Source organism: Citricoccus sp. K5 (assembly GCF_902506195.1).
Lineage (GTDB): Bacteria > Actinomycetota > Actinomycetes > Actinomycetales > Micrococcaceae > Citricoccus.
Map to the genome: position 1 here is coordinate 3,518,381 of NZ_LR732817.1, position 112,758 is coordinate 3,631,138.

General features: G+C 67.4%; 108 protein-coding genes and 2 pseudogenes (2 of these 110 only partly in view). 50 read left to right on the forward strand and 60 right to left on the reverse strand.

Features of this window, described 5'->3' with window-relative positions:
* A protein-coding gene (locus tag BOSE125_RS15820) for a GNAT family N-acetyltransferase (RefSeq protein WP_159554108.1) crosses the window boundary here: on the forward strand, positions 1-368 show its 3' portion. It extends 91 nt beyond the left edge of the window; only the last 368 of its 459 coding nucleotides appear in the window; the start codon falls outside the window, past its left edge; it ends in the stop codon at positions 366-368.
* A 25-nt stretch (positions 369-393) separates the two neighbouring features.
* Here the strand turns inward: BOSE125_RS15820 and BOSE125_RS15825 are convergent, their stop codons facing one another.
* The 5 genes from BOSE125_RS15825 to BOSE125_RS15845 form a co-directional block, all read right to left on the reverse strand.
* On the reverse strand, positions 394-549 hold the full coding sequence (locus tag BOSE125_RS15825; RefSeq protein WP_159554111.1) for a hypothetical protein: 156 nt from the start codon (positions 547-549) through the stop codon (positions 394-396).
* A gap of 243 nt (positions 550-792) precedes the next feature.
* On the reverse strand, positions 793-1,437 hold the full coding sequence (locus BOSE125_RS15830; protein ID WP_159554113.1) for a GntR family transcriptional regulator: 645 nt from the start codon (positions 1,435-1,437) through the stop codon (positions 793-795).
* An 85-nt stretch (positions 1,438-1,522) separates the two neighbouring features.
* A complete protein-coding gene (gene tcuA, locus BOSE125_RS15835) occupies positions 1,523-3,040 on the reverse strand; it encodes an FAD-dependent tricarballylate dehydrogenase TcuA (protein ID WP_159554115.1) in 1,518 nt (505 codons plus the stop codon).
* Between the two features lie 114 nt (positions 3,041-3,154).
* A complete protein-coding gene (locus tag BOSE125_RS15840; RefSeq protein WP_201301230.1) occupies positions 3,155-3,958 on the reverse strand; it encodes a response regulator in 804 nt (267 codons plus the stop codon).
* Positions 3,943-5,796, reverse strand: a complete 1,854-nt coding sequence (locus BOSE125_RS15845) for an ATP-binding protein (RefSeq protein ID WP_159554117.1) — start codon at positions 5,794-5,796, stop codon at positions 3,943-3,945. The genes BOSE125_RS15840 and BOSE125_RS15845 overlap by 16 nt, the downstream gene beginning before the upstream one ends.
* Before the next feature lie 114 nt (positions 5,797-5,910).
* Here BOSE125_RS15845 and BOSE125_RS15850 point away from each other — a divergent pair, with 114 nt between their 5' ends.
* The 6 genes from BOSE125_RS15850 to BOSE125_RS18055 all read left to right on the forward strand — a co-directional run bounded on the left by BOSE125_RS15850 (position 5,911) and on the right by BOSE125_RS18055 (position 12,172).
* The gene (locus BOSE125_RS15850) at positions 5,911-6,894 is read left to right on the forward strand and encodes a tripartite tricarboxylate transporter substrate binding protein (protein ID WP_159554119.1); all 984 of its coding nucleotides are present in this window, start codon (positions 5,911-5,913) and stop codon (positions 6,892-6,894) included.
* Entirely contained in the window at positions 6,891-7,589 is a 699-nt protein-coding gene (locus BOSE125_RS15855) for a tripartite tricarboxylate transporter TctB family protein (protein ID WP_201301231.1), read from the forward strand. Before BOSE125_RS15850 ends, BOSE125_RS15855 begins: the two co-directional genes overlap by 4 nt.
* Position 7,590: 1 nt before the next feature.
* The gene (locus tag BOSE125_RS15860) at positions 7,591-9,270 is read left to right on the forward strand and encodes a tripartite tricarboxylate transporter permease (protein WP_159554121.1); all 1,680 of its coding nucleotides are present in this window, start codon (positions 7,591-7,593) and stop codon (positions 9,268-9,270) included.
* 265 nt (positions 9,271-9,535) lie between these two features.
* Positions 9,536-10,528, forward strand: a complete 993-nt coding sequence (locus tag BOSE125_RS15865) for a serine hydrolase (RefSeq protein WP_159554123.1) — start codon at positions 9,536-9,538, stop codon at positions 10,526-10,528.
* Complete coding sequence (locus BOSE125_RS15870; protein WP_159554125.1) at positions 10,525-11,397, forward strand: serine hydrolase; 873 nt, start codon at positions 10,525-10,527, stop codon at positions 11,395-11,397. The genes BOSE125_RS15865 and BOSE125_RS15870 overlap by 4 nt, the downstream gene beginning before the upstream one ends.
* A gap of 85 nt (positions 11,398-11,482) precedes the next feature.
* A complete protein-coding gene (locus BOSE125_RS18055) occupies positions 11,483-12,172 on the forward strand; it encodes a DoxX family protein (protein ID WP_236558074.1) in 690 nt (229 codons plus the stop codon).
* Positions 12,173-12,269: 97 nt separating this feature from the next.
* Here BOSE125_RS18055 and BOSE125_RS15880 read toward each other — a convergent pair whose 3' ends face one another.
* Positions 12,270-12,935 carry a helix-turn-helix domain-containing protein gene (locus tag BOSE125_RS15880; RefSeq protein ID WP_159554127.1) on the reverse strand — a complete coding sequence of 222 codons (666 nt, stop codon included), beginning with the start codon at positions 12,933-12,935 and terminating at the stop codon, positions 12,270-12,272.
* 74 nt (positions 12,936-13,009) lie between these two features.
* Here BOSE125_RS15880 and BOSE125_RS15885 point away from each other — a divergent pair, with 74 nt between their 5' ends.
* Positions 13,010-13,210, forward strand: a complete 201-nt coding sequence (locus BOSE125_RS15885) for a hypothetical protein (protein ID WP_159554129.1) — start codon at positions 13,010-13,012, stop codon at positions 13,208-13,210.
* 76 nt (positions 13,211-13,286) lie between these two features.
* Here BOSE125_RS15885 and BOSE125_RS15890 read toward each other — a convergent pair whose 3' ends face one another.
* Positions 13,287-13,880 (reverse strand): cyclodeaminase/cyclohydrolase family protein, encoded by a 594-nt coding sequence (locus BOSE125_RS15890; RefSeq protein ID WP_159554131.1) that lies wholly within the window; start codon positions 13,878-13,880, stop codon positions 13,287-13,289.
* A gap of 122 nt (positions 13,881-14,002) precedes the next feature.
* Here BOSE125_RS15890 and BOSE125_RS15895 point away from each other — a divergent pair, with 122 nt between their 5' ends.
* Positions 14,003-15,328 (forward strand): AI-2E family transporter, encoded by a 1,326-nt coding sequence (locus BOSE125_RS15895; RefSeq protein ID WP_236558075.1) that lies wholly within the window; start codon positions 14,003-14,005, stop codon positions 15,326-15,328.
* A gap of 31 nt (positions 15,329-15,359) precedes the next feature.
* On the forward strand, positions 15,360-19,040 hold the full coding sequence (locus BOSE125_RS15900; protein ID WP_159554133.1) for a DEAD/DEAH box helicase: 3,681 nt from the start codon (positions 15,360-15,362) through the stop codon (positions 19,038-19,040).
* Between the two features lie 210 nt (positions 19,041-19,250).
* Here the strand turns inward: BOSE125_RS15900 and BOSE125_RS15905 are convergent, their stop codons facing one another.
* The 3 genes from BOSE125_RS15905 to BOSE125_RS15915 form a co-directional block, all read right to left on the reverse strand.
* Positions 19,251-19,850 (reverse strand): hypothetical protein, encoded by a 600-nt coding sequence (locus BOSE125_RS15905; RefSeq protein ID WP_159554135.1) that lies wholly within the window; start codon positions 19,848-19,850, stop codon positions 19,251-19,253.
* A gap of 725 nt (positions 19,851-20,575) precedes the next feature.
* Positions 20,576-21,694, reverse strand: a complete 1,119-nt coding sequence (locus BOSE125_RS15910) for an agmatine/peptidylarginine deiminase (RefSeq protein WP_159554137.1) — start codon at positions 21,692-21,694, stop codon at positions 20,576-20,578.
* Between the two features lie 145 nt (positions 21,695-21,839).
* On the reverse strand, positions 21,840-22,802 hold the full coding sequence (locus tag BOSE125_RS15915) for a LysR family transcriptional regulator (RefSeq protein ID WP_159554139.1): 963 nt from the start codon (positions 22,800-22,802) through the stop codon (positions 21,840-21,842).
* 88 nt (positions 22,803-22,890) lie between these two features.
* Between BOSE125_RS15915 and BOSE125_RS15920 the strand changes: the two genes are divergently transcribed.
* Positions 22,891-26,577, forward strand: a complete 3,687-nt coding sequence (locus tag BOSE125_RS15920; protein WP_159554141.1) for a proline dehydrogenase family protein — start codon at positions 22,891-22,893, stop codon at positions 26,575-26,577.
* Positions 26,578-26,769: 192 nt separating this feature from the next.
* Here BOSE125_RS15920 and BOSE125_RS15925 read toward each other — a convergent pair.
* Positions 26,770-27,750: pseudogene (locus tag BOSE125_RS15925) on the reverse strand (heavy metal translocating P-type ATPase); the annotation flags it as partial.
* A 189-nt stretch (positions 27,751-27,939) separates the two neighbouring features.
* Positions 27,940-28,302 carry a helix-turn-helix transcriptional regulator gene (locus BOSE125_RS15930; RefSeq protein ID WP_159554143.1) on the reverse strand — a complete coding sequence of 121 codons (363 nt, stop codon included), beginning with the start codon at positions 28,300-28,302 and terminating at the stop codon, positions 27,940-27,942.
* A gap of 153 nt (positions 28,303-28,455) precedes the next feature.
* On the opposite strand from BOSE125_RS15930, the gene BOSE125_RS15935 reads away from it, so the two are divergent.
* On the forward strand, positions 28,456-29,205 hold the full coding sequence (locus tag BOSE125_RS15935; protein WP_159554145.1) for a cytochrome c biogenesis CcdA family protein: 750 nt from the start codon (positions 28,456-28,458) through the stop codon (positions 29,203-29,205).
* Between the two features lie 295 nt (positions 29,206-29,500).
* Here BOSE125_RS15935 and BOSE125_RS15940 read toward each other — a convergent pair whose 3' ends face one another.
* On the reverse strand, positions 29,501-29,863 hold the full coding sequence (locus tag BOSE125_RS15940) for a helix-turn-helix transcriptional regulator (RefSeq protein ID WP_159554147.1): 363 nt from the start codon (positions 29,861-29,863) through the stop codon (positions 29,501-29,503).
* A gap of 155 nt (positions 29,864-30,018) precedes the next feature.
* On the opposite strand from BOSE125_RS15940, the gene BOSE125_RS15945 reads away from it, so the two are divergent.
* From BOSE125_RS15945 to BOSE125_RS15955, 3 genes are read left to right on the forward strand one after another with little or no spacing between them, the layout of a single operon-like run.
* On the forward strand, positions 30,019-30,768 hold the full coding sequence (locus BOSE125_RS15945; protein ID WP_159554149.1) for a cytochrome c biogenesis CcdA family protein: 750 nt from the start codon (positions 30,019-30,021) through the stop codon (positions 30,766-30,768).
* A 46-nt stretch (positions 30,769-30,814) separates the two neighbouring features.
* The gene (locus BOSE125_RS15950; RefSeq protein WP_159554151.1) at positions 30,815-31,552 is read left to right on the forward strand and encodes a thioredoxin domain-containing protein; all 738 of its coding nucleotides are present in this window, start codon (positions 30,815-30,817) and stop codon (positions 31,550-31,552) included.
* Between the two features lie 60 nt (positions 31,553-31,612).
* Entirely contained in the window at positions 31,613-32,269 is a 657-nt protein-coding gene (locus BOSE125_RS15955) for a vitamin K epoxide reductase family protein (RefSeq protein ID WP_371300676.1), read from the forward strand.
* Between the two features lie 161 nt (positions 32,270-32,430).
* On the opposite strand, the gene BOSE125_RS15960 is transcribed toward BOSE125_RS15955, so the two are convergent.
* Together BOSE125_RS15960 and BOSE125_RS15965 are read right to left on the reverse strand one after the other, a co-directional pair.
* A complete protein-coding gene (locus tag BOSE125_RS15960; protein WP_159554153.1) occupies positions 32,431-32,799 on the reverse strand; it encodes a hypothetical protein in 369 nt (122 codons plus the stop codon).
* 332 nt (positions 32,800-33,131) lie between these two features.
* Positions 33,132-33,608: a DUF4307 domain-containing protein gene (locus BOSE125_RS15965; RefSeq protein WP_159554155.1), complete on the reverse strand. Its 477-nt coding sequence runs from the start codon at positions 33,606-33,608 to the stop codon at positions 33,132-33,134.
* 98 nt (positions 33,609-33,706) lie between these two features.
* Here BOSE125_RS15965 and BOSE125_RS15970 point away from each other — a divergent pair, with 98 nt between their 5' ends.
* On the forward strand, positions 33,707-34,168 hold the full coding sequence (locus BOSE125_RS15970; RefSeq protein WP_159554157.1) for a hypothetical protein: 462 nt from the start codon (positions 33,707-33,709) through the stop codon (positions 34,166-34,168).
* 34 nt (positions 34,169-34,202) lie between these two features.
* Here the strand turns inward: BOSE125_RS15970 and BOSE125_RS15975 are convergent, their stop codons facing one another.
* Positions 34,203-34,541 carry a ribbon-helix-helix protein, CopG family gene (locus tag BOSE125_RS15975; RefSeq protein ID WP_159554159.1) on the reverse strand — a complete coding sequence of 113 codons (339 nt, stop codon included), beginning with the start codon at positions 34,539-34,541 and terminating at the stop codon, positions 34,203-34,205.
* 427 nt (positions 34,542-34,968) lie between these two features.
* On the opposite strand from BOSE125_RS15975, the gene BOSE125_RS15980 reads away from it, so the two are divergent.
* From BOSE125_RS15980 to BOSE125_RS15990, 3 genes are all read left to right on the forward strand, one after another.
* A complete protein-coding gene (locus tag BOSE125_RS15980; RefSeq protein ID WP_159555310.1) occupies positions 34,969-35,364 on the forward strand; it encodes a LexA family transcriptional regulator in 396 nt (131 codons plus the stop codon).
* Entirely contained in the window at positions 35,345-36,643 is a 1,299-nt protein-coding gene (locus tag BOSE125_RS15985; RefSeq protein ID WP_159554161.1) for a Y-family DNA polymerase, read from the forward strand. Before BOSE125_RS15980 ends, BOSE125_RS15985 begins: the two co-directional genes overlap by 20 nt.
* Before the next feature lie 273 nt (positions 36,644-36,916).
* On the forward strand, positions 36,917-37,687 hold the full coding sequence (locus tag BOSE125_RS15990; RefSeq protein WP_159554163.1) for an SOS response-associated peptidase: 771 nt from the start codon (positions 36,917-36,919) through the stop codon (positions 37,685-37,687).
* Between the two features lie 112 nt (positions 37,688-37,799).
* Here the strand turns inward: BOSE125_RS15990 and BOSE125_RS18280 are convergent, their stop codons facing one another.
* Positions 37,800-38,096: a ribbon-helix-helix protein, CopG family gene (locus BOSE125_RS18280; RefSeq protein WP_371300679.1), complete on the reverse strand. Its 297-nt coding sequence runs from the start codon at positions 38,094-38,096 to the stop codon at positions 37,800-37,802.
* Positions 38,097-38,351: 255 nt separating this feature from the next.
* On the opposite strand from BOSE125_RS18280, the gene BOSE125_RS16000 reads away from it, so the two are divergent.
* Positions 38,352-39,246, forward strand: a protein-coding gene (locus BOSE125_RS16000) for an IS5 family transposase (RefSeq protein WP_159554167.1) whose coding sequence is annotated in 2 segments (ribosomal slippage) — positions 38,352-38,708 and positions 38,710-39,246 — 894 coding nt in all. Because the reading frame shifts where the segments join, the coding sequence is not laid out codon by codon here.
* 62 nt (positions 39,247-39,308) lie between these two features.
* Here the strand turns inward: BOSE125_RS16000 and BOSE125_RS16005 are convergent.
* From BOSE125_RS16005 to BOSE125_RS16045, 9 genes are all read right to left on the reverse strand, one after another.
* Positions 39,309-39,878 carry a hypothetical protein gene (locus tag BOSE125_RS16005; RefSeq protein WP_159554169.1) on the reverse strand — a complete coding sequence of 190 codons (570 nt, stop codon included), beginning with the start codon at positions 39,876-39,878 and terminating at the stop codon, positions 39,309-39,311.
* A 485-nt stretch (positions 39,879-40,363) separates the two neighbouring features.
* Positions 40,364-40,990, reverse strand: coding sequence for a vitamin K epoxide reductase family protein (locus BOSE125_RS16010; RefSeq protein ID WP_159554171.1), 627 nt, complete (start codon positions 40,988-40,990; stop codon positions 40,364-40,366).
* 236 nt (positions 40,991-41,226) lie between these two features.
* The gene (locus tag BOSE125_RS16015; RefSeq protein WP_159554173.1) at positions 41,227-41,553 is read right to left on the reverse strand and encodes a metal-sensitive transcriptional regulator; all 327 of its coding nucleotides are present in this window, start codon (positions 41,551-41,553) and stop codon (positions 41,227-41,229) included.
* Between the two features lie 32 nt (positions 41,554-41,585).
* Entirely contained in the window at positions 41,586-43,907 is a 2,322-nt protein-coding gene (locus BOSE125_RS16020) for a cation-translocating P-type ATPase (protein WP_159554175.1), read from the reverse strand.
* 64 nt (positions 43,908-43,971) lie between these two features.
* The gene (locus BOSE125_RS16025; protein WP_188806898.1) at positions 43,972-44,193 is read right to left on the reverse strand and encodes a hypothetical protein; all 222 of its coding nucleotides are present in this window, start codon (positions 44,191-44,193) and stop codon (positions 43,972-43,974) included.
* Positions 44,190-44,402, reverse strand: a complete 213-nt coding sequence (locus BOSE125_RS16030; protein WP_188806897.1) for a heavy-metal-associated domain-containing protein — start codon at positions 44,400-44,402, stop codon at positions 44,190-44,192. The genes BOSE125_RS16025 and BOSE125_RS16030 overlap by 4 nt, the downstream gene beginning before the upstream one ends.
* 356 nt (positions 44,403-44,758) lie before the next feature.
* Positions 44,759-45,961 carry a DUF418 domain-containing protein gene (locus BOSE125_RS16035; RefSeq protein WP_159554177.1) on the reverse strand — a complete coding sequence of 401 codons (1,203 nt, stop codon included), beginning with the start codon at positions 45,959-45,961 and terminating at the stop codon, positions 44,759-44,761.
* A gap of 5 nt (positions 45,962-45,966) precedes the next feature.
* Positions 45,967-47,577: a gamma-glutamyltransferase gene (locus BOSE125_RS16040; RefSeq protein WP_159554179.1), complete on the reverse strand. Its 1,611-nt coding sequence runs from the start codon at positions 47,575-47,577 to the stop codon at positions 45,967-45,969.
* A gap of 526 nt (positions 47,578-48,103) precedes the next feature.
* Positions 48,104-48,805: a C40 family peptidase gene (locus tag BOSE125_RS16045; RefSeq protein ID WP_159554181.1), complete on the reverse strand. Its 702-nt coding sequence runs from the start codon at positions 48,803-48,805 to the stop codon at positions 48,104-48,106.
* 382 nt (positions 48,806-49,187) lie between these two features.
* Between BOSE125_RS16045 and BOSE125_RS16050 the strand changes: the two genes are divergently transcribed.
* Entirely contained in the window at positions 49,188-49,598 is a 411-nt protein-coding gene (locus tag BOSE125_RS16050) for a four-helix bundle copper-binding protein (protein ID WP_159554183.1), read from the forward strand.
* Positions 49,599-49,713: 115 nt separating this feature from the next.
* A complete protein-coding gene (locus BOSE125_RS16055; RefSeq protein WP_229672763.1) occupies positions 49,714-50,319 on the forward strand; it encodes a DUF305 domain-containing protein in 606 nt (201 codons plus the stop codon).
* 167 nt (positions 50,320-50,486) lie between these two features.
* Here the strand turns inward: BOSE125_RS16055 and BOSE125_RS16060 are convergent, their stop codons facing one another.
* The 5 genes from BOSE125_RS16060 to BOSE125_RS16080 all read right to left on the reverse strand — a co-directional run bounded on the left by BOSE125_RS16060 (position 50,487) and on the right by BOSE125_RS16080 (position 55,676).
* The gene (locus BOSE125_RS16060; RefSeq protein WP_159554185.1) at positions 50,487-51,155 is read right to left on the reverse strand and encodes a DUF305 domain-containing protein; all 669 of its coding nucleotides are present in this window, start codon (positions 51,153-51,155) and stop codon (positions 50,487-50,489) included.
* Between the two features lie 45 nt (positions 51,156-51,200).
* Positions 51,201-53,387 (reverse strand): copper-translocating P-type ATPase, encoded by a 2,187-nt coding sequence (locus BOSE125_RS16065; protein ID WP_159554187.1) that lies wholly within the window; start codon positions 53,385-53,387, stop codon positions 51,201-51,203.
* Between the two features lie 51 nt (positions 53,388-53,438).
* Positions 53,439-53,771, reverse strand: coding sequence for a heavy-metal-associated domain-containing protein (locus tag BOSE125_RS16070; protein ID WP_159554189.1), 333 nt, complete (start codon positions 53,769-53,771; stop codon positions 53,439-53,441).
* Positions 53,772-53,844: 73 nt separating this feature from the next.
* The gene (locus BOSE125_RS16075) at positions 53,845-54,978 is read right to left on the reverse strand and encodes a HAMP domain-containing sensor histidine kinase (protein ID WP_159554191.1); all 1,134 of its coding nucleotides are present in this window, start codon (positions 54,976-54,978) and stop codon (positions 53,845-53,847) included.
* On the reverse strand, positions 54,975-55,676 hold the full coding sequence (locus BOSE125_RS16080) for a response regulator transcription factor (protein ID WP_159554193.1): 702 nt from the start codon (positions 55,674-55,676) through the stop codon (positions 54,975-54,977). Before BOSE125_RS16080 ends, BOSE125_RS16075 begins: the two co-directional genes overlap by 4 nt.
* Positions 55,677-55,832: 156 nt before the next feature.
* Between BOSE125_RS16080 and BOSE125_RS16085 the strand changes: the two genes are divergently transcribed.
* From BOSE125_RS16085 to ccsB, 8 genes are all read left to right on the forward strand, one after another.
* On the forward strand, positions 55,833-56,687 hold the full coding sequence (locus BOSE125_RS16085; RefSeq protein WP_159554195.1) for a F510_1955 family glycosylhydrolase: 855 nt from the start codon (positions 55,833-55,835) through the stop codon (positions 56,685-56,687).
* Positions 56,688-56,724: 37 nt separating this feature from the next.
* Positions 56,725-57,225, forward strand: coding sequence for a hypothetical protein (locus tag BOSE125_RS16090; protein ID WP_159554197.1), 501 nt, complete (start codon positions 56,725-56,727; stop codon positions 57,223-57,225).
* 160 nt (positions 57,226-57,385) lie between these two features.
* Entirely contained in the window at positions 57,386-58,942 is a 1,557-nt protein-coding gene (locus BOSE125_RS16095) for a multicopper oxidase family protein (protein WP_159554199.1), read from the forward strand.
* A 162-nt stretch (positions 58,943-59,104) separates the two neighbouring features.
* Positions 59,105-59,848, forward strand: a complete 744-nt coding sequence (locus tag BOSE125_RS16100) for a cytochrome c biogenesis CcdA family protein (RefSeq protein WP_159554201.1) — start codon at positions 59,105-59,107, stop codon at positions 59,846-59,848.
* A 171-nt stretch (positions 59,849-60,019) separates the two neighbouring features.
* A complete protein-coding gene (locus BOSE125_RS16105) occupies positions 60,020-60,673 on the forward strand; it encodes a TlpA disulfide reductase family protein (protein ID WP_159554203.1) in 654 nt (217 codons plus the stop codon).
* A gap of 7 nt (positions 60,674-60,680) precedes the next feature.
* Entirely contained in the window at positions 60,681-60,881 is a 201-nt protein-coding gene (locus tag BOSE125_RS16110; protein ID WP_159554205.1) for a hypothetical protein, read from the forward strand.
* Positions 60,878-62,632 (forward strand): cytochrome c biogenesis protein ResB, encoded by a 1,755-nt coding sequence (locus BOSE125_RS16115; RefSeq protein ID WP_159554207.1) that lies wholly within the window; start codon positions 60,878-60,880, stop codon positions 62,630-62,632. The genes BOSE125_RS16110 and BOSE125_RS16115 overlap by 4 nt, the downstream gene beginning before the upstream one ends.
* Before the next feature lie 3 nt (positions 62,633-62,635).
* Complete coding sequence (gene ccsB / locus BOSE125_RS16120; protein WP_159554209.1) at positions 62,636-63,748, forward strand: c-type cytochrome biogenesis protein CcsB; 1,113 nt, start codon at positions 62,636-62,638, stop codon at positions 63,746-63,748.
* Between the two features lie 196 nt (positions 63,749-63,944).
* On the opposite strand, the gene BOSE125_RS16125 is transcribed toward ccsB, so the two are convergent.
* Together BOSE125_RS16125 and BOSE125_RS16130 are read right to left on the reverse strand one after the other, a co-directional pair.
* A complete protein-coding gene (locus tag BOSE125_RS16125; RefSeq protein ID WP_159554211.1) occupies positions 63,945-65,150 on the reverse strand; it encodes a cell wall metabolism sensor histidine kinase WalK in 1,206 nt (401 codons plus the stop codon).
* Complete coding sequence (locus tag BOSE125_RS16130; RefSeq protein ID WP_159554213.1) at positions 65,147-65,872, reverse strand: response regulator transcription factor; 726 nt, start codon at positions 65,870-65,872, stop codon at positions 65,147-65,149. Before BOSE125_RS16130 ends, BOSE125_RS16125 begins: the two co-directional genes overlap by 4 nt.
* Before the next feature lie 939 nt (positions 65,873-66,811).
* Between BOSE125_RS16130 and BOSE125_RS16135 the strand changes: the two genes are divergently transcribed.
* From BOSE125_RS16135 to BOSE125_RS16150, 4 genes are all read left to right on the forward strand, one after another.
* Positions 66,812-68,317 (forward strand): heparan-alpha-glucosaminide N-acetyltransferase domain-containing protein, encoded by a 1,506-nt coding sequence (locus tag BOSE125_RS16135; protein ID WP_159554215.1) that lies wholly within the window; start codon positions 66,812-66,814, stop codon positions 68,315-68,317.
* Positions 68,318-68,737: 420 nt separating this feature from the next.
* Entirely contained in the window at positions 68,738-69,349 is a 612-nt protein-coding gene (locus BOSE125_RS16140; protein ID WP_201301233.1) for a hypothetical protein, read from the forward strand.
* Between the two features lie 471 nt (positions 69,350-69,820).
* Positions 69,821-70,189 (forward strand): LexA family transcriptional regulator, encoded by a 369-nt coding sequence (locus BOSE125_RS16145; protein ID WP_159555318.1) that lies wholly within the window; start codon positions 69,821-69,823, stop codon positions 70,187-70,189.
* Positions 70,170-71,468, forward strand: a complete 1,299-nt coding sequence (locus BOSE125_RS16150) for a Y-family DNA polymerase (protein ID WP_188806896.1) — start codon at positions 70,170-70,172, stop codon at positions 71,466-71,468. Before BOSE125_RS16145 ends, BOSE125_RS16150 begins: the two co-directional genes overlap by 20 nt.
* 44 nt (positions 71,469-71,512) lie before the next feature.
* On the opposite strand, the gene BOSE125_RS16155 is transcribed toward BOSE125_RS16150, so the two are convergent.
* From BOSE125_RS16155 to arsB, 9 genes and pseudogenes are all read right to left on the reverse strand, one after another.
* Positions 71,513-71,686, reverse strand: coding sequence for a hypothetical protein (locus tag BOSE125_RS16155; protein ID WP_159554217.1), 174 nt, complete (start codon positions 71,684-71,686; stop codon positions 71,513-71,515).
* 164 nt (positions 71,687-71,850) lie between these two features.
* A pseudogene (locus tag BOSE125_RS16160) lies at positions 71,851-72,045 on the reverse strand (arsenic resistance protein); the annotation flags it as partial.
* A gap of 120 nt (positions 72,046-72,165) precedes the next feature.
* On the reverse strand, positions 72,166-73,422 hold the full coding sequence (locus BOSE125_RS16165; protein ID WP_159554219.1) for an MFS transporter: 1,257 nt from the start codon (positions 73,420-73,422) through the stop codon (positions 72,166-72,168).
* A 359-nt stretch (positions 73,423-73,781) separates the two neighbouring features.
* Positions 73,782-74,411, reverse strand: a complete 630-nt coding sequence (locus BOSE125_RS16170; protein ID WP_159554221.1) for an arsenate reductase ArsC — start codon at positions 74,409-74,411, stop codon at positions 73,782-73,784.
* Positions 74,412-74,453: 42 nt separating this feature from the next.
* On the reverse strand, positions 74,454-75,914 hold the full coding sequence (locus BOSE125_RS16175; RefSeq protein WP_159554223.1) for an FAD-dependent oxidoreductase: 1,461 nt from the start codon (positions 75,912-75,914) through the stop codon (positions 74,454-74,456).
* Positions 75,907-76,920 carry a thioredoxin-disulfide reductase gene (gene trxB / locus BOSE125_RS16180; RefSeq protein ID WP_159554225.1) on the reverse strand — a complete coding sequence of 338 codons (1,014 nt, stop codon included), beginning with the start codon at positions 76,918-76,920 and terminating at the stop codon, positions 75,907-75,909. Before trxB ends, BOSE125_RS16175 begins: the two co-directional genes overlap by 8 nt.
* Positions 76,921-76,934: 14 nt before the next feature.
* Positions 76,935-77,390, reverse strand: coding sequence for an arsenate reductase ArsC (locus BOSE125_RS16185; protein WP_159554227.1), 456 nt, complete (start codon positions 77,388-77,390; stop codon positions 76,935-76,937).
* Between the two features lie 41 nt (positions 77,391-77,431).
* Positions 77,432-77,878, reverse strand: a complete 447-nt coding sequence (locus tag BOSE125_RS16190) for a low molecular weight phosphatase family protein (RefSeq protein WP_159554229.1) — start codon at positions 77,876-77,878, stop codon at positions 77,432-77,434.
* Positions 77,879-77,906: 28 nt separating this feature from the next.
* Positions 77,907-79,025, reverse strand: a complete 1,119-nt coding sequence (arsB, locus tag BOSE125_RS16195) for an ACR3 family arsenite efflux transporter (RefSeq protein WP_159554231.1) — start codon at positions 79,023-79,025, stop codon at positions 77,907-77,909.
* A gap of 80 nt (positions 79,026-79,105) precedes the next feature.
* Between arsB and BOSE125_RS16200 the strand changes: the two genes are divergently transcribed.
* The 4 genes from BOSE125_RS16200 (at position 79,106) to BOSE125_RS16215 (ending at position 82,099) form a co-directional block, all read left to right on the forward strand.
* Positions 79,106-79,483: a helix-turn-helix transcriptional regulator gene (locus BOSE125_RS16200; protein ID WP_159554233.1), complete on the forward strand. Its 378-nt coding sequence runs from the start codon at positions 79,106-79,108 to the stop codon at positions 79,481-79,483.
* A 26-nt stretch (positions 79,484-79,509) separates the two neighbouring features.
* On the forward strand, positions 79,510-80,625 hold the full coding sequence (locus BOSE125_RS16205) for an ArsO family NAD(P)H-dependent flavin-containing monooxygenase (protein WP_159554235.1): 1,116 nt from the start codon (positions 79,510-79,512) through the stop codon (positions 80,623-80,625).
* A 72-nt stretch (positions 80,626-80,697) separates the two neighbouring features.
* A complete protein-coding gene (locus BOSE125_RS16210) occupies positions 80,698-81,033 on the forward strand; it encodes a helix-turn-helix transcriptional regulator (RefSeq protein ID WP_159554237.1) in 336 nt (111 codons plus the stop codon).
* Between the two features lie 34 nt (positions 81,034-81,067).
* Entirely contained in the window at positions 81,068-82,099 is a 1,032-nt protein-coding gene (locus BOSE125_RS16215; protein WP_159554239.1) for a three-helix bundle dimerization domain-containing protein, read from the forward strand.
* Here BOSE125_RS16215 and BOSE125_RS16220 read toward each other — a convergent pair.
* From BOSE125_RS16220 to BOSE125_RS16250, 7 genes are all read right to left on the reverse strand, one after another.
* Positions 82,090-82,863 (reverse strand): response regulator transcription factor, encoded by a 774-nt coding sequence (locus tag BOSE125_RS16220; protein ID WP_159554241.1) that lies wholly within the window; start codon positions 82,861-82,863, stop codon positions 82,090-82,092. The genes BOSE125_RS16215 and BOSE125_RS16220 overlap by 10 nt on opposite strands.
* Positions 82,860-83,630, reverse strand: a complete 771-nt coding sequence (gene pstB / locus BOSE125_RS16225; RefSeq protein WP_201301309.1) for a phosphate ABC transporter ATP-binding protein PstB — start codon at positions 83,628-83,630, stop codon at positions 82,860-82,862. Before pstB ends, BOSE125_RS16220 begins: the two co-directional genes overlap by 4 nt.
* Positions 83,631-83,733: 103 nt before the next feature.
* Complete coding sequence (gene pstA / locus BOSE125_RS16230) at positions 83,734-84,654, reverse strand: phosphate ABC transporter permease PstA (protein ID WP_159554244.1); 921 nt, start codon at positions 84,652-84,654, stop codon at positions 83,734-83,736.
* Positions 84,654-85,610 carry a phosphate ABC transporter permease subunit PstC gene (gene pstC / locus BOSE125_RS16235; protein WP_201301234.1) on the reverse strand — a complete coding sequence of 319 codons (957 nt, stop codon included), beginning with the start codon at positions 85,608-85,610 and terminating at the stop codon, positions 84,654-84,656. The genes pstA and pstC overlap by 1 nt, the downstream gene beginning before the upstream one ends.
* Before the next feature lie 23 nt (positions 85,611-85,633).
* Positions 85,634-85,969, reverse strand: a complete 336-nt coding sequence (locus BOSE125_RS16240) for a hypothetical protein (RefSeq protein ID WP_159554246.1) — start codon at positions 85,967-85,969, stop codon at positions 85,634-85,636.
* A gap of 76 nt (positions 85,970-86,045) precedes the next feature.
* Entirely contained in the window at positions 86,046-87,119 is a 1,074-nt protein-coding gene (locus tag BOSE125_RS16245; RefSeq protein ID WP_137803243.1) for an IS110 family transposase, read from the reverse strand.
* 226 nt (positions 87,120-87,345) lie between these two features.
* Positions 87,346-88,008: a substrate-binding domain-containing protein gene (locus BOSE125_RS16250; protein ID WP_236558077.1), complete on the reverse strand. Its 663-nt coding sequence runs from the start codon at positions 88,006-88,008 to the stop codon at positions 87,346-87,348.
* Positions 88,009-88,426: 418 nt separating this feature from the next.
* Between BOSE125_RS16250 and BOSE125_RS16255 the strand changes: the two genes are divergently transcribed.
* From BOSE125_RS16255 to BOSE125_RS16270, 4 genes are all read left to right on the forward strand, one after another.
* Positions 88,427-89,542, forward strand: a complete 1,116-nt coding sequence (locus BOSE125_RS16255) for a tyrosine-type recombinase/integrase (protein WP_229672759.1) — start codon at positions 88,427-88,429, stop codon at positions 89,540-89,542.
* On the forward strand, positions 89,526-89,873 hold the full coding sequence (locus tag BOSE125_RS16260; RefSeq protein ID WP_159554250.1) for a helix-turn-helix transcriptional regulator: 348 nt from the start codon (positions 89,526-89,528) through the stop codon (positions 89,871-89,873). The genes BOSE125_RS16255 and BOSE125_RS16260 overlap by 17 nt, the downstream gene beginning before the upstream one ends.
* Positions 89,874-90,318: 445 nt before the next feature.
* Entirely contained in the window at positions 90,319-91,356 is a 1,038-nt protein-coding gene (locus BOSE125_RS16265) for a hypothetical protein (protein WP_159554252.1), read from the forward strand.
* A gap of 65 nt (positions 91,357-91,421) precedes the next feature.
* The gene (locus BOSE125_RS16270) at positions 91,422-92,120 is read left to right on the forward strand and encodes an SOS response-associated peptidase (protein ID WP_371300802.1); all 699 of its coding nucleotides are present in this window, start codon (positions 91,422-91,424) and stop codon (positions 92,118-92,120) included.
* 214 nt (positions 92,121-92,334) lie between these two features.
* On the opposite strand, the gene BOSE125_RS16275 is transcribed toward BOSE125_RS16270, so the two are convergent.
* The 3 genes from BOSE125_RS16275 to BOSE125_RS16285 form a co-directional block, all read right to left on the reverse strand.
* Positions 92,335-93,561 carry an ATP-binding protein gene (locus tag BOSE125_RS16275; RefSeq protein ID WP_159554254.1) on the reverse strand — a complete coding sequence of 409 codons (1,227 nt, stop codon included), beginning with the start codon at positions 93,559-93,561 and terminating at the stop codon, positions 92,335-92,337.
* Between the two features lie 298 nt (positions 93,562-93,859).
* Positions 93,860-94,429 (reverse strand): ParB family protein, encoded by a 570-nt coding sequence (locus BOSE125_RS16280; RefSeq protein WP_159554256.1) that lies wholly within the window; start codon positions 94,427-94,429, stop codon positions 93,860-93,862.
* On the reverse strand, positions 94,426-95,232 hold the full coding sequence (locus tag BOSE125_RS16285; protein WP_159554258.1) for a ParA family protein: 807 nt from the start codon (positions 95,230-95,232) through the stop codon (positions 94,426-94,428). Before BOSE125_RS16285 ends, BOSE125_RS16280 begins: the two co-directional genes overlap by 4 nt.
* Positions 95,233-96,580: 1,348 nt before the next feature.
* Here BOSE125_RS16285 and BOSE125_RS16290 point away from each other — a divergent pair.
* Complete coding sequence (locus tag BOSE125_RS16290; RefSeq protein ID WP_159554260.1) at positions 96,581-96,721, forward strand: hypothetical protein; 141 nt, start codon at positions 96,581-96,583, stop codon at positions 96,719-96,721.
* 1,123 nt (positions 96,722-97,844) lie between these two features.
* Here the strand turns inward: BOSE125_RS16290 and BOSE125_RS16300 are convergent.
* The 8 genes from BOSE125_RS16300 to BOSE125_RS16335 form a co-directional block, all read right to left on the reverse strand.
* Positions 97,845-99,374 (reverse strand): MarR family transcriptional regulator, encoded by a 1,530-nt coding sequence (locus tag BOSE125_RS16300; protein ID WP_159554264.1) that lies wholly within the window; start codon positions 99,372-99,374, stop codon positions 97,845-97,847.
* A gap of 604 nt (positions 99,375-99,978) precedes the next feature.
* Entirely contained in the window at positions 99,979-100,200 is a 222-nt protein-coding gene (locus BOSE125_RS16305) for a hypothetical protein (protein WP_159554266.1), read from the reverse strand.
* A gap of 557 nt (positions 100,201-100,757) precedes the next feature.
* Positions 100,758-101,192 (reverse strand): hypothetical protein, encoded by a 435-nt coding sequence (locus BOSE125_RS16310; RefSeq protein WP_159554268.1) that lies wholly within the window; start codon positions 101,190-101,192, stop codon positions 100,758-100,760.
* A gap of 20 nt (positions 101,193-101,212) precedes the next feature.
* Positions 101,213-101,770, reverse strand: a complete 558-nt coding sequence (locus tag BOSE125_RS16315; protein WP_159554270.1) for a hypothetical protein — start codon at positions 101,768-101,770, stop codon at positions 101,213-101,215.
* Positions 101,767-102,831, reverse strand: coding sequence for a transglycosylase SLT domain-containing protein (locus BOSE125_RS16320; protein WP_159554272.1), 1,065 nt, complete (start codon positions 102,829-102,831; stop codon positions 101,767-101,769). The genes BOSE125_RS16315 and BOSE125_RS16320 overlap by 4 nt, the downstream gene beginning before the upstream one ends.
* A gap of 13 nt (positions 102,832-102,844) precedes the next feature.
* Positions 102,845-104,257, reverse strand: a complete 1,413-nt coding sequence (locus BOSE125_RS16325) for a chromosome partitioning protein ParA (RefSeq protein ID WP_236558078.1) — start codon at positions 104,255-104,257, stop codon at positions 102,845-102,847.
* On the reverse strand, positions 104,257-105,771 hold the full coding sequence (locus tag BOSE125_RS16330) for a hypothetical protein (RefSeq protein WP_159554274.1): 1,515 nt from the start codon (positions 105,769-105,771) through the stop codon (positions 104,257-104,259). Before BOSE125_RS16330 ends, BOSE125_RS16325 begins: the two co-directional genes overlap by 1 nt.
* Positions 105,772-105,792: 21 nt before the next feature.
* Positions 105,793-106,014: a helix-turn-helix domain-containing protein gene (locus tag BOSE125_RS16335; RefSeq protein WP_236558207.1), complete on the reverse strand. Its 222-nt coding sequence runs from the start codon at positions 106,012-106,014 to the stop codon at positions 105,793-105,795.
* Positions 106,015-106,156: 142 nt separating this feature from the next.
* Between BOSE125_RS16335 and BOSE125_RS16340 the strand changes: the two genes are divergently transcribed.
* The 7 genes from BOSE125_RS16340 to BOSE125_RS16370 form a co-directional block, all read left to right on the forward strand.
* Positions 106,157-106,765, forward strand: coding sequence for a DUF6668 family protein (locus tag BOSE125_RS16340; protein WP_159554278.1), 609 nt, complete (start codon positions 106,157-106,159; stop codon positions 106,763-106,765).
* An 11-nt stretch (positions 106,766-106,776) separates the two neighbouring features.
* Positions 106,777-107,058, forward strand: a complete 282-nt coding sequence (locus BOSE125_RS16345) for a hypothetical protein (RefSeq protein ID WP_159554280.1) — start codon at positions 106,777-106,779, stop codon at positions 107,056-107,058.
* Between the two features lie 33 nt (positions 107,059-107,091).
* Positions 107,092-107,808, forward strand: a complete 717-nt coding sequence (locus tag BOSE125_RS16350; RefSeq protein ID WP_159554282.1) for a hypothetical protein — start codon at positions 107,092-107,094, stop codon at positions 107,806-107,808.
* Between the two features lie 111 nt (positions 107,809-107,919).
* Positions 107,920-109,320 carry a hypothetical protein gene (locus BOSE125_RS16355; RefSeq protein ID WP_159554284.1) on the forward strand — a complete coding sequence of 467 codons (1,401 nt, stop codon included), beginning with the start codon at positions 107,920-107,922 and terminating at the stop codon, positions 109,318-109,320.
* Complete coding sequence (locus tag BOSE125_RS16360) at positions 109,317-110,834, forward strand: SCO6880 family protein (RefSeq protein WP_159554286.1); 1,518 nt, start codon at positions 109,317-109,319, stop codon at positions 110,832-110,834. The genes BOSE125_RS16355 and BOSE125_RS16360 overlap by 4 nt, the downstream gene beginning before the upstream one ends.
* Positions 110,834-112,429, forward strand: a complete 1,596-nt coding sequence (locus tag BOSE125_RS16365) for a hypothetical protein (RefSeq protein ID WP_159554288.1) — start codon at positions 110,834-110,836, stop codon at positions 112,427-112,429. The genes BOSE125_RS16360 and BOSE125_RS16365 overlap by 1 nt, the downstream gene beginning before the upstream one ends.
* Positions 112,429-112,758 carry the 5' portion of a type IV secretory system conjugative DNA transfer family protein gene (locus tag BOSE125_RS16370; protein WP_229672756.1) on the forward strand. The gene runs 1,383 nt beyond the window's last position, so the window shows 330 of its 1,713 coding nt (coding positions 1-330); the start codon lies at positions 112,429-112,431; the stop codon falls past the right edge of the window. The genes BOSE125_RS16365 and BOSE125_RS16370 overlap by 1 nt, the downstream gene beginning before the upstream one ends.

Consider the following 112,758-nt stretch of genomic DNA (forward strand, 5'->3'; position numbering starts at 1 on the left):
CCGCGGAGGACTTCGCGGCGCGCTTCGGCACGCTGCTGGTGGGCGACGACGTGCTCGTGCTGCTCTCGGGCAGCACCACGGCGCCGACGGGTTTCGCGTTCCTGACCCTGCGCCCGACGCCGTACGGCGACGGACCGTTGGCACAGCTCGAGGAGCTGTACGTGCGGCCGGGGCAGCGGGGACGGGGCATCGGCACCGAACTGCTGCTGGACGCCATCGAGCAGGTCAGGGCGCGAGGCAGCGAGGAGATGCACATCAACGTGGATGAGATCGACGAGGACACCCGGCGCTTCTACGAACGGCACGGGTTCACGAACATCCAGCCCGGCGAGGACTACCGCATGCTCTGTTACCTGCGGGAGTTCTGAGGTCCGGGCCGGCGGCAGGGTTCTCTTACCCCAGCAGGTGCAGGACTACTTCAAAGACGCCGACGGCGGCGGCCGCGGAGATGATGCCCGTGACAGCCCAGAACGTGACGCGCTCGGTGGTGGCCGAGTAGGTGCCCGTGGTGGGGATTTCGGACGTGGAAAGAGACAGCGGAGTGGACATGATGTCCTCCAAATGAGGGGATTCCGGGTCTGCCCAGAGCGGGCATCGGGCAGGACACTATCGCTGAAACCACGCGGACGAAAACGCCACGCCGAACGACACGCCGAACGGGTTCCGTCCGGAGGCTGCGGGTCCGAAAACATGGCGACTGACCAGCGGAAACCTCTCAACCGGGCGGCCCGGTGTGCGCTCCCGCCGGTGCCGTCAGGCAGCCCGGCCAGTCGGTGCCGTCTGCCGGTGCCGTCAGCCCATGGCGTGGCTGAGCATCCTCAGCCGCAGGGCCCGGGCCGTGGACATGTGGGCCCGCATGGCCTCACGCGCGCCGGCGGCTTCGTGCTCCCGGATGCAGCGGATGATCTCCGCGTGTTCATCCAGGGACTGCTCCCAGCGTCCCGGTGTGGTGAGGGTGGAGGTCGGCGCATGGATCTGGTGGGTGGAGAGCCGGTCCAGCAGATCACGCAGGATGGGGTTCCGGGCGGCCGACCACAGCGCCTCGTGGAACTCGATGTTGGTGTCCAGCCGGGTGGCGTTGTCCGGGTCCGTGAGGGCCTGGTCCCGGGAGAGGAGCCCCTCCAGCCGGACCAGATCCAGCTCCGTCCGGGCGGAGGCGGCCTCTTCGGCGGCCTGTCCCTCCAGCAGGATGCGGAGGTCATAGACCTGCATGAGCTGTTCGGGGTCCAGGCGCCGTACCTGCAGTCCCCGGGTCCCGCGCTCGAGCAGGCCCTCCTGCTGCAGCCGGCCCAGGGCCTCGCGCACCGGGGTTCGGGAGACCCCGAACCGCTCGGCCAGGGCCACTTCGCGGAAGGGGGTGCCGGGGGAGTGCTCGCCGCGGAGGATCTCCGCCTTGAGCTCGCCGTGCATCGCGGCGGCGTCCATCTTCCCTGCCACAGGTGTCCCCTTCGTCCGCTCTCAGCGGTGCCGGCCGGCGTCGGGAGAATCCTTCTCCCGACGCCGGCCGGCACGCCTTCCGATATCAGGCCAGCGTACCGGCGCGTCGACCGAAGACCACGCCCGCGGCCAGGCCGGAACCGCCGGGGTAGTTGCCGGCAAACAGGCCGCCGAGCATCTCACCGCAGACGTACAACCCGGAGATGTGCTCGCCCTCGGCGTCCAGGACGCGGCCGTGGGTGTCCGACTTCAGGCCGCCGAAGGTGAACGTGATGCCACAGGTGACCGCGTAGGCGTAGAAGGGTCCCTCCGTCAGGGGCGTGGCCCAGTTGGATTTGACCGGGGTGGTCTCGGCGCGGCGGCCGTCCTTGACGGTGGGGTCCCAGGGGATGGTGGTGTCGATGGACCCGTTGTAGTCCTGGACGGTCCCGGTGAGGGCCTCCGGGGCGATCCCGATCTTCTCGGCCAACTCCTCGAGGGTGTCTGCCTCGGCCACGGTGATGCCGGGCATCTCATACTCCTCGGACCGCAGCATGGCCCGCAGGGGGGCGTCGAAGATCTGGTAGGCGACCGAGCCCGGCTGCTGGAGGATCTCCCGGCCGAACTTCGCGTAGGTGTAGTTGCGGAAGTCCTCGCCCTCGTCCACGAAGCGCTGGCCTTCGGTGTTGACGATGATCCCCAGCGGGTAGGACTGGCGCGTCAAGCGGTTGGTGAGTTCCCGATTGGACTCGTTGTTCGGGGTGAAGGCATCCCACTGCGTGGAGTGGCAGGTGGCCCAATGCCCGGCCTTCTGCGCGCCGATCTCGAGGCCGGCGGCGATCATGTCCCCGTTGTTGAAGGGGGTGCCGCGGACCTTGGCGTTCTCCCAGCCCTCGCCGAGGTGCTCGCGGCGCCACTCGGCATTGGACTCGAAGCCGCCGGCGCCCAGGATCACGGACTCGGCTCGCAGCTCCTGCAGGGACCCGTCCTCCTGGCGGACGGTGACGCCCCGGACCTGGCCCTCCTCGACGACCAGCCCGGTCACGTCCTGTCCGTAGCGGACCTCGGTGCCCAGCTGCTCGGCCACGCGGACGTGGTCATGCATGAGGCCCTCGCCGCCGCCGACGTTGCCCACGTGCAGACCGCCCCAGAACAGGTAGCTGCCGTCTTCGCGCTGGTAGGCCTGGCGCTCGTACATCAGGCGGTACTTCAACCCCAGCGACTGCAGCCACCGCAGGTTCGGTGCGGCCTCGTGCACCAGGACCTCGGTCAGCTCGGGGTCGTTGCGGCCGTCGGTGACCCGGACGAGGTCCGCGGCGTAGTCCTCAGCGGAGTACGGGGGGACCTCGGTGGCGGCGTGGCGCTCGTCCGGCTCGATGAAGTCCTTCAAGTCCTCGATGCCGGCATGGGCGATGCGCGTGGCGCCGGCGGTGTAGTAGCTGTTGCCGCCGAAGGCGCCGCGGGGGGCCTTCTCCAGCAGGAGCACCCTCCGGCCCCGCTCGGCTGCTGCGTGGGCGGCGGTGAACGCCGCGTTGCCGCCGCCGACGACGATGACGTCGGCATCCAGGCCGGCGCCGGTCTGGATGCCGCCGGTGCGGGCGTCCGGGGTGGGGGAGGTGGTCATGAGGGTCCCTTTCAGTCGGCTCGCCGGTCCGCCCGACGACTGTGCACGAATGTATACAAATGTGGACAGAGGTGCAAGGGGTGCTCGGAAAAGGGGTATGAGGTCGTCCGGGCCTCAGCCGATCCAGGCGTACCGGTGTTCCGGTCGCCCGGTGGCACCGTAGCGCGGGCGCAGCTCGGATCGGCCGCGATCGGTCAGCAGCTCGAGATAGCGGCGGGCGCTGACCCGGGAGATCCCGCAGGCCGCCGCCACCTCTCGTGCCGAGAGGTCGACGCCTGCCCCGGCCTCCCGCAACGCGGTTTCCACCAGGTTCAGCGTGGGGGCCGAGTAGCCCTTGGGCAGGCGGTCCGGGGGTCCGCTCGGTGGCGCCCCGGGGCCCGACTGCGCCGCTGTGCTGGACCACGACGCTGAGCTGGACTTCGCCGGCCGACCCACGTTGCCCGGGGCCCGGCCGGATGCGCCCCGGACCAACCGGTCGATCTCGGTCTGGTCCAGTTCAGGGGTGCTGCCGGCGCCCTGGCCGGAGCCACCGTGGGCGGCCAGGAGGGCGGCGAACTCCCGGAGGCGCCCATTGAACTCCTCGCGGCTGAACGGCTTGACCAGGTACCCGTCCACGCCATGGCCCACCGCCCGGCGGACGGTGTCCCGCTCGCTGGCGGCAGTCACCATGATCACCGCGACATCGTTGCCCGCGGCCCGCAGATCCTCCAGCACCTGGACGCCGCCCCGGTCCGGCAGGTGTACGTCCAGCAGCACGAGGTCCACCTCGTGCCGAGCCAGGAACTCCGCCACCGGCAGACCGCGTTCCAGGACTCCGACCACCTCGAAACCGTCGAGGGCCTCTACGAAGCGCCGGTGCATCCCCGCGACCGCGAAGTCGTCATCCACCACGAGTGTCCTGATCAACGGATGTCCCATCTGTCCTCGGTGTTCGGTGTCCCGGTGTCGTTTCGCCCGATGTCAGCGTCGTCCCCGGTTCCGGTGCCTGTTCCGGTGTCGGCGGACGCCGGCCAGGCGGCCCGGAACCGAGCCCCGCCCCACGGTGACGGGGTGACCTCCACCCGGCCGTGCCGGCGTCGCGCGATCCGGTCCACCAGGGCGAGGCCGATGCCACGGCCTCCGGCGGGACGAGATGACGCGGGGCCGGTGTCCTTGGTGGAGGCGCCCCACCGGAACAGCGTCTGCGCCGAGCCCGGGTCCAGCCCGGGACCCGAATCGTCCACCTGGACCGCGAATCCGGCGGCCCCGGCGGTCACCTCCAGCATCACCCGGCCGCCGTCCCCGGCCGCCTCGATGGCATTCGTCAGCAGATTGGCCACCACCGTGAGGGCGTCATCGTCCGCATGCCAGTCCTCCTCGACCGAGCCGTCGGCAGTCAGCTCCAGCACGACGCCGGCCTCCCGGGCGAGCGCGGATTTCGCGCCGACCAGCGCGGACAGGGAGGCATCGGAGAGATCGTGCTGGAAGGGGCCGCCGGCCAGGCCCGTCAGGCCCCGGATGTACTCCTGCGCCTCCTCGGTCTCGCCAAGGGACAGCAGACCGGAGATCACGTGGAGCCGGTTCGAGAACTCGTGGGTCTGTGACCGCAGGGTCTCGGTCAGGCTGCGCTGGCCCTCCAACTCGCGCAGGCTGGACTCCAGCTCGGTGCGGTCCTGCACGGTCAGGGTCCGGCCGATCTGCCGGCCCTGAGCCCGCGCCGGCCGCACCCGGGCCAGCAGGATGCGTTCGCCGGCCAGGGCGAAGGTCGTCAGGTCCCAGTCGGCCTCGTCCGCGCGTGGGCCGGACGAGCCCTGTGTGGGGGAGGGTGCCAGGAGTGCGGCCAGGTCCGCGTCCAGCACCTCGGCGGCCGGGCGGCCCTCGACGTCCGGCCCCACCCCGAGCAGTCGGGTGGCCTCATCGTTCACGAGGGTGATGGTGCCGTCCTCGTCCACGCCGATGACGCCGTCTCCGACGCTGTGCAGCAGTGCCTGGCGGGACTGGTGCAGTCCGGCCATCTCCTCCGGGCCGGCCCCGTAGATCCTCGTGCGCACATAGCGTGAGGCCCAGGCGGCCCCGGCGGTGCCGAGACCGGCGGCCAGCAGGACCCAGGGGGCGAAGCCGAGGACGACTTCGAGCAGGTCGGCGCGGATCTCGCTCTGCAGCAGGCCCACCGAGACGGTGCCCACCACCTCGTCGCCGTCCCAAATAGGTACCTTGGAGCGCAGCGACACCCCCAGGGGGCCCTCTTCGGTGCCTCGGAAGGTCTCACCGGCGCGGATCAGGGCGTGGTCCGAGGAGACCGGCTGGCCGATCTGCGCCGGGTCGGGGTGGGCCACCCGGATGCCGTCCTGGTCCGCGACGACCACGAACTCGACCCCAGCGGCCCGTTCTGCCAGATGGGCGATGGGCTGGATTCTCTCCACCGCATCCGGTGCGTTCACCGTGGCGATCACCTCGGGGACGCTGGCGATCTCGGTGGCCACGGTGTGGACCTCCTCGAAGGCGAGGTCCCGGGTGCGCAGTTCCTCGAAGCGCAGCACGATGGCCGCCACGGCCAGCACCGTCAGCAGCACGATGGCCAGCTGCAGGGTGATCAGTTGCAGGCGGAACCGGCGGCGGGGCCGGGGCCCGTGCAGGCGGGGCGGGGGATGAAACACCGTGTCGGACTCCTGGGGGATCAAGGGGCTGTCTTGGGTGCGGATGGACGAACGTGCGGTGGTGCGGTGCAGCGGTGCAGCGATGCAGCGTTGCAGCGTTGTCAGAAGTTTCTTAACCACCCCTTATGACCACAACCATGATTCCGCTGTGCCATGGATCACGTTTCTGTCAACGTGGAGGATCGGCCACGGCTTAAGTGGTCCGAATCACTGACGTAGAGAGTACGGAAGACCATGAGTTCACGCACCTTCACCAAGGCCGCCCTCGGCGTGGCAGCCGCCGGCGTCGTCGGCCTTGCCTTGGTCAACGCCGCCGCTGGCGGAGGCGAGGCCACCGCCCGATCCAAGCTGGTGCTGATGGCACCGGCGGCACCCGGCGGCGGTTGGGACGGCTTCGCCCGCGAATCCCAGCAGGCCATCAAATCCGATGGCATCTCCAACAATGTCCAGGTCGTCAACGTCCCCGGAGCCGGTGGCACCATCGGCCTGGGACAGTTCGCCCAGATGGAGGGCCGCTCGGACATGATGATGGTCACCGGCGGAGTGATGGTCGGCGCGGTTGAGCTGGCGGACTCCGGGGTCTCCATGGACGATGTCGAGCCGCTGGTCCGGCTGGCTGACGACTACGCCGCCCTCGTGGTGCCCGCCGACTCGCCGTACGAGACCCTGGACGACTTCATCGAAGCGTGGAAGCAGGACCCGGGTGGAACCTCCATCTCCGGCGGTTCGCTCGGCTCGATCGATCACCTGCTGACCGGCCTCGTGGCGGAGAAGGTGGGGATCGACCCGTCGAAGACCAACTACATCGCCTACTCCGGCGGTGGTGAGGCCCTGACGTCCATGCTCTCCGGCACCACCGTGGCCGGCATGTCCGGCTACAACGAGGTGGCGGACCAGATCGAGGCCGGAAACCTGCGGGCCCTGGCCATCTCCTCGAAGGAGCGGCTGCCCGGCGTGGACGTGCCCACCTTCCTGGAGCAGGGCGTGGACGCCGAGATGGCCAACTGGCGCGGCCTGGCGGCAGCGCCCGGCGTCTCCGAGGAGGACCGGGGCGAACTGCTGGAGATCGTGGAGGAGTACCGCCAGACGGAGCACTGGCAGGACGCCCTCGAACGCAACAGCTGGACGGACAGCTACATGACGGGCGACGAGTTCGAGGCATTCCTCGACGAGGAGATCTCCCGGACCGAAGACATCGTGGAAGGACTCGGACTGTGAGCCAGCAGCAGACTGTACCCCCGGCCGGAAATCCGGCTGAGACGGCCGGAACCGCCGGCGGACCGCAGGGCCCGACGTCGGCCGTTCCCCGGGGCGGGACCGCGCGCCGCGGGTTCTGGGCCGGCCGCAGCGAACTGATCATGCCCCTGCTGGTCGCCATCATCGCCACCTGGCTCGCCATCGAGACGGCGACCATGAACGTCATGGGCGACTCCGTGCCGGGGCCCCAGTTCTTCCCGACGATCGTCTGCATCGTGCTCTACGCCGTCGCACTCGTCCACGCCATCCAGCTGTTGCGCAATCCGCGGCTGCCGGACCTCACCGACGATGCGGTGAACGCGGACACGTCCTCAGACCTGCTCGGCGACCTGGCCTCCGCCTCCGAGCGCGGCCGGGAGCGGATCGCGGGCCGCACCCCGGGCGCCACGCTGCCCCAGGGCTGGAAGACGTACACCGACTGGAAGACCGTGGGACTGATCGTCGGCGGGATCGCCGTGTTCATCCTCGTGCTGCCCATCCTGGGCTGGGTGCTCTCCGCGGCCGGCCTGTTCTGGGTGGTCTGCAAGGCCCTGGGCAGCCAGCGGCCACTGTTCGACCTCATCATCTCGCTGGTGTTCTCCTCGGTCATCCAGCTGGCCTTCAACGCCGGACTCGGGTTGAACCTGCCCGGCGGCTTCCTGGAAGGACTGATCTGACATGGACCAGTTGAACCTCCTGCTCGAGGGCTTCGGTGCCGCCCTCACCCCGATCAACCTGCTGTGGGTGCTGATCGGCGCCCTGCTGGGCACCGCCGTGGGCGTGCTGCCCGGCCTGGGTTCCTCGATGGCCGTGGCCTTGCTGCTGCCCATCACCTTCACCCTGGACCCGACTGCCGCGTTCATCATGTTCGCCGGTGTCTACTTCGGTGGCCTCTTCGGCGACTCCACCGCCGGCATCCTGCTGAACACCCCCGGCAACTCCGCGGCGATCGCCGGCTCGTTCGAAGGCCATCGGATGGCCAAGGACGGCCGGGCCGCCAAGGCTCTGGCGACCGCCGCCGTCGGCGCCTTCGTGGGCGGGCTGATCGCCACCACCCTGGTGGTGTTCTTCGCGCCCCTCCTGGTCAAGATGGCCACCGCGTTCGGCCCGGCCGAGTACTTCGCGCTGGCCGTGTTCGCCTTCCTGGCCATCTCCTCCGTGGTCTCCGAGTCCGTGGTGAAGGGACTGGGCGCCCTCGGCATCGGCCTGGTCCTGGCCATGGTGGGCGTGGACGGGCCCTCCGGCACCGTCCGGTACACCCTGGGGATGCCGCAGCTGTTCGACGGCATCTCGATCGTGGTCATCACCGTGGGCCTGCTGGCCCTCGGAGAGGTGCTGCACATCGCCGGCCGCATCCACCGGGATCCCGCCATGGAGCGGATCGGCACCAACGGCCGGGCCCGGCTGGAACGCTCGGACGTCCGCAAGGCCCTGCCGGCCTGGCTGCGCGGAACGGCATTCGGTGTGCCCTTCGGCATCATCCCCGCCGGCGGTGCCGAGGTCCCGACGTTCCTGGCCTACGGCACCGAGAAGCGCCTGGCCAAGCGCCGCGGGGACAAGGAATTCGGCTCGACCGGCTCCATCCGCGGTGTGGCCGCTCCCGAGGCTGCGGGCAACGCGACCGCCGGCACCGCCATGGGCGCACTGCTCGCGCTCGGCCTGCCCACCTCCGCCACGGCGGCGATCATGCTGGCCGCCTTCCAGCAGTACGGCATGCAGCCCGGCCCCCTGCTCTTCGAGCGCAGCGGTGAACTGGTCTGGACCCTGCTGGCCTCACTGTTCATCGGCCTGGTGGTCCTGGTCATCCTGAACATGCAGTTCGCGGTGGTGTGGGCCAAGCTGCTGCTGATCCCGCGCCATTACCTCTACGCGGGCATCACGGTGCTGGCCATGCTGGGCGTGTACGCCATCAGCTCCTCGACCCTGGACCTCTGGGTCCTCCTGGTGATCGGCGTGCTGGGCTTCGTGATGCGGCGCTACCAGTTCCCGCTGGCCCCCGTGTTGATCGCCGTGGTCCTCGGGCCGCTGGCCGAGACCGAACTGCGCCGCGCGCTGACCGTCTCCGAGGGTGACGTGTCCGTCCTGGTCTCCAGCCCGGTCACCGTGATCCTGTACTCCGTGCTGGTCCTGGCCCTCGTGGTCAGCGCCCTGCAGCACCTGCGTCACCGTCGCCAGAAGGCGGCCGCCGCTTTGGGCGGCACCGGGGAGGGTCCCGACGGCGGTTCCGGCGGGCCAGGCGGTTCTGGCGGCGGAGAGCCTGTGGATCCTTCGGGACCGGCCGGTTCGACGGCTGCGACCGTTACCTCCGGGCCGTCCGGCACCGTCGGCGAGAGTGAGAAGATGGCGACCCGGCTGTAGCCGCCGTCCCCTTCCGGCAGTCTCCGCATGCCGTGCGCCACTGCGCCCCTCCGGGTTCCCCGGTGGGGCGCAGTCGCGTCTTCGATCCGGTGGCCGGCAGACAGGGTCAGGGTGGTGCGGAACGCCGGCAAGCGTGATGCCGGGTGAATCGGGTGATAGGTTCCCGCACAGGGTCCGGAAATACCCAGCCAGGGTCCGGAAGTCACCAGCGCGCCACCTGGACCCGGACCGCGCGTGGCAGCACGAGAGAACACCAGGAGGAGCGGTGGACACATCACTGCTGAGTCAGGATCGCCGCTCCGCGGTGGAGCGCCGCCTCGGCCCTCTCCTGCGAGACCAGCCCTTCTCCGTGTCCTGGCGCGTTGTTCCGATCGGTGGAGTCGTCCCGGCCGGCGGCGCGCACGCCATCGGTGACGGCGCGGACTCGGTGGTGCCCTCTTTCTCCACGCGCAAGGTGAGCATCCTCTGCGCGGTGCTCGCGCTCGCCCGTGCCGGCCGGCTGGACCTCGACCAGCGGCACACGATTACCGAGGCGCACCGGGACGGCGTCCAGGCCGGCATCATGCGCACCCTCAGCGCCGGGCTCGAGCTGACCCTGGCGGACTGCCTGACGCAGATGATGTGCACCTCGGACAACATCTGCACCCAGCTGGTCTTCGAGGCGATCGGTGCAGCCGTGGGCGGCGGCGCGGCGGACAGCGAGACTGCCCGCCGAGTCACCGGCGCGACGGCCGAACGTGAGGCGCTGCAATACGTCAACGACTACTGCGCCTGGGCCGGGATGCGCTCCACCCTCCACCGTGAGGTCTTCCCGCGCACCGGTGGACTCGCCTGGCACCACCCGATCGACGGGCTCACCGTCACCACCGCCGCCGACCAGGCCCATCTGCTGGCGCTGATCGGCTCCGGCGCTCGCGAGGGGTCAGCGTCCGTCGGCGCCGCCGCCCGACTCCAGCTCCTCCCCGAGGACTGCCGACGGATCATCGGCCTCATGCAGGGCATCTACACCCCGCGCCTCGGGGCCGCGACCACGCGCATCAGCTTCGCGGAGAAGAACGGACGGGGCCTGCGCTCGCTGTCCCAGGTGGGGCTGGCGCTGGGCGCGCACGGGGCGCCGCTGGCCGCCGTCGCTGTCTATGCCGAGACCATCCCCACCGCCCTGCCGGACGGGATTCCGGGCCGCAACGCCGTCTTCACCGCTTTCGCCGAGGTCGGCCGCGCGATCGAGGACTGGGCCGTGCCGGTGGTCACCGCGTGAGCCGGGTGCCTGCCGTGCGTGCCCTGCGCCTCGGTGACATCCCGGCGGCGTATCCACAGTTGCGCTTCGCCGTCCGGTTCTCGGACGGCAGGGAGTCCTCTCACGACGCCGGCGCCCGCCATCCGCTCGCTGGCACCGGCATGCTGGTGCTCGCCGCGGCGGTGGCCCGGCTGGCCGAGTCCGATCCCGGGCTGCTGGGGGAGCGACTCACCTTGACCGCCGACCACCGCAGGGCGTCCCGGACGGGGACCCTGCGGAGGATGGACAGCGAGCTGCAGCTGACGGTGGACGACGCGCTGTCCCTCCTCGTGGGGACCGGCGATGGGGCGTGCCTCCAGGCGGTGCTCGAGTTCTTAGCGGGCCGGGGTGTCGACCTGCTGGACGTGGCCCGCACCGTGGTCACCGATGGGAACCTGGCGGATACCGAGGTCACGGGGTTCGAGCCGGAGGCCGGTGTGACGACGCCGGCTGACCTGTGCACCGCGCTGTCCCGGCTGCCCGAACCGGTACTGGGCTGGATGGGCCAGGTCTTCGAGCCGGCCGGCCTGGCCAGCGCGCTGCCGGGCTTCGGACCACGGACGGTGCCGCACCACACCGTGGCCGGGTGGGAGCCGGCCGGCGCACTGAGCGGCGAACCGACCGGAGACCTGTCTCAGACGGGGTTCGCCTCGGTCCTCGTCCTGCCCGGTGCCGCCGTCGTCGCGGCCTATCTTCCGGCGCTCCACCAGGACGGGACCGCCGTCACTCCCCTGGAGGTCTCCACCGACTTCGGCACGCTGGGGCTGTCCGTCTGGCGGGCCTGGACGGGGCCGGGGCATCCGCCGTCCACTCCACTGGCCCCTCCACCGTCCACCCCGCACTCCACCTGACGGGGAACTGGCAAGGACCTGTGCATCCGCCGTCTCACCGGCAGGCCGTTTGACGCGACCGCCCCGGCGCGGAAGCCTCGAAGGAATGACCAAAAGTACTGAGGTGAAGACCCCCGAGGAACGCGCCGCCGAGGCCCTGGCTGCCAGGAGCGGACACGAGGAGCCCCGCGGCGTCGAGTGGCAACGGGCGGGAGGGCCCTTCCGCCCTGCGGCCAGTGGCTCCACGCCTTCCGCCTCCGCCACGCCGTCCGCCTCCGCCGCGCCGTCCGCCTCGTCCTCCCGGTCGTCCGCCGCCACCCCCTCCAGAGCGAGGACCCACGACACGAACGCCAGCATGGTCCCCGTCCCGCAGCTGATCCGGGATGCGGTGCTGCTCCTGGCGCGGCTGGTCCTCGGCGTGGTGCTGGTGGCCCATGGGATGCAGAAGGTCCTCCAGGGCGTGTCCGCCACCGCCCAGGGATTTGGAGGGATGGGCATTCCGCTCCCGGAGGCCGCGGCCGTGATCACGATGGCCGTGGAGATCGGCGGCGGCGTGCTGCTCATCCTGGGCCTGCTGACGCCGATCGCCGGAGTGCTGGCCGGACTCGTGTTGGCCGGGGCCGTGGTGTTCGCCCACCTCAGCAATGGTCTCTTCGCCGCTGACGGCGGGTGGGAACTGCCGGCCGGACTGGGCGTCAGCGCCCTGGTGCTGGCCGTCGTCGGACCGGGCCGGTTCAGCCTGGACCGGCTGCTGCTCCGCCGTCTGCGCGGACCGGAAGCCCCGGCAGCACCGTGAGGGCAGAGTGAGCCGTGCGCAGGCACCACCCCGGTGGGGTTGAGCCGGCACAGCACAGGCACCGAGAATGCGCTGGTAGCAGGCCAGAGGGCGGAGTTCAGTCCTCGATCACCAGGGGGAAGACGCTGAGGTAGAGACGGACCCGGCGGGTCTCCTCGCCGTCCGCGGTCTGCCCGGAGAGGGCGTCCGGGGCCGGCTCCGCATGGTCCAGCGCCTGCTCGTGGCGCTCGATCACGGACATCAGCTCCTCGCTCAGGGCCCGCGCCTGCCGGGCGGTCATGGTGCGGGTGCTGGAGGAGTCGATGGAGGCCCTGACCCATTCGGGGTCGGCGCGGTTCTCCACGCTCAACCACCGTCCGAGGGCTTGCGCCCGCTGGTTGAGGGTCGTCTGGAACAGGGCCTGGATGGCAGGGCGGTTGGACTCGTCCTGCGAGAGCTCGTAGGTCGGCACCGCGAACCCCACGGGCTTCCACCAACGCTCCCGGCCGGAGCCCCGCCCGGTGTCCTCCTCCACGAAGCCGTGCTTCTCCAGCTGACGCAGGTGGTAGCTGGTCTGCCCGGTGCTCTCGTTCAGGTGCTGGGCCATCGAGGTGGCCGTGGCCGTGCCACGGTCCGTGAGGTAGGAGTACATCGCCATCCGCAGCGGGTGGGCGAACGCCTTCATGGCGCGGGCGTCGAGCGCCCGGGATGCCACCCCAGGCATGGCGTCCTTGCCGACCACGGGATCGGGGGAATCGTGCGCGGAGGTCTTGTCAGCGGCCATGAGCAGAGCTACCTTTGCATAGACATCTTTGCAGAGAAACCTCTGCATAAACTTCTTGGCATCAGTCTACGGAGATGATGAGCATGCTGCGCTCCACCCCGAACACCCCGCTCCCTCGGGCCGGCCGGTCCGAGCTGCGGCCCACGCCGGATGCATCCACGGTGGCCCCGGCCGCGGCCCCGGCTCCGTCGTGGCGGGACCTGCGCTCCGCGGCCCCGACGATCCAGCGGGTGCTGCGTGCCGGCGTCGTCGGTGGGGGACCGGGACTGCGATGACGGGGACGGCGATGATCAGGGCGGCGATGAGGTCTGCGCCGGGGCGGCCGGCACAGTGATCCTCAACCGCAGATCCTCAACCGCGGATCCGCTGGCGAGTGCGGCCGATGAGATCGTCGGCGAGGCCGGTCAGCCGGTCTGCCTCGCGGATGTCCGTGCTGACCTGCGCGCTCGCGTCTTCGTCCTGCAGCGGGGCCAGGTCCGTCTCCAGGGTCACCGCCGCAGCCACCAGCGTCCCACGCACACAGCCGATCCCGGCCCCCACGTCGCTGAGCACGTTCGCGTTGCAGTCCGCCAACACGTCCTCCGCGATCCGCAGGGCGTCGCCAGAGGCCTCCACCAGGTCCCGCGGTGGCACGGCGGCTGCCCGGATCGCCTCCTGGATCCGGCGGGACCGCTCCTGGCGGTCCGCGTCCGTCTCCTTCGGCAGGCCGAAGGCCTCGGAGACCCGGGCGAAGGCCTGCTCGTCGTCATCGGACAGGGCGAGGGCGCGCGAGGCCAGCGTTGCGGCCCGCTTCGCCAGCTCCTCGTGGTCACTGAACCGCGCAGCCATGGCCAGCAGGCCGACCCCCTGGGCCAGCAGCAGGGCGCCGGTGGCCCCTCCTCCCGGCGTGGGCTCGCCGGAGGCCAGCCGTTCCACGTATCCCTCGATGCTCTCGTCTCGGATCATGGTCCGAGGGTAACCGGGCCCTGCGGCGCTGTCAGCCGTCCCGGCTCCGGGTGCTTCTCAGGGTGGGATTCAGGGCCCTCCCTGACAGCATCTTGTCCGGGGGCCGCCGTAGACTCTCGGACGTGGACACTGCAGATGCCTCCGGCATGACCCCCGAGACCAGTTCGCACCGCGTGTGGCCGCGATTCCTGGTGATCGTGCTGTGCCTGGCCGGCCTGGTCATCACGCTGCAATTCGTGCAGGGCCTCCAGACCATCATCGGTCCCGTGTTCCTCGGCCTCAACCTGGTGATCATCGCCTATCCGCTGCAGTCCTGGCTCATCAAGAAGGGCGTGCACCGCTTCATCGGCGCCGCGGTCACCGTGCTGGTGGTCGTCGTCGTGCTGCTGGTGTTCATGGCGCTGATCCTGTGGTCAGCCTCCGAACTCGTCATGGCCCTGCCCGAGTACGGGCAGCAGTTCAACGAGATCTACAACAGCATGATCACCTGGATCGGCAGCTTCGGCGTCACCCCGGACATGATGATCGAGCAGCTCTCCGGCCTCAACATGTCCACCGTGGTCTCCACGGCCACCGGGATCGTCACCGCGCTGCTCTCCAACGTCACCGCCATCCTGGGGCTGCTGGCCACCGTGATCATGGCCGTCTTCTTCCTCGCCATGGACTCCGTGGCCGTGGACCGCCGCATGGCCCTGCTGAACACCGCCAAGTATGAGCTCGGCGCCGCCCTCACCGCCTTCGCCTACGGGGTGCGGCGGTACTGGGTCGTCACCACCCTCTTCGGGTTGATCGTGGCCGGACTGGACATCGTGGCCCTGGCGATCATCGGGGTGCCCATGATCTGGGTCTGGGGCGTGCTGAGCTTCCTGACGAACTACATCCCAAACATCGGCTTCATCATCGGCATGATCCCGCCGGCCCTGCTCGGACTGGTCGAGGGTGGCTGGGGTGCGTTCTTCGCCGTGGTGGCCTCCTACTCGGTGCTGAACTTCGTCATCCAATCCATCATCCAGCCCAAGTTCACCGGTGATGCCGTGGGCGTGATCCCCACCGTCTCCTTCCTGTCCCTGCTGTTCTGGGCGTGGATCCTCGGACCACTCGGCGCCATCCTGGCCCTGCCTGCCACGCTGCTGCTGAAGGCCATCATGATCGACGCCGATCCCCAGTCACGGTGGATCAACTCCTTCATCGCCTCTGACCTGAAGGGCATGGAGTCCCGGCACCAGAGGGCCAGGACTGCGACGGCGGCGCCGGCCCAGGCCGGGGGTGGGACCGGAGCCGTCGACGGTTCGGACCAGGGGACCGGTGGCGTGATCGGTGGTGACGGTGCAGCCTCGGGTCAGCCGGGAGACTCCGGCGACGGAGCCGCCGTCGCCCTTGGGGCCGATGGCCGGGCCGGTGCCAGAACGGACGCTGAAGGCCCCGCACGGCCTGTGGAGAGCGGCTGACCGTGTCCGTGGGCCGTGAAACGATGGAGGGATGAGCAGTTCCCCCTCCTATCCCTATGTCGCCGACCAGGACATCGCCCGGCTGGTGGGCGCCCAGGCGGCCGAGCGCGGCAAGAAATACGCGCGCCAGGGAGCGGTCTCGGGGCTGCTGTGGGAGCCGACTGACGGCGACTCCGGACCTGGCCGCGCAAAGGAACCGGCACCGAACTCCCCGCGCACGTTGTTCGGGCAGGTGCAGGGCAATGACCCGCTGCCGTATGACACGTTCACGATCCTGGTGCCGGGCCGTGCCTCCTCAGAGTCCCTGCCGCGCCAATGGACCCCGCTGCGGGGCGGGTGCAGCTGCCCGGTCCGTAACGACTGCAAGCATGCCGCCGCCCTGCTCTATGCGGCCACCACCCTGGCGATCCGGGATCACCTGCGGCCGCCGGCTCCCGGGGCTCCGCTGGCCGGGATGTTCGATCCGAATGCTGCTCCGCCGGCCCAGGGCTGGGGCGAGGTGGACCGCTTCACGGACGGTGCCGGCGTCGGGAACCGGGCATCACCGCACGGCGGTAGCGCCCAGGCTGCTTCAACGGCGGGCGACTGGCGGGCCGTGCTCGGCGAGCTGACCGGGCAGGAGGCCGTCACGCACGCCGAGGAGCCGGTGGGGATCGGCGTAGAGTTGCTGGCCGAGCCGCGCAGTGAGATGCGCCGGCGCTGGGGTGCCAACGAGGCATCGGTGGCGGACGTCCAGGAGGGGGCGCCGCTGCATGTCCAATTGCGGCCGATGCGCCGGGGAACCCGGGACAACTGGATCAAGGGCGGGCTGACCTGGAAGAAGTTCCAGTATGGCGGCCTGCGGCACCAGTTGCGCGGGGATCACGTGGACCTGCTCGGACAGCTCTACCGCCTCTACCTCGCCGAGCGGCCGCACGCCTACGGCAATGACGAGACCCTGCGGTTGGACTCCCTGTCCGGACCGGCGGCCTGGCAACTCCTGCTGAGGGCACAGGACATGGGCGTCGAGTTCGTGGGCCAAGGCATCCTCAGTGAAGTGGTCTTCACCGGGCCGGCCACCGTGCGGCTGGACGTCAGTGGGCCGGACCAGGGACTGGAAGTGGCGCCGATCGTGGAGTCCGCAGGGGAGGTCATCCCCGGGGCCCGGGCCGCCGGTACCGGCGGGTTCGTGGCCACCGAGATCCTCGACGACGCCCCGCGCCATCTCGCGCCGGTGCGCCTGACGCTCGCGCCGGCGTCGGCGGCCATCCCCCGCCCGGTGCTGGACCTGTTGCAGCGGCCGGAACCGTTGCGGATCCCGCAGGAGGAGTCCGAGGAGTTCTTCTACGACGTCTACCCGCGGCTGTCCCGCATCATGGACGTGGACAGCGCTGATGGGACCGTGGAGTTCCCCGAGGTTCCGGCCCCGGAGCTGTGGCTCGAGGTGGACCACCGGAAGAACCATGAGACCGCCCTGGAGTGGTACTGGCTGTACTGGGGGCCGCGGCGTGAGCTGCCCGTGGAACACCGGCGCGCCCACACCCGTGGAGGCTGGTCCCCGACCGGCTATTCCGGCCGGGCCCGCGGGGTGGATGTGGACCGGGATGTGGAACACGAGGACGCGGTGCTGGAAGCGGTCCGCGCGGCCGCCGAGGAAGCCACGGACGGCGTGGCCGTGCTTCCCGGAACCATCCGCAACACGCACCTGCACGGAGCGGACACCGCCCGGTTCGTCGAATATGTGCTGCCGATGCTCTCGACACTGGACCACGTCAAGGTCGTCGAACACGGCAAGCGCCCGGACTACCGCGAGCTGACGGACGATCCCCAGGTCCGCGTCACCCAGGTCGAGGCGGCGAATCCACGGGACAACGACTGGTTCGACCTCGGCTTCGAGATCACCGTCGGCGGCCAGCTCATCCCGTTCACCGCGGTCTTCAAAGCGCTGGCCCAGGGCAAGAAGACCCTGATGCTGAACGACGGCAGCTACTTCTCCCTCGACCACCCCGGGCTGAACCGCCTGCGCGAGCTCATCTCCGAGGCCGAGTCCATGAGCGAGTGGAAGTCCGATGCGCCGCGGATCAACAAGTACGACGTCGCGCTCTGGGAGGAGTTCGAGGACCTCGCGGACGAGTCCGAGGAGGCGGTCGCCTGGCGTGAGTCCGTCGGTGCGCTCAAGGACCTCGCCGAGATCCCGACGCCGGCCGTCCCGGCAGGCCTGGACGCCACCTTGCGTCCATATCAGCTTGAAGGCTTTGCCTGGTTGTCCTTCCTCTACGACCACCACCTCGGCGGGGTCCTGGCCGATGACATGGGGCTGGGCAAGACGATCCAGACCTTGGCGCTGATGCTCCGGGCGCGCCAGTTGAGCGAGCCCGGCCCCAGCGAGCACATACATGACGCCATGGCCGCCCAGTACGCCCAGCTCCACGGCGAACCTGAGCCTGCACCCCTGGTGGCGCCGCCGTTCCTGGTGGTCGCGCCGTCGTCGGTCCTCTCCGTCTGGAAGGAGGAGGCCGAGCGCTTCGCGCCGGGACTGGACCTGCGCGTGCTGGACACCACGGCGGCCAAGCGGGGCACGCGCGTCGTCGCCGAAGTGGCCGGGGCCGACGTCGTGGTCACCAGCTACACCCTGCTGCGCCTGGACTCGGATCAGTTCACGGACCTGGAGTGGGACGGGCTGGTGCTGGACGAGGCGCAGTTCGTGAAGAACCGGGCCGCGAAGGCGCACCAGGCGGCCAAGGCCATCCGGGCGCCGTTCCGGTTGGCGATCACGGGCACGCCCATGGAGAACTCCCTGTCCGACCTGTGGGCGCTGCTCTCTCTGACGGCCTCGGGCCTGTTCCCCTCGCCGACGGTGTTCCGCTCCGAATACACCAAGCCGATCGAGCAGCCGGACTCCTCCGAGGACGGGCGGCGGTTCGCAGCGAAGCGCATGGCGCGGCTGCGGCGGCGGATCCGGCCGTTCATGCTCCGGCGCACCAAGGACCTCGTGGCCTCCGACCTGCCGCCGAAGCAGGAGCAGGTCAGCCACGTGGAGCTCGTGCCGAAGCACCGCCGGCTCTACGACCAGGTGCTCCAGCGCGAGCGGCAGAAGGTCCTGGGGCTGCTGGAGAACATGGAGGAGAACCGCTTCATCATCTTCAAGTCGCTGACCCTGCTGCGCATGCTGGCGTTGGATCCGGCGATCGTGGACGAGAAGTACGCCTCCGTGCCGTCCTCCAAGATGGAGGCGCTCATGGGCCAACTCGAGGAGATCGTCTCCGAGGGTCACCGGGTGATCATCTTCAGCCAGTTCACCTCCTTCCTGACGCGCGTGGGGGACGCTCTGGCGGACCGCAGCGTGGCCTTCGCGTACCTGGACGGGTCCACGCGGAACCGTTCGAAGGTGATCGAGGGGTTCAAGGCCGGGACGGCACCGGCCTTCCTCATCAGCCTCAAGGCCGGTGGCTTCGGCCTGACCCTGACCGAGGCCGACTACGTGTTCCTGCTGGACCCGTGGTGGAACCCCGCCACTGAGGCCCAGGCCGTGGACCGCGCCCACCGCATCGGGCAGGACCGGACCGTGATGGTCTACCGCATGGTGGCCGAGGGCACGATCGAGGAGAAGGTGCTCGCGCTGCAACAGAAGAAGGCGGCCCTGTTCTCCTCGCTGACCGACGGGGACGCCGCCTTCTCCTCCACCATCACCGCCGACGACGTCCGCGAGCTGTTCACCCCCGACACCGACTGACGTGGGAGCGCCCTGCGCCTGCTGCCTGCTGCCTGCTGCCTACGCTGATTGTGCTCCGATTCCCGCCGATCGTGAGGATTCCCCATGATGATGACGGGGACTAATCACTATCGTCGGGAATCCTCGAAGTGTGGGTCGCTGCGCCGTCTGCTGCGGACGGCTGGCGAGTATCTCAGCAGTATTCAGTACTCAGTACTCAGTACTCAGTATTCAGCGACGCGGGACGCCGGCGCGCAGCAGCTTGGCCTCCAGTTGACGAGGCGACGTCAGGTCATCCCACATCCAGCGGACGAAGCGAACGCCTTCTTCCTGGATACGTTCCGATCTCAGCTTCTCCTCCAGGATCACTGGATCGACGTCGCGCCCCGAGTAGCTGTTGCCGCCGGCATACTTCCGCTTGCCGTCGAACTCGCCGGCAAGCCGCAACCCCTTCCACCAGAAGTCGAGGATGCCCAGGAGCCGACCGTCGGCAGTCCGTACTTGATGCTGGAGTTCTGGGGGTTCGAAGCCAAGCCGGTCTATGACCACTCGGCTCCACGATTCGCCGGGGGAGCCGGACAAGGTCGAGGCGAAGGCCGAGATCTGACGAAGGCGGTGGGCGGCTTTCTGGGTGGAGTTCGTGTTCGCCAAAGAGATGAGGTCCTGCGCGGTCCACGGCGTGGCAACCACCGCCGGCATGGTGGTCGGCGAGTTCCGCAGTCCGCTCAACAGTGCGTCTGCCACCACTATTGCGTCTTCCCACGGGAGTCGCGGCAAGGTGTCGGACAGGCAGAGTCGGAGGTTCTCAAGCACCAGCGAGGTTCCGGACAACAGACGCTGTCGGAACGGGTGTAGCTGTTCTGCGGACAGGTCACGCCACGCCCGGGGCATGGAAATCCTCCGCTCGCCGAAGAGCGGCCAGGATGCCCCTTGGGCTTGGCACGCTTGACGGAGCCGGCCATGCTGGTGCTTGAGGCCCGCAGGGTCAGGACTGCTGGCCTATTGATGAGTGGCAACCCATACAGCAGGAGGGCCGTTTCCCGGCAGAAGACGGGGTCGGTCCGGCTGGTCAGGGCGAGAGCCGTCGCGGAAGCGCCGAAGCGGTCGTCGCGCGATGCCTTGTTCCACGGCTCGGCAGGGGCGAAGACACCGGGACGGACTCTGATGAGTTCCCCGGATCTGGCCTTTCTGAACACCATGGGCGCGTCATCCGTCGGTACACCGTCCTCGGTGGTTCGGCGCAGGGGGATCCCCCAGGCGGTGACGTCCTGCGGGGAGGTCGCCTCGAGTGGAAGCTGGAGATCCGGGGCTGAGAATCTTGTCGAGGCTGCCGTCATGCCAGTCAGGACATCACAAGCGGGAGGCCCCGAACGGTCAGCTGGACGGGCGATGTGGACCGTTGTGGGCATCTCGCCGGCTGTGGAGGATCAGCCGATGCGGCTTTTCCCGCTCATCATGAGGAATCCCGGTCATTGTCACCGGGAATGTTCACGATCGGCGGGAATCGTGGTGCAGAACGTGAGCGCGGGTGCCGCAGCCGGCACACACCCCTCGGTCTAGGCTGGCGCCTTCCGCGAGGGCTGCGCCAGGGCGACCTGGCGGATGCCGACGCCGCGTCGGTACAGCCGCTGTGCCGGGATGGGCACGATCTTGCGCCCCGGGTAGGCGGCCCGCAGCAGCTGGTGAGCGCCGTCGTCGTGCGGGTCCTCGAAGGAGGGGACCACCACGGCTCCGTTGACGGGCAGGACGTTGACGTAGGACCAGGCGAGGGGGCCGCGGTCATCCTGTCCGGCCAGGGGTGCGGTCAGGGTGGCCACGTTCAGGGGCCGGCCCTGGGCGTCGGTCTCGTGCTGGAGGATGGACAGGGCGCGGGCGGAGACGGCATGGTCCGGGTGGGCCGGGTTCTCCTGCCAGTGCAGCAGCAGCACGGTGGGGGAGGCGAAGGTGACGAGCTGGTCGATGTGCCCGCCCAGGCCGAACTGCCCCTGGTTGCGGGTGAGGCCGCCGGGCAGCCAGATGATCTTGCGGATGTCCGTGTAGCGGGTGAACTCGGCCTCGACGTGCTCGCGGGACCAGCCACCGTTGCGCGCCGGATCCAGCAGGACGGACTCGGAGGCGATCAGCGTGCCCTCACCGTCCGTGATGAAGGCACCGCCCTCATTGACCATGAGGGAGAGCTGGCGCCGGGCGTTGGTGAGATCGGAGATGGTGCCGCCCACCACGTCGTCCAGGCGGTACTCGAATCCGGGCCGGCGGCCGAAACCGTTGAAGACCCAGTCGATCATGCCGAGCTGGCGCTGGCCCGTGTCCGGATCCACGTCACCAGTGGTGAAGGTCGGCCCGGTCAGGCCGAGGAAGGGGTTGTCCATGGCCAGCGGCACGATGGGGAACATGGGATCCACGTAGGTGTGCACGATCTGCCGGTCCGCTGGATCCACCAGCAGGGTCACCGGCTCGTAGTCCATGACCGCGTGCGCCACCCGTGTCCAGGCGCGGCGGGCCCCGGACAGCTCCCACGTGGAGGTGCCCATCTGCGCATAGTCGCGGGGGAAGGCCATCCACAGCCGTTCCTGCGGCTCGGTGTCCGCGGGCAGGTGCCACACCGCTGTTGACGTGTCCGTGGACAGGTCCGTCGCGACCCCGCCGAGCGGCAGTGCCTGCGGATCCTGGCGCATGGGTCCCTTTCGTCAGGTGCTTCACGGGCATCGAGTGCGTCGGTCCTGACGTGGGCAGGGCTGCGAACATCTGGTCACCGACTCCCCCATGGTATGCGAGTGCGCAACCCCACGGCCCTGTTCCGCGCCGGTCGCGACCTGTTCGTTATCCGCCGGGTCCACGGTCAGTGTCGTTCCCGGCATCCAGCGGCCGTGCCACCTCCTCCAGGGCGGCACGGACGGCGACGACGGCCGGAGACCGAGCCGACGAGGACCGGATGGACGTGAAGACGGTGCGTAACGGCCGCCCGGACAGGGATATGCGGCGCAGCCGCTGAGGGTGGTTCACCAGGGTCAGGCCGGGCAGCAGTGCCACCGCGTTGCCGGACTCGACGAGCTTCACGTGGGACTGCAGGTCCGCCGAGACGAAGCGGACGTCCGGCTCATGGCCGGCAGACCGGATCAGCTGCTCGGCCCAGTGCCGGGTGGCCGTGCCCCGTGGCTCCATGACCCAGGGCAGCGGCCGGTGCTGCAGCAGGGTGGCCAGTTCCTCCCCGGCCGGCAGCGGCTGGCCGTCGATCGTGAGCGCGGCGGGCACGGCGAGCTGCAGCTCGTCCCGCACCAGCTGACGGCGGTCCAGTCCTGGCCAGTGCGGTGCGGAGTGTCCGGGGTACTGTTCGGCGACGACCACATCGAAGTCCCGTGCCCACGTCTCATGCAGTGCGCGCTCCGGTTCGTACTGGACCATCTCCAGCCGCAGAGCGGGATGGCGCTCGCGCAAGAGGGACAGGGCCGGCGGAATCAGGACGAGGGCCGCGGACTGGAACACCGCCAGGCGCACACGCCCACTGATGGCACCGCCGGCCGATCCGGCTGAGATGAGCGCGGTCTCGGCTTCCTCGAGGGCATCGAGGATCGGCTCCACCTGCTCCACGAGGGCCATCGCCGCCTCCGTGAGCTGCACGTTCCGGCCGACTCGGCGCAACAGCTTGGTCTTGGTCTCCCGCTCCAGCAGGGACAACTGCTCCGAGACGGAGGAGGGAGCCAGGTTCATGGCGCGGGCCACCGCGGAGATCGTGCCCCGGATGGACAGCTCGCGCAGCAGGACCAGGCGGCGGACGTCCAGCATGGTTCAGGCCCTTCGTTCGGTTCAACCGAACAATACTCTGCGGAAACGTTCGCTAGTCACGCACAGTGCGAGGGAGAACAATGACAGGATGACGACCCACCCCGTTGATCGCTCCGCCCAGCCCGCAAGCCCAGCCATTCAGGATCCCGAGGAATTGCGCGCATTGGCCCCGGCCGCCGTCGAGCAGGTCCGGACCTGGCTCCGGGAGGCCCGGAAGCATCCCTCGAACTTCTCGGCCAAGCAGCTGGCGGGCGTGCTGAAGGACCCGGCGGGACTGGACTTCACGGTCGGCTTCGTGGACCGGGTGGTGCGCCCCGAGGACCACCGGATCGCGGCGGAGGCGCTCGCGGACCTGGCGCCCCAGACGCCCGGCTTCCTGCCGTGGTACATGAAGTCGGCCATGAGCCTGGGCGGCCGGCTGGCCCCCGCCGTGGCCCCGATCGCCGTGCCGGCGGCCCGCAAGGTCCTGCGCGAGCTGGTCTCCCACCTGATCGTGGACGCCACGGACGCCAAGCTCGGCCCGGCCATCGCCAAGCTGAAGACCGAGGGCATCCGCCTGAACATCAACCTGCTCGGCGAGGCCATCCTCGGCCAGCGGGAGGCCGACCGCCGGATGGACGGCATCCGCCGCCTGATCGAGCGGGATGACGTGGACTACGTCTCCGTCAAGGTCTCCGCCGCCACCGCCCCGCACAGCGCCTGGGCGTTCAACGAGGCGGTCGAGGAGGTCACCGTCCACCTCCTGCCGCTCTACGAGCTCGCCGCCTCCCAGGGTGCTGCCGATGGACCCACCGGCACCGGCCCCACGTTCATCAACCTGGACATGGAGGAGTATCACGACCTGGATATGACCCTGGCCGTGTTCATGCGCCTGATGGACACCCCGGCGCTCCAGAACCTCGAGGCTGGGATCGTGCTGCAGGCCTACCTGCCGGACGCCCTCGACGCCATGATCCGCCTGCAGGAGTTCGCCGCCCGTCGCGTGGCCGCCGGCGGTGCCCCGCTCAAGGTCCGCGTGGTCAAGGGCGCCAACCTGCCCATGGAGCAGGTCCAGGCCTCCGTCACCGGTTGGCCCGCCGCCACAGTGCTCTCCAAGCAGGCCGCGGACACCAATTACAAGCGCGTCCTGAACTACGCCCTCACGCCCGAGCGCACCCGCAGCGTGCGGATCGGCGTGGCCGGGCACAACCTGTTCGACATCGCGCTGGCCTGGCTGCTCGTGCAGGAACGCGGGCTCACGACCCAGTGGGAGGAGGGTGGCCGCAGCCCGGACGTCGAATTCGAGATGCTGCTGGGCATGGCCACCGGCCAGGCGGAGGCGGTCCGGCAGGACGTCGGCTCGCTGCTGCTCTACACCCCCGTGGTCCACCCGCACGAGTTCGACGTGGCCATCTCCTACCTGATCCGCCGCCTCGAGGAGGGGGCCAGCCAGGAGAACTTCATGTCCGCCGTCTTCGAACTGGACACGGACCCGGCGCTCTTCGCCCGTGAGCAGGAGCGCTTCGTGGCCTCGCTCGAGGACCTGGACACCGCCATCCCGACGCCGGCCCGCACCCAGAACCGGCAACTCGCCTCCTCGCCGGGAGACCTCCCGGCGTCCCGCGGGCCGGTCCCTGAACCCGTGGACGGTTTCGCCAACACCCCGGACACCGACCCCTCCCTGGCGGCGAATCGCGACTGGGGGCGGTCCATCACCGCCAACATCCCGGGCTCAACGCTCGGCACCGAGACCGTGGCCGCCGCCACGGTGACCTCACCGGACCAGGTGCAGGCCGCCGTCGGGAAGGCTGTTGCGGCGGGCAAGGCGTGGGCGAGCCTGACCGGGGCCGAGCGGGAGCGCGTGTTGGGCGCCGTGGCCGATTCCCTCGAGACGCACCGCGCGGAGCTGCTCGAGGTGGCGGCCGCCGAGACCGGCAAGACGCTGGACCAGGGTGATCCGGAGGTCTCCGAGGCCATCGACTTCGCGCGGTACTACGGCCGGCTGGCCCGCGGGCTGGACGAGGTCCCCGGGGCGCAGTTCCACCCGTCCAAGCTGGTGCTCGTCATCCCCCCGTGGAACTTCCCCGTGGCCATCCCGACGGGCGGCGTGCTCGCCGGACTGGCCTCCGGGGCGCCCGTGGTGTTCAAGCCGGCCCCGCAGTCGGTCCGGACCGGGGCCGTCGTCTTCGAAGCCATCCGTGAGGGCCTCGTGGCCGGACTCACTGCGCTGGACGGCGTCAGTGCCGACGAGGCGGGGGCGCTCGCCTCCGACGTGGTCAGTTTCATCAGCATCGACCCGGAGCAGGAGGCCGAGCTCGGTGAGGGACTCATCGCGCACCCGGACGTGGAACGGGTCGTCCTGACCGGCGGCTACGAGACGGCGATGCTGTTCCGGTCCTTCCGTCCGGACCTGCCGCTGCTGGCCGAGACCTCCGGCAAGAACGCGGTCATCGTGACCCCGAGCGCCGACCTGGACCTGGCCGCCAAGGACGTGGTCAACTCCGCCTTCGGCCATGCCGGGCAGAAGTGCTCGGCGTCCTCCCTGGTGATCCTCGTCGGCTCTGTGGCCACCTCCCCGCGCTTCCACCGCCAGCTGGTGGACGCCGCCAACTCCCTGACCGTGGGCTACCCGGAGGATCCGCGCTCGCAGATGGGCCCCGTGATCGAGGTCCCGGGGGAGAAGCTGCAGCGAGGGCTGACCGAACTGGGCACCGGAGAGACCTGGGCGCTGGAACCGCGTCAGCTGGACGGATCCGGGCGGCTCTGGAGTCCCGGCATCCGTGCCGGGGTCCGCCCAGGATCGGACGCGCACCTCACCGAGTACTTCGGGCCCGTGCTCGGCGTGATGACCGCCGAGACGCTCGAGGACGCCATCGAACTCGTCAACGCCGTGGACTACGGCCTCACCTCGGGCATCCACTCCCTGGACCCGGACGAGATCGGGACCTGGCTGGAGACGGTGAACGCCGGCAACCTCTACGTGAACCGCGGCATCACCGGCGCGATCGTCCGGCGACAGCCCTTCGGCGGCTGGAAGCGCTCCGCCGTCGGCGCCGGCACCAAGGCCGGTGGCCCGCACTACCTGCATGGGCTCGGCACCTGGACTGACGCGCCCGTGGCCCACGACGACGGCCCCGCGCCGTCCGCTGACGGCTTCACCGGGATGGGCCACCACCTCGCGAACGGTGCGGACCTCAAGGAGGGAGACCGCCGCTGGCTGGTCAACGCTGACTGGCTGGACGAGTCGGCCTGGGACACCACTTTCGGCGTGGCCACGGATATCTCCGGGCTGATGGCCGAGCGCAACGTACTGCGCCACCGCCCGGTCCCGGTGACCATCCGGTGGGAGTCGGGCCCGCTCGTGCACCTGCTGCGCGTGATCATGGCCGGCCTCCGGGCCGGAGCACCGCTCACGGTGAGCGTGGCCGAGGGGCTGCCGGCCGGCGTCGAGCAGGTCCTGGCGGGCGATCCGCAGGTGGAGGTAAGGGTGGAGGACACGGCGGCGTTCCACGCCCGGGCCGCGCAGCTGACCCAGCTGCCGCCGTCTGCGCCTTCCGGCGGGGACCCGCGCATTCGCCTGGTGCTGGACTGGTCGGCGGACGAGGCTCAGGTATCCCGTGCGGCCGTGCTGGCCCTGCATGAGGCGCTCGACGGTTCCCCGGACGTGGCCGTCTACGCGAATCCGGTGGTCTCGGCGGGGGACGTGGAGCTGCTGCCCTTCGTGCACGAGCAGGCCATCTCGATCACGGCACACCGCTTCGGCACCCCGGATCACCTGACCGACCACCTGCTCTGACCACTCCTGGCAACTCCACTCCTGGCAACTGGAGGTCGAATCCGCACCGTCTACCCGCGAGTGCCCTCTCTGTCAACCTCGGTGTGAGCCACCACTGGGGTGGCGCCGAGGGAGGCAGTGATGGTGGGTTTCACGGCAGTTGAAAGGCGTGGCTTCGTGTTGGAGTACCTGGATCTACCGCATGGGTCGAGTGGGCTGATTGCGGGTCAGGGTGCCGGTCTTGTCCACGGCGAGGTGGCGGACCCCGCCGAGGCGTTCGAAGGCCGCCCCGGACTTGATGACGACCCCGAACCGGCTGGCCGCGCCGATCGCCGAGACCACCGTGACCGGCACGGCGATGGCCAGGGCGCAGGGCGAGGCGGCCACCAGCACCACCAGGGCACGGGTGATCCACAGTTCCGGGTCCCCGAACAGGGACCCCAGGGCCGCGACGAGCACGGCCAGGATCAGCACCCCCGGCACCAGGGGCTTCGCGATCCGATCGGCCAGCCGGGCCCGTTGGCCTTTCTCGGCCTGGGCCTGTTCGACCAGGTGCACGATGGTGGTCAGGGAGTTGTCGGTGCCGGCGGCGGTGGCCTGAATCTCCAGGGCCCCGGAGGTGTTGATCGACCCGGCCGAGACCGCATCCCCGGGGCCAACCTCGACCGGGATGGACTCCCCGGTAATCGCGGAGGTGTCCAGGGAACTGCGCCCGGTGCGCACGGTCCCGTCGGTGGCGACCCGTTCCCCGGGCCGGACCACGAGCACCTGCCCAACCCGCAGGTCCTTGGCCTCGACGTCGATCGTGGCCGCGCCCTGGCGGATGGTGGCGGTCTCGGGCACGAGGCTCAGCAGGGCGCGCAGCCCGGCCCGGGCCCGGTCCATGGCCTTGTCCTCCAGGGCCTCGGCGATGGAGTACAAAAACGCCAGGGCGGCGGCCTCTTCGATGTAGCCCAGGATCACCGCGCCGATGGCGCTGATCGTCATCAGCAGCCCGATGCCCAGCCGGCCGCGGGTGAACAGCCCGCGCAGTGCACCGGGCACGAAGGTCCAGGCGCCGAGCAGCAGCCCGACCCAGAACACCACCGTGGCCGCGACGCCGGCCCCGGACCACTCCAGGACCAGCCCGGTCAGGAAGGCCACCCCGGAGAGCACCGGGAGCAGGATGGCCGCATCTCGCCACCACGGCCGGTGGCCCGACCCAGAACACCACCGTGGCCGCGACGCCGGCCCCGGACCACTCCAGGACCAGCCCGGTCAGGAAGGCCACCCCGGAGAGCACCGGGAGCAGGATGGCCGCATCTCGCCACCACGGCCGGTGGCCCTCGTGCTCCTCCGGTGCCCCGGAAGTGGGGGACGGGGCCTCGCAGCCGCAGGCGGCGCTCACGAGGCCACCTGCACCGTGTCGCAGCACCCGGGCACCGAGCAGCCCGGGTCCATGCACGGGGCGGAGGCATCCACGGCCAGGGTCACCTCGACCAGGGCTGTCAGCGCGCGGGTCAGGTGTGCATCGGCGATCGCGTACCGGGTGCGGCGCCCCTCGGGCGCGACGGCCACGATCCCGCAGTCCCGCAGGCAGGCCAGGTGGTTCGACACGTTCGACCGGCTCAGCTCCAGATCCCGGGCCAGCTCGGCCGGGTACCCGGGCCCCTGAAGCAGGGAGAGCAGGATCCGGGACCGGGTGGGGTCGGCCATCGCCCGGCCCAGCCGGTGCATCACGTCCAACCGTGTGGAAATAGTCAGCATGCGCTGAACTATACACCCCGTGCTGTAGCGTATTTGCGGGTTTCACCCGGACTTCGGTGGCCCCGACCCGTTGACCTAGTGAGGACCCTCCGTGACTGCCCGTTGCCGCCCCACCTGTCCGCGCCGCCCCGTCCGGGGCCGGGGAGGACGGGCATGAACTTGGGCGGGTTCTTCGCTGAAATGGTCCAGTCTGGGGCACTGCTGGTGGCGATGCCGCTGGCCGCGGTCGCCGGCCTGGTGTCCTTCCTCTCCCCGTGCATCCTGCCGCTGGTGCCCGGATACCTGGGCTACGTCTCCGGGCTGGCCGATCCGCGCCGGGAAGACAACCGGCGCCGGGTGATGACCGGGGTGGGACTGTTCATCCTCGGATTCGCCGCGGTCTTCACCGCCTACGGGGCCGCCTTCGGAGTGATCGGTGGCTGGCTGCTGCAGTGGCAGGACCTGCTGATCCGGATCCTGGGGGTATTCGTCGTGCTCATGGGCCTGGTGTTGGTCGGCTGGCTGCCCTTTCTGCAGGGCACCAAGAAGATGTCCTTCCAGCCGAAGACCGGCATCGCCGGCGCCCCGCTGCTCGGAGTGGTCTTCGGCCTCGGCTGGACCCCCTGCATGGGCCCCACCCTGAGCGCCGTGCTGGCATTGAGCACCACCACCGGAGACCCCTGGCGCGGGGCCCTGCTGGGTTTCCTCTACTGCCTGGGCCTGGGCATCCCCTTCGTCCTGGTCGCGATGGGCCTGGACTGGGTCACCCGCACCCTGGGCTTCGTCCGCCGCCACATCCGGGCCTTCAACATCATCGGCGGGATCCTGCTGGTGCTCGTCGGGGTCCTGATGGTCACCGGGATCTGGACCCTGTGGATCTACCAGCTGCAGAACCTCGCCGGCACCTTCACCACCCCCGTCTAAACCCCTGCCCCTGACTCCCGACCCCACGGATTGGACCGACCATGACTCCCACCGACCCCACCCCGACCAAGGCCGACTCCGCCCCGTCCCGGCAGCGCCGGGCCAAGATGCCCGACCCAGAACACCACCGTGGCCGCGACGCCGGCCCCGGACCACTCCAGGACCAGCCCGGTCAGGAAGGCCACCCCGGAGAGCACCGGGAGCAGGATGGCCGCATCTCGCCACCACGGCCGGTGCGCCTCGGCCTCCTCGGATGCGCCCCCAGTGGTCTCCGCGGCGCTGCAGCATGCATCACTCACGAGGCCGCCTGCGCTGCGTCGCAGCACCCGGGCACCGAGCAGCCCGGGTCCATGCACGGGGCGGAGGCATCCACGGCCAGGGTCACCTCGACTAGGGCGGTCAGCGCGCGGGTCAGGTGTGCATCGGCGATCGCGTACCGGGTGCGGCGCCCCTCGGGCGCGACGGCCACGATCCCGCAGTCCCGCAGGCAGGTCAGGTGGTTGGACACGTTCGACCGACTCAACCCCAGATCCCGGGCCAACTCCGCCGGATATCCCGGGCACTCCAGCAGGGACAGTAGAATCCGGGACCGAGTGGGATCGGCCATCGCCCGCCCCAGCCGGTGCATCACATCCAGTCGCGTGGCAATAGTCAGCATGCGCTGAACTATACAGCACCTGATGTAGTGTCGTGCGGGGCCCCGGCCGATGCGGAGCCCCGCACGCCGTAGCAGAGAGGACCGTACGTGACCGCCTGTCACCGACGCCCCCCACTTCATCCTGGTCTCCGGAGGACGCCCCTCGGGAGGGCAGCATGAGCATCGGCGGATTCTTTGCCGAAACGGTCCAGTCCGGGGCCCTGCTGGTCGCCATGCCACTGGCCGCGGTGGCCGGCCTGGTCTCCTTCCTCTCCCCCTGCATTCTTCCCCTGGTCCCCGGCTACCTCGGCTACGTCTCCGGGTTAGCCGACCCGCGCCGGGAAGACAACCGGCGCCGGGTGATGACCGGGGTGGGACTGTTTATCCTCGGTTTCGCCGCGGTCTTCACCGCCTACGGGGCCGCCTTCGGAGTGATCGGTGGTTGGCTGCTGCAGTGGCAGGACCTGCTGATCCGGATCCTGGGGGTATTCGTCGTTCTCATGGGCCTGGTGTTGGTCGGCTGGCTGCCCTTTCTGCAGGGCACCAAGAAGATGTCCTTCCAGCCGAAGACCGGCATCGCCGGCGCTCCGCTGCTCGGAGTGGTCTTCGGCCTCGGCTGGACCCCCTGCATGGGCCCCACCCTGAGCGCCGTGCTGGCATTGAGCACCACCACCGGGGACCCCTGGCGCGGGGCCCTGCTGGGCTTCCTCTACTGCCTCGGGTTGGGCATCCCCTTCGTGCTGGTCGCGATGGGCCTGGACTGGGTCACCCGCACCCTGGGCTTCGTCCGCCGTCACATCCGGGCCTTCAACATCATCGGCGGAATCCTGCTGGTGCTCGTCGGGGTCCTGATGGTCACCGGGATCTGGACCCTGTGGATCTACCAGCTGCAGAACCTCGCCGGCACCTTCACCACCCCCGTCTAAACCCCTCCCTACTCTCGAGACCACACCCGACCGGATAGGACCGACCATGACTTCCACCGACCCCACCCCGACCAAGGCCGACTCCGCCCCGTCCCGGCAGCGCCGGGCCAAGATCGTGGTCTGGGTCCTGCTGGCCCTGGTCATCGTCGGCGGCACCATCGGCTATTTCGTGGCCCGCGGCGCCACCACCACCCCACCGCAAGACGCCAGCGCGTCCACCGGTCAGGAATCCGGACAACCGAGCCAAGAGGGCGGGCAGCTGGTCCGGGAGAACAGCCGGGTGCTCTCCCAGGCGCCGAACGAGAAGGCCGTGCTGGTGGAGTTCCTGGACTTCGAATGTGAGGGCTGCGCCGCGGCCTATCCCTTTGTCGAGGAGTTACGGGCGGAGTATGCGGACACCGTCACCTTCGTGAACCGTTACTTCCCGCTGCCGGGCCACCCGAACTCGGTCACCGCGGCCGTGGCTGTGGAGGCCGCTGCCCAGCAGGATGCTTACGAGCCGATGTATCAGCGGATGTTCGAGACCCAGACCGAGTGGAGCCACACCACGGAGGACCGCAGCGATGTGTTCCGCGGCTATGCCGAGGACCTCGGCCTGGACATGGCTGCCTACGATGCCGCCGTGGCGGATCCGGCGACCCGGGAACGTGTTGAGCTTGATGTCGCCGACGGCACCGCCTTGGGAGTCTCCGGGACCCCGACGTTCTACCTCGACGGCGAGCAGCTCGCCCCGTCCACCCTGGAAGAGTTCACCGCCGCCGTTGAAGCCGCTGTCCAGGACTAGGTGGCTTGCCGCCGGCAACGCCTTCTGACCGTGGACCGAGACCAGAAAAAGCCCTCCACCATGACCGAACGCTCGACCATTTCCACCCATCCCTCGAAGCCATCCCCCTCGCCAGCAGCGATGGCACCCGCCCGGGCCTGGTTCGCCGACCATCGGACCTTCGGGCTGATCCTGTTGGTCACCGGAGCCGTGGGCTGGATCGCCTCGGCCATCCTCGTGCTCGAGCGCCTGGCCCTGTACGAGAACCCTGGCCACGTCACCAGTTGTGACATCAACCCCTGGGTGTCCTGCGGGCGGGTGATGGGCACCTGGCAGTCCGAGCTATTCGGGTTCCCCAACCCGCTGATCGGCATCGTCGCTTTCGCCGTGGTCCTGGCCACCGCGATGGTGGTGCTCTCCGGGGCCCGACCCGGCCGGTGGTACTGGGCCGGACTGCAGGCCGGGGTCACCCTAGGGATGGCCTTCGTGACCTGGCTCTGGTTCCAAGCCCTGTACGAGATCTACATCCTGTGCCTGTACTGCATGATCGTCTGGGCGGCCATGATCCCGCTGTTCATCCTGCTCACCGCCCGCAACCTCGCCCACGGCGTGATCCCCGCCCCGCCGGCGGTGGCCCGGTTCGCCACCGGCTGGGCCGGGACCCTCATCGCCGTCGTCTACGTCGGCGTCGCCGGCTCCGTCTTCATCCAGTTCCTCCCCGCCTTCACCGGCCCCTGACCGGGTCTGATTGAACTGCCAACTCCCGCAGCTTCACCACCCAGTTGATCCTCGTACGGAGCACGGCCTCCCGGCTGCGGCAGCCTCCTTCTGGCGATAAAGCTGGGGGCCCTTACCGCCCAGACAAGGAACGCTGACGGGGCCCTCAGCCATGCTGGTGGTCAGGCCTCCGCGGCTTTCCAGCGGCGGGCAGTGACGAACGAGTGGATGCCGAGCGCCACGTACAAGATGAGCAGGGCGAAGGTAATCGTGCTGATGAGCACAGCCGTCGGACGCTCCGCGTCGCCGGCGATCAGCGCGCCGAGCTGCAGGACGTTCATCGATGTGCCGAGCACGCCGAGCACGGCGACGGCCAGGGCAAGGTGGACACCGAGCTTCTGCTTCTTCAAGCTGATAAGACCTGCAATCAAGATCACGACTCCGAGCAAGGCCGGGATCAGTGCTGTCCAGCTGGCGAACGACGTGGCGATATAGGCGATGGAACCAATGGCGATGAGAAGGACGCTGAGTCCGAGGGTGAGGCGACGCATAGCGCTTCCTTAGGCAGATGATGACCAAAACTACTTCTACGCAGTGTAGTAGAACCGGATTTCCGCCCGCCGCCTCGGAGCCTGATGTTGCTTCTCCTGAGGGTCGGCGGCTCCTCCAGCTCTTCGACGACTTATGGAATGCCGGGGGCGCCCCACCCCAGTCCCTGATGTCATGCCCGGCGAAGAGGTATCAAGCGACCGGCGACAGGGTATCGCGGCCGCCTTCTCGAGGGGGTCCTTCGAGAGGCGGGCGAACCCTTTTCATCAGGCGACCAGTACTCAGGGGGCGCGATGGAGGTGCGGTGAATGAGGTGCAGGCAGGAGATCCAGGCTCAGACGTCCTGCTCGATCCAGCAGGAGTTGACGCCGCCGTTCACCCCGAGAGAATCGGTGCGCAGGTTGACGTCGTAGTACTGAGACTTGTCCGAGGGAAGGGAACCGCCTGTGGCATCCTCGACCTTCGCCGGACCGATGGTGACGGTCCGCCAGCCCACGATGGCATAGTTTTCGGAAAGCACTTGAATGGCGCAGGCCACGGTGTCTTCGAAATCTTTGGTGACTTCGAACGTCACCGAGGCCCGGGTCGGGGAGTCAATGGCGTAGCCGACGTCTTTCCAGGACAGAGAGTCCTGCGAGGTCGGGAATGCCAACCAGGCAGTAGCGGCCACGGCGAGCACTAGGGCGGTGACGGCAATCCATTTGCCCCAGCGGGACCCGAATGACGGCCGAGCACGCTGGGTCCGCCCATATCGGTTCGCAAAGCTATCAACCGGCACATGATCCGCCGGCTTCTGGGGTGCTGGATCCATAGTGGCCCATGATAGGCCCGGCCTCCCGGCCGCCTTGTCCCGCGACTGGTACACGACCAGAAGACTCCCGGCTGGGGCATCCGGGAGACAATAAAGTCATGTACGCCCCGATCGACCTCCAGACCCCACTCGTCACCCAATGGATCGGCACACTCGTGACGATCGCGGGGCTGGCGGTCCTCGCCCACGGGCTGTGGCGCCGCAAACGCTACCAAGCCCACTTGGATGACGAGGACGCCCGCTACGCCGGGCCGGACCGGATCAAAGACGCCGTCCGCGAGGTGTTCGCGGGTGCAGGCATTCTCGTGCTCGGTCTGGCGACTCTCGCCTATTCGATCTACGGACACTTCGCCTCGCAGTCCAACATCCAGGAAAATGTCGCCAACAAGTACGGGGTCGAATCAGTCGAAGATAAGGGCTGGCGCGGCAATGCACTCCGCGCCGACATCACCATGCCGGACGGCACCGTCCATCAGGATGTCCTCATCATCTTCGAGGACTCCGGCGAACCGCAGATCAATCGCGACCTGAGCGGCGCGGCCACCGACAGCACCGGGTAACGCTCCGTCGCCCAGGGACGATTACCACCCAGGGTCAGGAAACATGTCGCAGCTCGAGGTACGCAGCGACGGCCTCACGCACGATGTCGGACTCGTCGCGCTGCTCGCGCTCCGCAAGAGCATGCACGCGATCCTTCAGGGCCTGCGGCACGCGGGCCCGAACGACAGGTGAGGGCCCTCGTTTCGTCCCGGCCGGCGGCCGCCCCACGGCCAGCCGCACGGCCTCCTGTGGGCTTGCCGCTCCAGTTGCTTCCACGAGAGCGTGGCGCGCATCGGGGCGGGCATCCTCGCCGCGCCGAATGGTGCCCGGCTTCACGGTCAGGTCTCCACGCGCAGCCCGGCCGGCCAGCTCTTCGTACGTATCGGCGGTCATGGCGCTTCTCCTTCATGCAATAGGTATCGGAACTGATCGGTGAGGTCCACGACGTGGAAGACGACGACGGTGCGGGGTGGTTAGTGGGCCGCGATCACTTCGAGGTAGCGCTCAGTCCGCCCATGCGAGTGGCCGATATACACGATGGTCTGATCCCCTGGCTCGCCCTCGATTTCTGCTGTCACCTCGGCATGCATCATGGCGCAGAGCGCACCCTCTCGGGTTATCCCGTGCTTGTCAGCGCTACGCGTCCGCTCCACCCCCATTCCTAAACTGTAGCACAAAATGCGGCTACATAGCCCTCGGGTGGAATTGCCGCCTGCTTACCACATGCACGATTGGCAATCGAACATACTTTCGATTCGCGTGAGGTGAGGGCTTGCTGGCAACCGAGGTCCGGGCTCTCGCCGAAGGGCTCGGGGAGCAGCTGCGAACGCGCGTCAATGACGGCGTGGTGGAGGCCGGCTTCCCCTCGCCGTCCCAGGACTACACCACCGCCGAGATTGATCTGACGGATCACCTGATGCCCAACCGGGCCTCGACGTACCTAGTGCGGGCGCGAGGGCACTCCATGACCGGTGCCGGGATCTGGGACGGCGACGAACTGGTGGTGGACCGCTCGATCCGCCCCCAGCACGGCCACGTGGTGATCGCCGTGCTTGATGGCGAACTGACCGTGAAACGGCTCAGAATCGAAGCGGACCGGGTGGTGCTCTCCTCGGAGAACCCGGCGTATCCCGACATTGCCGTTCCCTCGCTCTCGGATCTGCGGGTCTGGGGTGTGGTCACGGTGGCACTGCATCATGTCTCCCGCACCTCGTGAGGCCGTGATCGCTCTGGTGGACTGCGCCAGCTTCTATGCCTCGTGTGAGCGGGTCTTCGACCCGCGCCTGGAGGACCGCCCGGTGGTGGTGTTGTCCAACAACGACGGCTGCGTGGTGGCCATGTCCCAGGAGGCCAAGGTACTGGGGGTCCCGATGGGGATCCCGTGGTTCAAGCTCGAGCCCGTCGCCGCCACCCAGGGGATCGTGGCACGGTCCTCCAACTACGAGCTCTACGGCAGCCTCTCGGCGAGGGTCATGGAGGTCATCGGCCGGCACGCCGCCTGGCAGGAGGTCTACAGCATCGACGAGTCCTTCATCAGCCTGCGCGGCACCGTCGAAGAGGTGATCCAGGCCGGCCGGCGTATCCGCGAGGACGTGGCCCGCTGCACCGGGATTCCGGTGCGCGTGGGCATCGCCCCCACCAAGACGTTGGCGAAGGTTGCCCTCCTCGGGGTGAAGCGTTCCGCCCCGCTGTCCCGGGTCGGAGTGTGTCACTTCGGGGCCTACTCCCCCACCCAACGAGACACCATTCTGGCCAGCATCCCCGTCACTGATCTCTGGGGCGTGGCCGGCCGGCTGGGCCGCCGCCTAGCGAATCTGAATATCCATACCGCCGCAGACCTCGCCGCCCAAGACCCCGGGCAGATGCGCCGGCGGTTCTCGGTGGTCCTGGAGCGCACCGTGCGCGAACTGCGCGGCACCCCGTGCATCCCCCTCGAGGAAGAACCTCGCCAGTACAAAGACCAGCTCATCTACTCCCGATCCTTCTCGGAACCGGTCACCACCACCCCGGCCATGCGCCAAGTCCTCTCCATCTACGCCCAGCAACTCGCCTCCCGGCTACGCAATGCCGGACAAGAAGCCCGGGTCCTTACCGCTTGGGCGTCGACCTCGCCGTTCGCCACGGACCAGGAACCCCACTCGCCCCAGATCAGCGCCGTCCTACCCGTGCCCACGGCAGAGCCAGTGACGATCGCTCGTGGATCCCTGGGCTTGGCCGAGCTGATCCGCCCGGGCACCCGGTACGTGCGGGCTGGCGTCGTGCTCACCGATCTGCGCCCCGCAGGCCAGGCCGAGACCCTGCCCGGCCTCGGCCCACCCGGGGAGGGCCGCAATCTCGGCCCCACCCTGGACGCCGTGGTGGCCCGCTTCGGGGTCGGGAGCGTCGGCCTGGGATACGGCGGCCTCGGAACACCGCCGTCGTGGCAGATGCGCCGGGCCATGCTCTCCCCCAGGGCCACCACCCATTGGGACGAGCTCGTCACTGTCCGCCTGTGAAGGACTCCCGCAGACCCCGGGACCAGTGGTGAGGGGTCTTCGGCTTTGTACTCGGTGCGCCGCAGATTCATGATCCACCAGCCCTCAGGCACCCGGGCACGCAGCGCGGCAACCCCCGCCTCATAGGACTCGGCCTCAACCGGCAGCTCATCGGCCTGCCGATCTCCACGACCCGTGTCATCGTCGGGGATAGTCTCGATGGAGGCAGTGATGTTCATCCGTTCGGCCTTTGTGCCCTCGGCCCGCAGGAGCGCGTGCGGCAGACTGGGCCTCATGTGTGGACGGTATGTGATGGCCCGAGCCATCGGCGACCTGGTGGCAGATGCCGGTGCGGTCGAGCCCGAGGAAGAGCTGGTGCTTCGACCGAACTGGAACGTCGCACCGACCAGCGAGGTTCCCATCATCCTAGAACGAGCGATCGAGGACGAGACCCGCCGGGAAATCCACGTGGCCCGATGGGGCCTGGTCCCGCCATGGGCCAAGGACGTATCCGTCGGCTCGCGGGCCTTCAACGCCCGCTCGGAAACCGTCTCCACGAAACCAACCTTTCGCGCTGCCGTGAAAGCCAAACGGTGCGCGGTCCCGGTCGACGGGTACTACGAATGGCTCAAACCCCCCGCAGATGCACCCAAGGGCACACCGAAGCGGCCCTTCTTCGTTCACCCCGCAGACGGCTCCCTGATTTACTTCGCCGGGCTCTACGAGTGGTGGAAAGACCCGGCTGATGCGGAGGGCGATGAGGGCAGGTGGCTTCTGAGCTGCACCATCCTGACCGGCCCCTCCCCCAAGACCGGCACCGGCGAGGCCACCTTGGAACAACTGGCCGGCCTGCACGACCGCCTACCCCTGCCCATGGACCGCGACACCATGCACACCTGGCTGAACCCCGAGAAGCTAGCCTCCGCAGGCGAAGCCGAAGCACTGGTCGAGCACGTGCGGAACCAGGCCTACCAGACCGCCTCAGCATGGACCCTGACCGAAGTCGGGACCGCCATAGGCAACGTGCGCAACAACGGACCTGAGCTGATTCAGGGTCTGGGTTAGCTCGCGTCGGTGATCGCCCGGGCTTCGTCCTCAGCGGCCCCAGGTAGTTCCCAACTGATGCCGTTGGCGGTGTGGGCGGACTGACGCATCGCGGAAGTCAGCCGTCACAGGATCAGCCGCCGAGGTGGGCGCGGAGCGCTTCTTCGACGACGGCGCGTTGACTGATGCCGCGACGGTCAGCTTCTGCCGCGACGAGGTCTGCGATGTCCTCAGTGACGCGAACTCCGAGCTGCACGGTGGCTTGCCCTCGCCGGGTTGTTCGGGCCGACCCTGCCGGGGCCTGCACCTGGGACGGCTGACCTTCACTGGTGCGAACCGTGGGCACGACGGGGTCAACCGCCTCATCTGGAGCCGGTTGAGGCCGGTTGCGGCGGGGCAAGGTTTCGGGGCGGTCTGGTTGGGTGCTCATGCGCTGAGGACCTTCCTGGTGATCTCGGTGTATGCGTCGACGACGGGGCGGCCCTTTCGGTAGTCGCCGTACCAGGAGCGTGCGGTCCTGGCCTCCTGCACGATGGTGCGGTTGGGGATCAACGGGACCATCAGCAGTCCGGTGTCGCGGAGTTCGTCAACGCTGGCGGTTTCGGCCCGCGGGGTGACGGTGTCGTGGTAGCCGCCTAGGGTGTGTCTCCTAATGGGTGGCTGGTCGCGTTGACATGCTGGACGAGTGACACGCACTGAAGCCCTGACCGACGAGCAGTGGGCGCTGATCGAGCCATTGATGCCCTCGGCCACCGGGGCGGGCCGGCCGTTCCGGGACCACCGGGTGGTGGTCGAGGGCATCATCTACCGGTACCGGACCGGGATCGCTTGGCGCGATGTGCCGGAGTGCTTCGGCCCGTGGCAGACCATCTGGAAGCGCCACCGCCGGTTCAGCGGCGACGGAACCTGGGACGCCATCCTCACCGCGCTGCTCGGGCACGCGGACGCAGCCGGCCTGATCGACTGGGAGGTCTCGGTCGACTCGACCATCAACCGCGCGCACCAGCACGCCACGAACCTGACGCGCAGCACAGGGGGACCTGACGAACTACATGAAACAGCGCCAGGAGCCGCCTGACCACGCGATCGGCCGCTCCCGGGGCGGGCTGAGCACCAAGATCCACCACCTGTGCGACGGGAACATGCGCCCGCTGGTGATACTGCTCGGCCCGGGCCAGGGCGGGGACGCCCCGATGTTCGAACACGTCCTGGCCGGCCTGTACGTGCCCCGCACCGGCAGGGGACGGCCCCGGACCACCCCGGTGCGGGCCCTGGCCGACAAGGCCTACTCCTCCAAGGCCATCCGGGCGCTGCTGCGCCGCAAGGGTGTGCAGGCGGTGATCCCGGAACGGGCCGACCAGATCGCCAACCGTACCCGCCGCGGTGCCAAGCGCGGACGGCCCGTCGGTTACGACCCCGAGGCCTACAAGCGCCGCAACGTGGTGGAGCGCTCCTTCAACGTGTTCAAGCAGTGGCGGGCCTTGGCCACCCGCTATGACAAGCTCGCGCTGACCTACCGCGGCGGCGTGGTACTGCGCGCCATCACCATCTGGCTCAAGGCATTAGGAGACACGCCCTAGGCGGCTGCCCAACGCCAGCCCGGGGACTCACGACGCCGTTGCCTGCCCGAGCAGTGCGGCCTTCAGGGCTTGACCAACAGGATCCGAGTGCCGTCGGCTCTACAGCCCGGCGGCATGAAGACGCCTTTGCCGCCCACCTCGCCCAGGACCACCTCGGGGCCTTTGAACCGGACCTGGGCTCCCACATGCCCGGCCATGACCGGCCCGTCGTTGCGGTCGGCGTCGCCGGCCACAACGTACACCGTGCCCCGCTCGGACACGGAACTGCCCACCGGGACGGCCACCACCCGGGTCCCACCGCCGGCGGCGGGGGAGTGCCGCAGGGCCAGGCACCCGCCCTCGTGCACGACCAGCGTCCCCGCGCGGGGCGCGCCGACCCGGCCGGCCCGAGGCTCGAAGACACCCACCGAGAACTGCTCGCCGTGCCCCAGGACCGGTTCCGGGGGCTGCCCCTGGCCGGGCCCAGCGCAGCCGGCGACCACCACCGCCAGTCCAGTAGCGGCCAGCAGGGCGCAGACCCGGCGGACCGCCCTCGCCCGACGCGGCCCGCCATGACGGCGGGCGTGACCGGCCATACCGCCGGCCGACTGCTTGCGGAGGCCGCCACGGGTGCGCGAAAGCCACGCCCTCATCCCGATACCCCCTCAGGCTGCGTGGTACACGTCACAGGACCTCATTCTAGATCCGTGGTCGCCGGCGGGGGCCGTTCGTGTCACCGAGGATCATAGTCAAGTCCCACGTGCACCGATGCCCCGGCAGGGGGCCGCCGCCCTGTAACACGGCGTCAGCGGTGGCCTGCAGTAGGCCGAGGCGAGAGGACCGTCCGTCAGTGGGTCGAAACACTCCGCCTCCTGCGACTCGGGCCTCGGCGCCGTCCCCGGCGCCGGGTGCGTCCAACTTAGCCTCCGGGACACGACTACCGGTGGACACGGCGGCCGCAATCCACGATCCGGCAAGGTCCCTGCAGTCCGGGTGCGCGTCGTCCCTCCACGGTGGGGACCACCTGCCCAGGGTCATGTCACGACTGTGGGCGCATGCCGGCCAGGGTGAGGGCATGGAGACAGAAGACCGCCAGTTCTTCAGCTGGCACGTTTTCGCGACGGGGAGGTGCTTCGATTTAGAAGAAAGCGTTGGAGAAGCGCAGCATGATCGAGGCCAGCACGCCCACGTAGAGCAGGACGATGATCGGCCAGGACCACTCCGCGGCGAACTTCTTAACCCTGGCAGACGCGGGGATCACACCGTGCTGGAGGTTCCGGGACGTCAGCAGGACGAAGAGGGGGATCATGCCGGCCCAGACGACCATGCAGTACAGGCAGAGGATGTTGATCTCGTAGACGGCCTGGCTCCACAGCCAGACGATGAAGACGAAGCCGGCCAGGACTCCGAGGTTCATGCCGATCCAGAACCAGCGGGCGAACCGAGCCCGGGCAAAGAGGCCCATGGCGATGGTGATGACGATCGGGAATGCCACCATGCCGATGAACTGGTTGGGGAAGTTGAACAGCTGGGACTGCCACGTCTTCATGACCTCGCCGCAGGACACCCAGGGATTGAGATCGCAACTGGTGATGTGGTTCGGATCGTTCCACAGCATCACCCGTTCCATGACCAGCATGAGGGTGCCGTACAGGCCCAGCAGGGCGGTGATCAGCAGCACCCAGGCCGTGCCGAAGGGCCGGGCGTACCAGCTCAGGGGGCGAGTTGCCTCAGTGCCGGGGGCAACGTCTGCGGGAGAATTCACGGTTCCATAGTAGGTCGTTGGCCCGCACCCCTCGGTGTCCCGTCATCCGTGTTAGTCCCAATGTGATTGTGGGCTCCTCTCTAACAGCACACTTCCGTCGGCACCGCGAGTGTCTCGAAGGGGTACACCCTCCCGACCGGGCTCCAATGGCGACTTCGTCGTGGACCACCTTGTTGCGATCGCGAGGGGCCCGTCCGCTAAACGGTGGGCATGACTCTGAGGTGCTGGCGGTCGGGTCAGGAGCGGACGAGACGTGCGATGGCGTCCGAGGCTTCTTTCATCTTGGCTTCGGCTTCGTCTCCGCCGAGCTGGGCGGCATCCACGACGCAGTGCTTCATGTGGTCGTCCAGCAGTCCCAATGCGACCCCGCGCAGGGCGGAGGTGAGAGCAGAGACCTGCGTGAGGATGTCGATGCAGTACTTCTCTTCCTCGACCATGCGGTGGATGCCGCGGGCCTGTCCTTCGATGCGCCTAAGACGGGCCAGGTACCGGTCCTTGTCGGAGATGTATCCGTGGTGCCCGGCATGGTGCGCGGCTTCGGTCGCTTCGGCGGGGGTGGTCATGGTGGTCTCCACTCGGTCAGGCGTCAGACGTTTCAGGTGGTTAGGGCGTGGGCCGGCTGGGATTCCGGCGCTGGACTGGCGGCCTGCACGGTAGTGCCGGCCTTGCTGGTGAAACCACGTAGCCGGAGGCTGTTGCCGACCACGAAGACGGACGAGAAGGCCATGGCCGCCCCGGCGAGCATCGGGTTCAGCAGGCCCAGGGCGGCCAGCGGAATCGCAGCGGTGTTGTAGGCGAACGCCCAGAACAGGTTGGTCTTGATCGTACCCAGGGTTTTGCGGGACAACCTGATCGCGTCCGCGGCGGCACGCAGGTCCCCGCGGACCAGGGTGATGTCGGCGGCCTCGATGGCCGCATCGGTACCGGTGCCCATGGCCAGGCCCAAATCCGCTTGGGCCAGGGCCGCGGCGTCGTTGACGCCGTCACCGACCATGGCCACGACCTGCCCCCGCTCCTGCAGCTCGGTGATGATGCGGACCTTGTCCTGGGGCATCACCTCGGCTAGAACTTCCTCGATGCCCACCTGGGCGGCGACCTGTTCGGCCACGGCACGGTTGTCACCGGTCAGCAGGATCGGCTTCAGGCCCAGGCTGCGGAAGAGGGCGATCGCCTCGGCGCTGGTGGCCTTGAGGGCATCGGCCACCACCAGCACACCGCGGACCTGCCCGTCCCAGGCCACGACGACGGCCGTCTGACCGGTGTACTCGGCTTGGGCCTTCGTGTCAGCCAGGTCCGCCGGCATGGTCAGGGACCAGTCGGCCAGCATGGTCTCGCGGCCAACGATGACCAGGTGTCCGTCGACCACGCCCTGCACGCCGCGGCCTTCGTGGTTGGCAAAGGCCTCGGGAACCGGCAGGGCTCCCACGCGTTCGGTGGCGCCGCGGGCGATGGCCTGGGCGATCGGGTGCTCGGAGGCGTCCTCCACGGCCCCGGCCAGGCGCAACAGCTCGTCCTGGCCGGTCCCGGCAGCGGGGTGCACGCCCTGCAGGGTCATCTTGCCGGTGGTGACGGTCCCGGTCTTGTCCAACACGATGGTGTCGACCTTGCGGGTCGATTCCAGCACCTCCGGGCCCTTGATGAGGATGCCCAGCTGGGCGCCGCGACCGGTGCCGACCAGCAGGGCAGTGGGGGTGGCCAGGCCCAGGGCGCAGGGGCAGGCGATGATCAGCACGGCCACGGCGGCGGTGAACGCGGCGGCGGCCGGGAACCCGGCACCGAGCCAAGCGGCCAGGGTGGCCACCGCGATGGCGATCACGATGGGCACGAACACCCCGGAGATCCGGTCGGCCAACCGCTGGATTTCTGCCTTGCCGGTTTGGGCGTCCTCCACCAGCCTGGCCATCTGCGCCAACTGCGTGTCGGAGCCGATGCGGGTGGCGCGGACCACGAGCCGGCCGCCGGTGTTGACGGTCGCCCCGGTGACCGGGTCGCCCTCGGCGACCTCCACGGGCACGGACTCGCCGGTGAGCATCGAGGCGTCCACCGCGCTGCGGCCGGTGACCACGACGCCGTCGGTGGCGAACTTCTCCCCGGGACGCACCACGAACTCGTCGCCCACGGCCAGTTGGTCGGTGGGGATGCGGGTCTCGGCCCCGTCGCGCAGCACGGCCACGTCCTTCGCGCCCAGGTCCAGCAGCGCGCGCAGCGCGGCCCCGGCCTGGCGCTTGGAGCGCTTCTCGAAGTAGCGGCCGGCCAGGATGAACAGCAGCACCCCGGCGGCGACCTCGAGGTAGATGTTCCCGGCCCCGTCGGTGGGGGCCACGGACAGCTCGAAGGGGTGTGTCATCCCCGGGGTCCCTGCGGTGCCGAGGAACAGGGCGTAGAGGGACCACAGGAACGCCGCGATGGTGCCCATTGAGATCAGCGTGTCCATGGTGGCGGTGCCCTGGCGCAAGTTCATCCAGGCGGCCTTGTGGAACGGCCAGCCAGCCCAGACGATCACCGGTCCGGCCAGCGCCAAGGACAACCACTGCCAGTACTCGAACTGCAGGGCCGGGATCATCGACATGGCGATGACCGGGATGCCCAGCACCGCGGCGCCGATCAGCCGGTGCCGCAGGGACACCAGCTCGGCGTCGGGGTGGTCGTCTTCCCCGTCTTGGTCCTGCCGGCCGGTGCCGGGCAGTGTGGCGGCGTAGCCGGCCTTCTGAACCTCGGCGACCAGGGACTGGGGGTCGTAGCCAGCCGGGGCGCTGATCCGGGCTTTCTCGGTGGCGTAGTTCACCGCTGCGGTGACGCCCTCGAGCTTGTTGAGCTTGCGCTCAATCCGGTTCGCGCACGAGGCACAGGTCATTCCGCCGATCACCAGTTCGACGTCGGTACTGCCCGCCTCAGGCGTGACCAGGGGTGCAGACATGGGGTTCATCCTTCTTCCGGTGTCGCCGGGAGGTCCGGCCACACTCATTGATCCTTGGCCAGAGTCAGAGGTCGTCGTCCGTGTCGGCTGGCTCAGGCGATTCGGCGGGGGCGGGGTGTTCCTCCTGCCCGTCGGCGGGGTGCTGGTCCATCCGCAGCTCCTCAGCCTGCTGTATCCAGGCTGAGACCGTTTCGTCCGGCACTAGGGCTCCGCCGGCCGCGAAGGAACCAGCGAAGACCACCGCCAGCCCCGCAGCGTAGGCACCCAGCCGTCCGGCAGTATTCACGCCGACCGCACCGCCTGGTAGCCAGCCTCCTGCACCGCAGAGATGACCGCGGTTTCATCGACGGGTTCGGCGCCGGTGACCACGAGCGTCCCGTCCTGGTGGCTCACCTCGACCGACTCAACGCCGGGGACCTCCTCAACCTCTTCGCGCACCGACATCTCGCAATGCCCGCAGGTCATTCCGGTCACCTGAAATTCAGTGGTGTTCATGATCTCTCCCGATTGGACTTTATACCCCAGGGGGGTACGTTACGGTCTTATTTATACCCGCAGGGGGTATCCCTGTCAAGCACCATCGGGAAAGACAATGGACCAAGCTGGAATCGCCATCCGGCTCGCGATCGGCAGCGTGGGTGCCGTTGGCACCCACGCACAAAAGTGTCGAGCGTGGATTGCCAGCACGCACACCACTGACCTCAGGAAGAAGGCAAAACGACTTGGGCTTGGCAGCCGCGTTCGTCTATGGAGTGATCAGGCTCCAGTCGGATCCGGTTCATGCCGATTACACAGCGCAATGCTGGATACGGGAGATCCTGAGCACGCATATCGGCAGTGGACGGTGCTTGTTACCCGTTCCGTTCGGATGTCGTTTTCCGCGGCGGCAGGCGCAACAGTATCTCCAACGGGCCGGTCTGGAACCGTCGAGTCCAGAGCCAGGAGAAGACGACCGCTGCGGTGCACAGGACCGCCGTGACCAGGATCCCTTCGGCCAGGGAGCCCGGGCCTGGGCGGACGATGACGGCCAGGGCCAGTAGGTGTCCCACGTAGACGGTCAGGGACAGCCGGCCGGTGGCCGCCAACACGGACAGGTGCCGGGACGCGAACCTTTCCCCCATCAGGCACAGGCCCAGCACGAACAGCGCGGCACCGGAACTGGAGACCAGCCACAACGGCATCTGGGAATGGGCGGTTGCCGAGACGAGCCGATCTAGCCCCACGATCCGGCCCGGCGCGCCCAGGACCAGGATGAGGAGCTGCGAGAGCAGGTACGCGCCCACGGCTGCCACTGCACCCCACAACACCAGCCGTCGGTGCAGGGCCGGGTTCCTCAGGTCGATGCGTCCGAGCAGCATCCCTATCAGGAAGGGGGCCGCCCACACCACCAGCGGGTAAGACCCCGTGAAGAGGATGCCGCCCAGGATCTCAGCGGGTGGGTCCAGCAGGGTCGGCTCCGTGACCTGGAACGCGTCAGATTCCCTCCGCGCTGCCAGCCAGACCAGCGGGCCGAGGACCAGGGATGCGCCGGACAGGGCGGCCAGCAACCAGCCGGGTGCCTTCAGCAATGGCAGACAGGCGATAAAAAGGAGCCCATACAGGGGCAGGATCACACTCGCCTCATGGCCAGCCAACTGCAGGGCCAAGCCGCCGACCAGCAGCAGCGCCGCCCGCCACAGGAGGGTACGCCACGGCATGGACGCACCGCTGGGAGCGCGCACGGACCGGGTCATGATGGATGTCCCGACCCCGGCCAAGAGCATGAACAGCAGGGAGGCCCGCCCCAGGGGGAGGTCGTACAGCGTGCCCAGGATGCCGTCGGCGCCCCGGGGGCCCACGTTGACGGCGATCATCCCGATGATTGCCATCGACCGGGCGACGTCCAGACCGACCAGTCGTCCACCTTGCCCTCTGCCGTCGGACTGTCCGTCGCTGGCGCGTCCCACGCTGGATCCGTGGGCGTCACGCCCCGGTTGACCGGTTCCGCCGTCGGACGGACGCGGGGTCCGCCGTTCACCGTCGGGCTGGTCGAAGGAAAAGGGGACAGTGCCCATGGCTGTCATTCTGCTCCCGTCCGGGAGTCGGCGATGGCCACGTCTGCTTCCCGGCGGTTGTCCCTGGCACCGGTAATCTGACCGGTCTCGTAGTTGATCTCCAGGGCCTGCACGGAACCGAAGATCGCTTGGTCACGCTCGGTGCGCTGCAGTTCCCAGTCCCGTGCCGCGATCAGTTCGGCTAGCTCGGGGGAGGGCTCCTCCTCTACGGCCAGCACGCCGTCCTGCAGGTGGAATCGGGGTGCGTCCACGGCCTCCTGCAGCGTGGCGTCCCGCAGGCCCCACGCCACCAGCACGCCGGTGAGGATGTTCGGGATCTGGTGCCCGCCCGGGCTACCCAGCCCGAGCACCGGCCGGCCCTGATCGTCGAGCACCATGCTCGGGGCCGACCAGCTCACGGACTTGCGCCCCGGCTCCGGCTGGTTGGCCTCCGACTCCTCCGTGGCGAACCGGGAGAGTTGATTGTTGAGGAAGAACCCTCCCACGTACTCCGACTCGCTGCCGCCCCAGAAGCTCGTGAGCGTGTTGGTCATCGACACCGTGAAACCGTCCTGGTCCACCACAGTCAGGTGCGTCGTGTTCCCAGCCGTCACGGGCTGACCGGTGGCCTGCACCAATGCGTCCCCGGCACCGGGCACGGCGCCCTCGCGGGCGTCCGGCCCCGTGGAGGCGCTGGCGTCGGCTCCGCCGGCCAGCAGATTCACCTGCTCGGCGATCCGGGCGTTGGCTTCGGGATCCGTGATCCGATCGACGGGAACGTCCACGAAATCCGGGTCGCCGATCAGGTGCTTCACCGAACCCTCGGCCGCGATCCATGCCTCGGACAGCCGGTCTACGTATCCGGGGCTGCCGGGCTCGTGGCCGTCGATGCCCAAGGCCTCGGCGAGCTGCAACTGCTGGACCAGGGCCGCACCGGGCAGCGGAGGGGCAGCCGAGAGGACCTCGTAGTCTCCGACGACACCGCCGACCGGCACGACCTGCTCCGGCTCATAGGCGGCCAGGGAATCGGCGTCCAGACCGTCAACCCTGGTCAACTCCGCAGCCAGGCCGCCGGTATAGAAGGACTCCGGTCCCTCCTGGGCCAAGGAGGCCATGGTCTGAGCCAGATCCCGCTGAACCAGCCGGTCGCCGGCGGCCAGCGGATCGCCAGAAGCGTCATGATAATGGTTGAGCCCCTCAATGGAGGCGGGGCCGAAGTCGGAACGCAACCGAAGAGACAAGAACTCCGAGACGGGGAAGCCATCGCCCGCCAAACCGATGGCCGGCTCCAGCACCTGGTCCCAGTCCAGGTCGCCGTGCTCGGCATGCAGCTCGGCGAGTCCCGCAACGAAACCGGGAATGCCCGTGCCGGAGTCCGGGATCCTGCCGTCCTGGGCCACCACTTCGCGGTAGTCGAAGCTGACCGGTTCGCGACCTGGGCCGGCCAGGATCGCCGATCCCCCGCCACCGATCCCGGAGGCATAGGGCTCCACCACGGCCACGGCGAAGGCCGTGGCCACAGCGGCGTCGGCTGCATTGCCACCCTGGGCCAGGATGTCCATCCCGGCCTCGACGGCCTCCGGATGGGCCGCAGCCACGGCGTGCTGCTGGAGTTGCTGTCCCGGCTCGGGTTCCATCGTCGGGCTGGTGGCAGCCGATGATGGGGCAGCGGGCGCGCGAGAGGCGGAAGCGCCGGAGCCGGCGCCGTCTGCTTCCCCAGGGAGGTTCGGCACGGGGGAAGGCGCGCTGCACGATGTCAGTAGCAGTGCTGCGACCAGGGCAGAGGCGGTCCGGAAGGCGATGCTTGTCATGAGGTCCTTCACGACGGCGGGGACTGGGAATATAACGTTTGAGTCACGAATGATTCTTGTCCACGTGCGATCCCAGATCAGTTCGCCGCGCCGGCGGAGGCACCGCCGACGCGGGAGAACCGACACGCAGCCGACCAGCTCCCTAAACGGTCTGCGACCGACGCGGGAGCATGTGTTGCACAAGCGGACTCTTCTCGTTCAGCACCCGTGTGGACCGCGGCCGGGACGACCTTCACCAAGGGTCCCGCCTAACCGCTACGTCTAATCTGAGCCCACCAACTGGAAGAGATGCAGTCAAGCACCGATCGGCCCTGCAGGCCTTCACCTTGCGAGCAGGCTGATCCCGTGCCGTTCAGTAGCGGGCAGCGGTGCCCATCATATTCCAGGGGCTGTAGTCGACATCCGTCACGGCCACCCCCATCTGCGGGTTGCGAGCGTGGGCGATTTTGCCGTCGCCGATGTACATGGCCACGTGGTAGATCCCGGAGGCCGAGCCGTTGTTAGACCAGAAGACCAGGTCACCGACCTGGAGGTTGTCCAGGGAGACGTATTGGCTAGCGGCCGCATACTGGGCCTTGGAGTTCCGAGGCAGCTCAATGCCGGCCTGCGCGAACGCGTTCTGAGTGAAGCCGGAGCAGTCGTAGCCGGTCGGGCCATTACCACCCCAGACGTAACCGACGCCCGGATCGGCAGCCTTGGCCGTAGCCCACTGCACGGCCGCCCCCCAACCAGTGCTACTGGAGGAAGCAGTGGAGTAAGAGGCCCGCTGGATGTCCTGGGCCGGCTCACTGCTGGTCCCGGACGAGTGCGTGTGAACCCTGGAAGAGCGGGACGTCTCGGCTGCGGTACCGCCCTCCCACGTCCAGGAATTAGCAGTGGAGCCGCTGGGCGCGGAGTAGGCGCCCTCGTTGGCTGCGGCCGGCCCCATGCCGGCCACCGTGGCTCCCACCACGGTGGTCAGGCCAACCGCACCCATGGTGAGGGAACGGCGGTACTGGGAACGGCGGGCCTGGGCCTCAGCCTCGATGCGGGCACGGCGGGTGGGGTAGGACATGGGTTACCTCGGTAGACATTGGCGTACATGTTCTGGACTTCTCCCACGGCCTCGCAACTCGGCGTCGAGCAAGCTATCACTTAGCCGAAATGGTCCGTGACCAGAACGTTATGCAACAATACGGATCCGTTATCAGGTCGCAACTTGCCGGAGTGCCAAGTTCCGAGCCGATGCAGGGTTGAGCCGGGACCGGAAAGGCCGTCATCTCGGGCCTAGCCGCCCGCTCGAACGGCCCGAGCGGAGCCCGTGACCGGCTGGGATCTTCACGGAATCTTCAAAGTTGAGCCCTTTATCCGGGCCGGGCGGGGGTCTACGGTCGGTTGCATGGCGGGCCGGTTCCGGCCGGTTCGTCTTCCGAACCGCACCGATGAAGGAGTAAGCCATGACCCATCACGTGAGCTCGATGCTGGATACCTACCCGAAGGACCTGGGCGACATCGACCGGCAGAAGTTGGCCGAGTGCATCGAGGCCTGTTTCGAGTGCGCTCAGACCTGTACGGCCTGTGCGGACGCGTGCCTGGCCGAGGACATGGTGGCCGAACTGAGGCAGTGCATCCGGTTCAATCTGGACTGCGCCGACATCTGTGCCACCACCGGGGCGGTGCTGTCCAGGCAGACCGGCAACAATGTCGAGACCACTCGTGCCCTGCTCGAGGCGTGTCGGACCGCCTGCAAGACGTGCGGGGACGAGTGCGCCTCCCACGCTGAAATGCATGAGCACTGCAAGGTGTGTGCTGAGGCTTGCCGGCGCTGCGAGCGGGCCTGCGCCGAGTTGCTCGCCTCCTTGGGCTGAGCGCAGTCCAGGCCCATGCCGGAATGCCGGTCAGGGCCAGCAGCACGTGTTCCACGGCTGCTGGCCCTGACTGGCCCGGCGGTACAAGAGCATCCCCGCAGAAGGAGAACTCGACGTGTCAAAGACAGAGCACAGCAGTGACCAGGGTGGTGATCGCGGCGGGGGTCATCAGGCGCCCAGCCGCTCCCTGAAGATGTACCTGCGGTTCGCCGCGATGATCCTGACCGGCATGGTGGTCATGTATTGGACGATGTTCGCCGGTTCCTGGGAGTGGGGACACGTCCGCTGGAGTGAGAGCAGGCTGTTCATGGCCTTGACCATGGGCGGGGCGATGGGGCTGGTGATGCTGGCCTGGATGCTCAACATGTACCGGAACGCGAAGGCGAACATTGCTGTGGTGCTCGTGAGCGCGGTGCTTCTGGGCGGCGGCATCGTCCTGGACCGCAGCCAGGCGACCGTCAACGACAGCGATTTCATGCGCGCCATGATTCCACACCACTCGCTGGCCATCACGAGGTCCGAGCGGGCCGGTATCGAGGACGTCAGGGTGTGTCAGTTGGCCGTGGAAATCAGCGAGGCCCAGCGGAGGGAAATCTTCGAGATGGACTGGCTGATCCAGGACATCCAGGACAACGGGATCGTCACGACCCCCGAGCAGGCCCAAGCACGGTCCGTGCCTGACTACGAGGAACCGGCCGAACGCCAGTGCCCCACCGACTGACGGATCCCCAGGGCGCACCCCCAGCAATGTCGGGATCCCGAGTCGGTTGGAGGTCCAACCGATGCGCCAGGACCTACACGGCCCCACCCAGGATGGAGGGGGCCGTGTAGGTCCTTGGTGCGGCAGCGGAACGGGCAGAGCCGATCAAGAGGGGGCCGTGGATCCCGTCAGAGGTTTCCGAGCATCTGCTCCATCTCGGCGATCTCGGCCTCTTGGGCGGTGATGACCTGCTCGGCCAGGGCCACCGCTTGGGGGTTCTGGCCGTTGTCGACCTGGTCCTGGGCCATGTCGACGGCGCCCTCGTGGTGGGCTGTCATCTGTTCCAGGTACAGCCGGGCCGCCTCGGTGCCCTGGGCTTCCTCGAGAGCGGCCATATCCTCCTCGGACATCATCCCGGACATCCCGCCGTGGTCCATGCCCTCCATCTCTGCCATGGGTTCCGCGTCCCAGGCGGTGAGCATGGCATTCATGCGTTCGATCTCCGGTCCCTGGGCGTCGATCACCTGCTGGGCGAAGTCCGCGACTTCGGCCGGGACGTTGTCCTTGGCCAGCAGCATCTCGCTCATTTCAACGGCCTGCTCGTGGTGAGGGAGCATCATCTGGGCGAACATCACGTCCGCGTCGTTATGCTCGGCCGAGATCTCCTCGGCCGAGCCGGTAGCCGTGGCGGACGGGGCAGCGGTGTCTGTGGCCGTGGAGGTGGCAGCAGCCGAGCTGGCGGCCGGGGTGGACTCGGAGCCGGCGCCGTTGTCCTCGGCACCGGTGCCGCCACAGGCGGTCAAGGCCAGGGCGGAGGCCAAGGCCAGGGCGGCCAGGGTGGTGGTGTTGCGTTTCATGGGTTTCCTTCCATTGGGGTTTCGACATAGGGTCCAGGGCCGCGATCAGCTGGTGGCCGTCGCGGGCTGGAGTGTGGTGTCCCGATCCGAAGGGCTGGCCGGGGCCAGTCGGGCCGGATCCAGATCGGTCCGGCGCAGCAGTTGGGCGTTGAGGGCGACCACGATGGTGGACAGCGACATCAGCACCGCCCCGACCGCCGGAGAGAGCACGAACCCGATCGGGGCGAGCACGCCGGCGGCCAGAGGAACAGCGATCAGGTTGTAGCCGGTGGCCCAGGTGAGGTTCTGGATCATCTTGGTGTAGCTGGCTCTCGAAAGTTCGATCATGGACAGCACGGCGCGTGGGTCGTTGCCGGCCAGCACGACGCCGGCCGATTCCATGGCCACGTCAGTGCCGGCACCGATGGCGATGCCGACCTCGGCCCGGGCCAGGGCGGGGGCGTCGTTAACGCCGTCGCCGACCATAGCCACGCGCAATCCGCGGGACTGCAGCTCGGTGACCTTGGAGTCCTTGTCCTTCGGCAGGACTTCGGCGAAGACCTCGTCGATGCCCAGGTCCGCTCCCACGGCCTCGGCGACCTGACGGGCGTCGCCGGTGATCATGGCGACCTTGATCCCGCGGGCGTGCAGGGCGGCCACCGCGGCCCGGGACTCGGGGCGGACGCGGTCCTCCACGGCCACCGCCCCGATGACGGCGCGGTCACGGACGACGTGCAACACCCCGGCCCCTCGCTCGGTCCAGGCCTGGGTGTCAGCGCGGAGGTTCTCGGGGGTGTCCAGGGCGAGTTCGCGGAGCATGTTGGGTCCACCCACGAGGACTTCGGACCCGTCCACGGTCGCTTTCACCCCGCGGCCGGTCGCCGACTGGAACCCAGTGCCACGCAGTCCCAGCGCGGCGGCTTCGGCATGGGCGGTGGCGGCTGCCACGATGGCTCGGGCCACGGGGTGCTCGCTGTCGGCCTCGGCCGCGGCCGCGTAAGCCAGCAGATGTGCCTCGGAGGTGCCTGGGGCCGGTGCGGTTCCGGTCAGCACGTGCGCGCCCTCGGTCAGGGTGCCGGTCTTGTCGAACAGGACCACATCGATGGTGCGCATCCGCTCCAGGGCCAACCGGTCCTTGATCAGCACCCCAGCCTTGGCGGCCCGTTCCGTGGAGATCGCGATCACCAGCGGGATCGCCAGGCCCAGGGCGTGCGGGCAGGCGATCACCAGCACGGTGACAGTGCGGGTGACGGCGTCGTCCGGCTGGCCGATGGCCACCCAGACGATGGCGGTGATGATGGCTGCGGCGAGGGCGAACCAGAACAGCAGCGCGGCAGCCCGGTCGGCCAACGCCTGGGCGCGGGAGGAGGATTCCTGGGCGTCAGCGACCATCCGTTGGATGCCGGCCAGGGCGGTATCGGTCCCGACGGCCTCGATGCGGACCCGCACGGTGTTGTCGGTGGCCACAGTGCCGGCCACCACCGTTTCGCCCACGGTGCGGGCCACGGACCGGGATTCGCCAGTGATCATGGACTCGTCAAACTCGGCCGTGCCCTCAGTCAGGGTTCCGTCGGCAGGCACCCGCGCCCCAGAGCGGACCAGGACTGTGTCCCCGACGGCCAGATCACCGATCGCAACGGTGACGGTAGTGCCGTCCTCGGTGACCTTCTCAGCCTCGTCCGGTAGCAGGGCGGCCAGGGCATCCAGGGCGGAAGAGGCCGCGCCCAGGGCGCGCATCTCCATCCAGTGGCCCAACAGCATGATGACCACCAGCAGGGCCAGTTCCCACCAGAAGTCCAGCATGAACCCGCCGATGCCCAGAGACGTGATCCAGGAGGCCACGAAGGCCACCGTGATGGCCATCGCGATCAGCAACATCATCCCGGGCTGCCGGGAGCGCAGCTCCGTGATCCCGCCCTTCAGGAACGGCATGCCGCCGTAGAAATAGATCACGGTGCCCAGCACCGGGGCGATCCACTCCGAGCCCGGGAACTCGGGAACCCGGTAGCCGAGCAGGTCGGCGACCATGTGGCTGAAGACCACCACCGGGATCGACAGGACCAGTGAGAGCCAGAACCGGTTCTTGAACATCGCCACCGAGTGTCCGGCATGTTCCCCGTGGTCGTGGACCGCGTGGTCTTCATCCACCGCGGAGTGGGCGTGTCCCTGGGGCATGGCCTGACCGTGGGTGTCCTCATCGGCGTGCTGGTCATGGTCGGCGTGATGGTCGCCGTGGTGGTGCGAGGTGCTCATGATATTTCCTTTCCCTTGACCCCTACGGGTCCGAGACAGTGGGCCAAGCGATCAGGACATCAGGACGCGGTAGCCGGACTCTTCGATGGCCGCCCGTACGGCGTCCGCGGAGGCGGACCCGGTCACGGTGACGGGGGAAATGCCGCCGGCCACCAGTTCGACCTTGACATCGTCCACCCCGTGCAGGGCACTCACCGCTCCGGCGGTGATTCCGACGCAGTGCCCACAGGTCATCCCCTCCACCCGATACGTGGTGGAGGTCCCGGAAGCGGCAGGGAAAGACGTCTCCGCGGCGGCGGAGCCCGGCGTTGGGGCGGCGTCCGGGGTGCAGCACGAGCAGCCGCCGGTGGCCATCGGCAGGGGGCTGGGGATCGATTCGGTCATGGTGGGCTCCTTCGTCGGATGTGGGCGGTGGGACTGCGCCCTCCTCCCGGTATATACCCCTGGAGGGTATCAATCAAGTGGCGATGGAGTGGTTTCTGTCGCTTCGGGCAGGCAGGTGGACGGTGAACGTCGCCCCGGTGTCCGGACCTGCGGAGCTGGCGGTCAGGGACCCTCCATGGGCTTGGACCAGGGCCCGGGAGATGGCCAGGCCGACCCCGGACCCGCCGTGGTCCCGGTCGCGGGCGGTGTCCCCGCGGTAGAACCGTTCGAAGATGTGCGGCAGGTGCTCGGGGAGGATGCCCTCGCCGGTGTCGCTGACGCTGAGCGTGATCCCTCCTGGACTCTGCCGAGCATCCAGGGTGACCTGGCCTCTTGCGGGGGTGTGGCGCAAGGCGTTGGTGAGCAGGTTGCCCAACACCTGACCCATGCGTTGGCGGTCGACCTCCACGGTCGCGATGTCCTGGCTCGGATTCAGGATCAAGGCCACGCCCTTGGCGGCATAGGTGTCCCGATGGGCTACGGCGGCGGCCTGCAGTAACTCGCCCGCCGATTCGATGGTGCGATCGAGCTCGATCCGTCCTTCCTCCGCCCGGGAGACGTCGTGGATGTCTTCCACCAGCCGGGTGAGGCGGGCCAGCTGTTCGTCCATGAGCTCGCCGGTGGCTTCGCCCCAGTGTGAGACTCCATCCTGCAGGGCTTCGAGGTAGACGGTGAGCACGGAGATGGGAGTGCGCATCTCGTGGGCCAAGTCCGAGAGCATCCGACGGCGGGTGCTCTCGGTGCGTTCGAGCCGCTCGGCCATGGTGTTGAACGAGGCGGCTAGGTCCTCCACCTCGGTCCCTGCCCCCATGGCCGGGACCCGGGTGTCGTACTTGCCGCCGGCCATGGCCGTCGCGGCTTGGGTCAGGGCATGGATCGGGTTCTGGATCCGGCGGGCGACATACCAGGTCAACACCAGGCAGCAGACTAGGGCGGTGGCCAAGGCCACACCCAGGGTCCAGAAGTTGGTGTCTCGGTAGGCCTGCTCCACGTGCAGCATCTGGGTCGCATCATGCCCGGCCCCGGCCTGTTCCAAATGCTCGTGGAACAGCGGGGGGCCGGCCAGGGAGGCCACCGCCACCGCGGCCAGGATGCTGACCACCACCACCAGCAACTGGGCCAGGAAGAACCGGGCCGCCAGGCCGCGGTAACGTCGCTGGCCGGTCACTGTTCTGCCATCCGGTAGCCAACACCGCGGACCGTGTCGACATAGCGCCCGGGGTTATCGTCGAGTTTGCGGCGCAGGTTGCCGATGTGCACATCCACGATTCGTTCATCACCCACCCACCCCGGATCCCAGACGATATCGATCAGCTGACGCCGGGAGAACACTTGATAGGGACGTCCCGACAGGGCCGCCAGCAGGTCGAACTCCGTGCGCGTCAGCCCCACCGACTTCCCGTCCACGTGGGCTTCGTGGGCGCCCAGGTCGATCACCAGCGACCCGAAAGCCCGTGCCGGTTCTGGGACGGTTACCGTCGTGCGGGGCCGCCGCATGACCGCCCCCACACGGGCGACCAGTTCCCGGACACTGAAGGGTTTGGTGATGTAGTCATCGGCGCCCACCGCCAGCCCTTGCAGCCGGTCAGGTTCATTGCCCCGGGCGGTGAGCATCAGCACGTAGCACTCGGAAAAGGCCCGCACGCGCCGGCACACCTCGATCCCGTCCAGTCCGGGCAGGCCCAGGTCCAGGACTATCACGTCGGGATCATGCATGCGGGCAGCCTGTACCGCATCGGGTCCGGTGTGGGTGGTGGTGACCTCATAGCCGGCCCGCTCCAGGTAGGTGGCGACCATGCGTGCCAGGGGTTTTTCGTCATCGACGACCAACACCCGCCCGGTGGACGAGCCAGTGCCAAAGTTCATGTGTTCAGTCTCCCCCGGCTCACGGCCCGGAGAGCGACCCAAGACACCAGACCGGGGAATCTTCATCAAACCTTCAAGGCAAACCGTCCGGAGCCCCTGAGCCTCCGGCGGACAATGGTAGGTGGCCCCGCAATCGGATCGGGGCGGAAAGGCACCATGACTACCCGCAGAACCCTGCTCGCCGGCGGACTCGGCCTGATCGGTGTCGGCACCCTGACCGCCTGCACCGTGCCGAACACCTCAAGCCCCCAAGACGCCAACACGCAGACCCCGGGTACGGCGATCACCCACATTCATGCCATCGTGCGCGACCCCGACGACGGCCTCGTGCTCCTGGCCACCCACGAGGGCCTGTTCCGCCTCCAGGACCGCGATCTGGTCCAGGTGGGCCCGGTGGTGGATCTCATGGGTTTCGCCGTGACGCCCGAGGGCCGCTATCTGGCCTCCGGTCACCCGGCGCCCGGTACCGACCTGCCCGAACCATTGGGTTTGGCCGAGTCCACGGACCGCGGCCTGAGCTGGGAGGTGCTCTCCCGTGGCGGCCAATCCGACTTCCACGCCCTGGCCGCCGGCCCGGCCGGCGTCCTCGGCTTCGATGGTCAACTGCGTGCCAGCGCCGACGGAATCAACTGGCGGACCCTCACGATCCCTACCCCACCCGCGTCCTTGGCCATCTCCCCGAAAACTGGGACCGTGCTGACCACCACCGAAGCCGGGATGCTGCGGTCAGTAGACAACGGTGCCACCTGGAGCACCCTGGACACCCCGCAGCTGATGCACCTGGTCGCCTGGGCCGACGACACCACAGTCGTTGGCGCCGGTACCGACGGCCGGTTGCTGACCAGCTCCGACGGCGGCGACACCTGGACCTCCAGTGACCCACTGAGCGACACGGCCTCCGCCCTGGGAGCCAGCATCACTGACGACGGGCAGGTCGAAGCACTCCTAGTCATCGGCACGGCCGTCCTACGCACCACCGACGGCGGGAACACCACCGAACCGCTGCTGTGACCCATGCCGCGCCAAGCCGCGGGCCCTAAACCGGACCATGACCAGCAAGGACGAACAGGAAAGGCCAGTGCCGATGGCGGAACGCCGACATCTTCACCGCCTTGACCTGTCCCGTCGGACCGCCCTCAGGCCGGTTCTGGGCATCCTCGTGCTGCTCCTCGGCCTGCTCGGGATGCATGCTGGCGTGGGCACCGGCGCGGTGATGGCCGGCATCGACACCTCCGCCTTAACGGTGTCCCAGCATCCCGGGCCGACAACCGTCGGCCCTGCCGGTTGGGCACCCGGAGACGTGCTCACAGCCCAGCCTCCCGGGGATAATGCCGCAGGCGGCAGCGGGTTGCCGTATTGCGCACTGGAGGCCGGGGGCGACACCTGCGCCTCCTCCCTAACCACGCCTTCCGTCGTCCTGGATCTAGAGCCCCGGGAGCTCACGTCATTTCCCGGGCAGGGGCTGACCGCGCCCCCACTGCCTTGGGTTGTCCACTTCAGGCTTCCCTGGACTCCTTCACTGGTTCAACTGGCCATCAACCGCACCTAGGATGCCCGGTCGTGTCCACCGGCAAGCACAGCCGCCCCCTTGCATTGGGGACGGCACGCAGCAGCCTGTGGGCCACCATCCCATCAGCAACTGATGAGCCATACCCGTCCCCCGTCGTACCTCCCTGCGGCAGGTGATCGGGAGAAGGAAAGAAGAACCGATGACCTCCCCACTGACCACCCGCCGCGCCTTCCTGGGCACCTCCGTCGGCGCCCTCGCCATGGCCGGACTGGCCGCATGCTCCGACCCCCTGGCCACCGCCCGACCGTCAGGGCGCATCCTGCCCACCGACCCGCTGATCGCCGAATACGAAAAACGACGTGCCTACTCAGGCACCACCGTCGCCAACCGACTCCCCGCCGCACCCTTCGAGACCTCCCTCGAAGGTCGGACCCTGACCACTTGGGGATACGACAAGAGCCTCAACGGACCGCTGCTGCGCGCCAAGACCGGCGACCTGCTCGACGTCACCGTCGCCAACGGTCTTCCGGAGGGAACGAGCGTGCACTGGCACGGACTGGCCCTGCGCAATGACGCCGACGGAGTCCAGGGAGTGACCCAGGATCCCATCGCGGCCGGAGGAACCTACTCGTACGGATTCCGGCTCTCCCATCCGGGCACCTACTGGTACCACTCCCACTTCGACACCCAGCGCGAACGCGCCCTGTACGGTGCGCTGATCGTCGAGGATCCCAACGAAACCCTCGACTATGACCAGGAATGGGTCGTGATCCTGGACGACTGGCTCGACGGGATCACCGGAACGCCCGAGGAAGTCGTCGAGGAGCTCTCCGCCGGAATGGACATGTCCGGTGACATGGAGGGTATGGAGGGGATGGATCACGGGTCCATGAGCGAGGACAGCTCCTCCGGCATGCCCATGAAGCACATGCTCATGGGGGCTGAGAGCGACTACCTGGGCGGGGATGCCGGCGACGTGAGGATCCCCGTGCACCTGTTCAACGGCCGCCCCCCAGCCGAACCCGACACTATCGACGGCAAGCCCGGCGACCGTATCCGTCTGCGACTGATCAATGCCGCCGGAGACACCGCCTACCGGGTTGGGGTCCCCGGTCAGGAATTGACCATCACCCACACCGATGGGTTCCCGGTCCAGCCGCGTCAGGCCGACGCCGTCGTCTTGGGCATGGGTGAACGCTTGGATGTGCTGGTCACCCTTGGCGACCAGGCCGTGCCCGTTCTGGCCCTGCCCGAGGGCAAGACCGGCCACTCCTACGGCATCATCAAAGCCGGATCGAACACCGCTCTCTCCGGACGGCTCCCGCAGACCCTGGGCGGGACCGTGCTCGATGGCAGCCGACTGAAGGCCCACGAATCCGTCCTGCTCGAGCCAAAGGAACCGACCAGGAGCCATGAGCTGCGGCTCACCGGATCGATGGCCGACTATGACTGGGGTATCAACGGGCGCCGCTTCGACCCGGCCAACCCCTTTGACGGTGCCTTCAAGCTCCGGCTGGACGAGCGTGTGCGGGTCACGATGACCAACGACACCGACATGTGGCACCCCATGCACCTGCATGGCCACACCTTCCAGCTGGCCGACAACGGTGCACGCAAGGACACAGTCATCGTCAAACCCCGGCAGACCATCGTCTTCGACTTCGAGGCGGACAACCCGGGACAGTGGCTGACCCACTGCCACAACGCCTACCACGCCGAGGCCGGGATGATGGGCGTCTTCTCCTACATCCACTGACCACTCCACCCACGCCTCGTCCCTCCATCCACCGGGCGGTCGCCCGGTGCCCGTTCAGGAAAGAACATGCCCCTATCGTCCACTCGCACCCACCACGTCCAGGACCGTCCCGACCCGGGCCTCCGGCCACCATCCCCGGACACAACCCCAAGGAGGAAATAGATGGGCGAGTACTTCGCTCAGACCGTCCAGTCCGGGGCGCTGCTGATGGCCATCCCGCTGGCGGCCATCGCCGGGCTCGTCTCCTTCCTCTCGCCCTGCATCCTGCCGCTCGTCCCCGGATACCTGGGCTATGTCTCCGGTCTGTCCGACCCGACCCGTCCGGACAACCGACGCAGGGTCATGACAGGGGTGGGCCTGTTCATCCTCGGCTTCGCCGCCGTGTTCACCCTCTACGGCGCCGCCTTCGGCCTGATCGGCGGGTGGCTGCTGCGCTGGCAGGACCTGCTGATCCGCATCCTGGGGGTCATCGTCATCCTCATGGGCCTGGCGCTGATGGGCATGCTCTCGACCCTGCAAAGAACCAAGACTCTCACCTTTAAACCCAAGACCGGGCTGGCCGGAGCGCCGCTACTGGGCGTGGGCTTCGGCCTCGGCTGGACGCCCTGCATGGGCCCCACCCTCAGCGCCGTCCTGGCCCTGAGCACCACCACCGGCGACCCCTGGCGCGGTGCCTTGCTGGGATTCTCCTACTGCCTGGGACTGGGCATCCCCTTCGTCCTCGTCGCCAGAGGCTTGGGCTGGGTGAGCACCACCTTGGGCTTCGTGCGCCGCCACATGCGCGTGTTCAACATCGCCGGCGGCACCCTGCTCGTGTTGGTCGGTGTCCTAATGGCCACCGGGATCTGGACGGCCTGGATCTATCAACTGCAGAACCTCGCCGGCACCTTCACTACCCCCATCTAAAAGGTCCTCGTCCCAGGACTCACCCCGAACTGACGACTGCTCACCGGCTCAACCGCCGCGTGCCATAAACCACACCCCCCGGTCGGCCTTCGCCATCGTTTCCCCGATTTCTACAGACTGTAGAATTCGAAGGTCGTCCTACCCCCGCAGAAGAAGTATCGGAGGTACGTCATGTCCAACCTGAAGCATTCCCCTGGGTCCGCCCCTCGGACCCCCGACCCCCTGCGTCGGCCCGGACGCCGACAGGTCCTGGTCGGACTGGCCGGGATCGCCGCCTTGCCGGTGCTGGCCGCTTGCTCAAGCGACGACCCACTGGCCGCCCAAGCCGGCAATGCCGATGGCAAGAACTACATCGCCGGCGACGGGTCGGTCCTGGAGATTAGGCCGGATGAGCGCGGTGAGCCGGTGCAGTTCAGCTCCACCTTGTTCTCCGGGGAGCCAATCAGCACGGACAGCCTCGTCGGGGATCCCGCGGTGCTTAACTTCTGGTACGCCGCCTGTGCGCCGTGCCGGGTGGAGGCCCCGGACCTGCAGGCCCTGCACGAGGAGCTCGAGCCCCAAGACGTCCGCTTCGTGGGCGTCAATGTCCGGGACACGGTGGCCACCGCGCAGGCCTTCGAACGCAACTTCGGCATCACCTATCCCTCGGTCGAAGACCTCAATGGCCAGGTGCTCTTGGCCATGACCGACTACGTCCCACCGCAGGCCGTGCCCACCACGATCGTGCTGGACCGTCAGGGCCGGGTCTCGGCCCGAATCCTGGGGATCGCCGAGCGGTCCACGCTACGAACCCTGATCACCACGGTGCTGGGCGAACAGGCCTGAACCCACCATGGACCTCCTGACCCTCCCGCGCGCCGCCGTCCAGTATCTGGTGAACCAACCCCTCACCGATATCGTCACCGCCGGTTCGTTGTCCACGTACACCTCCAGCCAGGACGTGCCGGATCCACTGCTGGCCGCCGGCCCCCAGAACACCGGCTTCCACGACCGGCAGGCCTCGCCCGCTACTGACGGGAGGATTCCGAAATGAGCCACACCGATGCGCCGAACCAGCGCCAGGACGCGGAGCTGCCCGCCCTGGGCTTCACGGGCACCCTGCGGTTCCTGTGGGTCCAGCTGACCAGCATGCGCACCGCGCTGATGCTGTTGCTGCTGCTGGCCGTTGCAGCCGTTCCGGGCTCGCTGTTCCCGCAGCGGCCGGCCGGTCCCGGGATCGTGGATGACTACATCTCCGACAATCCCGCGGCTGGGGAGTGGCTGGACCGCTTCCAGATGTTCGACGTGTACTCGTCCGTCTGGTTCTCCGCCATCTACCTCCTGCTGTTCGTCTCCCTGATCGGCTGTGTGTTCCCGCGCGCCGTCAAACACGCCAAGGCCCTGCGCTCTGCCCCGCCGCGCACCCCCCGCCTACTCTCCCGCCTGCCCGAGTACGGAAAAGTCGTGCTGGAATCCACCGGGCCGTCCCCCCGGGACGCGGTAGACCAAGCGGCCAAGATCCTCAAGAAGCGCGGCTACCGGATCCAGGTCCGCCAGGAAGCCGAGGGCAACGCTTCCGTAGGTGCCGAGCGCGGCTACGTGCGCGAAATCGGCAACATCGTCTTCCACCTGTCCCTCATCGGAGTGCTGGCGTTTATGGCGGCCGGCTCGATGCTGAGCTACCGGGGCCAGAAGATCCTCGTCGAAGGCGAGGGATTCGCCAACACCCTCGTCGCCTACGACGCCTTCACCCCCGGCAGCGCCTTCTCCGAGCAGAAGCTAAACCCGTTCTCCATGACCCTGGACAGCTTCGAGGCCGAGTTCGACCGCGAGTCGGATACCCACTACGGCCAAGCATTGGACTTCACCGCCGTGCTGGGCGTACGTCATGGACCGGGCGAACCGGAGCAGACCACGGAGCTGAAGGTGAACCATCCCCTGGACATCGACGGTGTCCGCGTGTACCTGGTCGGCAACGGCTACGCCCCCGAGGTCACCGTGCGGGACGGCATTGGGAACATCGCCTTCCAAGGCCCCGTGATCGGCCGGGCAGAAGACCAGGTGTACACCTCCCTGATGGTCATCAAAGCCCCCGACTCCGAACCCGACCAGCTCGGCTTCGTCGGGTTCTTCCTGCCCACGGCCTACACCGGAGAGGACGGGGTGGCCATCTCGATTGACCCCGAATTGCTCAACCCCGAGCTGAACCTCAACTCCTACTACGGCGATCTCGGCCTGGACACGGGCGAACCGCAGAACGTCTACGTCTTGGACACCGACACCCTCACCGAGCTGAACTCCCGCAACCTCGAGGCCGGCGGCATCACATTGTCCCCGGGGGAGTCCTACGAGCTGCCGGAGGGCAAGGGTTCCATAGCCTTTGACGGCGTCAAGCGTTTCGTGGGCCTGGACATCGTCTACGACCCCGCCAAATGGGGTGTGGGCATCTTCGCCGTGTTGGCGATGCTGGCACTGGGCGTGAGCCTGTTCGTGCGCCGCCGCCGCGTGTGGGTCCGTGGCACCACAGACCCCAACGGGTATACCACGGTCGAGTATGGCCTGCTGGCTCGCGGTGAGAGCTTCGGCCTGCGCGAAGAGAACGTCGCCCTGCGACGCCAGATGGAAAGGACCTGGCCGGTCCAGGCACCCAAGGATGCCGACGACGCTGAGGGAGGCCCCTCCACCTCCGATTACAAGCCGCCAAGCGGCCACGATGCCCACCCCGTCGACATTCAGGCCGCGATGCCTGCCATCCACCGGCCCCCAGAAAGCAAACCCAACACCACCGAGAACCGACCGGAGTAAATCATGCCCTCCATCAACCTGCAGCTGGCCAGCTACAGCGACCTGTTCATGTTGATCGCTGCGTTCATCTACGTCGCGGCCTTCATCCTGTTCACTTTGGACGTGGCGACCTCCTCCACGACCATCCGAAATTTAGAGTCCGAACTAGCTCGCCAACGACCCCGCCGGGAAATGGCCGGAGCCGGCGTCGGGCGCCCTGTGCCTGACACCGCAGGAGACCACCCGCCAGCGGCGCCGGCAGGCCGTGCACAAAGTGGGTCCTCAGCGACCGCTATTCAGCTCAACGAGGAGCTGGTCAACGACGACATGGATTATCTCGGTACCGTCCGCCGGCCTGTCGCGAACGTGGCCGTGGCCCTGATGGTCATCGGGGCCCTGCTGCATGCCTTCGCGGTGATCGCCCGCGGTGTGGCCGCCTCCCGGGTGCCGTGGGGCAACATGTACGAGTTCCTCACCACCGGCGCGATGCTGGTCGCCGTGGTCTACCTACTGTTCCTGATCCGCAAAGACATCCGTTTCCTCGGGACCTTCGTCTCCGGCCTCGTGGTGGTCATGATGGCTGCGGCGACCATGGGCTTCCCCACGCCGATCGCCCACCTGCAGCCGGCCCTGCAATCCCCCTGGATCATCATCCACGTGTCGGTGGCTGTGCTGGCTTCGGCCCTGTTCACCCTGACCTTCGCCATGAGCGTGCTGCAACTCATCCAGCACCGGCGTGAGGCCGCGATGTCTGTTGAAAAAGCCCGAATCAGGCCATTCCTGCGCATGGTGCCCCCGGCACTAAGCCTGGAGAACTGGTCCTACCGCATCAACGCCGTCGGATTCGTGATGTGGACTTTCACCCTGATTGCCGGCGCCATCTGGGCCGAAGCCGCCTGGGGCCGGTACTGGGGCTGGGACACCAAGGAAGTGTGGACCTTCGTAGTCTGGGTGGTCTACGCAGGCTACCTGCACGCCCGCGCCACGCGCGGCTGGACCGGAGAACGCGCCGCCTGGCTCTCGATCATCGGCTACGCCTGCATCGTTTTCAACTTCACCATCGTCAACACGTACTTCCCCGGCTTGCACTCCTACGCCGGCATCCCCGGTGCGGAGACCGCCGAGGTGTACAGGTAATCGACCACCAGATCCAGTTGAGGGCCATTTCAATTCCGTCGCCGAGCCTCCCGGCTGGGCCAACAATACTATTGGAGGTGGGTAAGGCCCTTCCGCTGCCAAGTACACCGCCACGGTCTACGGTGCATGACTCCGGCGAAGGAGCGACACAAGGTGTCCTTCCACCAGGGCCCCGAGGACACGGCCGCGGAGCCCGTCAGCGACTCGCTCTCGCCCGGGGCAGACGGACGGTGAACTCCGCTCCCCGGCCACGCCCCTCGCTGGCGACTGTCAGGGTCCCTCCCTGTGCCTCGACCAGCGCCTTGCTGATCGCCAGGCCCAGTCCGGATCCCCCGGGCTTCGCCTCCCGGCCCTCCTCCACCCGGTAGAACCGCATAAAGATGCGGGACAGGTCCTCGGCGGCGATCCCGTCACCGGAGTCCGTCACCGTGAGCACCACCGCATTGTCGCGTTCTGTCAGGCCCACCGTGACGCGGCCGCCGGCCGGGGTGTGCCGGAGGGCGTTGTCCACCAGGTTGCTGAGCACCTGGCGCATCCGGTCCCGGTCCATCAGCACGGGTTCCACCGGATTGTGGGGTCTCCTGACCGTGAGCTCCACCTGACGCGATCTCGCCATCTGTTCTGCCGCCGCGACCGCCTCCACGACCAGCTCGGCGGGATCCCAATTGCTGAGACGCAGGTTGATCATCCCCTCCTCCGCCTGGGTCAGGGACCTCATATCTTGGGCCAGGTGCTCCAGCCGGCTGACCTGGCCGTTCAGGATGGCAGAGGCGCGCCCGTCCAGAGCCACGATCCCGTCCTCGATGCCTTCGAGATGTCCTTTCAGGGTGGCCAGTGGAGTCCTCATTTCGTGGGCGAGGTCGCCGAGCATCTGGCGCCTGGTCTGGTTCACGGCGTCGAGTTTCGCCGTCATGTCATTGAAGGAATCGACCAGCGAGTCGAACTCGGCGCCCAAATGTCCCTGTTCCAGGCGGATGCCGTATTCCCCGGAAGCGATCCGGTTGGCGGCACGGCTCACCTCGGAGATGGATTTCCTGATCTGGCGGGTCATGAGGATGCTCACGGGGACGGCGATCACCAGCGAGGTCAGGCCACCGACCGTCATGGCCACCAGGCTCACCTCCCGGAAGACGTCATCCAGGTGGAAGATGGCGCGGGCAGCGCGGCCATGGCCTTCTCGGAAGAGCTCGTTGATGTACATCTGTGGTCCGATGAGCAGGGTTGTCACCGTCACCACGATCAGCCCGACGAGGAGCACGGCGACCTGGACCAGGAGGATACGGACCGTCAGCGAGTACTTGGATTCCTGACCCTCCGGGGAGTCCTCCGGGTCCGGATCGCTGCCCCGCCGGCCGCCGTTGGGGCGTGCTCCGGCGTCCTGGCCGGCTGCTCCTGCGCTCACGCCGGGGCTTCCATCCGGTAGCCGATGCCGCGCACCGTATGGATGTATCGGGGATTGGCGGCGTCTTCGCCCAGCTTCCGTCGTACCCTGGCCAGGTGGACGTCCACGAGGTGGTTGTCGCTCGTCCAATCGTCGCCCCACACCATGTCGAGCAGCTGGCGTCGACTCAGCACCTGCTTCGGGTGGGCCGCGAGGCTGGCCAACAGGTCGAATTCCGTCTTCGTCAGCAGGATGGGCTTCTCGGACAGGTGGACCTGCCGCGAGGACCCGTCCACCCGCAGTTCACCGATCTGATGGATGAGGCCGGAGGACTCGTCCATCGGTTGTCCGGCCGCTGTCGGGGCTACCCGTGCCCGACGCATCATTGACTGGATTCGGGCGACGAGCTCCCGGGGGCTGAAGGGCTTGGTCACATAGTCGTCTGCCCCCAGGGACAGCCCGACGATTTTGTCCACCTCATCATCGCGGGCGGTGAGCATCAACACGTGGCAGTCCGAGAAGGTCCGCACCTGGCGGCACACCTCGAAGCCGTCGGTTCCCGGCAGACCGATGTCCAGCACCAGGACATTGGGTGCGAAGTCACGCACCGCGGAGACGGCTTCGGCCCCGTCATGGCGTACCTCCACCCGCAAGCCTGCATTCTGCAGGTAGTCCCGGATCAAGCGCGCGAGGTCCGGTTCGTCCTCGACCACCAGTACCCGTCCCGTCGATGCCTCGGTCATGGTGCCTCCTTCCTGCGGGTCCATGGTCGGCGCGAATCCATCGTCCTGCCGTTCGGTTCAAGGATACGGAGCCCGACGACACCGGGGTGCGCTCCGGGTTGTCCAAGAGGGTGACGGCGGAGCAATTTGCGCCGTGAGGTTCATCCGCGTTCCTCGACAGGCATCTCTGCCGATTCCTCCGACCGGGACACATCATCAGGGATCGAGACATGGTGTCACCCAGATGACAGCAGTCCCCCCGGCCTCAGATCCACAGGTTCGTGGTGCGGATGGAACAGCACGGTGGCAACGCCGTCGGGGGTACCGGCTGGTGAGTTATGGAAGGCGGCCGGAGAACACGGTCCGCTTCCGAAAGCGTGCAGGGCGCCCCGGATCGGCGCCGGAGATGTGGGCGACGTGTAGTGGTCCTACGCCCCGTGGCTCAGTCGGGTAGCCCTGTGGGGCGGTGAGCGTGACCGCTGGCGGGGTGCTGGGTTTGTAGGGGGTGATACTCAATCAGTCCCGGGGTGGGTGTCGGCCGTCAGATTCGCCGCGACATTGCCTGGGTCCACGAAGGCGACCGCAGTCACGGCACCGGCTGACGATACATCCACTCGTCCCCTGACAGTTCCCGCACCGCTTCCGGGAGCCCGCGCCGCCCTCCCTGCCACCCATGGAAAGTCGAGCTACACGAGCTCTTGAATTTTTCAGGGGAGATGAGCTGCGGCAGGCGGTGAAGCTTGCAGGGTCCTCAGGCGTCCCCGGCGGCGTCAGAGGGCTGCGTGGAGACCCTGTTATCCACACGGGAATCTTCATGGAATCTTGAGACGTCTGCTCGGATCCCTCAATGTCCGCCTGCGAACCTATCTACACATTGGCTGCGGATGTGCACCGTGGGCCCGGATGTGGTGGTGCTCGATGCGCCGTCGCCGGATACCAACAGAGAGTCAGGGAAGATCCATGAGTTCGGACGAAGCCATCCGGGGAGCCGTCGTGGGCGCTCCCGCGGCGACGAAGAAGCGGACCGAGGAAGGGCCTGGAAAGCGGCTGATCGGCATCGACGCGGCGCGAGGGCTGGCGCTGATCGGTTTGATGGCCATCCACATCCTGGCCTCCTACCAAGAGGAGACCGGCGAGCCCACCCTCACCTGGCAACTATTCTCCGGCGACTCGGCCGCGCTTTTCGCCCTGCTGGCCGGCCTCGGCCTGGCCCTGTCCTCCGGCGGGCGCATACCGCACCGCGGCCGGCAGATGACCGCGAACCGGGTCGGCCTGGTTGTGAGGGCAGTGCTGATCGCCGTGGTGGCACTTCTTATCGCCTCGCTCATGCCCCCTGTTGACCCGCCGGCCTACAGCATCCTGATCTACTATGCGGTGTTCTTCCTGTTGGCCATCCCCTTCCTGCACCTCGGACCCAAGGCCCTGTTCATCTGCGCCGCGGTCTTCGGCATCGTCTCCCCGATCCTGATCCAGCAGTTGCCCCCGGTGTTGCCCGACTGGGTCTCGTACAACCCGACCCTTGAGCACGTCCTGGCTGACCCGGTCTCCATCGCCTCCCAACTGCTGCTGACCGGCACCTACCCGGCCCTGCCCTACATGACCTACATCCTGGCCGGCATGGCCCTGGGTCGGCTGAACCTGCGAAGCATCCCCGTGCAGGCCGCCATTGCCGGGGCCGGCGCGGCCCTGGCCATCCTGGCCAGCCTCGCCTCCTACGTCCTGCTCTACGCCGTCGGCGGCTACGAGGCGCTGCTGGCAACCCCGGGCATGACCATGCACGACCTGGACGAAGCCCTCGTCTACGGCCCGGAACTCGTGCCGAACACCTCCGGCTGGTGGCTGGCCATCACCACCCCGCACACCAACATGCCCCTGGCCATCGCCTCCAGCCTCGGCATGGCACTGCTGGCGCTGGGCCTGTTCCTGCTCATCGCCAACAAGGCGGGGCAATGGCTGAGTCCGCTGGCAGCCATGGGCGCCATGACCCTCACGCTCTACTCCGCCCACCTGCTCGTCCTGGCCCTGGAGATCCACTACGACGAACCCGCTCTGTGGTTCCTCGTGCACCTGGGGGTGGCCGTCGCGTTCGCCTGGTTCTGGCAACGATCCGTCGGCCAAGGCCCGCTGGAGAAGGTGGTGTCCCTGTCGGTCAAGGGCAGCCGGCGCCTCGTTTCCGGCAAAACCACCAACTCCGGTGGACCCACCGGCGGGCTCGCCACCCACCACTCAGACACCTCGGTCCAGACTCCCCGGGATACCACCAACTACACCACCGACGAAGAACTTCCCGGTTCGCCCGATCAGGCGAGCACCGGCCAAGATCCTCGGGTTTCCACCGATCGGCCCACCAGGGGCACTCCCATCCGGACCGATCGGGGCACCACCATCAACCTCGCCGACGACGAAGCTCCGGGCTACACCGACCAGATCGGCCCGGTCCGAGACCCAGGCAGCGGCACCGGCTAGGCCCTGCTGGGCTTCGTCTCCACCGACGCCGCACAACTGGCCCCCCACATGTCACCCAGGCCTTGGCTCGGACCCCGTGAGTCACCCCGCCTCACCCCGTAGGTAATGGATCTGGGCCCGGAGGAGACTGAGGTGGGTCTATGGAAGGACTGGCCACCGAGGCGACTCCGGTATCCCTGCTGTGGACACTGATCCTGCACCAGATAGCCTTGGGCATCGATGTCGCCCCTGCCCGATAACGCTCGTACTGAGGCGCTCCTTGCATCGCTTGTGAGTCTCCGAGGGCACCAGCGTGAACTGTTCGGGAGTTATTGAGGGGCGGCCGGGCCCAAGGGTTACGTTGGCGCAAAAACTGCGTCCTCCGCGCGGCATGGCGGTCGCTTCGGTTCTTCGGTCGTCTTCACCTAGTACTTTGGACTGGTGCCGATCTCCGCCTTCAACGCCTACCTTGATGAGTCTTCAGTGGCCCGCAGCGAGGCAGCCCAGGAGTACCTGGTGTGTGCGGCACTCTTGGAGCCCGATCAGGTGGAAATGGTCCGCGAGGAGCTCCGGCCCCTTCTACGCCCTGGCCAGATCAAACTGCACTGGACTGATGAGAACTCCAGTAGCCGACGGCGGATCGTGCAAGCCATAGGAGCCCTGGGCCCGATGAATGTCATCGTGACCCATCTCAGTGAACGTCAGCGTAAAACGGAACGGTTCCGTCGCAAGTGCCTGGAGGTCCTCTACTATCAACTCGCTGATCTCGAGGTTTACGATCTCACCCTCGAATGTCGCACCGAGGCACAGGACAAGAGAGACCGGGCCCACATTGTCGCCCTTCAAGGCCAAGGCCTCGATCGAGGAATCCGCATCTCGCACCGTCGCGGCGGAGATGAGCCCCTGCTATGGATCTCCGACATAGTGCTCGGAGCGGTCAACGCCTCCCACATAGGGGAGCACCAATATCTTGAGGCGCTGGAGCAGACGATCTACCTCAAGCAGAGCACTCCCGAATCCCTGATTCCCACAGGGCAAAACGAAAGGCCCTAGATCCAGTCGTCCGGCTGGGGTTCTAAGGCCTTCTTCCCTGTCCGTCGTAACGGTGGGCACTTCAAACAATAGTAGCCGCGCGGCCTACTTGCAAGACCGCGGATCACGACGTGAGACGGCACTGAGTGCAGAAGACAGGGTGGGGTTAGGGCCTCCACAACAGTTGAGGACAAGGCGGGCAAACCCGCCTAGGGCAGCAGCAATTTCCGGGCCATTGTTGCGGACGTTGCCAACCGCTGGGCCCCACATCAAGGCCGGCTCGTAGGCCTGTCGCCTCACCCGTCCAACCAGCGCCCCAACCGCGGCCGGCGAGAGCAGATTCTGGCAGCGGCCTCCAGTTACCACGTGTACGATTACCAATCGAACATAGTTTCGATTCATTGGGGTGGAGAGTTGCTGGCAACTGAGGTCCGGGCCCTGGCCGATGGGCTAGACGACCAGCTCCGAACGCGCGTCGAGGACGGCGTGGTCATGGCCGGCTTCCCCTCGCCGTCCCAGGACTACACCACCGCCGAGATCGACCTGAGCGAGCACCTGATGCCCAACCGGGCCTCGACGTACCTGGTGCGGGCGCGGGGACACTCCATGACCGGTGCCGGGATCTGGGACGGCGACGAACTGGTGGTCGATCGCTCGATTCGACCCCAGCACGGCCACGTGGTGATCGCCGTGCTCGATGGCGAACTGACCGTGAAACGACTCAGCATCCACGCCGACGGCCGCGTGGTGCTCTCCTCGGAGAACCCGGCGTATCCCGACATCGCCGTTCCCTCACTCTCGGATCTGCGGGTCTGGGGTGTGGTCACGGTGGCACTGCATCATGTCTCCCGCGCCTCGTGAGGCCATGATCGCCCTGGTGGACTGCGCCAGTTTCTACGCCTCGTGCGAGCGGGTCTTCGACCCGAGCCTGGAGAATCGTCCGGTGGTGGTGCTGTCCAACAACGATGGCTGCGTGGTGGCCATGTCCCAGGAGGCCAAAGCGCTGGGGATCCCCATGGGCATGCCCTGGTTCAAGCTCGAGCCCGTCGCCGCGGCGCAGGGGATCGTGGCGCGGTCCTCCAACTATGAGCTGTACGGCAGCCTCTCGGCGAGGGTCATGGAGGTCATCGGCCGGCACGCGGCCTGGCAAGAGGTCTACAGCATTGATGAGTCGTTCATCGGCCTGCGGGGCACCGTCGAGGAGCTGGTGCAGCTCGGCCGGCGTATCCGCGAGGACGTGGCCCGCTGCACCGGGATCCCCGTGCGCGTGGGCATCGCCCCCACCAAAACCCTAGCGAAGGTCGCCCTGCTCGGGGTGAAGCGCTCCGCCCCGCTAGCCGAAGTCGGTGTGTGCCACTTCGGGGGCTACTCCCCCACCCAACGGGACGCCATTCTGGCCAGCATCCCCGTCACCGACTTGTGGGGCGTGGCCGGACGTCTCGGCCGCCGCCTGGCGAATCTGAATATCCATACCGCCGCCGACCTCGCCGCCCAAGACCCCGGGCAGATGCGTCGGCGGTTCTCGGTGGTCCTGGAGCGCACCGTGCGCGAACTGCGCGGCACACCCTGCATCCCCCTGGAAGAAGAACCCCGCCAGTACAAAGATCAGCTCATCTACTCCCGATCTTTCTCGGAGCCGGTCACCACCACCCCGGCCATGCGCCAAGTCCTGTCCATCTACGCCCAGCAACTCGCCTCCCGCCTCCGCAGTGCCGGCCAGCAGGCCCGCGTGCTCACGGCTTGGGCCTCCACCTCCCCGTTCGCCACAGACCAGGAACCCCACTCACCCCAGGTCAGTGCCGTGCTGCCCGTACCCACGGCAGAGCCGCTGACGATCGCACGCGGATCCCTAGGGCTAGCCGAGTTGATCCGTCCGGGCACCCGGTACGTGCGGGCCGGCGTCGTACTCACCGATCTACGCCCGGCCGGCCAGGCCGAGACCCTCCCCGGCCTCGGCCCGCCTGGTGAGGGCCGGCAGCTCGGCCCCACCCTAGATGCTGTGGTGGCCCGCTTCGGGGTCGGGAGTATTGGCCTGGGATATGGGGGCCTCGGAACACCACCGTCCTGGCAGATGCGCCGCGCCATGCTCTCCCCTCGGGCCACCACTCACTGGGACGAGCTCGTCACTGTCCGCCTGTGAAGGACACCCGCAGACACCGGGACCAGTGGTGAGGGGCATTCGGCTCAGTACTCGCTGCGGCGCAGATTCATGATGCGCCAGCCGGCGGGCACTCGCTCACGCAGCGCGGCAACCGCCGCCTCGTAGGACTCGCCCTCAGCCGTCAACTCATCGGCCTTCCGATCTCCACGACCCGTGTCATCGTCGGGGATGGTCTCGATGACGGTGGTGATGTTCATCCGTTCAGCCTATGTGCCTTCGGCCCAGGAGGTCGGGTGCGGCAGACTGGGGCTCATGTGTGGACGGTATGTGATGGCCCGAGGTCTGAGCATTAATCGGCTGATGCAACAGCGTCGTCGCAAATGTGCTGACGCTTGTCGGGGGTGACCAGTGCCCAGCGGGGTTAGGCGTCCGAGCGTTCCGGGCCGCGGGCGGGGATCAGGCGCGGGATAAGCCGCACGAAGAGAACCATGATGATGAGCTCGACGAGTGTCTGGGTGACGACGACGAGTGGGGCGAGGTCGTACGCGGCAGGTAGGGCGAGGACGAGTGGGAGCACGACGAGGGAGTTGCGGGTCGCACCGCTGAACACATCGCCCGTGGCACCCCGGACCAGCTTGCTGCACTCAACGTCCCCTCCCCCAAGGACCGGTCCGCCGCCGGCGACAACGGCCCCAAGTGACCGAACCCATCAGCTGAAGGCCCTATTGCATCCGGCCTAGGAAGGGAAAGCGCTGAGGTTGGATTCCGTGGGTTCTGCCGCTGTGCCTGCGGTCTTTCGCTGGTTGCGGTGAAGAACCATCAGCCACATGGCCAGCACGAAGGCCAGGGATGCGAAAAGGCCCAGTGCCATCAGGGTATTTTTGTGCCCGAGGTGTTGGATGAGCACCGAACCGATGAGGGGGGCCGCTGCCTGGGCAAGGAGCGATGGCAAGGCGGTGCGGCCCATGATCCGGGCGTAGTGGTCTTGTCCAAAGAGCGCCAGCGGCACGGTTCCGTTGGCGATGGAACTCAGTCCGATGCCCACCCCGTAGATGATGACGAGGATCGTGGGTGCCAGGATCCCGGTGCCGAGGAAGCTGATTGCCATGGCCGTGGCGAGGGTCGCGGCCAGTAAGGTCCACAACGGGTGGTGTTTGCGCCCGATGACCAGTTCGATGAACCTGGCACCGACTTGCGAGGGGCCGATGGTGGCGGCCAGCACGACGGCTGCTGTGCCGGCGATGCCGATGCCTGCTAGCAAGGTGAACATGTGGACCGACATCAACGCGGCAATGGACATGCCCAATGTGGAGATGCACGCAACCAGGACAATCAACGGCCAGCGAGGCCCCGCTGACCGGGGGCTCTCATTGTTCGGGCGGGCTGGTCCAGCGCTGGGCGTTGACGCACGTGGTTGTCGAGGAATGGTGAGCGCGTACAGGGGTGCGGTGACCAGCAGGTGCGCCCCTGCGTAGATGAGGGCCGTCCCCCTCCATCCGACTTCGTTGACCAGCAAGGTACTCAGCGGCCAGCAGATGGTGCTGGCGAACCCTCCGAAAAGCGTCAGGAGGGTGATGGCCGAGCGGGCGGAAGGACCATAAGTATGTCCCAGAACTGCGAACGCTCCGGTGTAGAGTCCGCCGCTCATGCCCAACCCGAGGATCAGCCAAGCGCCGAGGTGCCACCACTGATTGGGACCCAGACCAAGGACGGTCAGGCCCAAGGCGAGCAGCAGGGCGCTGGCAACCAGGACGGCACGACCGTGGTTGCCGGCCACCAAGGCGCCGACGCGTGGCGAGCCGAGACCAGCGATAACTAGACCCACCGAGACGCCCGCCACCACTAGGGAAATCGGCCACCCGGTATCCGCGGCGATGGGAGCTGCAAGAACCGCCAGCAGGTAAAACGTCGAACCCCACGAGAGGATCTGGCCGAGGCCCAGTCCAGCGACGACGTAGCCGCGCTTGGTCGTGAATCTCTGCGTGATGGCCATGCTCAGACCAGCTGGGCGGTGCTGCGCAAAGACTGCGCTTCGGAGCCTTCAACTGCGGTGAAAACCCCGGGAAGCGAGGTCTTGGAGGCGCTGTCCTGGACGGCGTCGGACGGGCCGGGGCTCATGGTGAAGCCTTTCAAAGCGGGTAGGGGTCGAGGCGCAAGGGGTATCGGGAACGGTCTTTCGCCGGAGGGAGAACCACGAAGGCACTCTGGTGCAGGGACAGTGTCCACAGCGGGCATCCCCTCTCGACGAAGGAGTTTGGCCGTTGGGTATTAGCAGAACAGAGGTACCTATCTCCGAGGGCCTTGGTTGACGTCGGACTGACTGGTCTGCTCGCCTAGCAGGAGAGGCGGCAGTCAGGCCGTGATCTGTGCCCAGAGCTCTTTGACGTGGGTGTCAATGTTCTCGACGATGGCTCGGACCCCGTCAAGGGTCTCGACGGCAGGGTCGGGGATCTCCCAGTCCAGGTAGCGCTTGCCGGGGTAGACCGGGCAGGCGTCCCCGCAACCCATGGTGATGACGTAGTCCGCGGCCCGCACGACGTCGTCGGTCAGGGGCTTGGGGTAGGCCCCGGACAGATCGATCCCGCGCTCGGCCAGGACCTCCACGACGAGGGGGTGGACTTCGGACTGGGGCAGGGAACCGGCGGAGCGGACCTCGACCTGGTCTCCGGCATGGTGAGCCAGCAGGGCCGCGGCGATCTGGGAGCGGCCGATGTTGTGCACACAGACGAAGAGCACCTGCGGGACCGGGGAATCGATCTTGCCTTCAGCCTGGGCCAAGGCCCGGAGACGACTGTCCGCGAAATGCGTGGCGGTGGAGGCCAGATACGTGCGCACCTTCGCTGTGCGGGACAGCGTGGTGTAGGACTCGAAGACGTAGCGTTCAACGGTCTCCGGGGAGAACATCCCGGTGTACCTTTCAGCCAGGTGCTCGGCGGATCGTTGCAGGACGTGGGTATCCCTGGTCTCGGCGGGCTCGGTCATGAGGACTCCTTCACGCAGTGGTGGGCTGGCGGCCGGCTGCGCTTAGCAGCAGCCGGAATCTCGGGTCGTGGAGGGGCCGGCTCCGATGGTGACTGGCTGAGGCGCTCCGCAGCACCCATCTTCGGCCACTTGAGCGGGGGCCGGGGCGCAACAACCCTGGTCCGTCTCCTGTGCTGCGGGGGCCGGTGCGTCGCAGGACCCGCCGAGGTCGGTAGAGCAGACCCCCGTCTCGGGCAGGTGTAGTTCGACGTTGTCCGCAGCAGCCTGGTCCCCAGCCAGGGAGGCAGCGATGGAACGTACCTGCTCATAGCCGGTGGCCATCAGGAAGGTCGGGGCCCGCCCGTAGCTCTTCATGCCCACGATGTAGAACCCGGGTTCCGGGTGGGCTAGCATCTTTTCCCCGTGAGGGGCCACGGAGCCGCAGGAGTGGAACTCCGGATCGATCAGGGGCCCGAGTTGGCGGGGTGCGTCTACGGCCGGGTCCAACTCGAGGCGGAGCTCGGACAGGATGGACAGGTCCGGGCGGAAGCCGGTGGCCGGCACCACCACATCTACGGCCAGGGTCTGGTCGCCTGCCGGGGTTGAGGCGAGCACGTCCACATGATCTGCTGCGGCGCTGAAGCCGGTAATGGTGAAGGAAGTGTGCACCTGGATCGTGCCGGACTCGACGAGGTGGCGCAGTCGGGTGCCCAGCGCGCCGCGGGCGGTCAGCTCGTCGCGGTCCTCGCCCCCGTAGACGCTGGAGACATCGGCCGAGCGCACGGCCCACGAGATCCGGGTGTCCGGGGCATCCTCGGCCAGGGAACCGAGCTCGAGCAGGGTGTTGGCTGCCGAGTGCCCGGCCCCGACCACGAGCACATGCCGGCCGGCGAACGTCTGCCGATCCCGGCCGGTGACGTCCGGCAACGCGACAGTGATGCGCCCGGACGCTACCGCCTCGACCTCGCCGGGGGCGGGCAATCCGGACTGGCCCAAGGGGTTCGGGGTAGACCAGGTACCTGCGGCATCGATTACCGCGGAAGCCTGGATGTCTTCCATGGTCCCGTCGCTGTGTTGGGTCCGGACCAGGAACGGGGTTTCGGCCCGTCCGGTGGTGCGGGTCTTGTCCATCCCGGACCGGGTCACCGCGATGACGCGGGAATCGGTGCGCACGTAGGTGGCCAGCGTCGTGGTGGTGGCCAGGGGTTCTAGATACTGAGTGACCAGTTGGGTTCCGGTGGGCAGGCCCTGCAGGTTCGGGGCGGTCCAGCCGGCGGCGAGCAGCAGGCGTTCGGCGGCGGCGTCGATGTTGTACTGCCAGGGCGAGAACAGGTGGGTGTGGCCCCAGTCGCGGATGGAGGCGCCGACCTCAGCACCGGCTTCCAGCAGCAGCGGAGTCAGACCGCGCTCCAAAAGGTGGGCGGCGGCGGCCAGCCCGACGGGTCCGGCGCCGATGACGACGACCGGCAGAACCGTCGTACCGTCGGCTCCGGTGGTGGCCTTGGTAGTGGTGGTGTCAGACATGGGTCGGCTCCTCGATCAGTGCAGCGGCAATGCTGTCGGCGTCGTGCAGGGCGGCTAGGTAGCGTTCGGCGTCCAGGGCGGCAGAGCACCCGGTACCGGCGGCGGTGATGGCCTGGCGGTAGCGGTGGTCCACGGCGTCGCCGCAGGCGAAGACCCCGGGCAGGTTGGTGGCGGTGGTGTGGGCGTCCACGAGGATGTATCCCTCGTCGTCCAGGTCGAGCTGGCCGGTGACCAGTTCGGTGCGGGGCAGATGCCCGATCGCCACGAACACCCCGGACGCGGATAGTTCGCGAGTGTCCCCGGTGATGGTGTCGGTCAGGGTCATACCGGTGACCTTGTCCTGGCCGTGAATGGCGGCGATTCGACTGTTGTAGGCGAAGCGGATCTTCTCGTTATCCTTGGCTCGGGCGGCCATGATCTTCGAGGCCCGCAAGGCGTCCCTGCGGACCACGATGGTCACGGTGCGCGCGAAGCGGGTCAGGAAGAGGGCCTCTTCCATGGCCGAGTCCCCGCCGCCGACCACGATGATGTCCTGGTCTCGGAAGAAGAATCCGTCACAGGTGGCGCACCAGGACACCCCGTGCCCGCTGAGTTGCTTCTCCTCGGGCAGGCCGAGTTCTTTGTAGGCGGAGCCGGTAGCCATGATCACCGCAGGGGCCTGGTATGTTTTCCCGGCCAGGGTGGTGACCTCTTTGAGATGGTCCTTGAGCTGCACGGTAGCGGCGTCGTCATACTCGATGATCGCGCCGAACCGGGTGGCCTGTTCGGCCAGTCCGGCCATCAACTCGGGACCTTGAATGCCGCCGGGGAAACCGGGGAAGTTCTCCACCTCGGTGGTGTTCATCAGCGCCCCGCCGTGAGTGACGGAGCCGGCTATGACCCGCGGGGCCAGTCCGGCCCGGGCGGCGTAGATCGCCGCGGTGTAGCCGGCGGGGCCCGAACCAATGATGATCAGTTGGTCGGTGGCAGCGTCGGAGATGGTGGTGTCGGTGATCGTGTTGTCCATGGGGAGGCTCACCTTCAGTTCGTCGTTGACCCGGCGGGCAGCAGCTCGGTGATGAGCTGTTGGATGCGGACCTTGATGTCGTCGCGGATGGGGCGGACGCCTTCGATGCCCTGGCCGGCCGGGTCTTCGAGCTTCCAGTCCTCGTAGCGCTTGCCGGGGAAGAACGGGCAGGCGTCTCCGCAACCCATGGTGATGACCACGTCGGAGTCCTTCACGGCCTGATCGGACAGCACCTTAGGTTGGTTCGCGCTGATGTCGATGCCCTCTTCGGCCATCGCCTCCACGGCCGCCGGATTGACCGACTCGGCCGGGGCGGATCCCGCGGAGCGGACCTCGATCCGGCTCTCGGCCAGGTGGGACAGGTAGGCAGCGGCCATCTGGGAGCGGCCGGCGTTGTGCACGCAGACGAACAGCACCGACGGTCGATCTGTGGCTTCCTCGGTGGTTTCAGTGGTGGTCTCTGCGGTCATCGGGCGATCCAAATCTGTCGGCGAGTGCGGGCGTCGGAGTATCAGGAGGTGGTGGAGTCGGTGAGCTCGGCCAGCAGTGCCTTGACCCGGGCGTCGATGTCGTCGCGAACCAGGCGCATGCGCTCGGCTCCCTCGATGCCACGGGCAAAGGGCTCGTCGGTGTGCCAGGTCTCGATATCGCCGGCCATGCCGTCGACCGGCTCGACGTTGGCCTCGCCGCCGAGGACAACCACCCGGTCCACGCGGGCCAGCAGGCCCGGGTCGATGGGCTTGGGGTGCCCTGCGGACATGTCGGCGCCGGACTCGGCGATGACCTCGGCCGAGAGCGCGTTGATCGTCTCGCCCGGCTTGGTGCCGGCGGAGTGGACCTCGACAGCTCCGGCGGCCCGGTGTTCCATCAGGGCCGCAGCCATCTGGGACTTGCCGCCGTTCTTGGCGCAGATGAACAGCACGGAGGGGCGGGATGAGGATGGTGGCTCGGTGGTCATCTCTACGGGTCTCCTGTCGGTCGACGGTTCAGGCGTGGTTCGCGGAGGCGGTCTCAGCGCGAGCGGGGACGGTGGGGTCTCCGGGGAAAAGCTTGCGGCCGGCCCACAGGGACACGTAGACGAGGCCGACGAGGACGGGGACCTCGATCAGGGGGCCGACGACGCCGGCCAGGGCCTGACCGGAGGTGACGCCGAAGGTGCCGATGGCCACGGCGATGGCCAGCTCGAAGTTGTTGCCGGCCGCGGTGAAGGCCACGGTCGTGGACTTGGCGTAGTTCAGTCCCACGGCCTTGGAAGCGAGCAGGGCGATGCCGAACATCAACACGAAGTAGGCCAGCAACGGCAGGGCGATCCGAGCGACGTCCCACGGGTTGGTGGTGATGGCCTCACCCTGCAGGGCGAACAGCAGCACGATGGTGAACAACAGCCCGTACAGGGCCCAGGGGCCGATACGCGGCAGGAACGTCTCCTCGTACCAAGTGCGTCCCTTGGCCTTCTCACCGAAGTAGCGCGTCAGGAAGCCGGCAAACAGAGGAATGCCCAGGAATACCAGCACGCTGAGGACGATGGACCAGACGGAGAAATCGGCCGAGGTGGTCGGCAGGCCCAGCCAGGACGGGAGGACCTGGAGGTAGAACCAGCCCAGGGCGCCGAAGGCGAAGACCTGGAAGACGGAGTTGATGGCCACCAGGACGGCGGCGGCCTCGCGGTCCCCGCAGGCCAAGTCGTTCCAGATGAAGACCATGGCGATGCAGCGCGCCAGGCCGACGATGATCAGGCCGGTGCGGTACTCGGGCAGGTCCGGCAGGAGCATCCAGGCCAGAGCGAACATCAGGGCCGGACCGACGACCCAGTTCAACACCAGCGAGGTGATCATGAGCCGCTTGTCCCCAGCGATGCGTCGGGTCTCGTTATAGCGGACCTTGGCGAGGACGGGGTACATCATCACCAGCAGACCAATGGCGATCGGCAGGGACACCTCGCCGATCTTCACCGCCTCCAGCGCAGTGTTCAGACCGGGGATGAAGCGGCCCAGGGCCAGGCCGGCCACCATGGCCAGCAGAATCCAGGCCGGCAGCCAACGGTCGAGGAAGGACATCTCCTTCATCACCGGTTGGTGCGGGGCAGGGGCGGTGGTGGTGCTCATGCAGGCCCATCTCTCGTATCGATAACCATCGATGGGAACACTACTGGTCATATTGACATACGTCAATGTAAGATGGGGTGATGGTTTCCACAGTTGCCTTCTCCGCCCCGACCTACACCGATCGCCGCAGACCGGTCCTGGTCGCCCAGGAGTGCTGCTCCCTGACGAACGGACCGATCGGTGCCGATGAGGCCCAGCGGGCCGCCGGCATGCTCAAGGCCCTGGCCGACCCCATGCGACTGCGCCTGTTGTCCCACATCGCCGCCCAGGGCTGCGGGGCGGTGTGCGCGTGTGACCTCACTGACGAGCTGGGGATCAGTCAGCCCACCGTCAGTCACCACATGAAGAAACTGGTCGACGCCGGCTTGCTCACCCGAGAGCAACGCGGCAAGTGGGCCCATTACAGTGTGGTGCCGGAGGCCTTCGCGGGGTTGCGGCGGATGCTGGAGCTGGGCTGATCGCACGCCACACCGACAGGGAAACGGTGGAGACTCGCGCTGTCGATGTCTTAGTCATCGGCGGAGGTCAGGCCGGACTGGCTGTCGGGTTTTATTTGCACCGTTTGTCCCGGGATGCCGCCCGTGGGCGCGGCGGGCCAGCTCCCAGTTTCGCGATCCTTGACGCCAATGAGCAACCCGGTGGGGCCTGGCAGCATTACTGGGACACCCTGGAACTTTTCTCCCCGGCCGCCTACAGCTCTTTGCCCGGTTACCGCATGCCGGCCTGGGCCAGTCCGGGCAACCCCTCGGCCGGCCATGTGGTGTCCTACCTGCGAACCTATGAGGAACGGTATGCCCTGCCGGTCCACCGTCCCGTGACCGTTGTGGCTGTCGAAGACCTGCCCGACGGCCGGTATCGCACTCTGACTGACCAGGGAGCCTGGATCAGCCGCGTCGTCGTCAACGCCACTGGCTCCTGGCGCCGCCCCTTCGTGCCAACAATGCCCGGGGCGGAGAAGTTCACCGGGTCTCAACTGCACACCACCGGCTACCGGAGCCGCAAGTCGTTCACCGGACATCGGGTCGTGGTGGTCGGCGGAGGCAACTCGGGCGCGCAGATCGCCGCCGATCTGCTGCCGGCCGCCGCCTCGGTCACTTGGGTGACCCGCCGACCCCCGCGCTACCTGCCCGACGAGGTCGACGGCCGGGCCCTGTTCCAGCTCGCCACCGGCCATGTCCACGCCCTAGAGCGAGGGGATTTTACTGGCGGTGGGGTCGGATCGCTGGGCGACATCGTCGCGATCCCCCCAGTACGGCAGGCCCGCGACGCCGGCCACCTGGAGGCCCAGCCGATGTTCTCTGGCTTCACACCCACTGGCGTTCAATGGGCTGACGGGCGCCAGCAGGAGACCGATGCGGTGATCTGGTGCACCGGCTTCCGCCCCGATCTGGGCCACGTTCGGCCACTGGGGCTGGACATGAATGGGGCAGCCCCAGTGACCGCGGGTGATCTGCCGACCCGATCCCGCGACCGGGCGGGACTGTTCTTCCTCGGCTACGGGGACTGGTGCGGTCCGGCCTCGGCCACCCTGATCGGCGTTGGCGCCCCTGCCCGCGAGACTGCCACTGCTGCGGCCCGACATGCCGCGTCCGCCATCTGATATGCGCCAGGATGCTTTGGCCCGGACGTGGCCGGAAATCCTGCGGCCCCCAGATCCCATAAACTGGTGTCTATGAGTTCCCCGATGCCCGAGTTCGACGCGCCCGCTCCCACGAGCCACGGGCATCTGGCCCCCGATCGGAGTACAGCGGAGAACCTGGCGAGGATGCTGCGTGCCCTGGCGGATCCAACGCGGATTCAGCTGCTGGCCCTGATGAACGGTGCCGGCCCGGAGGGGACGACGGTCAAGGAACTCACGGACGCGCTGACGTTCAGACAGCCGACTATTAGCCACCACCTGCGGATCTTGTTGGACGAAGGAATCGTGTGCAAGTCCCAAACCGGGCGGCAAACCTGGTATTCCATCGCTGCCGAACACGCCGGGTCCATCTCCGACCTGCTGCGGTAGTCCAGTGGAAGAAGCCAGCCTGCCTCAGAAGGCCATGGACCCAACCGAGGCCCTCGACCGGGCCCGTCAGGTCCTGGTGCTGGCCCACCCGGAACGATTGTCTGTCCTGAGCCTGTTGACCTCTCTGCCTGACTACTCGGCCTCGGCCGCTGGGATCGCGGAAACACTGGGAATAGCCCCGGAAGCCGTCGATGAAGCCTTGGATGCTCTCGCGCAGGCCGGGCTCGTGCACTGGCAACGCGGTGATCGTGCCGGCGATCCCCGGGTGTCCCCGACGGCAGATGCCTGGATCAGGTTCAGCTCGCTGTTGGACAAGCGCCCGGGCCCGGGTCCGCTTCCAACTGATGCTCCCGGGGTGCAATCAGGGGTCGGCTCCGATGACCGGCCATTGGGGCCTCACCCCGTCCCCGGCCCGACACCGCCGCCGGGACAGGAGGTTCCGCCGGTCATCCACCGGATCGCCGACCAGCTCGCGCACCGGTTCTCCGCGACGTTCTCCGCCGAGACCGTGCATCGCTACGTGCGTGAGACGTACTTTCTGCTGCGTTCCCGCAGCCGGGTCCAGCGCTATCTGGCGTCCTTGACCAGCCGGTTCGCGACAGAACGGCTGCACGCCCTGGCACTGGCGCGGGGCATCGAGATGCGCCCGGTCCCGCAGGTCTTGTTCGTCTGTGTGGCCAACAGCCATCGGTCCCAGATCGCGGCCAGCATCCTGAAGTTCATCGGCGGCGACCAAGTCCATGTGCGCTCGGCCGGATCCGCGCCGGCCACCGATATCGCTCCAGAGGTGGTGGAGGTGCTGGACGAGATCGGCTGCTCCCTACTGGGGGAATTCCCCAAGCCGCTCACCGATGAGATTGTCCAGGCCTCTGATGTGGTCATCACGATGGGCTGCGGGGACGCCTGCCCAGTCTATCCGGGCAGGATCTACCTGGACTGGGCGATCGAAGTCCCCCCGACCCATGATCTTCAGGCCCAACGAGTAATGCGCGATGAGATCCAGCACCGGGTGGAGGACCTGTGGCGGTCACTGTCCCCCAGCAGGTCGGAGCACCATCAGCCTTGATTGGTCGGCCGGGAATCCGGCAATCCCATCCGGTAACCCACCCTGCGGATAGTAGTCAGATAGCGCCCTCCGTCGACTTCCACGGCGCCGAGCTTCCGGCGTAGCCTGCCGATGGTGACCGGCAGGGCCTTGGACTGCTGGCGTTGGGGGAAGCCGCCGGCTTCGACGAGCTCGGCGGCGGTGCGGATCTGCGGACTGGCGGACATCAGCTCCACCAGCACCAGATATTCCTTGACGCTCAGCTGGGTTTGGCCTTGCTCGCCGCTGAGCACCATGGACCCGCAGTCCAGGACCAAGGGACCCAGGATCAGCCGGCGTGACCGTCCCGGCCGTCGGGGTAGGGTCCGGCCGGCCACCTCGACCAGACGGCGGGCATCCAAGATTCCGTGGCACAGGCCATTGGCGCCGGCCTCCAGCACTCGGAAGGCCGTGTCCACGGACCCGGTCTGCGCTGGAATGGTGACCAGGACGGGAACCAAGGACCAGCGCCGCACCGCCGACACGAAGGCCACGACGTCGACGCCGCCCAGCTCGGCATGGGCCACGACAAGGTCCGGTTTGAGCTCTCCAGCCATCAGCAGCCCGGCTGACCCGTCGGCTGCGGTGAACACCTCCAGCCCGGCGGCGAGGTGCTCGTCGTCGGTGCCTTCCAGGACCTGGTCCGGGTTGCCGACGACCAGGACGCGGAGGATCCCGGACAGCGCCATGACCAGATCTGGGCGATGGGCGCCAGCGGTGCGGTGCGGGTGCACTGCGGTGGTCATCCGAAGCGCCCAGAGACGTAGTCCTCCGTCCGCTGGTCGGCCGGGTCGTCGAAGATCTTCCGCGTCGGGGCGTACTCGACAAGCACGCCGGTCCGGTCACCGGAGCCCTCGGCCGAAAGCGCCGTGAAGAACGCGGTCCGATCCGCGACCCGGGCCGCCTGCTGCATGTTGTGAGTCACGATGACGATGGAGAAATCCTGCTTGAGCTCGTGCATTAGATCCTCAATGCGCAACGTGGCGATCGGATCCAGCGACGAACAGGGCTCATCCATCAGGATCACATCCGGACGCACGGCGATGGTCCGGGCAATGCACAGGCGCTGCTGCTGGCCCCCGGACAGGCCCAGCCCGGAGTCTTTGAGCTTGTCCTTGACCTCGTCCCACAGGGCGGCTGCCCTCAGGGAACTCTCCACCAGCTCGTCCATGCTCTCGACCTTCATGCCGGAGACCCGGGGGCCGTAGGCGACGTTGTCGTAGATCGACTTCGGGAAAGGGTTGGCCTTCTGGAACACCATCCCGATCCGGCGCCGGACCTCGATGGGGTCGACCTTCTTGCCGTAGATCTCCTCGCCCCGGAAAGTGATGGTCCCCTCGACCCGGGCCCCCTCAATGAGGTCGTTCATCCGGTTGAGCGAGCGAAGGACCGTGGACTTGCCACACCCGGAGGGCCCGATCAGGGCGGTGATTTCATTGAAGCCGAACTGAAGCGACACGTTCGAGACGGCCTTGAAATCGCCGTAGAAGATGTCGACATCCTCGCAGGCCATGATCGGGTTGTCGGGCCGCTCCAGGTGGGTGCCCGGTGACGACTCACCGAGATGGGCGGCCACGTCGTCGGTGGCGGGGGCTGCGGGCATTGTGTTGTTCATGTCACCAACGCTTCTCGTAGATGTTTCGGATCGTGATGGCCACGGCGTTCATCGCCAGCAGCAGGACCAGCAGCAGGATGCTGGTGGCCGACGCCAGTTGATGGAACTCCTCCTGGGGGCGGGAGGCCCAGTTGAAGGTCTGGATCGGCATCGTGGAGAACTGGTCGAAGATGCTCGTGGGGTCGAACGTGACGAAGACCAGCGCTCCGAGGACCAGCAGCGGTGCAGCCTCGCCCATCGCCCGCGACAGGGCCAGGATGGAGCCGGTGGCGATGCCGGGCACCGAGGAGGGCAGCACCTGCCGCCAGGTGGTCTGCCACTGCGTGGCCCCCAAGGCCAGGGATCCCTGACGGATCTCGTTCGGCACGCTTCGGATGGCCTCGCGGGTGGCGACGATGACGACCGGCAGGATTAACAGGCTCAGCGCGATGGCCCCGGCAATGACGATGTTGCGCTGGACGATGTTCAGTGCGGTGAGCACCCCGAGGGTCACCAGGCCGTAGATGATTGACGGGACCGCCGCCAGGTTCTGGACGTTGACCTCGATGGCCCGGTTCCACCACTTGTTGTGGTCGGCGAACTCCTCCATGTAGACGGCTGCGGCTACTCCGATGGGAATCGTCATCACCGCCGTGGTGGCGATGACCCAGACCGAGCCCAGGATCGCCGCGCGGGCCCCGGCCTGCTCCGGGTCGGAGGAGGCATAGTCCGTGATCAGGTGCCAGGAGAACATCTCGCGTCCGTCCAGGAATGTCGTGACCAGCAGCACCAGCAGGAACAGTACGGCGAAGGCCAGACAGGCCCACAGGGCGAACAGCACTACCAGTGCGGCTGGGGAGCGCTCACCCTGGAAGAAGCCGGTCTGCTTCAGTCCGCGGGAGGTCTTCGGGGCCGGGGAGGTCCGGTGTGCAGTACTGCTCATCAGTAGGCCTTCCTGAGGCGGCGGACGATCTGGATGCTGATCATGTTGACCACCAGGGTCAGGGCGAACAGCAGAAGCCCCACCGCGAAGAGCGTGTTGTACTCCAGTGATCCGACCCGGGAGTCGCCCAGGGCGGCACTGGCCATGAAACCGGTCATTGTCTGGCCCTGCTCCAGCGGACCAGCAACCATCCGGGCCTGCTGGCCGGCGGCCATGGCCACGATCATCGTCTCGCCGATCGCCCGTGACACTCCGAGCACGACGGCCGCGACGATTCCGGACACCGCTGCCGGCACGACGATCTTCAGCGAGGTCTGCATGCGGTTGGCGCCCAGCGCCGCCGAGCCTTGCCGCAGGGACATCGGCACGGCCGAGAGGGCGTCTTCGGAGATCGAGGCGATGGTCGGGACGATCATCACGCCCATGACCAGGCCGGCCGCGAGCACGCTGAAGGCCCCGGTCGGCAGTTCGAGCCACTGCTTGAAGACCACCGACTGCACGAAGGTCAGAGCGAACAATCCGTATACCACCGTCGGGATGCCCGCCAGCACCTCGAGCACGGGCTTGAGTACCTTGCGCACCCGTGGCCGGGCGTACTCGGACAGGTAGATAGCCGCCCCCAATCCCAGGGGAACTGCCACGAGCAGTGAAATGCCCGTGGTCCATGCCGTTGCTGTGATCAGCGGCAGGACGCCGAAGGACGCCTCGGCGAATCGTGGAGCCCATCGGTCCCCGAACAGGAAGTCCCCGACGTTGATCTCGGTAAAGAACTCCACCGCGGGAACGACCAGGGAGACCACGATGCCGACGGTGGTGGCGACCGTCAGCAGTGCCGCGAACCGCAGGGCCCAGATGATGACGCGTTCCCCCGGGCGGGACTTGGCCTTGAAATGACGGGACCCCGTGGGGGACGACAGAGCTGCTGCTGCCGTCCCCCGGGTTGTGGTGATACTCACGATGCGTACGATCCTTCGGGCGATCAGTTCAGCTCGGCGAGCTGGTCCTGGGCCGTCTGCGTCTGCTCCTCGGTCAGTCCGATGAACTGGGCGGCCTCGGCGATCTCCGTGGAGTTCTCCACGTAGAAGTCCACGAAGTCCTGGACCTGCGACTTGTCCTGGTAGGAGGCGTTGGCCACGTAGATGAATAGCGGGCGGCCCAGCGGCTGGTAGGACTCGTCCTGGACGGTCTCCTCCGACGGTGTGATGCAACCCTCGCCGCCGTCCACGTCGATCAGCTTCAGCGTGTCGGGGTTCTCCATGGCGTAGGACAGGCCCAGGAAGCCCAGCGCGCCGGCGGAGCCGGACACGCCCTGCACAGTGACATTGTCATCCTCGGACGGGGAGTAGTCGGTCCGGATGGCGCCCTCCTCACCGTTGAATCTCCTATGTCTGTCAAGCCCCGGTGAGCTCATTCTGAGCGGCGGTGTTGAGGCGGCGGTAGATGTCGCGGGCGAGGTAGCGCTTGAGGCAGCGACGGATCTCCCGGAGGGTGCGCCCTTCGGCGGTACGGCGCTCGACGTAGGCGCGGGTTCGCGGGTCCATTCGCATGCGGGTGACGACGGCCATGTGGAGTGCTCGGTTGAGGCGCCGGTCGCCACCCCGGTTGATCCGGTGCCGGACGGTGTTGCCCGATGACGCGGGGATGGGGCTGGTTCCAGCGAGGCTGGCGAACGCGGACTCGGATCGAATGCGGCCCAGGTGTGACCACGCGGTCAGCGCGACGGCGGCGGTGACTGGGCCGATGCCGGGCTGGTTGAGCAGGCCACCGGCGGGGCTCTGCCGGACCAGGTCCGTGATCCGCGTGGTGATCTCCTTGAGCTCGCCGTCGAGGACGGCGACGCGTTTGGCGAGCCGGATCGCTTCACCACGGGCGGTGGCCGTGGCGAGCTCTTCGTCGCGGGTGCGCCACGCCGCGGTCGTGGCGATCTGGGTCGCGGTGAGCGGGCGGCGGGCATCGATACCGAGGTCGACCACGCGCAGTAGCGCGGTGAGCGCGTTGATCGTCGCGGTGCGCTCGGTGCTCATGTGGTCGCGGGAGGCCAGCAGGACCTTCACGGCAGCGCGAATACCTTCGTCGGCGCGCGGTTGACGCAGTTGCGTCTGCTGCAGCGGGAGCGCTGCTGCGGCGATGCGGCGCGCATCCAGCGGGTCGGACTTGCCGATGCCGCGGTTCGCGCGAGCGTTCATCCGCGGGGCCTCGACGACGGTGTGTCCGGTGTCTGCTGCAGTGCGGGCAAGGCGTGCGCCGTAGGTGCCGGTGCCCTCGATCACCCACAGCGTGTCGAGGTCCCCTCCGGTGCGGCGCCCGACCCAAGACACCGCGCGTGACAAGCCTGCTGCCGTTGCGGGAAACTGAGCCTCATCGACAATCTCGCCCGTCGGGCAGGCCAGGATCGAGACAGCGTGGTTGCGGGCGTGGGTATCCACGCCGATGACGAACGGGCGGGTATGCGCGACGATAGCCATGGCGATCGACGCTCCTCTCTTCGAGACGGACATGGTCACGGTCGCCAAGCGGCCGGCACGGGTCCGGGAAGAGGTCACTTCGGGGCGAATCTGTGATGGGCCACGGCCCGAGGGCCGGGCAGTCTCCTGATGAGGTCACCGAGGTGGGCCGGACGGTGTCGGCCGCACCGACCCGGGCGGACAATTCAACGGGAAGACACCGCAAGCGGGCCAATTGCTTCGAGAGTCACACCCGGTTCGATACGACCGACATCCATCCTGACCGGCCAGTCCCAGACCAGCCAGATCCAGACTCACAGATGGCTTCGGTGAAGTAGTCGAAGGTGCCCGAGTCGGTGCCGGCACCATAAAGATCCAGCGGCTCATCCGGGAATGACGGGTCCACGTCGGACCAGGACATGACCTCGCCCTCGGACTCCGGGCCCCAGATGGTCTGCAGCTGCTCGACAGTCAGGCACTGAGCCCAGTCGTTGGCCGGGTTAGCAACCACGGACAGACCATCATTGGCCATGATGACCTCGGTGTACTCGATCCCGTTGGACTCGCACTGTGCCATCTCCTCCTCGTCAATGGGACGGGAAGCGTTCGAGATGTCAGTCTCGCCGGCGCAGAACTTCTGGAAACCACCACCGGTGCCCGAGGTGGCCACCGACACGTTCACCGCATCGTTGCTCGTGCGGTACTGCTCGGCAGCGGCCTCGGACAGCGGGGCAACGGTGGAGGAACCGTCCACCGCCACGTCACCTGAGGTACCACCCTCGGCAGCGGCGGACCCGCCCGCGGCCGGAGAAGTGTCGTCAGCGGAACCGGCATTGCCGCAACCGGTCAGCAACAAAGCGGAGATTCCTAGGACAGCCAGGCCGGTACGGCCCCTGAGAGCATTCTTCACGGAGGAAAGCCTTTCTAGATGCGGGGATGAGACGCAAACGACGCGCCGCATTCATAGAAGGCTGTCTATATGAACGAAAGGTGAACGGGAGTCGCCCATTGAATAGATCATAGATGTTTGTCTATGTATACCCTAGGGCCAGCACGACCCAACTAGTCATCAAGACAGGCATGCCGAGTTCGGTCGACGCAACTCACCGTCCCCTACGCCAAGGTCGAGGACTCAATCCGGCGGCTGCGAGAGCTCGTCGCGGTCGAACGACGCTGCTGCGCGTTCGTGGACTGGGACATCAAGGACGGCCATGACGATCTGCGCCTCATCGCGCGCGGCACGCCAGACACGCAATAACCCTCCCCTCTTGCCTAACACGCCGCCGTAGCGAATGCATCAATGATGCATCTAATGCAATACTTGCCGTGTGGACCCCAATACCGGTGGCGCGACCGCCCTTCGACTGCTCGGCAACGTGCGTGCGCTGGACGAAAAGCAGTTCGTCTACGAGGCGATGCTCACCGGCTGGAGCGATCAGCAGTCCAGCCGCGGACTGGCCACACCAACGATCCGCAACAGGATTCTGGCCATCAGGCGGTTCGAGAGCTTCACGGAGAGGTACCCGTGGGAATGGGCCCCGGTCGACGTCGAGGACTACACGACTCGTGCAAAGTCAAAGGCGCGCCCCGCGGCGAAATCGACTATCCGTGCGTTCCAGACGATCATCCGTCTCTTTTGCGACTACCTCTGCGACGGACGCTACGAGTGGGCTCGCGAGTGTGAGCGACGCTTCGCGTCGGCTCCCCAACAGATCTGCCACGTGTGGAACACCACCGCGCACCTGGTGGACTATGAGGGACGCGCGCAGAGACGGGCACTCACCTACGACGAGCTCGAGCAGTTCTTCACCGCAGCGGACGCCCGAGTCGAGTCCATCCTCGCCCAGGGCCGCAAGGGCGCTCTGGCGGCCCTGCGCGATGCGCAGATCTTCAAGACGATCTACGCCTATGGGCTGCGTCGGGCGGAGGCGGTCGGCCTCGACGTGGCAGACCTGCGACCCAACGGAGCCGCACCCAGATTCGGGCGCTTCGGCGCCGTCGAGGCCAGGTGGGGCAAGGGCACGCGGGGATCCGGGCCGCGCCGGCGCTCAGTCCTCACCGTTCCCGAGCTCGGTTGGGTGACCGAGGGGCTGGCGCAGTGGGTAGACCAGGCCCGCCCCCGCTGCACCGACGAGCCAACCGGGAAGCTCTGGCCCACGGAGCGGGGAAGCCGTGTCAGTCTCCGATACATCGACCTGCGGTTCGCGACGATCCGCGACCAGCTGGGGCTGCCCTCGGAGCTCAGCGTGCACGCACTGCGCCACACTTACGTCACCAATCTCATCGAGTGGGGCTACTCCGAGAAGTTCGTCCAGGACCAGGTCGGCCACGCGTACGCGTCGACCACCGCGATCTACACCTCGGTCGGCGACGACTACAAGACACGCATGGTCACTCGAGCACTGTCCCGAATCTACGGAGGAAACGATGCCCACAACCGCTGACGACAACCCCATCACCTGGCAGCTCCGACAAGTCATGGCCGCCGCCGGGATGTTCCAAACCACCGACCTCATCGAACCGCTCCGAGAACAGGGCGTGCAGCTGTCCCGTGAGCAGATCTATCGCCTCGTATCCAAGACCCCGGAGCGCCTGAACGTCGAGGTCCTCGCCGCCTTGTGCCGAATCCTCGACTGCACACCCAACGACCTCATCGAGGTGGCCCCGGCCGCATCCTGCGGAAACCGCCGAGCAGCAGGCGAGCCGCGGAGCGCCGGTCCCGCCATCGGCGCACTGCGACCGATCCCCGCGAAACTGCACCGCCTGACCGACTGACCCGACCGCAACAAAGATGAGCACCACGTGGAAGCCCCAGTGCGACTCATGCCGCCGGCATGTCGAGGCCCGGTACGAAATCCTCGAACAACGAATCTGCAATGCCTGCTACACCAGGCTCCGCTGGAACGCCTCGGCGTGCCCGGCCTGCGCACAGACCAAGGTCCTGGCGTTCCGGTCACCAGATGGCCTCGTCGTGTGCGCTGCGTGCGCCGGCGTTCCCTCGAGGTTCGGATGCGCCACCTGCGGCAGCGAACAGCACCTCACCGGCTCGCACTGCGGGCGATGCCGCCTGGAGGACCGGTTAGGCGATGTCCTCTCCGACACCACAGGCCAGATCCACCCGGAACTCGCTCCCCTCCGCGAGCATCTCCTCACCGCCCGGGACCCCCGCTCGGCCACTCGATGGCTGCGCCACGAACCCATCGACCGCACTCTCCGCGACATGGCCCAGGGCAAGAAGCCAGTCAGCCACCACACCCTCAACGAGCTTCCGCAATCCACCCGCGTCCGATACTTCCGGCACATGCTGATCAGCTCGGGAACACTCCCCAACATCGACGTCCGATTGAACGACCTGGAGCTACGCACGAAGGCTCTCACAGGAAGCATTCCACCTGCCCATGCCGCCATCATTACCCGGTACTTCAACTGGGAAATCCTCCGAAGGCTGCGGCGACGAACAGGCGGCCAGCCCATCAGCGCGGGCGTCGTCAACACCCGCACCGCCGAGATCCGCAAGATCGTCGCGTTTCTCACCTGGCTCGACAACCACGGGCAACCCCTCGCTTCGCTCGAACAAGTCACCCTCGACCACTACCTGTCCCGGCACGACCGACACAAAACACTCGCGAGCTTCCTCAACTGGGCCGTGCGGAACCGGATCACGACCCGGCTCCGCGTGCCCCGAAAGCAGCCCTCCCCGCCTCCGGCCCCCATTCCCGAAGACGTGGTCTGGGACAAGGTCGACGGACTTCTGAACGACGAATCCACACCGTTGCCGAGCCGCATCATCGGCCTGCTCCTGCTGGTGTTCGCTCAACCGATCCGAGACTCCGTTCGCCTGCGACTCGAGGACATCCACCGCAACGGAGAGGTCTTCTCGCTCAAGTTCGGCAGCACACCGATCGAGCTTCCTGCGCCCATCACCGATCTCCTTCGAAGACATCTCGACGAGACGCGTGCCCGGCAGCCATACGTTGGAGAGCCGTCCGGATGGCTCTTTGATGGCACGATGCCCCACCAGCACACGAGCGAGGGCGGTGTCGCCCTTCACCTGGCCAGACAGGGTATTAATGCCCGAGAAATGAAGCGCGCCCGACTTGATCAGCTCGCTCAAGTACTCCCAGCGAGCATCGTAGCGGACGTCACGGGCGTCGCCGTAGAGACAGCACTACGACATGCCATCGACACCAGTGCCAACTGGGGCATCTACCCGGAGCTGCGAGCAAGCGAACACGGGCAATTAAACGCAAACGAATAATTCCGTTTCCCGACACCCTCGGCGACCTGGTAGCAGACGCCGGTGCGGTCGAGCCCGAGGAAGAGCTGGTACTCCGTCCGAAATGGAACGTTGCACCGACCAGCGAGGTTCCCATCGTCCTAGAACGGGCCGCCGAGGCACAGACACGCAGGGAGATCCACGTGGCCCGGTGGGGCCTGGTCCCACCGTGGGCCAAGGACATCGCCGTCGGCTCGAGAGCCTTCAACGCCCGCTCGGAAACCGTCTCCACGAAACCAACCTTTCGCGCGGCCGTGAAGGCCAGACGATGCGCAGTCCCGGTCGATGGGTACTACGAATGGCTCAAACCGACCGCCGATGCGCCCAAGGGCACACCGAAGCGGCCCTTCTTCGTTCGCCCCGCCGACGGCTCGCCGATCTACTTCGCCGGGCTCTACGAATGGTGGAAAGACCCAGCAGCCGCGGAGGACGATGAGGGCCGGTGGCTCCTGAGCTGCACAATCCTCACCGGCCCCTCCCCCGAGGCCGGCACCGACGAGCCGACCTTGGAGCAACTGGCCGGCCTGCACGACCGCCTACCCCTGCCCATGGACCGGGACACCATGGACACCTGGCTGAAGCCCGAGAAGCTAGCGTCCGCAGACGAGGCCGAAACACTGGTCGAGGAGGTCCGGAACCAGGCCTACCGGACCGCCTCAACATGGACCCTGACCGAGGTCGGGACCGCCGTAGGCAACGTGCGCAACAACGGGCCGGAGTTGATCCAGACCGTGCAGGGTTCCTAGGCGGAATACTGACACACGTACAGCCCGACGCTTGCGTGCGCCGGCAGCGTGCGTCTTGGACCATGGGGGACGGTACCGGCTTGGCCCTGGGGTGCATCCAGTGGTGCCGAATCAAGGGGCCCGGCGGTGGGTACCCGCGGAGGGGTGCTGTCCTGATCCTGCTGAGCCGATGGGGGCGGGTGCCGTTTCGACTTTTGCCCTTTCCCGTATCCGGTCAGGGCCTCCGGTTGTTGTCCCGTGTCGTTCGATCCCGGGTCTCCGGCCGGCTCCTCGACGCGGGGAGCCTGGTACGGGTTCGGGTGACCTCGTCAGCGCCAGGGACGGGCGCAGTTCCGGCGCGGAGAGCTTCGAGCGCGTCGCGCAGGTAGGGCAGGGCGTATTCGACGTACCCTCGCCCGGCCGGGTGAATCAATTCATCGTGGATCAACCGTTCACGGTAGACCGACTGATACCGCCGGTCTTCTCCCATGCGGGCGGCGATGTCCGCGACGCGGGAGGGGCCGGTGTCCTCGAGCATGGCGTTGAGGTAGTCGAGTTTCCTGCCGCTGATTTCTCGGAGCGCGGGCCGGTGAACGTTCTTGACCATCTCGCGGATGACCTCGGTGCGGATCTGTTCGATGTCGCCGATCTCGATGGTGTCGGCGTTGCCGGCGTGGGTCCAGGCGCGGGCCCCGACGAGCTGGATGAGGTACGGGTAGCCCTGAGAGACCTCGCCGGCGCGCACTGCGGCTTCGGGAGTGATGGTCTTGGGAGTATCGGCCACCGTTTGACGAATGGTTTCGGCGGCAGTTCCGACAGGGACGCTGCCGAGCTCTACGCGGTGGGCTCGGCGCAGGAAGGTGGTCTTGTCGTTCTCCAGGAGGTCATCGAGGCCTGCACGGATGCCGGCGGCGACGAACCCGACCTGATGCCCACGACGGGTGAGGTCCTGAACATGCTGGGTGACCTCATGCAGTTGCGCCGGGTCGACGGACTGCAGCTCATCCAGGGTGATCAGCAGACCTCCCCCGGTGGCGTCCAGGATGCCGGCGAGCCGGTCGAGGAGGCGGCCGACGGGTAAGGCTTCGCCGTCGTAGCGTTCCACGACGTCCCGCTGGGCAGAGACCCCGGAGAGTCCCGCGCCAGTCAGTCGGGACCGCTCAGCCTGAGGGTCACTCTCCCGCAGATGCTCGACGATCTCGGCCCGCAGTTCGGCCACGAGCGAGCTGGAGGCGGTGTGCAGAGTGATACACGTCCACCCTGCATCGGCGGCGACCGCCTCGAACTCGGTGAGCAGCACGGTTTTGCCTGCTCCGCGAGCTCCGGAGATCAGGACATTGCGTTGACCGGGCAATTCGCCGGCCACGGCCTGTTCGAACTCGCGGATGACGCTGGCCCGACCAGCAAGAATGGCTGGGCTCTGCCCGAAACCGGGGGTAAACGGATTAGTGACTCTTGCCATGAGGTGCCCTCGTCATGTTAGACCTTGTTAGACATTCTCAGCGTGTTAGACAGCGTTAGTCAATCCTAAGCACCGTCCAAGTTATCCTCCGGCGACCGGACGGCGACCTCAGCCTCTCCCTGCTTGAGGTCTCACATCGGCGCAGGTGACCAGCCGAGGCGTTGTGTGTCCATTACCTTGTAACTGACAAACTCTGTGAGTTCCGGACTCTGTGAGCCACGATCGCGACGGAGTGGACTGCGCATAGCGCGCTTCGCACCCCCTTTTGAGCGGCCGACTTTCTGCCCCAGGAGCCTTGTCAAGAAGAGAACGGCCGACCTCGGCGCACCATGCCCGGCATCTGCGTGAAAGGTTCCCCGTCGTTGTAGGCGGCCTCCAAGCGGAGGGTTTCGCGCTCCACCGCACGGGCGATGAAGTCCGACCAGCTGGTCGCTCCGGTGACCGGAATGGTGTGCACGTAAGCCGCTCGAGCACGCAGACGCTGCTCGTTGTCCTGGTAGAACGTCACCTTCCGCGGCTTCTCCTCCGCTGTCTCAGACACCGCAGTCGGTGCCGGTGTCGACTGCTGGTCCTGTGTCGGCGGCGGCATCAGAGTCGGCTCCGGGGTCGCAGGGGGTGCTAACGGGGCGGGCTCGACAGGTGCCGGCTGCACCGAGTCAGGTGCTGCCGGCGTCTTCGCAGTCTTGTCCGTCACCACCGGCGCAGGTGCATTCGATGCCTCTTCGGCGGCCGCTGACTCCCCCGCAACCAGGTCGTTGACCACGGAGGTGGAGCGGGCCTTCTTCAGGCCGACGCGGCGCAGTGATTTGAGGGCGTTGGCGCCGTCCTCTCCCCCGCTGCCTCTCGACACGTTGTCTGACCGGCTCACGAGTTGCTCCCCTCCCAGATACGACGGGCTACCAGTTTCATGGGCTCAAGCGAGGTGTTGGCTGATCTGCCGTAGCTCATCAGCGGGCGAGCCTCGGCATGGGCCAGCGCGAAAGCCTCACGGGCCGGCAGCGAGGGTTCGACCACGGCGTCGCCGTAGGTGTTCCTAATCTTCAGCGCCCAGTTCTCTTGGTCGCGCAGTCCTCGACGGAGGCGATTCAGAACGATGCCGGCCACCTGAAGGTTCTCATTGAACGCTTCCGAGACCTCGACCATGGTCTTGGCGATCTCACCGATGCCTTCGAAGGAGGAGGCTCGCGGCTCGGTGACCAGGATGGACCAGTCGGCCGCGGTCAAAGCGTTGACCGTGAGCATGCCCAGCGACGGCGGGGCGTCGATGATGACGATGTCGTACAGCTCCGAGACCCCGGACAGGGCCGAGCGCAGTCGGAACTCCCGGGCCAGCATCTGGTCCCGTTCCCGGGCTGCCAGGTGCCGTTCGGCAGCGATGACGTGGGGTGCGGCTTTGCCGATTTGCCAGGCCTCCCCGGCTTCGGTGATGGCGTCTGCTGCGGCACCGGCCGGGACGCGGAAGTTGTTGTCCGGGTCGCCGTAGATCACGTCGTTGAGGGTGAACTCCGGGTCAGTGACGGCCAGAGCACTGGTGGCGTTGCGTTGCGGGTCGGCGTCAATGAGGAGCACCTTCTTGCCCTCATGCAGGGCGTAGACCTCGGCCAAGCCGACGGCCACGGTGGTCTTGCCCACGCCGCCCTTCTGGTTGCACACGGCGATCACTCGGCTCACGCGGTGCCTCCACTCCTGCTGGTAGGTCCCCGGCGCGGGCAGCTGGAGGCAGGGGGCAGGCACTGCAGAACAATGCCGCTCCCCGGTCGTCCGGCTACGACGGGGCAAGATCGGCTGGCCCGAGACCGGCACCGCGGCTGCGGCCCGATCGTCCACGAGCGCGATCCTGTCACAGGCTAACCTGAAGCCCCGGGCGAACACCCTCACGAAACGCCGACATTGACGGTATCAACGCCATGGCCAGCAGTAACAGTCAGACAAGCTTGGCTGGTTATGCTGGTATTACTGTTTGTTATTCTGGCCAGTGCTCGCCTCGTGATCGGGCAGGTTAGCTTGACCATCATTGCTGGCATTGCTGGCATTGCCATCTTCACTCGCCGAAGACTGATGGCAAGCCCCCTCCCCAACCGGCCTTGCCGGTTGTGCCATCAATGCTGGTTTCACCATCACGCATCTCCATAATGCTGGCATTATCGGCCTTGATGCTAAAACTCCCTAGGGATCATGAGTCGCTTGCTTGCCGCTTTAACCGGAGAAAAGGACGCTGGTTCCGCGCAAAGCGCCTTGCCAGCATTACCGGTCTTACCAAGTGAAATAGCTCTTTTGCTGGCACTACCAGTGAGCTCTGCACAGATGCCCCTCGACGGCATAATTCCCGCAGGCCGCTCCAATATCGCCAGTGATACTGGTATTGCTGTTTGAGCCAGTCGTGCCGTCAATGACGGCTTACCAGTGGAGCCAGCAAAGCCAGCAGTGCCCCTTCACTGTCGAAGAGAGCACAGCGAACGTGACCCGTTAGACCGTCAACCCCGGGATGGCCGGTTATGCCAGCATTACCGCTCGGCATTCACGGCCGTTGTCGACGTACCCCGATGAGCGATGCGCGGTCCACGGCGATTCTCATCGCGTCGGCGAACCATCATGGCGGCGGTCGGCAGCCCTCCGACCGGCATGGCGCAGACGAACCCGGAGGCTTGAGCGACCTCGGTGCCGGGTTGACGGGATGAAGCCCACAGTGCACGCAGAGCACGTGGGGACGGGCACGCTCCAGCGCACAACGCCACCGGCTTGGGCGGTCGCCTCCCGTCCCCTGCTCGTTGCATCCCGGCCGCGAGGTCCGACACAAAACGGCAGACCCACGGGGCGGACCCCAGGACGCCAGTGGGGGCGGTAATGCTGGCAATGCCATTAGTGCTGGAACAACCGTCGTCGTTGACCCTGAGGCTGGCAAAGCCCGCACTCCCAGCAATACCAGCATTGCCAGCGAGGTGCCCCCAGGTACCGGGTGAAGTTCGGGCGGGCTTCCGCACACATGGCAGTCGGACCAACCCGTACGCAGGAGCTCAGCATGACGATCACCGCCAATCCAGCACCAGTCGACCTCAGCGCCATGGTGTCAGCACTCATTGATGACCGAGGCGAATGCCCCACGGCTTTCGATGTGGAAGCCATTGTGTCTATGGCCTTCTTCGCCGACTGCCTCCGGTGAGGCGACACCGGTCGTGGGCATCGGGCTCTTCGACAGCATCGTGCAAGCCAGCCGTGTTCTCGAGCGGGGGAGCGTGGATCGGGGACTCGCCGACTCCATTGCCAGCTCGACCGGTAATGCTGGCATGACCTCCACCCTCAGCAACCGGGTGCCGGGGGAAGGCGAGGTTCCGCTGTGAACTGCATCCTCTTCGGAGATGTCGAAGTCACGCCGGTCCCGCAGGACGCGACCCTGCGCACAGTCGGCACCAACGCGTTGGCTGCCGTGGGTCTTGGGCTTGGGTACCAGCCGGCCGATGCCCAGGAGGACTAGGCGGCGTAGGCGCATTTATTAGTGGGTGACTGGTCACGTTGACGTGCTGAGAGCGCGACACGCACTGAAGCCCTGACCGATGCGCAGTGGGCACTGCTGCGCCACAAGGGCGTCCAGGCGGTCATCCCGCAGAGGGTCGACCTCTACCCAACCGGCCCCGCCGCGTGGCCAGGGGCGACCGACCGGTCTGTGTCGACACCGAGGCCTACAGACGGCGCAACGTCGTGGAAGGTTCCTTCAACGTGTTCAAGCAGTGGCGGGGTTTGGCCACCCGGTACGACAAGCTCACCCTGACTTGCCGCGGCGGTGTCATGCTGCCCGCCATCACCATCAGAATCAAAGCACTGGTAGACATCCCCCGATGGGAATCAGGTCTGCCACATTCACCGCGGCTCGGCCGACGAAAGTTGCAGGGTATCCGTGACGTCGACCCACCGCACCACATCAAACACACTCCTGGTCAACAGACACCTCATCGTTCGGGGAGAACGCGACGCTGCTAGCGCGCCGCAATCGCCGCGACTATGGCGCCCAGGGAGGGCACCGTAATAGCAAGAAGCAATAGGCCCAGACGGAGCAGAACCGATAGATGAGGGGTTCGGATTACTTTAAGGACGGCCCAGAGCAGAAGAGCAAGGTAAGCGACCGCGGCCAGGGTAGGCGCGGTCCACGCCTCGGGCCTGAGGACTGGGTTGTTGGTCATGCCCCCGTCCTCTCAACAACTCGGTCATCGACACCCAGCCGCTGTTTGCACCGGTCGCCAATCTGGGAGACAGGTTCTAGGGTCTGCAGCTGTACCCAGGCGGTAGCCTCAGCCGGGTACGAGGGTTGACTCCCATGGGTCCGGTGGCGGTTCGACCAACTCCCACAGCAGGGAGGCGTGCCCCAGGTCGTCGATGTACCCGGCGGACTGCGCTGCGGCACGTGCCGCCAGCCAGCTGTGCCAGACGGCGCGCTCGGCCCTGTACCGGGCGACCTGCTGGGAAACCTGCTCGAGGACGCCGAGTTGCTCGGCCAACGCCTCCAGGTTTGCGTCACTGGCAGTGGGGGAGAGGCTCCAGAGTCCGGCGGAGCCGGTGCACAGCCGCCATGACGCCAGCACGTTCAGCGCATCGTTGACCGCGGTCCGCGACAGCCCAGACTCCTGGACAAGGGTCTTCACCGGCACAGAGGTACCCAGCATCTCCAGGGCCTCGAACACCAGGGCCTCAGGCATCCCCAGTGACCGAAACACCGGGCGCAGGGCATGGATCTTCCCCGGCCGCCAAGACCGTGCAGCAGCGGCCTGTTCTAGGTGGTCAGGTACGACCAGCCGGTAGGTGTCTGCCTCCGTGCCGTGACCCTTCTGGATGAGCGCAAGCAACGGCTCCGGGTCCTGGACCAGTTCGCGGAGATGGCGAGAGACCGTGCTGGCATCACTGCCGATGGCCACGGCCAGGGCACGGACCCCGAAAGCGACCACGACATCGCCGGTCTTCATGCAGGCTTCCGCCACGGCCCGGAGCAGCAGGCGCTTGGTGAGCGAATTGCGGTCACTACCCATCCGGGTATCCACGACCTTTAGGGCGTTCAGCCAGGTCCGTACCTGCTGGGAGGCAGATATTGAGGGCCCCCCCTGTGTAGAAGGCTGGCTTGTGTTGGATTTACGGACAGGGCTCTGGGTTGCGAATCTTTGGGCCTCAACCCAGTCCCGTCGCAGCGCTGCCTGCCGGTGGGTGGGGGAGTAGCGCGAGTAGAACTGGGCCAGGCCGGGCCACACGCCGTTGAGGATCCTGGCCTGGATGTCGACGAGGCCCAGTCCGGACCCCGCGGCGTTGACCAGGACGGCCTGCCGTGCCTCGGAGGCCGAGGCGTACCGCGTGTGGTTCCACGTCCCGTCGGTGGCTGTGCGCAGCATCTCCGTGGACATGGTCCGGCCCGAGACGGCCACTGGGCCGGACGCGTCGGCTGAGACCACCCCATCCGGCTCGGCTTCCTCGTACCGGTGGGCCCGGACCATGGCCCGGTGCTCAGACAGCTCCTCCCAGAGCCGGTCGAAGGCATCCTGACCGTTGCGGTGGGTGGCGACGGCCACCGCGTCCTCCAGGCCCATCTCCAGCTGCTGGTGGCCGCCGGCACGGTGAACCGACCCGGGGGTGCGGATGCATCCGCTGATGATGGACCGGTGCGGTGAAGGGTCCAGGGTGGGGCAGGCGATCGCCAGGGCCTCGACCAGCTCACGGGCCACATGGAAGGGCACGGGCTCGCGTAGTGGCACGTAGACGTGGCGCCCACCGGAAGGTGACCGGTCGCGGATCCAGGAGGCGCCGGCGGCGTGCAAGAGGCCCGTGGTCGTATGCACGTCTGACAGGACGGCAGGCTCCCCACCGGTGGCGGGTTTGGCGTCGAAGTCCAGGCACAGGGTCCGGCACATCCCGTCACGGGTGTGAATAAGGACGGCTGCTGGACGGACGGGTGGCTTGGCCAGGATCTCCTGCAGGTCGACCTCGGACCGGGCCGGGTAGTTGCGTCCGCCGTCTCGGGAGACGCGGACGCGGTCGCGGCCGCCGAGTGCGGGGGCTAGGGCTCGCCAGATGGCACCGTGGTCGGTTCGACGCGCGGGGGTGCGTGATGCTGGCAGTCCCTCTTCAGGCTGCGTTACGATGGCGATGTTCCTTCCGGGAACGTCAAAGTACCGGTACCCACCGTGGTGTGAGAGTCAGGTGGGCCGGTCAGTTGGCTAAGTGCATATCGAAGTAGTGATGGAGCCTTGGGCTCTACCTCCTTCTGGTCGGCGGCCCTTGCAGGGGCCTTCGGTCTACTGACGTATCGGATTGCAGTCCGTTCCGTCGAGGTGAGGTGTAGTTACACGATGTCCGGTTTTCCGGCGGGCCCCGGCAACGGCCCCTGGTGTCCGGCTTCTTGATGGGCCCGCTTCTGCGGGCCCATCTTTTTGTCCGGAGTGGCTACGCGATCCATTGCCCCTCCTGGGTGAGGTTCGCGGCGATCAACCGCTCCACGTACTCAGACACGGTGAGGTTCGACTGCTCGGCTTTCGACTTCAGTCGTGGCTGCAAGTCCGCGGGGATGCGTGTCCCCACGAAGGCCCGGTCGCCTTTGGAATCGGACCGTCGTGTCGTGGCTCGAGCCGTCGAACCGTTGCCGGAGGTGGTGACGGATTGCTTCATCGCGTCGCTCCTTCCATGTCTGACTGGTGGTTGATGCCTTCGAAGTTACCACCGTGTGATTCACCTCTGTGCCAGTGCCCATGCCGCATCTTTCCGCCCCAGCACTGGGATGGGCTGCCCATCGCCGAGCGCTTTGTTGCCGGCTCCGGCCTGGCTCGAACCGACCGGCAATGCCTCCAGAAACGGCTATGGCGTCAGTGCTGTCATTCCCGTCATTGCCATTCATGCCAGCATTACCGGCTATGCCGCCAGCGTAGAGATTCTTGATGTGGGGGAGCATCCTGTTACAGGCTAATACTTGCCTCACGTGGCTGTGTGGAAGACGCCGTTGATGGCAATGCCAGCATTGCTGTGCCGCGGTAGATCTGCAGCCGGTTCCGGGCACGCCAGCATTACCGCTCTGCTCCTGCCCAGGGCCGGATACGCGCCTGGACCAGGGGAGTGGTCGGCAGCCCGGGCCGGGATGTGGCCCGTGTGCCTCAAGATCAGCCAGAGATTTTTTCTCAGCCGCTGGCGTGTTGGGCGTGTCGTGCTCTCAGCGGCAGTCCGACCAGGCGTCACCGCAGCGGGGCCGGCAAGATCAGGGTGAGGTTGCGGCCGGTGGAGTCGATGGTCTCGCGCTGCCGGAACTTCGCCGGACTCGAGATCCCGGCCCTCTCCATGGGGTCGCCCAGGACGTCCGAGACGTTGCCGCGGCGCAGCCAGTGCGGGGTGGCTGCCAGCATGGAGGAGGCCTGCACCATGGCGTCCACATCGTGGGCAGGTGCCAGGTCGATCCCGGCCAGACTGGCCGGCTGCCAGCGGTCGGCTCCGGCACCGGCGGGAAACCAGCAGGTGGTGTCTATGAAGCGTTTGGCGACCTGGTGGCGGGCCGGGAGGTCCCAGTAGTGGGCCGCCGTCCGGCGCCGGTGCTGGCCAGTAGGTCCGGTGTGGAGTATTTCTCCCCGTACACGGTGCTGCGAGCACGGGAGCGTAGTTTCCGAAGTAGCCACCTGTCCGTGGGACGACGGGGTTAGTAGCTGTAGTCATGAATTTTGTTCTCCTCGGTGAACTCGAAGTAATACCTGCGGGGTTGTGTTCCCGGTTCTTCGGGGATGTCGCTGCCGTCGGGGGCGTTCCAGGTCCAAGTTGCGGTCACGGAAACGCCGGTCTCGCTGGATTCGGTGGCGTAGTTGAGCTCGACGTTGGGCACGGAGGTGGCTCCGCGTTCTGCGGCTTCGAGCCATTCGACTCCTGTGGCAGGCCGCTCGGGGGCAATGACGGCCGCGGCGCGCTCCTTGGTCATCAGGGTCCGTGCGCGCAGTTCGGCGGCGGTGCGGTTGAGGTCCTCGTCCGGCGTCCAGGTTGTCATGATGCGCGCGGCTTCCAGCGCTATCTGTTGGCGATCGCTGATGTCGTCTGCAACAGAATCATCTGGTGCGCCGGTGCTGGTAGCGGCGGAGGTTGGGGCGGTGGTGGGTGCGGGTGCTTCGCGGTTCCACGGTTGAGTGAAGGCCAGTGCCACTCCGACGCCGACCAGGACGGCGACGGCTGTGATGGCAATGTAGGTCAGAATCCGGGTGCGGTTCATAGTGGGATGCCCATCTGGATCAGGATCGGATAGGGGTCCAGGGCGTGGTCGTAGGTGGGCCGAGTGTCGTCGGCTTCGGGTGCGTTGATCTGGAAGTGCAGGTGCGCCCGTGCTGAGTTGCCCGAGCTGCCTTCCACACATAGCGGAGTCCCGGTGGCGACGGTGTCGCCTCGGCCCACTTGGAGGGTGTCAGGGGTGCAGTGGTGGAACTGGAAGACCAGCCCTGGGTCGTCGGTCATCCGGCCGACGACGTAGTGGCCCTGGTACTGGTTGACCCCGGCGTCGGTCACCCGAAGGTCGGTAGGGGCCACAACGGTGGCCCCGCCGCCGGTGGAGAAGTCCAGGCCGCGGTGAGTGGAGACGAACTCGTTGCACTGGACCCCCGCTACACAGCCGCGATACCCAAAGCGACTAGTCAGGACGCCACCGGGTAGGGGATGAGTCCATTCTCCGGTGCCGAGGTCGCCGATGACGGATCCGCCCGGAGGGGCGCAGTCGGCGGAGTAGTCCAGCTGGGCCAGATCGTTGATCTTACGAACGTAGGCCTGGGTCTCCGGGAACGGCGGGATGCCGCCGTGTTGGAGCACGGCGCCTGGGCCGGCGTTGTAGGCGGCCAGGGTCAGGTCGATCCTCTCAGCCTCGGTGGTGCCGAGGTCCTGGACGTCTGCGCGGATGGCCTTCATATACCGCCCTAGGGCAGCGATGCCGGCCTTCGCATCGAAGGGATCGGCACCTTGGCCGTACTCGGCCCAAGTGGCTGGCATGAACTGCGCGATGCCTCTGGCTCCCACGGGGGACTTGGCCTGGGGGTTCCAGGTCGATTCAGACTGGATCTGGGCGGCGACCAGCGCCGCCGGGACCCCGGCTTCGGTGGCGGCTGCACTGACGTCTTCGCGGTACTGCTCAGGGATGCCAGCAGTGCTGCCACCGGCCGGAACGCACCCGGTGTGAGCGGCGGGAGCGGGCTTGTCCAACTTCATGAGTATCACCGGGATGAGGATCAGCAGCCCCACGACGGCGGCTGCTGCGCCCATCTGTAGCAGGCTGCGAGAGTTGTCCACGGCGGCTTGTTCCTTAGAAGCCCTGGGCCACGGCGGCGGCGGCCGCCAGCCACGCCCGCTGGGTTTCCGGGAGCAGGGCGTCGTAGCGGATTACCCCACGCACCAGGGCCGGGTCATAGGGCACCCGGATCACGGAGCGGACCAAGGGTGCGAAGCCATCGGCGATGCGCTGGGCCTCGGCGCGGGCCTTCTTCAGTGCGTCCCCGCCCAGTCCTCGAGCGGCGTCGGTGGACTCGGAGACGATGACCACGGCATTGCGGGCCAGTTCTGCGTCGTGCCCGCCTCGAGCTTCGAGGGTCTGCAGAGTCAACAGGGCTGCCTCGGCGCGGTCTTCCATCGCGGTGACCGGGACGACGAGCTGGTCGGTGTGGTCGATCATTCGTCGCCAGTTGGCAGAGCGGGCGGTGTTGCCCGAGTCCATGATGATCATCCGGTAGAACCGGGACGCGACTTGGTGGGCGAGGTCGACTTCCTCGGCGGTGACCTCGTGGTCGCCCTCGTCGTTTTCATCGGAGCGCAGGACGTCGTACTTGTCGGCCGGCTGGTGGTGGACGAAGTGAGCCAGGTCGGCGGTGGAGGTAGCGGGGGAGAGCAGCCGAGTCGATGAATCCACCAGGTCCAGCACACTAGCGGCGTGAGGGCCCTGTTCGGTGCGCCAGCCCAGGGTGCCCTGGGACTCGTTGTTGTCCCAGGCCAACACGGGACCACCGCCGTACCGGGCGAGCACCGCGGAGAGCAGGGCCACGGTGGGGGTCTTATTCGCGCCGCCCTTGCGGTTGACCACGGCCACGGTGCGTGGGCCAGGCCAGTGCTGAGACACGATGCTCACATCTTTGCGTTCGGCCAGCTCGGCCGCCGAGGCAGGGATGCGGAAACCAAGGGTGTTCAGGGCGGCCCGCCAGCCCCGAGAGGCCGGCTCGGTGGACTGGTCCGGGACCAGGAAGGTGGTGTCGCGCAGGCTACGCCGAGTCGGAACCACTGTGGTGGTGGGCTGGGGCGCAGCACCGGCCGGGTCGAACGTGACCGGCGCCGGGGCAGTGGTGGTGCCGGTGGTTATGAGGGGGTTGGGCCGGCTCGGTAGTGCTGCCGGTGTGGCAGGGACCGTGGCTACAGCCGGTTCGGCCTCCGGTGCGGGCTGCTCCGCGGGCGTGGTGGGTGTGGTGTTCGCGGCGGTGGTGGCCACCGAGGCGGGCGCGGGCGGCTGGTCGAGGGGGGTGACGGTGCCGGTGGGGTCCACGGCGAGCCAGGTTGGCGGGGTGTCGTCGGTCTGGGCGATCAGTTGGGTGCCGTCGCGGCGGGCCCGGCGCACCAGGTGTTCGATCACCGCGTCGATGAGCTGCTCACCGGCTGGGCAGGTGACTTCGGTCGTCTCCGTGTCGGTGGTCAGGCTCGCGTGGGTGGGGGAGTCCATCTGGATCCGGATCATCACTTCTCCTTGGAATCGTCAGCCGGATCGTCGGCTGGAGTGCCGGCCGATTCGGAGCGGTAGAGCACGGTGTTCTCAAGAGTTTCCGCGACGATGTAGGCCGCGTCGGCATCCACCAAGTCCGGGGCCGGGTCCTCGTCGGTGAAGGTCTCCCATGGCAGAGGTGCCGAGGTCAGGGAAGACAGGTCGAGGCTGGCCGGGTCGGCTCGGTCCGCCAGCCCGTAGGCGGTGGTGCCGTCAAGGGTGGAGGTCTCGAAGCTGTGCAGCGGGCGGAGCATCGGCTCTTCGCCCCAGGTGAGGGCGAGGGTGTCGAAGGCGGCGGCGCGCCCCTCGGTCTCGACGATGGGCTGTTGGCGTTGGTCCGGGGCCTGCGCCATCTCGGCGGTGGCCAGGGTGGCACCGTCCTGGACTTGGATGATGGTCATGGCGGTGGACGAGTCCTTGGTCTTCCAGCCCAGCAGGGCGTGGTCAGCGTCGAGCATCCATGACACCTGAGGTGCGCCGCTGGCGCCGGCGGGGGGAGTGAAGGAGGTCCGTCCGGCCACGGTTCCGTCTGCGTTGACGGTGTAGAGGCTGGTCTCGGTGGCGGTGATGATTTGGTTGTCGCCGGTGACGGTTAGGGCGCGGGATCCGGCGGGGATGACCACATCGGTAAGGCCATGCCCGGCAGCAGGGATGCCTACGATCCAGTGCTCTTTGGCCACGAGGGGCCGTGCCCCGCGAACCTCGACTCTCCAGCCTTGTTCTACCGGGATGGTCGTGGCCGTGACGGTGGAGCCGTCCTCGGGGGTGCGGAGGTCCCACACGCGTAGTTCGTTGCCGGCTTGGGCTGCCAAGGAGGGGGTGCCAGCCCAGTCGGTGTGCACAGCCGAGGTGAGGTCTTTCGGGGCGGAGGTGCCGCGCCAGACCGGCTGACCGGTCTCCGGTGCGCGGGCGGTCAGAGTGCCATCCGGGTCGGCCGAAAGAATGTGCCCGGCGTCCAAGGCCGTGACATCGGAGTTCTCGGCCACCGGCACGGACCAGGCCGAGCGTCCGGAGAACGCCTCGGGCAGGGCGACGGGGATCTGCTGGTCTGCACCAGGAACGACCCATTCTTGCGGAGCGCTGTCACCGGTGACGGACAGGGCCACGGCGGTGCCTAGACCGCCGAGGGCGAGCACGGCCAGGGTGCTGGCCCCGAGGAGCAGCCAGCGGCGGCGCGGCCCCCGCTGTGGCTGATCGGCGGTGAGGTCGGTGACGGTGGCGTCAAGTACGTCTCCGGTGGCGGTGACCACCATGTCCCAGGCCTCATCGGTGGGGGAGAGCACCCGCACCCGTACGGCTTCCAGGTGCAGGCGCTGGACTTCGCGCACCACGGCGGTGATCGCCGCCTGCCGGTAGCCCTCACCGGGTGTGGGCTCGACCGGGACTCCGTTCAGCTCGGTCCGTTCGGTGTCTTCATCCAGCCAGAGGGTCAGCACCGGAAAGGCCGGCACGGTCTCTAGGTTGAACGCTGTCTCTGTGGTCTCGTCCACTACACCCCCGAGGTGGAAACGTCAGTCCTTGATCTCGTCCGCTCTCAGCAGCCACTCCCGGAAGTGCTCGAGTCGCACGCGGCGCAAGCGCGGTCCCACCGAGATCGTCGGCAGCCCTTGCTCTTTCATCCACCGCAGGACAGTGCCCTGGGACACCCGCATCAGCGTGCAGATGTCATCGGTGGTGAGCAGGTCAGGCTGCCCCTCCAGAAGTGAATCGACCGCCGTGGCATCGTTCATCATCACGCTCCATTGTCCTCACGAACGCATTGCATTCGTCAAGCGCAAGACACGCAATATGGACAAAAGTCCATATTGACGCATCTGACGCAGGGTGTTTATGTTGATTGTATTGGCCAATCACATGCTAAGGGGATGAGCAGACGTGGCCCAACGGGGGAACCCTTTTGTCGTCGCGCCCGGGGACTCCTCGCAGAGTCTGTCTGAGAACGACGGCGGTCTCGACACCGCGGCGCTGTATTACGGGCCGACCTCGCCCGAGGAGATCGCCGTCGCCGCCGATCCGGAGGCCGCGCCGTGGCCGCAGACGACCGTGGCGGACTTTCGTCAGGTGACCGTCTTTGGCTTGCATGGGGGAGCGGGGGCCACCACGGTTGCTTCCCTGTTTGGGGACGACGCCGTCGATGCCGGTACCGGCTGGCCGGTCGCTGGCGGGTGGACCCGGCCCCTGCCGACCTTGCAGGTGTTGGCCGTGGCCCGGACGTACTACGCCGGCCTGGCTGCCGCCGAGGCGTTCACCCATCAATGGGCCGCCGGACAGTTGCCCTCCTCGATCCTGTTGGGGCTGGTGCTGGTGGATGACGGCCCCACCCTGACCGATGGCCAAAAGAAGGCCGTCAAGAGACTCCTGCGCAAAGTTCCCCGCGGCGCTCACCTGCCGTGGATCGAGGCCTGGCGGCACCTGCCGCCGGACCCCGGGCGACTGCCACGCAGGCTTACCAAGATCATCCACGCCTTCCGCACCCCTAGATAAGGAGACCGACCATGCTGATGGACCTGATGGCCACCGCCTCGACCTTCGCCAGCGTCATCCCGAACCCGACCCCCGAGCAGCCTCCAGGCACCGAGGGCATCACGACCCTGCTGAACTGGATCAGCTGGATCGTCATCATCATCGGCGTAGCCGGCTTCCTCGCTTCGGCCGGCTCCCTGGTGTTCGCCGCCTTCACCGGACGCGAGATCCAGGGCATCAAGGGACTGGCCATCGCGATCATCGTCTGCGGACTGGCCACCGGCGCCGGAGCGATCATGCGCGTCTTCGTCTAACGCAACCAAGACACCGAGCGAAGGGGGGCCCTCGTGGCCAAGAACAAGAACACCGATAACCCGGGCACTCAGAGCCTGGGATGGTGGGTCTCCGGCGGGCTGGTGGTGGTCCTGATCGTCGGCATCATCGTCGGCGTGGTCCTCTGGCCACGCGACACCACGACCGCACCAGAAAACACCACCACCCCGACAGCCACGGCAACGGCCACGGAACAAGCGCCCACCACGGCGCCGACTCAGGCCGGCGCCGCATGCCAGACCAGCGACGCTGACCAAACGGTCCCCAGCGAAGCACCAGAAACCGTCTGGAAGACCCACCCAGATCAGATGCTCGTGCCGACCTCGGAAGAGTACGGACCCAGCGTCCAGGATGGGAACCTGTGGACCTGCTTCGAACGGTCACCCACTGGCGCCGTCTTCGCCGGACCCAATCTCCTTGCGGCAATGTCTCAAGGGGAGGTCGACTCCGCTGTCCCCGGGCCCGGGCGCGACGATGTCCTTGAAGAAATCTCCTCAGCTGGTAGCGACTATGAGCGACCCGTCGTTGAGGGGTTCCGCGTCTTGGCCGCTGACGAGAACAACGCCACTATCAACTACTGGATGACGGGTGAGGGAACAACGGCCTCGTATGGGCTGGATCTGGTCTGGGACGAAGGCACCGGGGACTGGAGGCTCAACTTTGAGACTCCAGGTGACCACCCGCGCGTATCAATCTTGGAAGACACCTCTCCGTACGTGCGCTGGCGGTAGGCGGGCACGATGGCTGAATGCGGACTGACCTCGGTTGGTTGCCATATTGGCGAGTTAGCAAACTCGGCATTTGAAGGCATGGTCGAGGGCCTCTACGACGGGGCTGTGGAGATGGCCAAAATCATTGGCACGTGGTGGATGGAGGTTCCGCCACCGAACCTGGACTCAGTGGGCCTGAACTTGCTCCAGCAGGACCTGAGTTGGTTCGTGGTGATCTTCGCCATGATCGGTTTCTTCTTCGGCTTGATCCGGCTGGTGATGACCGAGGACGTCCGATCCAATGCGGTCAATCTGGCCAAGCCGCTCTTTAACCTCGTGTTGGCCACGGGCGTCTATATGGCCGCCGTGCCGATCCTGCTCACCGCCGGAGACGAAACCGCGCGGTGGCTGCTTGACCGCTCCACTGACGGCGATTCGTCTATGGAAATGCTCATCCCCGCGACCGGAGCCATGGCCAGCAATTACGGGGTCGCGTTCGTGGTCTACCTGCTGATGCTGCTCGGTTCGGGCGTGAACTTCATGTTCATGATCTTCCGAAACCTCATGCTGGTGATCCTCGTGGCCTTCATCGCCGTGCTCGCGGCCGCCTCGGGAACCGAGGGAGGCAATCAGGCCTGGCGCAAGGCCAACGGCTGGCTGATCGCCCTGCTGCTGTTCAAGCCGGTCGCCGCCGGCATCTATGCCCTGGGCTTCCGGATGATGATCGACGACACCGACCTGTCCCAGACTTCCGACCTGGGGGCTGGGCTGGTCTCGGCCCTTACGGGGCTACTGGTCCTGGTCCTGGCGGCCTTCGCCCTGCCCGGGCTGATCAAGTTCATTGTCCCGGCTGCTGCCGCGGGCTCTGGCGGGTTTTCCGGGGGCGCGGCGTTGTCCGGGGCCGCCGGGGTCGCCGCCGGAGCTGCCGTGCTGGCCAGTGGCGTGGGCGCCGGTGCAATGGCCGCACGGGGCGGGGCCGGAGTTGCGACTGGCAGCACCACGGCGGCTGCCGTCGGTGGGGGAGACCCATCCGGGGCCCTCTCATCGTCCGGGGGTGGCCCGGCTGGGGGTGCTCCGTCAACGGCCGAAATTGTGTCGGGGACGACCACCGCGGCCTCCGGCGCGGATGGTGGTTCTTCCACTGGATCCGAAGCGGCAGCTGGGGGCACCTCAGCCGGTGGTAGCACCAGCACCGCGTCCGGTGCCAGCGCCGAGGGAGGGTCCTCCGGTGGATCAGCTGCGGGTGGGAATGCCCCGTCAGGGGAGTCGTCCTCCACTGCGGGTGCGACCCAGGGCTCTAGTGCCGCTTCGGGTGCTGAGACGACCACTGGTGATCAGGCCGGCGCGGGTTCGGCTGCCGGTGGTGCACCGGCTGGAGCGGGAATGACGGACACTGCCGCTGGCGGTTCGTCCGGGTCGGGTCGGTGGGCCGAGGCCATCAACCGGTATAGCCAGGCCAGCCAGGCCGGATCGCAGGCCGCCGAGGGTGCCCGGGTGGACCGGGCCGTGGACGATGAAGGAGACCGAGCATGAGCACGACCGAGTCCGTTCGGATCGAACCGCAGGTCTTCGGCAACCTCACCGTGCCCCGCCGTTCCGGGCTGGGTGGACTGTCGATGGGAATCAGTATTGCTCTGATTCCGGTGGTGCTACTGAGCATCCTGTTCATGGCCACCGGACGCTGGTACATCGCCTTCGCCCTCGTCATGGCCGCCACGGTGGCGGTGCTGCTGCTGAAGGTGACCCGGCGCCAAGGACGCAGTATCTACGGAAGGATCACCTTGCGATTGGCACAACGCATCAAAGAGAAATCTGGCCGCGACGTGTACCTGGCCGGTCCGACCGGTAAGGGCACCCCCGACGGGGCCACTCGCCTGCCCGGGTTGATGGCCAAGTCCGAACTGGGCGAGTTCACCGACTCCTACGGCAACGCCTTCGGGCTAATCCGGGTCGCCGGATCCGACGTGTATAACTACTCCGTCGTCATCGAGACTCACCCCGACGGGGACTCTCTGGTGGACCAAGAACAGATCGATCACAGGGTGGCCGTGTGGGGTTCCTGGCTGACCCAGCGCGGCCTGGACGAGGGCATCCGTGGGGCCTCGGTGACCATCGAGTCCTCCCCGGACTCCGGGCTGCGTCTGGCGAATCTATTGGAGGCCAACCGCACCGGAACCGGCCCTGACTACGCCAAGGCGGTCACTGACCGGATTGGGGAGACCTATCAGGGTGGGGCCCCGCAGTTGGTGGCCCGCGTGAGTGTGACCTTCGACGGACGGCGGCACGACGGCAAGACCGGAGACCGCGGCTGGGCGGAAATGGCTGAGGAGATCGGCACCCGCCTACCTGGGCTTGTCGGTGGCCTGCAGGGGACCGGGGCCGGGGCCGTGCGGGCGTGTACCGCACAGCAGATCACGGACTTCACCCGCGTGGCCTATGACCCGACCGTGGCCTCTCTGGTGGAGCAAATGCAGGCCGATGGCGGCACCGACCTTCACTGGGAGGATGCGGGCCCCTCGTTCGCCCAGGACTCCTTCGAGCACTACCGTCACGACCGGGCGGTCTCGAAGTCCTGGACGATGTACAAGGGCCCGGAAGGACACTTCACGTCCAGCTCTCTGAAACGGGTGTTGGAGCCCTCCCCGGGGCTGCTGCGCAAGCGCGTCACCCTGCTCTACCGGCCCATTGCGGCCGAGCGGACCACCGCCTTAGTCCAGCAAGAACAGAATGACGCGGCCTTCGCCGGCTCTCAGACCCGGCGTAACGCCCGCGCTGCCCTGCGACAGGCTGCCGCAGCCAAGACCGCCTCCGAAGAAGCACAGGGCGCCGGGCTGACCCGGTTCGGGCTGGTCATCACCATCACCGGCACCTCGGAGGAGGACCTGAAGGTCTGGGACAAGCGCATCCCCGGATTGCTGGGACCGGCCCGGCTGCGGATCCGTCCCGCCCTGGCCAACCAGGCCGTGACCTTCCAGGCAGGCCTGCCCCTGGGCTTGGTGTTGCCCGATCACATGCTCATCCCCGACACCCTGAGGGAGTTCTTCTGATGGCCGATCTCCAGACGCCCCCGGATACGCTCATCGGAACCGCGCTGACGTTGTCCAAGAAGGACCTGGCCCGGCTCAAACGCGAGGACGCCAAGCGTCAACGCGCCGCAGCGCGGGACCGCCCCAAGGCCAGTCAGCGCTGGCGCGAGGCCCGCCAGGCCTCCCGGCACCGGCCCGGCCCGCGCGGCTGGAACCGGACCGGCGGAGGACCGGTGGACGTCATCGAGGCCCCCTTCGAGCTGCAGGGAACCACGGTCCAGGTGTGTGGGTTTTACCCGTTCTCGGCCGGGGCCGGGTTGCCGGTGATCGGCGCACCGCTGGGCTATCACTTGCGCCGACGCTCCCTCGTCTGCGCGGACCCAGTGTCGTGGTTTCGGGCCGGGATTATCTCCAATCCCTCGGCATTCATCCTCGGCCAGCCTGGGCTGGGAAAGACCTCCATGGTGCACCGGTGGATCACCGTGCTGGCGGACTGGGGTGTCATCCCGATGGTCCTGGCCGATACCCGCCCGGACTACGTGCACACCATCGCCGACCTCGGTGGTCAGGTCATCAAGTTCTCGCCCGGCCAGGGACACATCAACCCGATGGATCTGGGACCCATCGTGGGACAACTGGCCGGCATCCAGGATGCCAAAGAAAGGGGCAAGGCACTGGAGGAAATGGCCTCCCGGCGTCGATCCCTGATCGCTGGCGTGGTGGGCATGATGCTGGGGCGCGAACTAGCACCGCATGAACGATCGGTGATCGCCACCTCCCTGTCCGACCTGGATCCCGAGCTCACCACCCCTCCGCTGTTGGGCGAGGTCATTGCGCACATCAGCGCCCGGCCTCAAACACTGCGGGCGGTGACCCTCACCAACGACAATGACACCGAGTACGACCTGCGCGTCCGCGAGGTCCTGGACGCATTGATTTCCCTGGGCCCATCCGGGATGTACGGGACGATGTTCTCCGAACCCACCTCCGAACACATCGAGGTCGGCCGACCGGCCGTATTCGACATCTCCGGAGTCAACGAGAACGACCATGTGCTCATGGCCGCCGTTCAGTCTCTGTGTTGGAATCTCGGCTCAGCCACCGTCAGCGCAGAAGCCTATTTGGCGGCCGACGAGGGACGGCGACGGAAGACCTATTTGCTCGTGATGGACGAGCTGTGGCGGATCCTGCGCGCCTCGGCGGACATGGTGCACTTCATCGACTCCATCACCCGTCTGAACCGTGGCCGGATGATGGCCCAAGTGATGGTGACCCACACCATGAACGACCTCAAGCTCGCCGAACCACATTTGACCGCCACCGCGTGGGGATTCGTGGAACGCTCCGCGATGGTGTTCCTCGGCGGGCTCGCCGAGGGCGAGATGGGCAACCTGCGAGAAGTATTCAACCTCTCCCGCGCCGAGGTGTCCCAACTCTCGGACTGGATCGCCGAAGCGCCCGTGGACCAGTGGACCGGCAGGGCCGGGTTGCGCCCAGGGGCCGGAAACTTCCTGCTCAAGACGGGCAAGGAAGCCGGGGTACCGCTGCACGTACAGTTGACCGATCTGGAGATCGACAACACCAACACCAACCGCGACTGGGACATGGTGCAGTGATGCTCGCCGACCCCCGCCCCGGCAGGCGCACCCAGCCGGCTTCTTCTGAGACCGGCTGGGTACTGGCCGCCGGCCTACTCATTCTCGTCATCGGAGCTCTCGCCCTCTGGGTCTTCGGCGCCTGGATCGACCCCACTATCGGCGCCACCGGCGGGCCCTTCGATGTCCTCATGTCCCAAGCCACCGGCGATACACCGGTCGGTATCTGGCAGCTCATCGTGTTCGCTGCCGGGGTGGCCATGTTGCTGGTCGTGGCGGCCTCGTTCCTGGTGGTGCTGCGTCGGGGCCGCAAGAACGGGTCCCGGATCGACCACCTGGCCTCCCGGATG

What these genes read in the sequence shown, in the direction of transcription:
- BOSE125_RS15825 (WP_159554111.1), bottom strand. Translation starts at nt 549, where the DNA reads ATGTCCACTCCGCTGTCTCTTTCCACGTCCGAAATCCCCACCACGGGC.
- tcuA (WP_159554115.1), bottom strand. Translation starts at nt 3,040, where the DNA reads ATGACCACCTCCCCCACCCCGGACGCCCGCACCGGCGGCATCCAGACC.
- BOSE125_RS15840 (WP_201301230.1), bottom strand. Translation starts at nt 3,958, where the DNA reads ATGGGACATCCGTTGATCAGGACACTCGTGGTGGATGACGACTTCGCG.
- BOSE125_RS15850 (WP_159554119.1), top strand. Translation starts at nt 5,911, where the DNA reads ATGAGTTCACGCACCTTCACCAAGGCCGCCCTCGGCGTGGCAGCCGCC.
- BOSE125_RS15860 (WP_159554121.1), top strand. Translation starts at nt 7,591, where the DNA reads ATGGACCAGTTGAACCTCCTGCTCGAGGGCTTCGGTGCCGCCCTCACC.
- BOSE125_RS18055 (WP_236558074.1), top strand. Translation starts at nt 11,483, where the DNA reads ATGACCAAAAGTACTGAGGTGAAGACCCCCGAGGAACGCGCCGCCGAG.
- BOSE125_RS15880 (WP_159554127.1), bottom strand. Translation starts at nt 12,935, where the DNA reads ATGGCCGCTGACAAGACCTCCGCGCACGATTCCCCCGATCCCGTGGTC.
- BOSE125_RS15885 (WP_159554129.1), top strand. Translation starts at nt 13,010, where the DNA reads ATGATGAGCATGCTGCGCTCCACCCCGAACACCCCGCTCCCTCGGGCC.
- BOSE125_RS15890 (WP_159554131.1), bottom strand. Translation starts at nt 13,880, where the DNA reads ATGATCCGAGACGAGAGCATCGAGGGATACGTGGAACGGCTGGCCTCC.
- BOSE125_RS15900 (WP_159554133.1), top strand. Translation starts at nt 15,360, where the DNA reads ATGAGCAGTTCCCCCTCCTATCCCTATGTCGCCGACCAGGACATCGCC.
- BOSE125_RS15910 (WP_159554137.1), bottom strand. Translation starts at nt 21,694, where the DNA reads ATGCGCCAGGATCCGCAGGCACTGCCGCTCGGCGGGGTCGCGACGGAC.
- BOSE125_RS15915 (WP_159554139.1), bottom strand. Translation starts at nt 22,802, where the DNA reads ATGCTGGACGTCCGCCGCCTGGTCCTGCTGCGCGAGCTGTCCATCCGG.
- BOSE125_RS15920 (WP_159554141.1), top strand. Translation starts at nt 22,891, where the DNA reads ATGACGACCCACCCCGTTGATCGCTCCGCCCAGCCCGCAAGCCCAGCC.
- BOSE125_RS15930 (WP_159554143.1), bottom strand. Translation starts at nt 28,302, where the DNA reads ATGCTGACTATTTCCACACGGTTGGACGTGATGCACCGGCTGGGCCGG.
- BOSE125_RS15935 (WP_159554145.1), top strand. Translation starts at nt 28,456, where the DNA reads ATGAACTTGGGCGGGTTCTTCGCTGAAATGGTCCAGTCTGGGGCACTG.
- BOSE125_RS15940 (WP_159554147.1), bottom strand. Translation starts at nt 29,863, where the DNA reads ATGCTGACTATTGCCACGCGACTGGATGTGATGCACCGGCTGGGGCGG.
- BOSE125_RS15945 (WP_159554149.1), top strand. Translation starts at nt 30,019, where the DNA reads ATGAGCATCGGCGGATTCTTTGCCGAAACGGTCCAGTCCGGGGCCCTG.
- BOSE125_RS15950 (WP_159554151.1), top strand. Translation starts at nt 30,815, where the DNA reads ATGACTTCCACCGACCCCACCCCGACCAAGGCCGACTCCGCCCCGTCC.
- BOSE125_RS15955 (WP_371300676.1), top strand. Translation starts at nt 31,613, where the DNA reads ATGACCGAACGCTCGACCATTTCCACCCATCCCTCGAAGCCATCCCCC.
- BOSE125_RS15960 (WP_159554153.1), bottom strand. Translation starts at nt 32,799, where the DNA reads ATGCGTCGCCTCACCCTCGGACTCAGCGTCCTTCTCATCGCCATTGGT.
- BOSE125_RS15965 (WP_159554155.1), bottom strand. Translation starts at nt 33,608, where the DNA reads ATGGATCCAGCACCCCAGAAGCCGGCGGATCATGTGCCGGTTGATAGC.
- BOSE125_RS15970 (WP_159554157.1), top strand. Translation starts at nt 33,707, where the DNA reads ATGTACGCCCCGATCGACCTCCAGACCCCACTCGTCACCCAATGGATC.
- BOSE125_RS15975 (WP_159554159.1), bottom strand. Translation starts at nt 34,541, where the DNA reads ATGACCGCCGATACGTACGAAGAGCTGGCCGGCCGGGCTGCGCGTGGA.
- BOSE125_RS15985 (WP_159554161.1), top strand. Translation starts at nt 35,345, where the DNA reads ATGTCTCCCGCACCTCGTGAGGCCGTGATCGCTCTGGTGGACTGCGCC.
- BOSE125_RS15990 (WP_159554163.1), top strand. Translation starts at nt 36,917, where the DNA reads ATGTGTGGACGGTATGTGATGGCCCGAGCCATCGGCGACCTGGTGGCA.
- BOSE125_RS18280 (WP_371300679.1), bottom strand. Translation starts at nt 38,096, where the DNA reads ATGAGCACCCAACCAGACCGCCCCGAAACCTTGCCCCGCCGCAACCGG.
- BOSE125_RS16005 (WP_159554169.1), bottom strand. Translation starts at nt 39,878, where the DNA reads ATGAGGGCGTGGCTTTCGCGCACCCGTGGCGGCCTCCGCAAGCAGTCG.
- BOSE125_RS16015 (WP_159554173.1), bottom strand. Translation starts at nt 41,553, where the DNA reads ATGACCACCCCCGCCGAAGCGACCGAAGCCGCGCACCATGCCGGGCAC.
- BOSE125_RS16020 (WP_159554175.1), bottom strand. Translation starts at nt 43,907, where the DNA reads ATGTCTGCACCCCTGGTCACGCCTGAGGCGGGCAGTACCGACGTCGAA.
- BOSE125_RS16030 (WP_188806897.1), bottom strand. Translation starts at nt 44,402, where the DNA reads ATGAACACCACTGAATTTCAGGTGACCGGAATGACCTGCGGGCATTGC.
- BOSE125_RS16035 (WP_159554177.1), bottom strand. Translation starts at nt 45,961, where the DNA reads ATGGGCACTGTCCCCTTTTCCTTCGACCAGCCCGACGGTGAACGGCGG.
- BOSE125_RS16040 (WP_159554179.1), bottom strand. Translation starts at nt 47,577, where the DNA reads ATGGAACCCGAGCCGGGACAGCAACTCCAGCAGCACGCCGTGGCTGCG.
- BOSE125_RS16045 (WP_159554181.1), bottom strand. Translation starts at nt 48,805, where the DNA reads ATGTCCTACCCCACCCGCCGTGCCCGCATCGAGGCTGAGGCCCAGGCC.
- BOSE125_RS16050 (WP_159554183.1), top strand. Translation starts at nt 49,188, where the DNA reads ATGACCCATCACGTGAGCTCGATGCTGGATACCTACCCGAAGGACCTG.
- BOSE125_RS16060 (WP_159554185.1), bottom strand. Translation starts at nt 51,155, where the DNA reads ATGAAACGCAACACCACCACCCTGGCCGCCCTGGCCTTGGCCTCCGCC.
- BOSE125_RS16065 (WP_159554187.1), bottom strand. Translation starts at nt 53,387, where the DNA reads ATGAGCACCTCGCACCACCACGGCGACCATCACGCCGACCATGACCAG.
- BOSE125_RS16070 (WP_159554189.1), bottom strand. Translation starts at nt 53,771, where the DNA reads ATGACCGAATCGATCCCCAGCCCCCTGCCGATGGCCACCGGCGGCTGC.
- BOSE125_RS16080 (WP_159554193.1), bottom strand. Translation starts at nt 55,676, where the DNA reads ATGAACTTTGGCACTGGCTCGTCCACCGGGCGGGTGTTGGTCGTCGAT.
- BOSE125_RS16085 (WP_159554195.1), top strand. Translation starts at nt 55,833, where the DNA reads ATGACTACCCGCAGAACCCTGCTCGCCGGCGGACTCGGCCTGATCGGT.
- BOSE125_RS16090 (WP_159554197.1), top strand. Translation starts at nt 56,725, where the DNA reads ATGACCAGCAAGGACGAACAGGAAAGGCCAGTGCCGATGGCGGAACGC.
- BOSE125_RS16095 (WP_159554199.1), top strand. Translation starts at nt 57,386, where the DNA reads ATGACCTCCCCACTGACCACCCGCCGCGCCTTCCTGGGCACCTCCGTC.
- BOSE125_RS16100 (WP_159554201.1), top strand. Translation starts at nt 59,105, where the DNA reads ATGGGCGAGTACTTCGCTCAGACCGTCCAGTCCGGGGCGCTGCTGATG.
- BOSE125_RS16105 (WP_159554203.1), top strand. Translation starts at nt 60,020, where the DNA reads ATGTCCAACCTGAAGCATTCCCCTGGGTCCGCCCCTCGGACCCCCGAC.
- BOSE125_RS16110 (WP_159554205.1), top strand. Translation starts at nt 60,681, where the DNA reads ATGGACCTCCTGACCCTCCCGCGCGCCGCCGTCCAGTATCTGGTGAAC.
- BOSE125_RS16115 (WP_159554207.1), top strand. Translation starts at nt 60,878, where the DNA reads ATGAGCCACACCGATGCGCCGAACCAGCGCCAGGACGCGGAGCTGCCC.
- ccsB (WP_159554209.1), top strand. Translation starts at nt 62,636, where the DNA reads ATGCCCTCCATCAACCTGCAGCTGGCCAGCTACAGCGACCTGTTCATG.
- BOSE125_RS16130 (WP_159554213.1), bottom strand. Translation starts at nt 65,872, where the DNA reads ATGACCGAGGCATCGACGGGACGGGTACTGGTGGTCGAGGACGAACCG.
- BOSE125_RS16135 (WP_159554215.1), top strand. Translation starts at nt 66,812, where the DNA reads ATGAGTTCGGACGAAGCCATCCGGGGAGCCGTCGTGGGCGCTCCCGCG.
- BOSE125_RS16145 (WP_159555318.1), top strand. Translation starts at nt 69,821, where the DNA reads ATGGCCGGCTTCCCCTCGCCGTCCCAGGACTACACCACCGCCGAGATC.
- BOSE125_RS16150 (WP_188806896.1), top strand. Translation starts at nt 70,170, where the DNA reads ATGTCTCCCGCGCCTCGTGAGGCCATGATCGCCCTGGTGGACTGCGCC.
- BOSE125_RS16155 (WP_159554217.1), bottom strand. Translation starts at nt 71,686, where the DNA reads ATGAACATCACCACCGTCATCGAGACCATCCCCGACGATGACACGGGT.
- BOSE125_RS16165 (WP_159554219.1), bottom strand. Translation starts at nt 73,422, where the DNA reads ATGGCCATCACGCAGAGATTCACGACCAAGCGCGGCTACGTCGTCGCT.
- BOSE125_RS16170 (WP_159554221.1), bottom strand. Translation starts at nt 74,411, where the DNA reads ATGACCGAGCCCGCCGAGACCAGGGATACCCACGTCCTGCAACGATCC.
- BOSE125_RS16175 (WP_159554223.1), bottom strand. Translation starts at nt 75,914, where the DNA reads ATGTCTGACACCACCACTACCAAGGCCACCACCGGAGCCGACGGTACG.
- trxB (WP_159554225.1), bottom strand. Translation starts at nt 76,920, where the DNA reads ATGGACAACACGATCACCGACACCACCATCTCCGACGCTGCCACCGAC.
- BOSE125_RS16185 (WP_159554227.1), bottom strand. Translation starts at nt 77,390, where the DNA reads ATGACCGCAGAGACCACCACTGAAACCACCGAGGAAGCCACAGATCGA.
- BOSE125_RS16190 (WP_159554229.1), bottom strand. Translation starts at nt 77,878, where the DNA reads ATGACCACCGAGCCACCATCCTCATCCCGCCCCTCCGTGCTGTTCATC.
- arsB (WP_159554231.1), bottom strand. Translation starts at nt 79,025, where the DNA reads ATGAGCACCACCACCGCCCCTGCCCCGCACCAACCGGTGATGAAGGAG.
- BOSE125_RS16200 (WP_159554233.1), top strand. Translation starts at nt 79,106, where the DNA reads ATGGTTTCCACAGTTGCCTTCTCCGCCCCGACCTACACCGATCGCCGC.
- BOSE125_RS16210 (WP_159554237.1), top strand. Translation starts at nt 80,698, where the DNA reads ATGAGTTCCCCGATGCCCGAGTTCGACGCGCCCGCTCCCACGAGCCAC.
- BOSE125_RS16215 (WP_159554239.1), top strand. Translation starts at nt 81,068, where the DNA reads ATGGACCCAACCGAGGCCCTCGACCGGGCCCGTCAGGTCCTGGTGCTG.
- BOSE125_RS16220 (WP_159554241.1), bottom strand. Translation starts at nt 82,863, where the DNA reads ATGACCACCGCAGTGCACCCGCACCGCACCGCTGGCGCCCATCGCCCA.
- pstB (WP_201301309.1), bottom strand. Translation starts at nt 83,630, where the DNA reads ATGGCCTGCGAGGATGTCGACATCTTCTACGGCGATTTCAAGGCCGTC.
- pstA (WP_159554244.1), bottom strand. Translation starts at nt 84,654, where the DNA reads ATGAGCAGTACTGCACACCGGACCTCCCCGGCCCCGAAGACCTCCCGC.
- BOSE125_RS16245 (WP_137803243.1), bottom strand. Translation starts at nt 87,119, where the DNA reads ATGGCTATCGTCGCGCATACCCGCCCGTTCGTCATCGGCGTGGATACC.
- BOSE125_RS16260 (WP_159554250.1), top strand. Translation starts at nt 89,526, where the DNA reads ATGCCCACAACCGCTGACGACAACCCCATCACCTGGCAGCTCCGACAA.
- BOSE125_RS16265 (WP_159554252.1), top strand. Translation starts at nt 90,319, where the DNA reads ATGGCCCAGGGCAAGAAGCCAGTCAGCCACCACACCCTCAACGAGCTT.
- BOSE125_RS16275 (WP_159554254.1), bottom strand. Translation starts at nt 93,561, where the DNA reads ATGGCAAGAGTCACTAATCCGTTTACCCCCGGTTTCGGGCAGAGCCCA.
- BOSE125_RS16290 (WP_159554260.1), top strand. Translation starts at nt 96,581, where the DNA reads ATGACGATCACCGCCAATCCAGCACCAGTCGACCTCAGCGCCATGGTG.
- BOSE125_RS16305 (WP_159554266.1), bottom strand. Translation starts at nt 100,200, where the DNA reads ATGAAGCAATCCGTCACCACCTCCGGCAACGGTTCGACGGCTCGAGCC.
- BOSE125_RS16315 (WP_159554270.1), bottom strand. Translation starts at nt 101,770, where the DNA reads ATGAACCGCACCCGGATTCTGACCTACATTGCCATCACAGCCGTCGCC.
- BOSE125_RS16325 (WP_236558078.1), bottom strand. Translation starts at nt 104,257, where the DNA reads ATGATCCGGATCCAGATGGACTCCCCCACCCACGCGAGCCTGACCACC.
- BOSE125_RS16335 (WP_236558207.1), bottom strand. Translation starts at nt 106,014, where the DNA reads ATGATGAACGATGCCACGGCGGTCGATTCACTTCTGGAGGGGCAGCCT.
- BOSE125_RS16345 (WP_159554280.1), top strand. Translation starts at nt 106,777, where the DNA reads ATGCTGATGGACCTGATGGCCACCGCCTCGACCTTCGCCAGCGTCATC.
- BOSE125_RS16355 (WP_159554284.1), top strand. Translation starts at nt 107,920, where the DNA reads ATGGCCAAAATCATTGGCACGTGGTGGATGGAGGTTCCGCCACCGAAC.
- BOSE125_RS16360 (WP_159554286.1), top strand. Translation starts at nt 109,317, where the DNA reads ATGAGCACGACCGAGTCCGTTCGGATCGAACCGCAGGTCTTCGGCAAC.
- BOSE125_RS16365 (WP_159554288.1), top strand. Translation starts at nt 110,834, where the DNA reads ATGGCCGATCTCCAGACGCCCCCGGATACGCTCATCGGAACCGCGCTG.